The organism is Flavobacterium sp. FlaQc-48 (assembly GCF_044007335.1).
GTDB lineage: Bacteria > Bacteroidota > Bacteroidia > Flavobacteriales > Flavobacteriaceae > Flavobacterium.
In genome coordinates this window covers 346,029-461,371 of record NZ_JBIPCR010000002.1, presented here as the reverse complement: position 1 = coordinate 461,371, position 115,343 = coordinate 346,029, and the positions used below count along the sequence as shown (strand labels likewise).

General features: G+C 36.4%; 106 protein-coding genes (2 of these 106 cut by a window edge). 38 read left to right on the top strand and 68 right to left on the bottom strand.

What is annotated here, in order from left to right:
* The 9 genes from ACHRWY_RS05155 to ACHRWY_RS05115 form a co-directional block, all read left to right on the top strand.
* Window positions 1-1,147, top strand: the 3' portion of a protein-coding gene (locus tag ACHRWY_RS05155; RefSeq protein ID WP_395353155.1) for an aminotransferase class I/II-fold pyridoxal phosphate-dependent enzyme. Its footprint begins 1,280 nt before the window's first position; the window shows 1,147 of its 2,427 coding nt (coding positions 1,281-2,427); the start codon falls outside the window, past its left edge; its stop codon occupies window positions 1,145-1,147.
* Between the two features lie 103 nt (window positions 1,148-1,250).
* Window positions 1,251-2,102 (top strand): RteC domain-containing protein, encoded by an 852-nt coding sequence (locus tag ACHRWY_RS05150; protein ID WP_395353154.1) that lies wholly within the window; start codon window positions 1,251-1,253, stop codon window positions 2,100-2,102.
* A 252-nt stretch (window positions 2,103-2,354) separates the two neighbouring features.
* Window positions 2,355-2,651, top strand: a complete 297-nt coding sequence (locus tag ACHRWY_RS05145) for a helix-turn-helix domain-containing protein (protein WP_395353219.1) — start codon at window positions 2,355-2,357, stop codon at window positions 2,649-2,651.
* 95 nt (window positions 2,652-2,746) lie between these two features.
* The gene (locus ACHRWY_RS05140; protein WP_395353153.1) at window positions 2,747-4,198 is read left to right on the top strand and encodes a DUF3945 domain-containing protein; all 1,452 of its coding nucleotides are present in this window, start codon (window positions 2,747-2,749) and stop codon (window positions 4,196-4,198) included.
* Window positions 4,199-4,204: 6 nt separating this feature from the next.
* Entirely contained in the window at window positions 4,205-6,280 is a 2,076-nt protein-coding gene (locus tag ACHRWY_RS05135) for a DNA topoisomerase (protein ID WP_395353152.1), read from the top strand.
* Window positions 6,281-6,481: 201 nt separating this feature from the next.
* The gene (locus ACHRWY_RS05130) at window positions 6,482-8,146 is read left to right on the top strand and encodes a hypothetical protein (protein ID WP_395353151.1); all 1,665 of its coding nucleotides are present in this window, start codon (window positions 6,482-6,484) and stop codon (window positions 8,144-8,146) included.
* Between the two features lie 8 nt (window positions 8,147-8,154).
* Window positions 8,155-8,568: a hypothetical protein gene (locus tag ACHRWY_RS05125; RefSeq protein ID WP_395353149.1), complete on the top strand. Its 414-nt coding sequence runs from the start codon at window positions 8,155-8,157 to the stop codon at window positions 8,566-8,568.
* Window positions 8,569-8,579: 11 nt separating this feature from the next.
* On the top strand, window positions 8,580-9,671 hold the full coding sequence (locus ACHRWY_RS05120) for a hypothetical protein (RefSeq protein ID WP_395353148.1): 1,092 nt from the start codon (window positions 8,580-8,582) through the stop codon (window positions 9,669-9,671).
* Between the two features lie 184 nt (window positions 9,672-9,855).
* A complete protein-coding gene (locus ACHRWY_RS05115) occupies window positions 9,856-12,378 on the top strand; it encodes a hypothetical protein (protein WP_395353147.1) in 2,523 nt (840 codons plus the stop codon).
* Between the two features lie 195 nt (window positions 12,379-12,573).
* Here the strand turns inward: ACHRWY_RS05115 and mobC are convergent, their stop codons facing one another.
* Complete coding sequence (gene mobC / locus ACHRWY_RS05110; protein ID WP_395353146.1) at window positions 12,574-14,592, bottom strand: conjugal transfer protein MobC; 2,019 nt, start codon at window positions 14,590-14,592, stop codon at window positions 12,574-12,576.
* Window positions 14,593-14,780: 188 nt separating this feature from the next.
* Between mobC and ACHRWY_RS05105 the strand changes: the two genes are divergently transcribed.
* Complete coding sequence (locus tag ACHRWY_RS05105; protein ID WP_395353145.1) at window positions 14,781-15,068, top strand: hypothetical protein; 288 nt, start codon at window positions 14,781-14,783, stop codon at window positions 15,066-15,068.
* 60 nt (window positions 15,069-15,128) lie between these two features.
* Here the strand turns inward: ACHRWY_RS05105 and mobB are convergent, their stop codons facing one another.
* Window positions 15,129-16,412: a conjugal transfer protein MobB gene (mobB, locus tag ACHRWY_RS05100; RefSeq protein WP_395353144.1), complete on the bottom strand. Its 1,284-nt coding sequence runs from the start codon at window positions 16,410-16,412 to the stop codon at window positions 15,129-15,131.
* Window positions 16,413-16,419: 7 nt separating this feature from the next.
* Window positions 16,420-16,851, bottom strand: a complete 432-nt coding sequence (gene mobA, locus ACHRWY_RS05095) for a conjugal transfer protein MobA (RefSeq protein ID WP_395353143.1) — start codon at window positions 16,849-16,851, stop codon at window positions 16,420-16,422.
* 697 nt (window positions 16,852-17,548) lie between these two features.
* Between mobA and ACHRWY_RS05090 the strand changes: the two genes are divergently transcribed.
* Genes ACHRWY_RS05090 through ACHRWY_RS05080 form a run of 3 tightly spaced genes read left to right on the top strand, consistent with a single transcriptional unit; the run spans window position 17,549 to window position 19,369 of the window.
* Complete coding sequence (locus ACHRWY_RS05090; protein ID WP_395353141.1) at window positions 17,549-18,316, top strand: ParA family protein; 768 nt, start codon at window positions 17,549-17,551, stop codon at window positions 18,314-18,316.
* A gap of 4 nt (window positions 18,317-18,320) precedes the next feature.
* Window positions 18,321-18,737 (top strand): DUF3408 domain-containing protein, encoded by a 417-nt coding sequence (locus ACHRWY_RS05085; RefSeq protein ID WP_395353140.1) that lies wholly within the window; start codon window positions 18,321-18,323, stop codon window positions 18,735-18,737.
* A gap of 2 nt (window positions 18,738-18,739) precedes the next feature.
* Window positions 18,740-19,369, top strand: coding sequence for a conjugal transfer protein TraD (locus ACHRWY_RS05080; RefSeq protein ID WP_395353139.1), 630 nt, complete (start codon window positions 18,740-18,742; stop codon window positions 19,367-19,369).
* Between the two features lie 25 nt (window positions 19,370-19,394).
* Here ACHRWY_RS05080 and ACHRWY_RS05075 read toward each other — a convergent pair whose 3' ends face one another.
* On the bottom strand, window positions 19,395-20,429 hold the full coding sequence (locus ACHRWY_RS05075; protein WP_395353138.1) for a hypothetical protein: 1,035 nt from the start codon (window positions 20,427-20,429) through the stop codon (window positions 19,395-19,397).
* On the bottom strand, window positions 20,410-22,239 hold the full coding sequence (locus tag ACHRWY_RS05070; RefSeq protein ID WP_395353136.1) for a hypothetical protein: 1,830 nt from the start codon (window positions 22,237-22,239) through the stop codon (window positions 20,410-20,412). Before ACHRWY_RS05070 ends, ACHRWY_RS05075 begins: the two co-directional genes overlap by 20 nt.
* 249 nt (window positions 22,240-22,488) lie before the next feature.
* Here ACHRWY_RS05070 and ACHRWY_RS05065 point away from each other — a divergent pair, with 249 nt between their 5' ends.
* Genes ACHRWY_RS05065 through traN form a run of 9 tightly spaced genes read left to right on the top strand, consistent with a single transcriptional unit; the run spans window position 22,489 to window position 30,460 of the window.
* A complete protein-coding gene (locus tag ACHRWY_RS05065) occupies window positions 22,489-22,797 on the top strand; it encodes a DUF4134 domain-containing protein (RefSeq protein WP_395353135.1) in 309 nt (102 codons plus the stop codon).
* A gap of 11 nt (window positions 22,798-22,808) precedes the next feature.
* Window positions 22,809-23,141 (top strand): DUF4133 domain-containing protein, encoded by a 333-nt coding sequence (locus tag ACHRWY_RS05060; protein WP_395353134.1) that lies wholly within the window; start codon window positions 22,809-22,811, stop codon window positions 23,139-23,141.
* The gene (locus ACHRWY_RS05055) at window positions 23,138-25,642 is read left to right on the top strand and encodes a TraG family conjugative transposon ATPase (protein WP_395353132.1); all 2,505 of its coding nucleotides are present in this window, start codon (window positions 23,138-23,140) and stop codon (window positions 25,640-25,642) included. The genes ACHRWY_RS05060 and ACHRWY_RS05055 overlap by 4 nt, the downstream gene beginning before the upstream one ends.
* Before the next feature lie 27 nt (window positions 25,643-25,669).
* On the top strand, window positions 25,670-26,302 hold the full coding sequence (locus ACHRWY_RS05050; RefSeq protein WP_395353131.1) for a DUF4141 domain-containing protein: 633 nt from the start codon (window positions 25,670-25,672) through the stop codon (window positions 26,300-26,302).
* Window positions 26,303-26,313: 11 nt separating this feature from the next.
* Window positions 26,314-27,309 (top strand): conjugative transposon protein TraJ, encoded by a 996-nt coding sequence (gene traJ / locus ACHRWY_RS05045; RefSeq protein ID WP_395353218.1) that lies wholly within the window; start codon window positions 26,314-26,316, stop codon window positions 27,307-27,309.
* A gap of 17 nt (window positions 27,310-27,326) precedes the next feature.
* The gene (gene traK, locus ACHRWY_RS05040) at window positions 27,327-27,950 is read left to right on the top strand and encodes a conjugative transposon protein TraK (protein WP_395353130.1); all 624 of its coding nucleotides are present in this window, start codon (window positions 27,327-27,329) and stop codon (window positions 27,948-27,950) included.
* A gap of 10 nt (window positions 27,951-27,960) precedes the next feature.
* Window positions 27,961-28,248 carry a nitrogen regulatory IIA protein gene (locus ACHRWY_RS05035; RefSeq protein ID WP_395353129.1) on the top strand — a complete coding sequence of 96 codons (288 nt, stop codon included), beginning with the start codon at window positions 27,961-27,963 and terminating at the stop codon, window positions 28,246-28,248.
* Window positions 28,235-29,542, top strand: coding sequence for a conjugative transposon protein TraM (gene traM / locus ACHRWY_RS05030; protein ID WP_395353128.1), 1,308 nt, complete (start codon window positions 28,235-28,237; stop codon window positions 29,540-29,542). Before ACHRWY_RS05035 ends, traM begins: the two co-directional genes overlap by 14 nt.
* A 24-nt stretch (window positions 29,543-29,566) precedes the next feature.
* Window positions 29,567-30,460: a conjugative transposon protein TraN gene (gene traN / locus ACHRWY_RS05025; RefSeq protein ID WP_395353127.1), complete on the top strand. Its 894-nt coding sequence runs from the start codon at window positions 29,567-29,569 to the stop codon at window positions 30,458-30,460.
* Between the two features lie 202 nt (window positions 30,461-30,662).
* Here the strand turns inward: traN and ACHRWY_RS05020 are convergent, their stop codons facing one another.
* On the bottom strand, window positions 30,663-31,220 hold the full coding sequence (locus tag ACHRWY_RS05020) for an NAD(P)-binding domain-containing protein (protein ID WP_395353125.1): 558 nt from the start codon (window positions 31,218-31,220) through the stop codon (window positions 30,663-30,665).
* Between the two features lie 463 nt (window positions 31,221-31,683).
* Here ACHRWY_RS05020 and ACHRWY_RS05015 point away from each other — a divergent pair, with 463 nt between their 5' ends.
* Window positions 31,684-32,238 (top strand): hypothetical protein, encoded by a 555-nt coding sequence (locus tag ACHRWY_RS05015; RefSeq protein ID WP_395353124.1) that lies wholly within the window; start codon window positions 31,684-31,686, stop codon window positions 32,236-32,238.
* Between the two features lie 159 nt (window positions 32,239-32,397).
* Here ACHRWY_RS05015 and ACHRWY_RS05010 read toward each other — a convergent pair whose 3' ends face one another.
* On the bottom strand, window positions 32,398-33,471 hold the full coding sequence (locus ACHRWY_RS05010) for a DUF932 domain-containing protein (RefSeq protein WP_395353123.1): 1,074 nt from the start codon (window positions 33,469-33,471) through the stop codon (window positions 32,398-32,400).
* 59 nt (window positions 33,472-33,530) lie between these two features.
* Window positions 33,531-33,941, bottom strand: a complete 411-nt coding sequence (locus tag ACHRWY_RS05005) for a single-stranded DNA-binding protein (protein ID WP_395353121.1) — start codon at window positions 33,939-33,941, stop codon at window positions 33,531-33,533.
* 725 nt (window positions 33,942-34,666) lie between these two features.
* On the opposite strand from ACHRWY_RS05005, the gene ACHRWY_RS05000 reads away from it, so the two are divergent.
* Complete coding sequence (locus ACHRWY_RS05000) at window positions 34,667-35,470, top strand: M12 family metallopeptidase (RefSeq protein WP_395353119.1); 804 nt, start codon at window positions 34,667-34,669, stop codon at window positions 35,468-35,470.
* A gap of 258 nt (window positions 35,471-35,728) precedes the next feature.
* Window positions 35,729-36,520, top strand: coding sequence for a hypothetical protein (locus ACHRWY_RS04995; protein WP_395353117.1), 792 nt, complete (start codon window positions 35,729-35,731; stop codon window positions 36,518-36,520).
* A gap of 62 nt (window positions 36,521-36,582) precedes the next feature.
* Here the strand turns inward: ACHRWY_RS04995 and ACHRWY_RS04990 are convergent, their stop codons facing one another.
* The 3 genes from ACHRWY_RS04990 to ACHRWY_RS04980 form a co-directional block, all read right to left on the bottom strand.
* Window positions 36,583-37,137 carry a hypothetical protein gene (locus ACHRWY_RS04990; RefSeq protein WP_395353115.1) on the bottom strand — a complete coding sequence of 185 codons (555 nt, stop codon included), beginning with the start codon at window positions 37,135-37,137 and terminating at the stop codon, window positions 36,583-36,585.
* A 146-nt stretch (window positions 37,138-37,283) separates the two neighbouring features.
* Window positions 37,284-38,225 (bottom strand): hypothetical protein, encoded by a 942-nt coding sequence (locus ACHRWY_RS04985; protein WP_395353113.1) that lies wholly within the window; start codon window positions 38,223-38,225, stop codon window positions 37,284-37,286.
* 208 nt (window positions 38,226-38,433) lie between these two features.
* Entirely contained in the window at window positions 38,434-39,255 is an 822-nt protein-coding gene (locus tag ACHRWY_RS04980) for a hypothetical protein (protein ID WP_395353111.1), read from the bottom strand.
* 438 nt (window positions 39,256-39,693) lie between these two features.
* Here ACHRWY_RS04980 and ACHRWY_RS04975 point away from each other — a divergent pair, with 438 nt between their 5' ends.
* The 5 genes from ACHRWY_RS04975 to ACHRWY_RS04955 all read left to right on the top strand — a co-directional run bounded on the left by ACHRWY_RS04975 (window position 39,694) and on the right by ACHRWY_RS04955 (window position 47,680).
* Window positions 39,694-43,485 (top strand): hypothetical protein, encoded by a 3,792-nt coding sequence (locus tag ACHRWY_RS04975; RefSeq protein WP_395353109.1) that lies wholly within the window; start codon window positions 39,694-39,696, stop codon window positions 43,483-43,485.
* Between the two features lie 104 nt (window positions 43,486-43,589).
* On the top strand, window positions 43,590-44,603 hold the full coding sequence (locus tag ACHRWY_RS04970) for a hypothetical protein (RefSeq protein ID WP_395353107.1): 1,014 nt from the start codon (window positions 43,590-43,592) through the stop codon (window positions 44,601-44,603).
* 153 nt (window positions 44,604-44,756) lie between these two features.
* A complete protein-coding gene (locus ACHRWY_RS04965) occupies window positions 44,757-45,386 on the top strand; it encodes a class I SAM-dependent DNA methyltransferase (protein WP_395353105.1) in 630 nt (209 codons plus the stop codon).
* Window positions 45,387-45,478: 92 nt separating this feature from the next.
* Window positions 45,479-46,504 (top strand): HNH endonuclease signature motif containing protein, encoded by a 1,026-nt coding sequence (locus tag ACHRWY_RS04960; RefSeq protein ID WP_395353103.1) that lies wholly within the window; start codon window positions 45,479-45,481, stop codon window positions 46,502-46,504.
* A 30-nt stretch (window positions 46,505-46,534) separates the two neighbouring features.
* A complete protein-coding gene (locus ACHRWY_RS04955; protein WP_395353101.1) occupies window positions 46,535-47,680 on the top strand; it encodes a hypothetical protein in 1,146 nt (381 codons plus the stop codon).
* A gap of 862 nt (window positions 47,681-48,542) precedes the next feature.
* Here the strand turns inward: ACHRWY_RS04955 and ACHRWY_RS04950 are convergent.
* From ACHRWY_RS04950 to ACHRWY_RS04915, 8 genes are all read right to left on the bottom strand, one after another.
* Window positions 48,543-49,649 carry an alkene reductase gene (locus tag ACHRWY_RS04950; RefSeq protein WP_395353099.1) on the bottom strand — a complete coding sequence of 369 codons (1,107 nt, stop codon included), beginning with the start codon at window positions 49,647-49,649 and terminating at the stop codon, window positions 48,543-48,545.
* An 8-nt stretch (window positions 49,650-49,657) separates the two neighbouring features.
* Window positions 49,658-50,044: a hypothetical protein gene (locus ACHRWY_RS04945; protein WP_395353097.1), complete on the bottom strand. Its 387-nt coding sequence runs from the start codon at window positions 50,042-50,044 to the stop codon at window positions 49,658-49,660.
* An 11-nt stretch (window positions 50,045-50,055) separates the two neighbouring features.
* Window positions 50,056-51,069, bottom strand: a complete 1,014-nt coding sequence (locus ACHRWY_RS04940) for a zinc-binding alcohol dehydrogenase family protein (protein ID WP_395353095.1) — start codon at window positions 51,067-51,069, stop codon at window positions 50,056-50,058.
* A 24-nt stretch (window positions 51,070-51,093) separates the two neighbouring features.
* On the bottom strand, window positions 51,094-51,474 hold the full coding sequence (locus ACHRWY_RS04935) for a VOC family protein (RefSeq protein ID WP_395353093.1): 381 nt from the start codon (window positions 51,472-51,474) through the stop codon (window positions 51,094-51,096).
* Window positions 51,475-51,485: 11 nt separating this feature from the next.
* Window positions 51,486-52,436 carry a polysaccharide deacetylase family protein gene (locus ACHRWY_RS04930; RefSeq protein WP_395353091.1) on the bottom strand — a complete coding sequence of 317 codons (951 nt, stop codon included), beginning with the start codon at window positions 52,434-52,436 and terminating at the stop codon, window positions 51,486-51,488.
* A 313-nt stretch (window positions 52,437-52,749) separates the two neighbouring features.
* Window positions 52,750-53,106, bottom strand: coding sequence for a hypothetical protein (locus ACHRWY_RS04925; RefSeq protein WP_395353089.1), 357 nt, complete (start codon window positions 53,104-53,106; stop codon window positions 52,750-52,752).
* 35 nt (window positions 53,107-53,141) lie between these two features.
* Window positions 53,142-54,563, bottom strand: coding sequence for an L-dopachrome tautomerase-related protein (locus ACHRWY_RS04920; protein ID WP_395353087.1), 1,422 nt, complete (start codon window positions 54,561-54,563; stop codon window positions 53,142-53,144).
* A gap of 45 nt (window positions 54,564-54,608) precedes the next feature.
* The gene (locus tag ACHRWY_RS04915) at window positions 54,609-55,388 is read right to left on the bottom strand and encodes an acetolactate decarboxylase (protein WP_395353085.1); all 780 of its coding nucleotides are present in this window, start codon (window positions 55,386-55,388) and stop codon (window positions 54,609-54,611) included.
* Between the two features lie 106 nt (window positions 55,389-55,494).
* Between ACHRWY_RS04915 and ACHRWY_RS04910 the strand changes: the two genes are divergently transcribed.
* Window positions 55,495-56,340 carry an AraC family transcriptional regulator gene (locus tag ACHRWY_RS04910; protein ID WP_395353083.1) on the top strand — a complete coding sequence of 282 codons (846 nt, stop codon included), beginning with the start codon at window positions 55,495-55,497 and terminating at the stop codon, window positions 56,338-56,340.
* 242 nt (window positions 56,341-56,582) lie between these two features.
* Here ACHRWY_RS04910 and ACHRWY_RS04905 read toward each other — a convergent pair whose 3' ends face one another.
* Window positions 56,583-57,173 (bottom strand): hypothetical protein, encoded by a 591-nt coding sequence (locus ACHRWY_RS04905; RefSeq protein ID WP_395353081.1) that lies wholly within the window; start codon window positions 57,171-57,173, stop codon window positions 56,583-56,585.
* 147 nt (window positions 57,174-57,320) lie between these two features.
* Here ACHRWY_RS04905 and ACHRWY_RS04900 point away from each other — a divergent pair, with 147 nt between their 5' ends.
* The 3 genes from ACHRWY_RS04900 to ACHRWY_RS04890 are packed head-to-tail and all read left to right on the top strand — an operon-like array spanning window position 57,321 to window position 61,324.
* Entirely contained in the window at window positions 57,321-57,902 is a 582-nt protein-coding gene (locus ACHRWY_RS04900) for an RNA polymerase sigma-70 factor (protein WP_395353078.1), read from the top strand.
* A 1-nt stretch (window position 57,903) separates the two neighbouring features.
* Entirely contained in the window at window positions 57,904-58,860 is a 957-nt protein-coding gene (locus ACHRWY_RS04895) for a FecR family protein (RefSeq protein WP_395353076.1), read from the top strand.
* Window positions 58,850-61,324 carry a TonB-dependent receptor domain-containing protein gene (locus ACHRWY_RS04890; RefSeq protein ID WP_395353074.1) on the top strand — a complete coding sequence of 825 codons (2,475 nt, stop codon included), beginning with the start codon at window positions 58,850-58,852 and terminating at the stop codon, window positions 61,322-61,324. Before ACHRWY_RS04895 ends, ACHRWY_RS04890 begins: the two co-directional genes overlap by 11 nt.
* Before the next feature lie 415 nt (window positions 61,325-61,739).
* On the opposite strand, the gene ACHRWY_RS04885 is transcribed toward ACHRWY_RS04890, so the two are convergent.
* Complete coding sequence (locus tag ACHRWY_RS04885) at window positions 61,740-61,895, bottom strand: hypothetical protein (RefSeq protein ID WP_395353072.1); 156 nt, start codon at window positions 61,893-61,895, stop codon at window positions 61,740-61,742.
* A 44-nt stretch (window positions 61,896-61,939) separates the two neighbouring features.
* A complete protein-coding gene (locus ACHRWY_RS04880) occupies window positions 61,940-62,122 on the bottom strand; it encodes a hypothetical protein (protein ID WP_395353071.1) in 183 nt (60 codons plus the stop codon).
* Between the two features lie 617 nt (window positions 62,123-62,739).
* Here ACHRWY_RS04880 and ACHRWY_RS04875 point away from each other — a divergent pair.
* From ACHRWY_RS04875 to ACHRWY_RS04865, 3 genes are all read left to right on the top strand, one after another.
* Window positions 62,740-62,991, top strand: coding sequence for a hypothetical protein (locus tag ACHRWY_RS04875; protein WP_395353069.1), 252 nt, complete (start codon window positions 62,740-62,742; stop codon window positions 62,989-62,991).
* Window positions 62,992-63,142: 151 nt separating this feature from the next.
* Window positions 63,143-63,784, top strand: a complete 642-nt coding sequence (locus tag ACHRWY_RS04870) for a hypothetical protein (RefSeq protein ID WP_395353067.1) — start codon at window positions 63,143-63,145, stop codon at window positions 63,782-63,784.
* A gap of 410 nt (window positions 63,785-64,194) precedes the next feature.
* On the top strand, window positions 64,195-64,515 hold the full coding sequence (locus tag ACHRWY_RS04865) for a DUF6965 family protein (RefSeq protein WP_395353065.1): 321 nt from the start codon (window positions 64,195-64,197) through the stop codon (window positions 64,513-64,515).
* 381 nt (window positions 64,516-64,896) lie between these two features.
* Here the strand turns inward: ACHRWY_RS04865 and ACHRWY_RS04860 are convergent, their stop codons facing one another.
* From ACHRWY_RS04860 to ACHRWY_RS04850, 3 genes are all read right to left on the bottom strand, one after another.
* Window positions 64,897-66,213, bottom strand: a complete 1,317-nt coding sequence (locus tag ACHRWY_RS04860; protein ID WP_395353063.1) for a S41 family peptidase — start codon at window positions 66,211-66,213, stop codon at window positions 64,897-64,899.
* Window positions 66,214-66,425: 212 nt separating this feature from the next.
* A complete protein-coding gene (locus ACHRWY_RS04855) occupies window positions 66,426-67,178 on the bottom strand; it encodes an NAD(P)H-binding protein (protein ID WP_395353061.1) in 753 nt (250 codons plus the stop codon).
* Window positions 67,179-67,386: 208 nt separating this feature from the next.
* Window positions 67,387-68,799 carry a hypothetical protein gene (locus tag ACHRWY_RS04850; RefSeq protein ID WP_395353059.1) on the bottom strand — a complete coding sequence of 471 codons (1,413 nt, stop codon included), beginning with the start codon at window positions 68,797-68,799 and terminating at the stop codon, window positions 67,387-67,389.
* A 185-nt stretch (window positions 68,800-68,984) separates the two neighbouring features.
* On the opposite strand from ACHRWY_RS04850, the gene ACHRWY_RS04845 reads away from it, so the two are divergent.
* Window positions 68,985-70,301 carry an aspartyl protease family protein gene (locus ACHRWY_RS04845; RefSeq protein ID WP_395353057.1) on the top strand — a complete coding sequence of 439 codons (1,317 nt, stop codon included), beginning with the start codon at window positions 68,985-68,987 and terminating at the stop codon, window positions 70,299-70,301.
* A gap of 62 nt (window positions 70,302-70,363) precedes the next feature.
* Here ACHRWY_RS04845 and ACHRWY_RS04840 read toward each other — a convergent pair whose 3' ends face one another.
* The 43 genes from ACHRWY_RS04840 to ACHRWY_RS04630 all read right to left on the bottom strand — a co-directional run.
* On the bottom strand, window positions 70,364-71,452 hold the full coding sequence (locus tag ACHRWY_RS04840) for a helix-turn-helix domain-containing protein (protein WP_395353055.1): 1,089 nt from the start codon (window positions 71,450-71,452) through the stop codon (window positions 70,364-70,366).
* Window positions 71,453-71,579: 127 nt separating this feature from the next.
* Complete coding sequence (locus ACHRWY_RS04835) at window positions 71,580-71,831, bottom strand: helix-turn-helix domain-containing protein (protein WP_395353053.1); 252 nt, start codon at window positions 71,829-71,831, stop codon at window positions 71,580-71,582.
* 618 nt (window positions 71,832-72,449) lie between these two features.
* The gene (locus ACHRWY_RS04830) at window positions 72,450-72,893 is read right to left on the bottom strand and encodes a hypothetical protein (RefSeq protein ID WP_395353052.1); all 444 of its coding nucleotides are present in this window, start codon (window positions 72,891-72,893) and stop codon (window positions 72,450-72,452) included.
* Window positions 72,894-73,282: 389 nt separating this feature from the next.
* Window positions 73,283-73,711: a hypothetical protein gene (locus tag ACHRWY_RS04825; protein ID WP_395353050.1), complete on the bottom strand. Its 429-nt coding sequence runs from the start codon at window positions 73,709-73,711 to the stop codon at window positions 73,283-73,285.
* A gap of 200 nt (window positions 73,712-73,911) precedes the next feature.
* Entirely contained in the window at window positions 73,912-74,361 is a 450-nt protein-coding gene (locus tag ACHRWY_RS04820) for a hypothetical protein (RefSeq protein WP_395353048.1), read from the bottom strand.
* A gap of 116 nt (window positions 74,362-74,477) precedes the next feature.
* Window positions 74,478-74,768 carry a hypothetical protein gene (locus tag ACHRWY_RS04815; protein ID WP_395353046.1) on the bottom strand — a complete coding sequence of 97 codons (291 nt, stop codon included), beginning with the start codon at window positions 74,766-74,768 and terminating at the stop codon, window positions 74,478-74,480.
* Between the two features lie 203 nt (window positions 74,769-74,971).
* Window positions 74,972-75,814, bottom strand: coding sequence for a tetratricopeptide repeat protein (locus tag ACHRWY_RS04810; RefSeq protein WP_395353044.1), 843 nt, complete (start codon window positions 75,812-75,814; stop codon window positions 74,972-74,974).
* 157 nt (window positions 75,815-75,971) lie between these two features.
* Window positions 75,972-76,490: a hypothetical protein gene (locus tag ACHRWY_RS04805; protein WP_395353042.1), complete on the bottom strand. Its 519-nt coding sequence runs from the start codon at window positions 76,488-76,490 to the stop codon at window positions 75,972-75,974.
* Window positions 76,491-78,235: 1,745 nt separating this feature from the next.
* Window positions 78,236-78,778 carry a hypothetical protein gene (locus ACHRWY_RS04800; protein ID WP_395353040.1) on the bottom strand — a complete coding sequence of 181 codons (543 nt, stop codon included), beginning with the start codon at window positions 78,776-78,778 and terminating at the stop codon, window positions 78,236-78,238.
* Between the two features lie 395 nt (window positions 78,779-79,173).
* A complete protein-coding gene (locus ACHRWY_RS04795) occupies window positions 79,174-79,596 on the bottom strand; it encodes a hypothetical protein (protein WP_395353038.1) in 423 nt (140 codons plus the stop codon).
* A gap of 11 nt (window positions 79,597-79,607) precedes the next feature.
* The gene (locus ACHRWY_RS04790; protein WP_395353037.1) at window positions 79,608-80,243 is read right to left on the bottom strand and encodes an SOS response-associated peptidase; all 636 of its coding nucleotides are present in this window, start codon (window positions 80,241-80,243) and stop codon (window positions 79,608-79,610) included.
* 233 nt (window positions 80,244-80,476) lie between these two features.
* Window positions 80,477-80,872 carry a hypothetical protein gene (locus tag ACHRWY_RS04785; protein ID WP_395353035.1) on the bottom strand — a complete coding sequence of 132 codons (396 nt, stop codon included), beginning with the start codon at window positions 80,870-80,872 and terminating at the stop codon, window positions 80,477-80,479.
* Window positions 80,873-81,124: 252 nt separating this feature from the next.
* On the bottom strand, window positions 81,125-81,682 hold the full coding sequence (locus tag ACHRWY_RS04780; protein ID WP_395353033.1) for a hypothetical protein: 558 nt from the start codon (window positions 81,680-81,682) through the stop codon (window positions 81,125-81,127).
* 51 nt (window positions 81,683-81,733) lie between these two features.
* Window positions 81,734-81,958 (bottom strand): hypothetical protein, encoded by a 225-nt coding sequence (locus tag ACHRWY_RS04775; RefSeq protein ID WP_395353031.1) that lies wholly within the window; start codon window positions 81,956-81,958, stop codon window positions 81,734-81,736.
* 280 nt (window positions 81,959-82,238) lie between these two features.
* A complete protein-coding gene (locus tag ACHRWY_RS04770) occupies window positions 82,239-82,361 on the bottom strand; it encodes a hypothetical protein (RefSeq protein WP_395353030.1) in 123 nt (40 codons plus the stop codon).
* Between the two features lie 219 nt (window positions 82,362-82,580).
* A complete protein-coding gene (locus tag ACHRWY_RS04765) occupies window positions 82,581-83,120 on the bottom strand; it encodes a hypothetical protein (RefSeq protein WP_395353028.1) in 540 nt (179 codons plus the stop codon).
* A gap of 58 nt (window positions 83,121-83,178) precedes the next feature.
* Window positions 83,179-83,931, bottom strand: a complete 753-nt coding sequence (locus ACHRWY_RS04760; RefSeq protein ID WP_395353026.1) for a hypothetical protein — start codon at window positions 83,929-83,931, stop codon at window positions 83,179-83,181.
* Window positions 83,932-84,002: 71 nt separating this feature from the next.
* Complete coding sequence (locus tag ACHRWY_RS04755) at window positions 84,003-84,503, bottom strand: hypothetical protein (RefSeq protein WP_395353024.1); 501 nt, start codon at window positions 84,501-84,503, stop codon at window positions 84,003-84,005.
* Between the two features lie 240 nt (window positions 84,504-84,743).
* Window positions 84,744-85,160 (bottom strand): hypothetical protein, encoded by a 417-nt coding sequence (locus tag ACHRWY_RS04750; protein ID WP_395353021.1) that lies wholly within the window; start codon window positions 85,158-85,160, stop codon window positions 84,744-84,746.
* Between the two features lie 500 nt (window positions 85,161-85,660).
* A complete protein-coding gene (locus tag ACHRWY_RS04745) occupies window positions 85,661-85,942 on the bottom strand; it encodes a hypothetical protein (protein WP_395353020.1) in 282 nt (93 codons plus the stop codon).
* A 137-nt stretch (window positions 85,943-86,079) separates the two neighbouring features.
* Window positions 86,080-86,472: a hypothetical protein gene (locus ACHRWY_RS04740; RefSeq protein WP_395353018.1), complete on the bottom strand. Its 393-nt coding sequence runs from the start codon at window positions 86,470-86,472 to the stop codon at window positions 86,080-86,082.
* 277 nt (window positions 86,473-86,749) lie between these two features.
* Entirely contained in the window at window positions 86,750-87,277 is a 528-nt protein-coding gene (locus ACHRWY_RS04735) for a hypothetical protein (RefSeq protein ID WP_395353016.1), read from the bottom strand.
* Between the two features lie 306 nt (window positions 87,278-87,583).
* Window positions 87,584-87,955 carry a hypothetical protein gene (locus ACHRWY_RS04730; RefSeq protein WP_395353014.1) on the bottom strand — a complete coding sequence of 124 codons (372 nt, stop codon included), beginning with the start codon at window positions 87,953-87,955 and terminating at the stop codon, window positions 87,584-87,586.
* 520 nt (window positions 87,956-88,475) lie between these two features.
* Window positions 88,476-88,970: a hypothetical protein gene (locus tag ACHRWY_RS04725; RefSeq protein ID WP_395353012.1), complete on the bottom strand. Its 495-nt coding sequence runs from the start codon at window positions 88,968-88,970 to the stop codon at window positions 88,476-88,478.
* 398 nt (window positions 88,971-89,368) lie between these two features.
* Entirely contained in the window at window positions 89,369-89,893 is a 525-nt protein-coding gene (locus ACHRWY_RS04720; RefSeq protein WP_395353010.1) for a hypothetical protein, read from the bottom strand.
* A 17-nt stretch (window positions 89,894-89,910) separates the two neighbouring features.
* Complete coding sequence (locus tag ACHRWY_RS04715; RefSeq protein WP_395353008.1) at window positions 89,911-91,506, bottom strand: hypothetical protein; 1,596 nt, start codon at window positions 91,504-91,506, stop codon at window positions 89,911-89,913.
* A gap of 5 nt (window positions 91,507-91,511) precedes the next feature.
* A complete protein-coding gene (locus tag ACHRWY_RS04710; protein WP_395353007.1) occupies window positions 91,512-93,071 on the bottom strand; it encodes a T9SS type A sorting domain-containing protein in 1,560 nt (519 codons plus the stop codon).
* A 112-nt stretch (window positions 93,072-93,183) separates the two neighbouring features.
* Complete coding sequence (locus ACHRWY_RS04705; protein ID WP_395353005.1) at window positions 93,184-94,479, bottom strand: hypothetical protein; 1,296 nt, start codon at window positions 94,477-94,479, stop codon at window positions 93,184-93,186.
* A 43-nt stretch (window positions 94,480-94,522) separates the two neighbouring features.
* Window positions 94,523-96,064 (bottom strand): transglutaminase domain-containing protein, encoded by a 1,542-nt coding sequence (locus ACHRWY_RS04700; RefSeq protein ID WP_395353003.1) that lies wholly within the window; start codon window positions 96,062-96,064, stop codon window positions 94,523-94,525.
* Window positions 96,065-96,111: 47 nt separating this feature from the next.
* Window positions 96,112-97,719: an O-antigen ligase family protein gene (locus ACHRWY_RS04695; protein ID WP_395353001.1), complete on the bottom strand. Its 1,608-nt coding sequence runs from the start codon at window positions 97,717-97,719 to the stop codon at window positions 96,112-96,114.
* 1,209 nt (window positions 97,720-98,928) lie between these two features.
* Entirely contained in the window at window positions 98,929-100,698 is a 1,770-nt protein-coding gene (locus ACHRWY_RS04690; protein ID WP_395352999.1) for a GDSL-type esterase/lipase family protein, read from the bottom strand.
* 279 nt (window positions 100,699-100,977) lie between these two features.
* A complete protein-coding gene (locus ACHRWY_RS04685) occupies window positions 100,978-101,427 on the bottom strand; it encodes a hypothetical protein (RefSeq protein ID WP_395352997.1) in 450 nt (149 codons plus the stop codon).
* Between the two features lie 599 nt (window positions 101,428-102,026).
* Entirely contained in the window at window positions 102,027-102,683 is a 657-nt protein-coding gene (locus ACHRWY_RS04680; RefSeq protein ID WP_395352995.1) for a hypothetical protein, read from the bottom strand.
* Between the two features lie 160 nt (window positions 102,684-102,843).
* Complete coding sequence (locus ACHRWY_RS04675; RefSeq protein ID WP_395352993.1) at window positions 102,844-103,551, bottom strand: hypothetical protein; 708 nt, start codon at window positions 103,549-103,551, stop codon at window positions 102,844-102,846.
* Window positions 103,552-104,329: 778 nt separating this feature from the next.
* Window positions 104,330-104,590 carry a hypothetical protein gene (locus tag ACHRWY_RS04670; RefSeq protein ID WP_395353217.1) on the bottom strand — a complete coding sequence of 87 codons (261 nt, stop codon included), beginning with the start codon at window positions 104,588-104,590 and terminating at the stop codon, window positions 104,330-104,332.
* 226 nt (window positions 104,591-104,816) lie between these two features.
* The gene (locus ACHRWY_RS04665) at window positions 104,817-105,680 is read right to left on the bottom strand and encodes a helix-turn-helix domain-containing protein (RefSeq protein ID WP_395352991.1); all 864 of its coding nucleotides are present in this window, start codon (window positions 105,678-105,680) and stop codon (window positions 104,817-104,819) included.
* 281 nt (window positions 105,681-105,961) lie between these two features.
* A complete protein-coding gene (locus ACHRWY_RS04660) occupies window positions 105,962-107,275 on the bottom strand; it encodes a spondin domain-containing protein (protein ID WP_395352989.1) in 1,314 nt (437 codons plus the stop codon).
* A 154-nt stretch (window positions 107,276-107,429) separates the two neighbouring features.
* Entirely contained in the window at window positions 107,430-107,765 is a 336-nt protein-coding gene (locus tag ACHRWY_RS04655) for a hypothetical protein (protein WP_395352987.1), read from the bottom strand.
* A 120-nt stretch (window positions 107,766-107,885) separates the two neighbouring features.
* On the bottom strand, window positions 107,886-109,361 hold the full coding sequence (locus ACHRWY_RS04650; protein ID WP_395352985.1) for a M6 family metalloprotease domain-containing protein: 1,476 nt from the start codon (window positions 109,359-109,361) through the stop codon (window positions 107,886-107,888).
* Window positions 109,362-109,403: 42 nt separating this feature from the next.
* A complete protein-coding gene (locus tag ACHRWY_RS04645; RefSeq protein ID WP_395352983.1) occupies window positions 109,404-109,853 on the bottom strand; it encodes a hypothetical protein in 450 nt (149 codons plus the stop codon).
* A gap of 86 nt (window positions 109,854-109,939) precedes the next feature.
* On the bottom strand, window positions 109,940-110,944 hold the full coding sequence (locus ACHRWY_RS04640) for a hypothetical protein (protein WP_395352981.1): 1,005 nt from the start codon (window positions 110,942-110,944) through the stop codon (window positions 109,940-109,942).
* A 713-nt stretch (window positions 110,945-111,657) separates the two neighbouring features.
* Entirely contained in the window at window positions 111,658-114,411 is a 2,754-nt protein-coding gene (locus ACHRWY_RS04635; RefSeq protein WP_395352980.1) for an outer membrane beta-barrel protein, read from the bottom strand.
* Window positions 114,412-115,318: 907 nt separating this feature from the next.
* Window positions 115,319-115,343, bottom strand: partial view of a hypothetical protein gene (locus tag ACHRWY_RS04630; RefSeq protein WP_395352978.1) — the 3' end only. 236 nt of this gene lie beyond the right edge of the window; only the last 25 of its 261 coding nucleotides appear in the window; the start codon falls outside the window, past its right edge; it ends in the stop codon at window positions 115,319-115,321.

The window sequence follows — 115,343 nt, the reverse complement described above, 5'->3', positions numbered from 1 at the left end:
TGTAGAACCCCACACACACGCCATAAACATAGAAGAGTCCAACTCTATTACGCAAATTGACAAACAGGAGTGGAACAGCGCCATCGGCAGACAAAATATACTGGACTGGGACGGACTGTCTTATCTTGAAAAAACTTTTTCTAATTCATCTGAACCTGCACATAAATGGGATTTTTTCTATTATATAATACGCGACCAGAACAAACAAATTATACTTATGACATTCTTTACATTAGGGCTATGGAAAGATGATATGCTCAGTACAGAATCTGTTTCAAGACATCTTGAGCAAATCAGGAAAAGCAAGCCGCTGCATATGACTTCCAAGGTACTGAGCATGGGATGCTTATTCAGCGAAGGATCCCACTGCTTTATTGACCACAATCATTTTCATGTAGACCAAGCCATCTTATTGCTCCTTAGTAAAATCGAACAGAGGTATGATTCTGTGGGCGCCGACATGCTTGTTCTACGTGACTTTGAGTGTGACTTTCAGTGGGATGAGATGATCCGAAGCCAGGGCTATTTTAGAATCGATATGCCTGAATCATGTGTTATAGAGAATAAAAACTGGGAGACAATTCACGACTATGGTTCCCTGCTTTCCTCCCGATCGCGCAAGCATTACAATAAAGAAATACTGCAATATGAAAAATTCTATGATGTGCAGATAAAAGAAAGCCTTGACCCGCTAGAGTTGGAAAGAGCCTACAATCTATACTGCAACGTGAAGCAGCGAAATCTTGCTATAAACACCTTTCTCTACCCAAAGGAAGTGTTCGAAAACATGAATAAATGTCCCAACTGGGAGTTCATCCTACTAAGCATTAAAGCTAAAGGGAATGATGAATTCGTCGGGGTCATGTTCTGCTACAAAAATTCTTCCTATACTTATGTGCCTGAACTCATCGGCATGGACTATGCGGCAAGTGAAGGATTCTATCTCTACAGACAGCTGCTGTACCAAACCATAAAAAGAGCAGCAGAACTCAGAATTCCAAGAATAGATCTGGGTATGTCGGCCACTTTTGAGAAAAAAAAGCTTGGAGCTTCCATAATCCCGAAAATCTCTTATATACAATCCAGAGATAACTACGCTATGGAGCTCATGCAGACGCTTCAGAATGAAAATAAACCTGGGCGCTAAGAAACAATACCATTTTAAATTTCCACTGAAAAGCAGCAAATAACTTACTTGGGCTTAATTGTTCACGCTTTTCCTTGTTCATAAAAATCTAAATCCTGTTGCCATGATAAGATCTATATGTGAGAACGCACTTCAGGTTATTCGTAAAGCAGAAAAGGAATTCAGCTTAGATCCTGAACAAATAATCGAAAAATCATACCACATGACTACCCTACTTCGAAACCTGCTTTGTACGGTTAAAAAAAATGTCTTAGAAAAAGGGTTCTCTGATGAAAATGAAGAAGTATATTTTTTTAAAACAGTAAAGCCTCAAATTCTCGGAAAACTAATATACTATAACAAGATATTTAGAATTGAGGCATCCTGTCCAGTAGTAAGCGGTAAAATGCATCATAAGCATTTCTCCAATGAGCTCAACTTGTTAAAACAAGAATTCAAAGAACAATTTTATAACACTGATTTTTACCGTTACTATCGCACTGGACGGACCGAATGTGACCATCATTTTTTTTGTCGTGGAAAATTAGACCTCCATGAGGTAGTCAATAGTTTTGTTTTTGAAATAGACAATCAATTTTCTACCTACTATGATTATAAGGTTTCACGTATAATTGCCAATGAATTGCTTTACAAATATCTACTCTCAAAAGTTGAACCTGATAAAGAAGAGACTGCACTTTTTGCTAATGGTCAGGACACTTCGAGAGACTTTTTCTGGACAGATTCAAAAAATGCACTGATAGAACTTATCTACGCCCTGCACGCTTCTGGAAGCATTTCTCACGGAAAAGCGGGCATTCGAAAGATAAGCATGGTATTCCAGCTGCTTTTCAGAATCCAGCTTGGAGATGTACATCATGCCTTTCACAGAATGAAGGACAGAACTGACAGTAAAAGCATTTTTCTGGACCAGCTTAGATCATCACTGAAACAGCATATGGACAGGGAAATATAAAAAATCTGAACATCCTAGTTGTCACCAATAAGATCCAATTGGCATCGGCCTAACATAAGCCTAAAATTGTAAAATTGCCAGTGTAAAGTCCCGTAAAATCAAGGATTTCAGGTACATAAAAAATATGTTAAAACTTTGAAAAACTGCATTTTACATTGGCAGGCATTGGCATTAATAAATTCTCATACTTCCCAACTTTGCATTGTTAAGCTGCCTGGAGCAGCACTTATTACTAATGCAAAACAATTAGTCATGAACATAGACAGAATCGAATTCATATCATGGATGGAACGGCTTATAGAACGTTTTGATCTTCTTGGGGAACATATTGGGGAACTTGAAAAAAAACGTGGCAATGTTGATGGAGAAGAATTGCTGGACAATCAGGATATTCTGCAGATGCTAAAGATTAGCTCAAGATCACTACAGCGCTATAGATCCTCAGGCAGGCTGCCTTATTATACCATCAGCGGAAAAATCTATTATAAGCAATCCGATGTGCATCAATTCATTAGGGAAAGTTTTACCTCCAGAATGCCTAAAACATAGGTCATCATGTGAAAAATGATGCCAAAGGATTCCACCCCTTCCTCATTAGTTATGGCTTATTTTAATTTCGGGAATGAATTTAAAATTATCACATTATGAGCGAACTAACACTAGAGAAACTAAAATTTTCCGAAGAAATATCAGATATACTGCTGGTATTTGATAAAGAGAAAAAGAAAATTCAAGCGGTAAAAGGCATTGATGAAAACGGAAACCTGCGGACAGTTGACCCTACCGGCAAAAATCAAAATCAATTTATGCGGGTAGATAAACAGGGGGATTTGTTTTCGAACTTCTTTTCTAATTTTTTCAGCCAACTGCGCAATCCCACCAACTTCTCTTTCTTTAAAATCCCTGCGCCTCTGGCTGTAGATACTGCAAAAGAATTGCAAAAGCAGGTGGATAAACCCACAGAAGAAGGGGAACAATTAATAAAACAATACCAAGTAAAAGAAGAGACACAAAATAAGGATAAACAAGAAAATAAAAATAGTATGGAAACAACACACAAAAATCCGGAAGTAAGTGAATACAAATACAAGCCGGAACAGATCGATTGGGAAACCATGAACAACTTAGGGCTCAGCAAAGAAAAACTTGAAAAAATGAACCTGCTTGATCCTATGCTCAAAGGATATAAAACAAATGAGCTTGTTCCGATAAGTCTTAACCTGGGGTCAGCAATTACCCGTTTGGATGCTCGTTTATCCCTTAAACTCAATGAGGAGGGAGAAGTTGTGGTGGCTATTCACGGAATTCGCAAAGGGCCTAATTTAAATTATCCCTTCTTCGGCCATGAATTCAGTAAGGAAGATAAAGATAATCTTATCCGAACCGGTAATATGGGGCGCGCGGTGGACCTGATTAATCCAAAAACCAATGAAGTAATGTCCTCTTTAGTCAGTCTGGACAGGCTCACCAATGAAGTGGTAGCATTGCGCAGAGATTATATAAAAATCCCAGAGGAAATTAAAGGTATAAAACTCAACGAAGCCCAAAAAAATACCTTGCTGGAAGGGAAACCACTTGCTCTTGAAGGTATGATTTCCAAGAAAGGTGATGCATTTGATGCCACGGTACAATTCAATGCTGATAAACGTTTTGTAGAATTCCTCTTTGACAGGAATAATACCCATAAACAAACCCAGACTCAAGAACAAAAACCTTCTCAGGATGCTCCGAATATCTTCAGGGGAAAGCAGCTTGATGCAGCGCAACACCAGAAACTAATGGACGGCCAGACTGTCTATGTCAGCGGACTTGTTGACAAGAAAGGCAAAGAGTATAACGGTTACATTACCTTTAATAGAGATGCTGGTAAAACTGACTTTTCGTTCGAGAATCCTGCCAAAGTTAAGGAACAGGCAAAACCTGCTGAAGGATATAAAACCCAGACAGAAGTCAATTCTGAAGGAAAAACAAATGAAGCGACAAAAAACTCCAAGGAAGCTTTGAAATCAGGCCAAACCAATCCAGATAACAAAAAGCAACAAGACGAGCAAGAATTATCCCAAACACCAGTTAGGTCCAAGGGACGCAAAATGTAATAAATTATGATCACAGTTATTGCAGAGAAACCAAGTGTAGCTAGAGAAATAGCCGTTCTTTTAGGAGCCTTAGAAAAAAACGAGGGTTACCTTAAAGGCAACGGCTATTTTGTTACCTGGGCTTTTGGTCATTTAGTAGGATTGGCCATGCCCGAAGATTATGGGATTCGAGGATTTGAGAAAAACTCTCTGCCCATGCTGCCCAGTCCTTTTTTACTGACTCCACGTAAAGCAAAAAAAGGCAAAGCTTATATAGTCGATCCTAGTGTATTAAAGCAGTTGAAAACAATTGAGCACGTCTTTGACCAAAGTCAAAAAATAATTGTAGCTACCGATGCGGGTCGTGAGGGCGAACTTATATTCCGGTACATTTATGAATACCTGAAATGCACTAAGCCCTTTGAACGACTATGGATCAGTTCGCTTACCGAAAAAGCAATCAAACTAGGTTTTGAAAACCTTCAACCAGGAAGCGTCTTTAACGGATTATATCAGGCTGCACAAGCCAGAAGCCGTGCTGACTGGTTGGTAGGTATCAATGCTTCACAGGCACTTTCTATTGCCGCAGGTGATGGTATTTATTCCCTGGGAAGAGTTCAGACTCCTACTCTAACTTTGATCTGCAGGCGTTATCTGGAAAACAAAGAATTTACAACACAGCAGTACTGGCAGATACAATTATCGCATACCAAAGAGTTCATCGACTTTAAAAGCATGTCTATAAACAAATGGGAAGATAAAAAGCTTGCAGAAAACGCACTGAAATCTATAGCGAGAAGCGGAAGTACTGCTATTGTTACAGCTTCAGAAACCAAAAAAATTACAGAACAGCCACCTTTGCTCTTTGACCTTACCGGTTTGCAGAAAGAAGCCAACAAAAAACTAAACTTTTCGGCTGAAGAAGCCCTTACAATTGCCCAGAGCCTCTATGAAAAGAAATTTATTACTTATCCCCGTACCGCAAGCAAATACATTCCCGAAGATATCTGGACAGAAATACCTGATCTTCTCAGAGCTTTGCATAACACGCAAACCTGGAAGCATGCTCTTGCTAATGTGAAGGGGTCTCTTAACAAACGAATCGTTGATGACCTTCGTGTTACTGATCACCATGCTCTTCTAATTACAGAGAAAATTCCATCGGCATTATCGGCAAAGGAAAATGCCATTTACAATATGATTGCCCTTCGACTACTTGAGGCAATCTCACAACCCTGCGTCAAAGAGATAACTGATATTACTTTACAGGCCCTCCATTATGATTTTGCTTCGAAAGGCTGTAAAATACTGGAGGCAGGCTGGCGCTCTATCAAAGGAAATTTCTCTGATGATACCACTGAGCCTTTGCAGGAATTGCCTGCAATACAAAGGGATAATGAGCTCAGAATAAAAAACAGCATCGTTTTGGAAAATAAGACTAAAGCACCTGTCCTCTATACAGAAGCTGGTCTTCTATCGGCAATGGAATCCGTGGGAAAACAAATCGAAAACAAACAGGAGCGCAGAGCAATACAAAGCGTTGGTATTGGTACCGCTGCTACAAGAGCGGCCATTATTGAGACCCTCTTTGATCGTAATTATATCACAAGAGAAAACAAATTCCTTATACCCACCCAAAAAGGATTGCAGGTTTACAGGCTGGTAAAAGATAAAAAGATTGCCGATGTATCTATGACTGCCCAGTGGGAAATAGCATTACATGAAATCGAGAATAACCAGGCTGATGCGGAAGCTTTTCAAATGGAAATGCAAAAATATGCAGCGGCAATTACCGATGAAATACTACAAAGTGCAATTGCAAGAACCAATCTACCTGATCTTATTTGTCCCAAATGCAAAAAACAGCACTTAATTATCAGGGACAAAATTGTTAAATGTCCAGATGAAATATGCAACTGGTTACAGTTCCGAAACGTGTGCGGTGCAAAGTTGAGTATATCAGATATTGAAAGTCTTGTAAAAACAGGGAAAACATCTCTTATCAAAGCAATGCAAAGCAAAACTGGAAAAAAGTTCGATGCCTATATCGTACTGAATGTTAGATCTGAATGTTTTTTTGAATTCCAGAGAAAAAAGGTCTAAAATTAATTTTCGAATGTAAATACGATATCTAAAATTATTTCAACAATAATTATATTAAAAACACGTATTTATACGTATGTTAATTAATTACAAAAAACATATCTTTATACTTACAAAAATACAAACTCTTTGTGTAAACTTATAAATAATCAAAACGCAAAGATATTATTTTAACAATTTCAGTAACTTATTCACTTGCCAATGCTTACAAAATTAAAAAATGGACAACTTGGTGTTTTATTAATAATTACAATACTATTGTTAAAGTCAAATCCTGTTTTTTCGCAGTCAAAGGAAACAATAGTTACTTACGATATAGATAAACGTGAGTTTGAAAGTATTTTACCCTTCGACGAAAGCTTTAAAATCAAGTTCAAATCCACAAAGCTTATATCTTTAATACAAATCAAATATAAGATCGACCAGAAAGGTCCCATAGATGATAAATTTAAAAAGAAATATTATTTCCAGAAGGATGCTGACACTCAAAGTGGTTACATTTCTTCAGATCTGAGAAATGTTACATTAGCGAATTTTTCAATCGGAGGAATAGGACCGTTACATCCAAATACCCCGTATATTTTTGAATTTTATATATACGAAAAGATAAACCTCGCAGATGAAGCCTCAAATTCTTTAAAAGCTGATGTCAGAAAAGTGATTAATAAGCTTTATGTTGATAAAGATGTTTTACCAGATCCAGCAACCATTGAGAGCCAATTTACCACAATGCTTCAAAAACATGTCCAAAACTTATATGACAAGGATGGCAGACCATTGGATGTGCAAAATTTATTTTCTACTGAATTAGCATCTTATAAGGGAGAGCTCAGCACTGCAAAAACAAATATAGAAACGGCAGTAGGCAACTATGACGGATACGCAAAATCAATTTTACCTTCTGATTTTGGAGGATCATTCTGTAGCCTCGTTGAAAAATTGAATCCTCAGGAACTCAGCAATCCCATTCTACTAGATGAACCTCTGAACTTGCTAATAGAAGGTTTTGACGATGTAACACTTAATGAAATGATTGCATTTTATAAATTAAACTGCAATAGAGATTTTACCTACTCTTCCTCAATCTTCAACGGAAAGGCTAAATTTGCCGACAAACTTGCAATACAGATACTTTCAAAGGATCAGACTTATAAAAATATTGAATCTCTGCAACTTTTTAAGTCATCAACCATACTTATGGACAAGCTTAAACTTAAAAGCGACAATTCATTCTATTTTAAAAAAGAGATTGATTTATCATCTATAAATGGACGTTTGGACAAATTGATTCAGGAGGAAAGAACAATAAATGAAAACCGTAATACAATAACTGAATTAAATACCAATGTCCCTGATGTATTAGTAAATAAGTACACGCAAACTTCGTTCAGAAATGACTATAAAGCAATTACCGACGTAGAAACAGCTGCCACTCCTTACATAAATCTGGATCTGGGGCTACTCTATGCCTGCGAACTTAAAGATGTATTTGCCTTACAGACCGTAAACTTTCATTTAGCTCCAGTAAACAGGAACGCAATCTTTTCGGACTTAAAAGGATGGGATAAGTTCTTTAAGCAAGCTTGTTTACAAATAGGACTGGCTCAAAGATTAGGACCTACAGACGATACCTATCACACATTTTTGACCGGAGATCTTGGCACACCTTATATAGGCCTTGGATTCAGACTCAACAGAATTTTGAGAGTAAGCGCAGGAATGATTGCATATCAGCAAGACAATGATAATCCTATAATAACCGATAAAGTAACAAAAGGTTCCTTTTCATTTACAGTAACTATTAATTCCGCGCTATCGTCAGCATTAGGATTTGTAGGAGGTGTCTTGAAAGGAGTTGACAAATAATATAAGTTATGGCAGTTATACTAGACAGACCAAAAATAATTAATCAGTTTCCGTCCACTGCAATGAGATTTATTGCATCAGGAAATAAATTGGCTAGTGAAAACTGCCAGTTAGATATTGAGGTTACATTTTCAAATGGACAGGAAATGAATTGCGCAGTTCGCGTAAGAATCGACAGGAAATTTTTAGAGTACTTCACCCTAGAACCAAATAGCACCGAATCAAATCAATATGAGATTTATCGCTATTATGGAAGAATAACATCTGGTAAAATGGATACATTTAATTTCCGTTTGAAATCTGATAAAACTCTTTCGCAAATTAAAGCTTATGCATCCCCAGTCTTTATAATAGTAACAGTTTACGATTGCGATTATCGCGATGTAAAAGCTGCGGAATCTGTTAAGTGGAACATTGTTTAAAAAATGCAATAATGACTATAAACAAAAGAAATAACTCAAGTTTCTGTGTCGTCTTATTTTTGGGACTAATCATGTGTTTCTCTTGTGACGACAAGGATAATGCCACTATTTCCCATGATGAAATAATAAACCTTACTGTTTTGGACAAGAACAATCTACAAGTAAGTGAAATAGCGGGTGACGGAGAAACATTAATAAAGTTACAAGCAAAAATACCATCGAAAGCGGATCCGAAATACAAAAAAATAACTTTCAAAGCCTCAAAGGGTCAATTTTTGTCATCAACTAGTAATACAACTTACGAGAAAGCTGTAGATGCTAATGGAATGGCAGAGGTTTATTTGAAACTTCCTCTTGAACATGGCCCGTTGTTTCTATCTGCTGAAATTGGGACAGATTCAGACAAATATATTGCTGAGAAACGAATCACACTGCTAAATGTTGGTCAAATTATCAATTTGGAAATACTAGATCAAAATACAAATCCTATCACTGCTGACATTAAAGCAGACGGTACCACAATAGTTACCGTAAAAGCCACAGTGAATTTTAATTCTGATGCCATAGGGTCTATCAGATTTATAACTTCCGCAGGAACTTTTTCAGGAATTAGTATTGATAATAATATCGTAGCTATAAATAACAATGTTGCAACTATTCAGTTAAAGCTACCAAAAAGTATTGGCGTGATTTATTTACGGGCTGAAGCAGCAACGAATTCTAATATATTTAAAAATGTAAATTTGTCGTTGACAAGAGCATTTGCCGATAATATCATTCTTGAGCCGAGTGTTTTATCTATTGATTCTAAAGATGATCTCGTTACAATTAATACTTACCTTACAAGGAATATAGGATCTGTCAGCATTGGCACAACTGCTCAATACAAAGCGTTCCAGTTAGATACTAACAATAACGAAGTGGAGGTCGGTAGATTTTCCGGCCTATTGGAAGGTTATACAAATGATAATAGTCAAATTTCATCTGTTAAATTTGTACCTGACACGGGGGATATTGACTTTGCTAAGCCTATTATAATTAAAGTATCAACTAGGAATGACAATAACCAGGAGATTTTGCGAAGTTTTATTTTAAATAAATAATGTCAGATTGACAACACAATAGCTCACAATACACTTACTTACAACCATTTATAAACTACTTTATAAAGATGGGATATTTATAATCTTTAATTTGGGTACCAAAAACAATCAGTACGCTAACGATAAAAAACATAGTAGCATTTAAATTCTCATGAATAACGGCGACTAAAGCAATCAAGAATATATGGACGAAAATATTATTACGGAATTTAATCTTAAATTAACTGATGAGAGGCTTAATGGTCATCACAAACACGAAGACAGACTCAAAGATCTCTATATGCAAATTCTGGAAGGTATGGCTCCAGAATTTTCTTTTTATAGAAAGTACGTACAAAGATTTTTAGAAAGTTTAGAGACTAATACTGAGCGTTCCGTTTCATATTCCTTAACCATATTTTTCGATCTTTATGAAAAGTTGATTAAGACCCGATCTTTTAGTCATTTTGATTTATCTGTAATGGACTTTGATGCTGATAGCACGACGCTTGAAAAAATGAAGCCGATTTTTGAAGCCTCCCTTACAAAAAATAATCAGCAGAGATTATCAGAAGACAATTTTGACATTTCTGCCTTATCTGATGATGATAAAAAAAGGATGGCAGCACTTATAATCAGTAAACTTCAAATTGACTCAAAGAAAATTAATTGGAGCGAGGAAATGGTTGATATTACATTAATGCAGCTTACATTTTTGCGACAAATACTTAATTCCGTCAATAGTTCAGAAATTTTTTATCATTCGGTTGGCCTTTTTATTGACAGATTGACATCATCAGAATATTATCAGGCCGGACGTGATATTGCTGAAGAAGTTTTATTGTCCTCTTTCAAAGACAATATTCCGGAACAGGGATTTTTCAATTCTTTCCGACTATACTCAAATATTGGCAGTGTAAATGCTGCACTGATGTATGCCAATCTAAGTTTAATTTGCATCCTAGAAAAAAAAACAGCTTATTGTGAAAAATATGTAAATGAAATAATTTGGCAAGGTATTAAGCTTTTTAGGAACGTAAAACTATACCCATGGGCTGCTAAATTATATAGTGAAATTCCGGTGGAACTTACGATGCGGGATTACGAAAGAAGATCACTTGACCATACATATTTTACAGTGCTTTTATACATGATGGAACCTACTTTACCTTCAAAGCTTTTGGAGTATATGAATAAAGAAAGAGAAATAATCATTGGTGGCGGAATTAATGAAGCACTGCCATGGCTTTTAACTTTATATAATATTAGAAGACTTTATCCAACTGCTGACTTTAGTGCGGTTGGACTTGGATTTTACCTAAATATTTTTGAAATGATTGTCCCCGCCGACACAATCAAAAAGTATAAGGACATAATAGAAGCTGATTCCGAAGATCTAAAAAAGCATTTAAAAGAATCTTTGATTAAATTAAATGAGACAAGGAATACAGAAGACTTTGTTTACGACAATGAAAGTGCCATTAAAATGTCCAATCGACTTGTTGAATACAGCACAAAGAAAAAAGATGCCCCTGCGTTTCTACTCTCAATGATGTTGAAATCAGATTATAGCATTTTGTTTAAACCGAAGCAATCTAAAGAAATTGCCCCTCTGATATTACCTGATACTAATATTGAAAGGTTTAACGTCCTTTATGAGGATTACGAGAGATTTTCAAATGCTTTGCCAATTACGTTAAAAACTTCTCTGAATTGGATTGCATTGTCAGAAGGCAATCTTTTTCAATTGCAGTTATTTAATAACGAATACTTCTTCCCAAATCTTAAATACTGGAACTTCACTTCATATAAAAAGTTACTAAATACCGATTACTTCAGTGATTTAAAATTTGATGATGCCATAAAAGATAAAGGAGGAGTTAGATTAGTCTCTCCAGAAGAGTTTGAAGAAGAAGAAAATGGCATTGCAAATCAACTTAATATAGCGAAATTGGAAATTGATGATAAAGCAGAAGAAGTTTTTATTGTTAAAGATATGGAACTTTCAAATTTCCCTCATAACTTATTTCTAAATGATAAAGGCAATTTTATAGGCAAATCCCTTCCAATAACAAATGTTCTTTCCACTGAATGGTTGCTTCAGACAAAAGCTGCAGAGCCATTAAAAGATGATTTCAGTAAATCGATTTGGATTCCGATTGAAAGTGGAGATTATGCCCTAAATTATTTATATGGTAACATTGAGCAAGTACTCAAGGATCATTTGTTCGAAGTGCATCAGGAAGTTAACTTAGAAAAACCTCTATCTTCCGATATAAATATTGTATGCTCTCATGGGGCAAAGAATATTTCGGAAACGCAAATAATGTTCCAAGAAGACAACCCTACTTATGATCTTGATAGTATTATAGGAAAGGGTAAAATTCTCATTTTTTTTGTTTGTTATTCTGGATCAATGAAAACCGAGTTTTTCCGCAGTAATGTCACGTCCCTTATTAAAAGATTCATTGCGCAGGGTTATGAAGCAGTAATTGCGCCATTTTGGGCTTTAGATGTTACAATACCACGTTATTGGCTTCCAGAGTTCTTAAGTTCACTTAAAGCAGGTCATACAATATCACAAGCTACTTTCAATGCCAATAAAAAAGTTTATCTTAAGTATCCAACACCAGCAGCTTGGGCCTGTCTACATTTATATGGAAATCCTAATTTAAAAATTGAAATTAATTCAGATAAAATAGCAAAAAGTACAAATAATATTATTTAGAATATTGCACATCAACGAAACGATCATTTGTTCCTCTTCTTCATTGAGCACACGTATTATCATGGCGAGGATTGCGTACTGCATTCTACAAAATTTCTAAAACTACAGGTTTTAAATTTATCAGAACAATCTAGAACACTAATTTGTTGCTTTTCTCTATTTTGTTTCATCTGTACCAAACAATTTAATTCAGAATCATTTTTTACGCTTTTCTGTATCCTTTTGCACCAAATGCTCTAAGTTAGGATCGTTTTTGATTCTCTCCAGTTCAGTTTCGATAACATGAACAATATTGAGTTTTACCTGCCTGTAATTAGCTTCTATTTCCTGTTTCATATTGTCTTGGCCTTCTGGATCAATAAAAGATAGAATCTCGGGTATTTTTTGATATGCTTTGGTTTCAGATTCGACCTTTTCATTATCTATAACAATTTCAGCATGGAAGATTTTCTGCTCAATGCGCTGATCAAAATTATCCGATACAGCCCCTACAAAAACGCCCTGGGTCAATGTAGAGATTTTAGATGCTGGAATAAGGCTGTCCAATTGCGTGGAAATGGAACTGGATGTATCATTGCGGTTGATGGATAAACTTTGCCTTTTCTGTAAAACCTTGCCAAACCGTTCGGAAAGGTTTTTGGCCGTCTCACCCACTACCTGACCACTGAAAATATTACCCACTGTATTTTGGATTACCTTGCTTTCCTTGTCACCGTAATCTCGGTTCAATTGCGAAAAATCCTGAAATCCCAGACAAACCGCCACCTTATTACTTCTAGCCGTGGCAATGAGATTATCCAGTCCGCGAAAGTATATCGTAGGGAGCTCATCTATAATAACCGAACTTTTTAGCTGTCCTTTTTTATTGATCATTTTTACAATACGTGAATTGTATAGTCCGAGTGCTGCAGAGTAAATGTTCTGGCGATCGGGATTGTTTCCTACGCAGAGGATCTTTGGCTCACAAGGATTATTAATATCCAATGAAAAATCATCTCCTGTCATAACCCAGTAAAGACTGGGAGATATCATTCTGGACAATGGAATTTTAGCCGATGCAATCTGGCCCTGCAATTGGTCTTGCGCCCCACCCTGCCAGGCATCCATAAAGGGAGATAAATAATTCTCCAGTTCGGGATAAGAGGTAAGAATGGTAAACACATCCGCATACTTTTTATTGAGCAGTTCAATGGCATGTGGAAACGTACAATGCTTACCATTATCATAGATTTTTAAAAACCATATAACTGCGGCCAAAAGAATAATTGGGCTTTCCACAAAGAAATCCCCCTGCTTTTGTATCCAGCTTCTATTCAGGTTGAGCATGATGGTATAAGCTGCTTCATAAGCATCTGAAATATCAGTCATAAAATCAGGGTTTAGTGGATTGCAGCGATGACTTTTTCTGGGATCATCAAAATTGATGACATAAAATTTTGGTTTTACTTTATACCTACCATGATGCTTCAATAAATGATTGTATGCAATGGTAGAAAGATCATCAAACTTAAAATCATAGATATACATCGAAAAGCCCTTTTCAATCTGCTGCTTGATGTAATTATTAATTATTGCATAGGATTTCCCTGATCCCGGTGTCCCTAAGACAATTGTTGCCCTGAATGGATTGACTATATTAATCCAGCCACTATTCCATTTATTTTTGTAGTAGAACCTGGTGGGAAGATTCACCGAATATTCATTCTGTATTAATTGGGTTTCCTGCTGGAAACTCTCGTTTTCGTTGTTAAAAACATCATCCATTAAATTAGTGCGCAAAAGACGAGTTATCCATATACCGGCCAGCATCAAACTTATATACCCCAATCCCATTGTAAGGATATAAAAGAAAATGGCAGTTTCCAGTTGTGGTCTTAAAAGCGGGGTATTCAAAAAGAAAAATACAAGACCAATTCCTAAAGCACTATAAATTTGCGACCAGGTAATTTTCTCATTCTTTACTCCTTTACTTCCCAGACAACTTAGAGCAAGCAACACTATTGCAAAAATCTTAGTGTATAAGGTATGCGAAAACAGACCCGCTTTCTGATTAAAACTGCTTAGTATTTTATCGATTATCTGCATTGTCCATCCTCTTTCAAGAAAAAATCCATGACAGTACCAATACAAATGCATTAGCACTAAAATGATACTTACAGCTCTCATAAATGCCATTATTTTGGCAAGTCCTCTTAAATCATCTTCTCCCTGCATCTCAATACATTTAATGTTATTTGATGAATTTAAATGCGATAAAAACTCTTTGTATGAAAGTGGTTAAAAATGGCCGTAAGTGGCAGTGCTTGACTGATTTATTAATGTTTAAATTATAAGGTTACGGAAAACCGTAATAACCGCCTTTTAAAAGCGATTAATTTTAGGAAATTTTAAATTAATATATTATGGTAGAATTTGATGAAAATGACTTAGTCAATAGTGATTATGTAAACACAACCACCAATGGTGACAATCCCAATTACACGGCTATTCGTGACAGGGAACGTGTAAATAAAAAAGAACGCTATGAAGTTGTATATTTTTGCGATGCGTTTGTAAAGAACTATGACGTTCCGAAAACAAAAGCAAGCTTTCAAAAGGTTGAGAGAATAATAAGACTCCCTCAAGCCAGCAGTATTGTAATGAGAAACCTGCTAAATCATTTTGTGGCTCAAAACTGGAATTTACTCTAGTCTCTCAAACTAAGCTATCCGATAAAGCTGCCCGCTTTTCGGATAGTTTTGATTTTAAAGTTATCTGCCTGATCCCTTTTTTCTTTTTTTTCTGATCATATTGGCAAAATTCTGTTCCTCAAAATCTTCACCCTGTGCCAAAGGAATTAAACTACACCACTCAATTGTCTGGCCCTGCTTCATGTCCACTTTCAAAAAGTCGAACAATACATGCGGATTTCCTTCAGGCTCTTCCTGAAAATTTCTTGAATGAAAAATTTTAGGTTCAATAGCAAAAGGTTCGTTAATATTCGTTTTGCACTTATTTTCCCAGTAATCGTTAAACGCATTAGCTGCAAACTCCTTTCCTAAACGCGAGCCATTCCATACTGTTCTTGAATTATGGTCAATAAAAGTTATTCCATAAACCCGGCCCGACTCATTACTGCGAACCATCACGTTAATACCGTGCTTGGCTAACTGTCTTTTAAAATCCTCTTCATTGCGGGTTGACTGCGCCTCGTTTCTAATAACATCTTTAAGGGCTGATTTTACCTCGTTATCCTTTAAGTCCTCTCTGCATTTTGCAAAGTGTAAATCCAAAAAAGAAAGTCCTGCACTTTTACCAAATAAAGATGCTTTTAAACCGTGTCCTGCCTTATCTGCATTATTCTTTAAAGGGAAATACAATAAACCCTGTCGCATTTTTCCCTGCAGTACTCCTTCCACTTTTTCAGTAGTTATATTGAACAGTGAAAGCAGGGCATTGTATTCACCTAAAGTCTCAAATTTGTAGTGCTTGGGCAGGTAACGGACAACTGAAGCGATCTGACTTTTTACATCCCCTTTCTGATAATCCACTGCTTGAAAAATTTTATCATTGACCTGTCTATCTTTATCTGTTGCCGGTATTAGGCCATACTTCTTTTCCATCTCCCTGCAGATATTCATTGAACGTCTTTTTTCAAACTTGTCCGATATCTTTTTTCCGTCTTCATCAACGCATACCGATACGATATGGATATGGGTTCTGTCAAGATCGGTATGCTTAAATACAACGAAAGGCTGCTGGCCGTAACCCATTTCCTGCATATAATCCACTGCCATCTCTCTATAATGCTCATCACTTACCTTATCTTTGGGGTCTGGATTTATGGAGATATGTAGTGTGTGCTTCTCTGTATTGCGGTTGGCAATCAGGTGCGGTTCAAATGATTGGGCTAATTGAGCTGCAGAATACTGCCCGCTGGGCGTTTCAATCATTCTACTTTGAAACAAAATTTGCCCCATTTCTTTTTCAACTTTGAGCTGATTGTATGCTAGCGCTCCATACAAATTGCTTCCTCTTGCTATTTTAGCTATCATTTCAAGGCTATTTTTTTAGGTGTTTTTGTTCAAATTCTTGAGCTAATTGGATAATTTTTTGGCATAACACTGCAAATTCAATTGTCTGTTTTTCCAGTTTGTAGAGATAAGCTGCTGCTTTTTTCTCCGAAAAGTGATTATACAAAAGCTTCACAACCTGATTGTAATTCACCCCAACTGAGCGGAACTGACTGTGAAAAGAAGTCAGACGCATATAAAAATCAACCGTTCCTTTGTCAATTTTAACCGTTTTGATCTCCTTTGACAAAAGAATTGAAATTATAAACTTTGCTTTGTTGGTCATCCCTGATGCTTCAAAAAGCGACATTAGTTTAGCATTTTCGCCCTGGGTCAAGCGAAAAACATGACGATGAATACTCGGGTCATCTTTTGGCGTCCGACCGCCTTTACTCCTTTTTTTGTTATTCTTCTCATCCATAAAATATCCAATTATAAATTACGTAAAACCCTGACTTCGGAAGGCGTTTTTAAGCCCCCGGCAGGGCAAGTTGTTTTGGGGCACTACTCGAGTTTCGAGTGCCTCAAAACACAACTTGCCGTGTTCTGGTGAACACAAAAATCCGCCCTGCGGGACGGATTAAATGAAGCAGGGAAAGACAGCTTTAAGCTGTCCTGTTTTTTGCCAGATAGATTTAGTTTGTTTTGCATTATCAGGGTTATTAAAAATTACTCTACAAAGTAAAACCCTGCGCTGTAAAGCACTGCATTGTGTCACAATGCCAAACACTGACTAAGCTAGCCAATGTCTTCCTTTAAAATAAAATGATTTAGCTATGTGCATTTCTTTGTGCTTGCAGACAGATGTAAAAAGACATCTAGGGTTTTATATACTTACATAATCATGTACCTGAAGCCTTATGTCCTTATGTATATATGAACATATGAATATAGATGGATCCAGATAAGCAGATAAAATTACACACCTACAACAGTGAACATCTTTGCACTTGCGCTAATATCTATGGCCATGTGATGATACAAACTTATTTATGCAGGCATATGTAATATGAGAGACATACGTTATCAATTAAAATATAGAAATACCTACGTACAGAAGCTAGAAGACACCAATCCGCATACGTACCTATACAAGTAAATAATTAAATATTTATACAATGAAAACACAACACAATCCAGTATTTGTTGCTTTTTCCTCCCAAAAGGGAGGTGTAGGCAAAACTACCTTTACCGCCCTTGTAGCCAGTACACTGCATTACCGACTGGGCTACAATGTTGCGGTATTTGACGCCGACTTTCCACAACACAGCCTGATGAAAATGAAGACCCGTGATCTATCGATGATAATGGAAAATGATTTTTTAAAAAGGGCAGCATTCAAACAATTTTCCACAATCAACAAAAAAGCATATCCCGTGATCCAGCATAAAGCTGAAGATGTACTACAGGCTGCGCATGATTTCTTAGATTCTGCACCCAAACCGGTTGATTTTGTATTTTTTGATCTTCCGGGAACTGTCAATACTCCTGGCATTCTAAAAGCCCTGGCCGGAATGCATCATATTTTTACGCCCATCACAGCAGATCGCGTTGTTATGGAAAGCACGCTAATTTTTACCCAGCTCATGCAGGATGTCATTATGAAAAAAGGAGAAACCTATATTAAATCGATCAATTTGTTTTGGAATCAGGTAGACGGTCGTGAACGCTCTCCTTTGTATGGGCTTTACAACATACTCATTGATGAGCTTGGATTATCTCTTATGCAGAGCCAAGTCATGAACAGCACCCGTTTTCGCAAGGAAAGCGAAGCTGGCGCCAGAACTGTTTTCCGTTCCACGTTGATGCCAGCTGACCAGCGACTCATGAAGTCCTGCAGGCTTGACCAATTTATGACAGAATTTTTACAAATCGTTCAATTATAAGATTATGGAAAATGACAATAAGAAGAAAAACAATCCTGAAATTAACGAGGAGCTCATGATGAGTCTGATGGTAGACGGAGTTAAAAAAGAAGGACTGCAGCTTCCCAAAGAACAACGCGACGATCCGATAAAGGCCTTACCTGAAAAACGTGCCGTGAAGGAACGCATTACAGCAAAAAAGCTAAACGAGGCCGATTACGATAGTGTTTTCTTTAAAAGGCCTCTCACGAACGCCCGTAATGGCAAGACGGTGTATATCCGTCCGGATTTTCATGAGAAACTATCGCGGATTGTCCAAGTCATTGGCGAAGATAAAATAACCATTTACGCTTATCTGGACAATCTTCTGGAATATCACTTCCAGGAGTTCGGGGAGCAAATTATCAGAAGTTTCAACGATAAATACAAACCTATTTTATAATTATGGAAACTTTAATTTTTATCTGTCTGCTCCTAGTTATTGCCTTGCTGCTTCAGGATAAAATTGTGATTGGTAAAGGTCAGGGGCAAAAACCAAAACAGGAGAAAACTAACACAAAACTGCCTGATATTATGGGGCAACCAAAACCTACGAGGAGACTTTCGATACCAAAAAGAGCCATAGATTGCCACAATAAAATTCCGGATCAGCAAACCGCTAATTTTGATGTGGAAATCGAAGAGGATATCGATATAGGAATTCCGCAGGAAGAACTTGACATTGTTTGCAGAAATGAACCTGATTTAGAAGAAGAGGAAGAAGAATGGAACAGATATGGAATATCCGGCGGAGATAACGGTTTTGCCCAAGGGGTTACCTTCGAGGAACTAAGCTGCGTGGGGATGCTGCTTCAAAAAGACAAATTGGAGCCCTCTCAAGAGGAAACAGCGATAGCTTTGGTTCAAAAAATACAGGGAACCGAATTATTTAGCCTGCTGGAGAATTCCATGGAAAGTGCCTCCGGTAAAATAGCCGAGTTATTGGACGGGAGACTTTCTTCTGAAACAGATAACGGTTCTTCCATTTTGCGGAAAAACGATTTGACTGATTTTGATATTGGGGAGTTTATATAGCTTCCAAATATTTTTTTCTCTTTACCTAAATTACAAGCCCAAACTCCTCGGCAATATCTCGCACTAGTTTTGTATGGATACGCTTATGTGAATCTGCCGAGCTTAAATAATTACCAACTATCAGTTCCTTTATCTCGCGTTCCGAATTAAATATGCTTTTTCCCTTTATCTCAAATGTTTTGTATAAATCACTGATGGCCGAATTATTATAGATGTACGAATTTTTAATAACACTTTCTGCTACGTCTTTATGAAATTTATATCGGTCATCTAAAGCAAAGACCTCGATGTTGCCTTTAGCTTTAATGGATAAAGGATCGCCTTTTTTCATTTTTGGGCACAAGACCATTTTTAATTCAAAGTTGTCGGAAGATACAAGGAAATCCACAGCATCAATTTTTGTCCTGAACTGGTATATATTTTCTATGGATTCTAAAAAAGGATGAATGTGTTTTGCCAGTGAGAATTCTTTCTGTCCTTTTAAGGCACCTGAGTTACAAAGGGCACAGCTTGGGATTAAATTATAAAAGGACAATGAGAAATAAGGATGCCTACCTTTATTATAAAAATGGTCAAACTGGGGACGTGATTTAAGCCTCTTGTTTCGTATCGTAAAAGTGTAATTTGCATTACAATACGGACAAGTGTTCATTTTGAGTCTCTTTGCAAGTTTGTAGGCCAATCTTCCTGAATCTTTTTTAGTAAATGAATTTACAGTGGAGTCATAATCGAAAACCTTAAATATTTCAGCTTTGAACCAGGCATGCATCTGTGCATCAGTAATAGGGCTTCCTTTTGAATTGGTTGGATTCTTTATTTTAAAATTTTGCTTTGCGGTATAAGCAATATTCTGAATAAGAAGCATTTCAGCTTCTAACTGATCCGGTCTCCCGCATATAATCGTTTTAAGTCGTGAAGCGATATGATTCATAACAGGCTTCATATCATTATTTGGCCAGTTTCTAAGTTTCTGGATAATGTCAAATTCCTTGACTACCTCTTTGTAAAAAACAATTGCCATCTGATCCAATTCGGATAAACTAAAGGGAACTTTTACCATTATTTTCTTTAATTATTTGTTCTACTTCTGCCACTTGTCTTTTTAATATTTCTAATTTTTCCTGCAGCCCAAATTTCTCAAACCACATATCTTGAAGTTTTTTACGCAGTACAGGTTCCCCAATACTGTCAATTATTTTTTTGTAAGTATCATGGCCTATCGCTTCATCATTAAGGTAATTTATTATTTCATTTATTTTATCTTTAGCATAGTCTCCAATGAGCATTCCGTCCATATAAAAAGAATCAGAAAAGAGCGTATGAATGTTGGCTGCAAATGTACTTTGGTTATGATTGTCTTTTTCATGAAAAAAAGGCTTTCCATTTTCTGACTTCTCTACAAACAGTATATTGGATTTGGGAAGATCCGATGTTAAAAAGGGAGTATTAGATGTGAAAATAAGCTGGATTTTATGGTCGTGAAACAACGAACTTAAAAAGCCTATCGTATTTTTAAAAAACATTCTCTGCCATTGGGGATGATAGCCCGTATCTCCTTCGTCAATTAAAATTACCAGTCCATTTTTCAATCGGTTTGTTTGCTCATGCGCTACCGAATAAAATCGGGACATAAAAGATAAATAGGATTGTTCTCCCGAGCTTAAGGAGTGCCATCTGAATTGTATAAAAGATGTAATTCCTTTTATGGCACTATATAGGTCCTGAAAGTCTTTGAATTCAAGATCGGCGCCTTTACTCAGGTTAAAATAGGCTTCTGCTTCATTTTTAACAGTTATAGTTTTTTCTTCTATTAATTTAGAAACCAACCCGAGGAAAGAAGGTACCTGTACTGATAGATTATTTAATTTTTCAATTGGCACTTGATGTATCACACCATCGATATTATATGGAATTGTTACTCCATACATACTGTCAAAAAAACGGATTATGTAACTGTCACGGCTGTCCGTTTTTTCAAAATCTATTTCATGGTGATATGGATTGTTAGCTGTGTATTTTCTTTCTGTTATCAGAAAATTGATGAATACGGAGTACCATAAGTTCCCTATAAAGGCTTCACTTGTACTTTTATATTCAGGAATTATACCATTAAGTTTTTTGAGGATACTTATAATATTTTGATTTCTTTCCCCCTCTTTAAGAAAATAATCCTGCTCGCTAACGTCAAGCATCATGTGGAGCGACTTAGGTTTTTCGAATGGTAGTTTCTGCTCTGTTCTGGTAATAAAAACTACTGCCTGATAAACTTCCATCATATGGAGGAACTGTAGGTCGCTGGTTTCAGCGAGAAGTTTTCTTGTAAATTCTACAGGCTGATTGATTTCACCCAAAATCCTTGTTCGTTCTTTGAGAAGCATAGCTGTTGTAGAAATATTTTTCAGCCCGTGATAGTTAGTTGAGTCTTCGTTAAAATCTAAAAGATAATTGTAATAAATATATTCGGAATTAACCAATCCATCTGAAGAACGTACTTTTTTATATTTCTTCATTTTAAAATCACAGCCCGTACTGTCTTTTAAGTCTATAACCATTGACTCGGGACAGGATACAAAATATCTTTCATCTGTTGAATAGACAATTATATCATCTTGTATCCTGCTGCTTAATCCATCAGGAAAATTGTCCTTAATATATTTAAGAACACTTGATTTTCCTGTCCCGTTTTTTCCAATAATTGCACTTACTTCAGTTACGTTTTTCTCCTTGAAAAAATGATCAATGTAATCGGGATTGTCCCTGATAGTTAATGAAAAGCTCTCATCCAAGTGAATAAGGAATTTTGACGACAGATTTACCCCTTGTTCTTTAATGGCATTGAATTCCTTTATCCAGATATAATGTATTTGCATTGCTTTAAAATTGTATTTGATTGATTCTTTTTTCTTGTCTTAATTCTTGGCGACACTACTTCGTCAGTTATCAATTATCACGTCGCTTTTTAAGATCACGAATATAAAATAATTCTTATTAAGACTATACAACAAATGCCAAACAATTCCACTGGTTGCCACTTTGTTATAGCGCCTTGATTTCCATAACACCTTTGTTGCTCAAGCCCGCATACCGCGGGATATAACAACAATTTAAAGTGTTTAATCATGGAAAAACAAACAAAAAAAATCCTGTTATCAGCAACAGTAATTATGCTGGCAGGAAATGGCGTATTTGCCCAAGGAAATGGTGCTGCTGGCATCACAGAAGCTACCCAGATGGTAACCTCCTATTTTGATCCCGCAACACAGCTCATCTACGCCATTGGAGCTGTGGTAGGTTTAATTGGAGGAGTTAAGGTGTATAGCAAATTCAGCAGCGGGGATCCCGATACCTCAAAGACCGCGGCAAGCTGGTTTGGGGCTTGTATCTTCCTGATTGTGGCCGCTACCATCCTGCGTTCATTCTTCCTTTAATTTTCTGCCTTATGAGTACTTACAACATCAACAAAGGCATTGGAAGGACCGTGGAGTTTAGGGGACTCAAGGCACAGTATCTATTCATTTTTGCCGGCGGGCTCCTCGGAACTCTTATCCTGGTAATGATCCTTTACATGGCTGGGACGAGTTCCTATATCTGCCTGTTTCTTGGAGCAATTGCCGCCTCAATGATTGTCTGGCAGACCTTTGCGCTTAACAAAAAGTACGGCCAGCACGGACTGATGAAAATCAGTGCCAGAAAAAAACATCCCCGCTACATTATCTCGAGAAAGGCTCTGCATCGCTATGTCAAATTTTCTTCTAAACCCAGCCTCATATGAGAAATTCCGCCAAGACTACAACCCTTCAGAGCAAGTTTCCGCTTCTGGCAGTGGAGAACAACTGTATTGTGTCCAAGGACGCCGATATTACGGCCTGCTTTGAAGTGCAGCTGCCAGAACTCTTTACAGTTGGTTCTATCGAATATGAAGCGATTCATTCCGCCTGGCATAAGGCCATAAAGACTCTGCCTGATTTTACAGTGGTCCACAAACAGGACTGGTACATCAAGGAAAACTATAATCCTGATATGGCAGAAGACCAGCAGAGTTTTCTGGCCAGGTCCTATCAGCGCCATTTCAATGAGCGTCCGTTTCTGAACCATTACTGCTACGTGTTTCTAACCAAGACCACCAAGGAGCGTATGCGTACCCAGAGCAACTTCTCGTCATTGTGCAAAGGAGCCCTGATACCAAAAGAAATAAGGGACACCGAAACCATCTACCTTTTTATGGAAGCCGTTGCCCAGTTCGAGCGCATTATAAACGACAGTGGGTTTGTGAAAATCAAACGTCTTTCAGAGCAGGATATTCTCGGGGAAGAAGGCAGACAAGGGCTACTCGAACAGTACCTGACCCTGTCCAGGGAAGCCGGAGCGTCTATGCAGGATATCGCCCTTGGGGCAGAAGAAGTACGTATCGGCAGCAAAAGGCTTTGCCTTCACACGCTTTCCGATACCGATGACCTCCCTTCAGCGGTATCCTCCGATACTCGCTATGAAAAGCTGTCCACAGACAGGAGTGACTGCCGTTTGTCCTTTGCCGCCCCTGTCGGGCTGCTATTGGGCTGCAATCACATCTACAACCAATACCTGTTTTTGGACAACAGCGAGGAGAACTTACAGAAGTTTGAAAAATCGGCAAGGAACATGCACTCATTGGCCCGCTACAGCCGAGCTAACCAGATCAACAAAGAATGGATCGAGCGTTACCTCAATGAGGCCCACTCCTTTGGACTATCCTCTATCCGGGCGCATTTTAATATCATGGCCTGGTCGGATAACCAAGCTGAGCTCAAACAGATCAAAAATGACTGTGGAAGTGCCCTTGCCCTTATGGAATGCAAGCCAAGGCACAATACTACCGATACAGCCACGCTGTATTGGGCGGGGATGCCCGGAAATGCAGGGGATTTTCCAAGTGAGGAAAGCTTTTACACGTTCATTGAACCGGCTTTGTGCTTTTTGACACAGGAAACCAATTATCATAATTCGCCATCGCCTTTTGGTATCAAGATGGCCGACAGGCTAACTGGAAAACCCATACATCTGGATATTTCGGACCTGCCCATGAAGCGCGGGATCATTACCAATCGAAACAAGTTTATACTCGGACCTTCGGGAAGCGGTAAGTCTTTTTTTACCAATCATATGGTCAGGCAGTATTACGAGCAAGGGGCCCATGTGCTGCTTGTAGATACCGGAAATTCCTATCAGGGTTTGTGCGAACTCATCAAGGCAAAGACCAAAGGCGAAGACGGCGTGTATTTCACCTATACCGAAGAGCATCCCATTTCCTTTAACCCTTTTTATACCGATGACGGTGTTTTTGATATTGAAAAAAGAGAAAGCATCAAAACTTTGGTATTGACTTTATGGAAAAGGGATAACGAGCCGCCGACGCGCTCTGAAGAAGTGGCCTTATCAAATGCGGTGAGCGGCTATATCGACAGGATCAAACAACTTGATGCTTTCCCTTCCTTTAATGGCTTTTACCGCTACGTTAAGGAGGATTTCAGAGAGGTGTTGCAGCAAAAACAGGTAAGGGAAAAAGACTTTGACATTGCCAATTTCCTCAACGTTCTCGAACCTTATTACAAAGGAGGCGAATACGATTATCTGCTGAATTCCGATAAAGAGCTGGACCTGCTTTCCAAACGCTTTATTGTCTTTGAAATTGACGCCATCAAGGATCATAAAATCCTGTTTCCCATTGTGACGATAATCATCATGGAGGTGTTTATTAACAAGATGAGAACGCTTAAAGGAATCCGAAAACTAATCCTAATTGAAGAGGCGTGGAAAGCTATTGCAAAGGAAGGTATGGCCGATTACATCAAGTATCTCTTTAAGACTGTTCGTAAATTTTTTGGAGAAGCGATCGTGGTCACCCAGGAAGTAGATGACATCATCCAATCCCCTATTGTCAAGGAAAGCATCATCAACAACTCCGACTGCAAGATCCTTTTGGACCAGCGCAAGTACATGAACAAATTTGATGAAATACAGGCCATGCTTGGTCTTACTGATAAGGAAAAAGCGCAGGTGCTTTCCATCAATATGAACAACGATCCCGCCCGGCTTTATAAGGAAGTATGGATTGGCCTGGGAGGTACGCATTCGGCGGTATATGCCACAGAAGTAAGCCTTGAGGAGTATTACGCCTATACCACAGAAGAGACCGAAAAAATGGAAGTGATGCAGCTCGCAGAAGCACTCGGCGGGAATGTAGAGCTCGCCATCAAGCAGACCGCCATGAGAAGACGCGAGAAAGAAAATCAATAATTATGAACCTTTTAAAAATCAAAGAAAATGAAAAGAATACTATTTCTGGTGTCTGCGGCGATAATGATTGCCGCTGCACCTTCAGCCAAAGCCCAGTTTGTGGTTACCGATCCGGCCAACCTTGCCTCGGGGATTCTTAACAGCGCCAATGAAATCGTGCAGACTTCCTCCACAGTGAGCAATGTAGTTAAAAATTTCAAGGAAGTAGAAAAGGTTTATAAACAGGGCAAGGAGTATTACGACAAGCTGCAGGCCGTAAGCAATCTGGTCAAAGATGCGCGCAAGGTACAGCAGACAGTGCTGCTGGTGGGCGATGTATCACAGATGTATGTTCAGAATTTCGGCAGGATGTTGAACGATCCCAATTTTTCAGCCCAGGAACTCTCAGCAATCGCCAGCGGCTATTCGGCATTGCTGGGCGAGAGTACCGAACTGCTCAAAGAACTCAAACTAATTGTGAGCTCCTCGGGCCTGTCTTTAAGTGATAAGGAGCGTATGGATATTATTGACCGTGTGTACAAAGAAGTAAAAGATTACCACAGCCTTGTGCGCTATTATACCAATAAAAATATCTCGGTAAGCATATTGAGGTCAAAAAAACAGCACAACTCGCAACGAGTGCTTGACTTGTACGGAACCCCACAGCAAAAATACTGGTAGCGATGGAAAATATGGAATCTAATAACCTTCATCTGGTGCTGCGTTCGCTCTATGATGAAATGCTGCCGCTCTCGGCCGATATGGCCGCTATAGCCAAAGGGCTGGCCGGTCTTGGAGCATTATTTTATGTAGCGTTGCAGGTATGGCACGCACTGAGCCGGGCAGAACCAATCGATGTGTACCCGATGCTAAGGCCTTTTGCCCTTGGGCTCTGCATCATGTTTTTCCCCACCATGGTGCTGGGAACCATCAACGCCGTATTAAGCCCCATAGTCCAGGGCACGCACAGTATCCTTGAAAACCAGGTTTTGGACCTGAGTGCGCTACAGGCAAAAAAGGACCTCTTGGAACATGAAGCGATGCTTCGGGATCCGGAAACAGCCTATCTGGTGTCTAATGAAGAATTTGATAAAAAACTCGAAGAGCTGGGCTGGTCGCTCTCCGATGTTGCAACGATGACCGCCATGTACATGGACCGTCAGGCCTATAAGGTCGAAAAAGCGGTCAAGGATTGGTTTCGCAACCTTTTGGAAGTACTTTTTCAGGCGGCGGCTCTAGTGATCGATACCATTAGAACTTTCTTTCTCATTGTGCTGTCCATACTAGGACCTATTGCCTTTGCCATTTCAGTATGGAACGGCTTTGGATCCACGCTCACCCAGTGGATCACAAGGTATGTCAGCGTGTATCTATGGCTTCCCGTGGCGGACCTCTTTAGTTCGATGCTGGCCAGGATCCAGTCCCTGATTACCCAGAGGGATATTGAGATGCTTGAGAACCGCGCCTTTATTCCGGATACCTCCAATACTGTATATATCATTTTTATGATTATCGGCATTGTGGGATACTTTACCATACCGACGGTAACAGGCTGGATCATTCAGGCTGGCGGGGCAGGAAACTTTAGTCGTAATATCAACCAGACGGCCATGAAATCCGGAAATATTGCCGGGGCTGCAACAGGCTCCACATTTGGAAATATCGGCGGCAGGCTGATCAGTAAATAATTAATCCCTTAAGAAAAATGGAATTTAAAACACTCAGAAATATCGAGAACAGTTTCAGGCAGATCAGACTCTACGCTATTGTATTTGCACTACTCTGCACAGCTGTTACGGGATATGCCCTTTGGCATTCCTACCGCTTTGCAGAGCAACAGCGCCAGAGAGTCTACGTACTTGACAACGGCAAATCCCTCATGCTGGCACTTGCCCAGGATGCATCGATCAACCGTCCTGTGGAAGCGCGCGAACACGTAAAACGTTTTCACGAACTCTTCTTCACACTGGCCCCGGATAAGAATGCCATTGAAAGCAATATGAAACGCGCGTTTAACCTGGCCGATAAAAGTGCCTTTGACTATTACAAAGACCTTTTGGAAAAAGGCTATTACAACCGCATCATTTCGGGCAACGTGCAGCAGCGCCTTGAAGTGGACAGTGTAGTGTGCAATTTTGAAAAGTATCCCTATGCGGTACGTACTTATGCCAGGGAATTTATTATCCGATCGAGCAATGTGACCAGGCGCAGCCTTCTTACATCCTGCTTTCTTGTAAACTCAGTACGTTCGGACAATAACCCACAAGGATTTAATATCGAGAAGTTTGCCGTTTTGGAAAACAAAGATATAGAGGTCATTGAACGCTAAAACGAAAGCTATGAAAAACGTAAGAAATGCTATAGACAAGTGGCTGGAGCAACTCGATAAGCGATGGGACGAAATGCCGATCCAAAAGCAGCACCGATTTATCAGATACTTTTTTAGCGCGTATTTGCTGCTCACCGCCCTGATCATTTTTAATGTATGGCGCGATACGGCACGATCTGAGAACCAAATGGTGATCGGGCATATTGAAAATCCTGTCCGGCCAAAAAAAGAAGCTCCCGCAGCGCTGCCAGACAGCTTAAAGTCAATCCTAAAAGATAAAACTTATGAAAAAAAATGAAACTAGCGTCAGCATTCTGACTGACGATGGCAGCCAAAGCAAAGCTTCCCGCCTGCCTGATGAAAAAAAAGGCGTCATAGAGCGTATTAAAAAACCGCTGATATTCACTTTAATGGGAGTTGTATGCATGGGCTGCCTCTATTTGATTTTTAAGCCCTCTGCCAGTAAAAAGCAAATCCTGGAGATCGGGCTCAACGATTCAGTACCTGCGCCTTCTGCTGCCCTGCTGCAGGCAGACAAGCAGAAGGCCTATGAGCAGGAATTGCTCCAGGAGAAAGAAGAGCAAAAGCGCAGTACCTTAACCACACTGTCGGATTACTGGAATGGGGACAATTCCGCAGACCCTCAGAAAGAGGTTCTACCTGAGGAAGAACAGGTCAGTTCACAAGGTCCGGGCAATGCCGCTGTAAACAGCTATCGAAATGCCCAAAGCACTCTTGGCAATTTTTATCGAGATGATAGCGGCCAAACCCAGCAGCTGCGCAGAGAACTCGAAGAGCTCAGGGAAAAGCTGGCACAGAAAGAGATCCCAGCTGCAGTAACGGTAGATGACCAACTGGCACTGATGGAGAAATCCTACCAGATGGCTGCCAAGTACCTTCCATCGGCAGCCAGCGCGGGCGATACGGGTAAAAACAACACTGCTGCGCCTGTTGCCACTACAGTGACTAAGACGCCAATTTTTGCTGCATTTATCCCCGAGATAAAAAGCAGCGTCTCCTCCTTGCATCGTGAGCCTGCCGATAGTTCCTTTTCAGACCCCCTAAGTCCGGCCAACCGTAGCTTTTATACAGCAGGGTCCCAGCAGCAGGCGGTAATGCCCAAAAACAGTGTGAGGGCCTGCGTACAGCAAACCCAAACCATAACTGGTGAGGGCGTTGTAAGGCTACGTTTACTGGAGTCTGCGCAAATACCCGGACACACCATTGCCAAAGGAACAATCCTCAGCGCGAGCGCCAAGATTCAAACAGGTCGTTTGCAGCTAAAGGTTACTTCTGTTGAGGTGGACGGCAATATTATTGCCGTTGATCTGGGAATTTATGACCTTGATGGGCAGCTGGGTCTCTCAGTGCCCTATTCTGCCCAGATGAATGCCCTGAGTGAGATGGCAGGCAATATGGCACAGCAATCCGGAACGAGCCTTATGATGACCCAGTCAGCAGGCCAGCAGATCGCCGCCGACCTGAGCCGCGGAGTGGTACAAGGCGTTTCCGGCTACTTCTCTAAGAAAGTAAGAGCCCAAAAAGTGACCCTAAAGGCCGGACACCAGGTGTTTTTAGTCTCTAAAAAATAACAGCAATCCTAAATACATTACAACATGAAAAATTATTCTAAAATCTTTTGCTCCCTGTGCCTATTAATAGGCACTGCCCTACCTGCCGCTGCGCAGCAATACGCAACTCCACAACTTGCTTTGGGAAAAATAGATCCCTTTTCGATGCAAGTTACCTATGATAAAACCTCGCACCTGATTTTTCCAGCCACTATCCGTTATGTGGATTTGGGAAGCGAGAACCTTATTGCCTCAAAAGCGGAAGGTTCTCCCAATGTGCTTCGTGTAAAAGCGTCCGTGCGCGATTTTCAGCCAGAGACCAATTTTTCGGTCATTACCGATGAGGGTCATTTTTATAGCTTTGATGTTCACTACAGTGAATTGCCGGAAATATTGAGCTACGATTTACAGGCGATGCAAAAAAGCGCGGATAAAAACACGGCGCAGGATGTACTTTTTGAAGAGCTGGGAAATACCTCCCCCTCACTCACAGGCTTGCTCTTGAAGACCATTTACAAAAACGACAAGCGCACTATAAAGCATATCGCCTCTAAGAGTTTCGGAATCGAGTTTCTTTTAAAGGGCCTTTACATCCATAATGGCAAATACTATTTCCATACCCAGCTTGTCAACCAAACCAATGTTCCTTTTGGTATTGATTTTATGACTTTCAAGGTCGTGGACAAAAAAACAGCCAGGCGTACTGCCATGCAGGAAAGACCGCTTATCCCACTTCGCATTTACAAGCATCTGGATGAGATTGCCGCGAAAAGCGCAGAACAGCATGTATTTCTGCTGGATCAGTTCACTATTTCAGATGATAAGGTAGTGCTTATTGAGATTTTTGAGAAAAACGGTGGCAGGCACCAGGCTTTTGAACTAAAAAACTCGGATCTGGTAAAAGCACAGCTCATCAAGGATTTGCACCTGAAATTTTAATCCATCAAAAAAACCAAGGGAAATGAAATAGTACAGCGCAATGGTAATGCCTATTGTGACAAACGTCTCAATGACATCGCTACAGCGCATGCTGTTTTAAAAGTTACCTTAAAAATCAAAAGCCTTTAAACACCAACGTTTAAAGGCTTTTCTTTTTTAAAAAACCCTCAAAAGACTAGAGTGCTGTTTCTTGATTTATTTATTAATTTAAATGCTCAAGAGCACCGAAATTACCCTTACATATTTCTTCAAAATCATAAGCCGAAAAGTCCAAGGTCTTTAAAAATGTTTCGAGCTTCTTTTTTATTCCCTGATTTGTTGTCACATAAAATATTTCCTCTGCAGCTATCTTTTTTTGTAAAAGCAGTTGAGGATCTAATACTGAAAGTATTTTTACTGAATGGGCTGTTGTTAAAAACCGGGCTATTATTTCACTCGAAAGATTGGGCCTTAAATTAAATCTAAGGCATTGCATGCTAAAAACAGGGATGTTTACATGTATTAATATTTTACCTGTCATATCAGGCAGACCCGAGAGAAAAAATTCAATATCCTCTCTTGAAATAAACATTATGATAATCCTGGCTTTTGCCGCTTTTTCTTTACTCACTAATTTTGCATTGCTGCCCATTTTCTGTACTACCGGGATCAGCGTGCTATTATTTCGGGGTTGACTAACCAATATTTTGTGTCCGGATTCAACAGCCCTGGCGGCCAAATCCAAAGTAAACCCGCATGCTCCTATAATTCCTATTGTCATCAGTATGCGATTTTATTATCAAACTCACTTCTGTTTTTGAATTACTTGAAATCTACAAAGACAAGTACCTCAATGTTAATCAATCAATAAGTCATTCTCACTAACAATACTAGAGCTTGCCCAGATCCAGTTCGTGAAAGCAATGCTTTGCAGAATGCTCTCTTTTAATTAATTTCAAAGATTAAATTTACTGAATATTATAGAATAATTTTACTACAAAATTATCCTGAAATAGGCCTCTATTGTCATTAGCTATTATATTTTTAAAATTGTAGCGCAAAGAGCCTATTTAATTAGCAGGACTGCTTGTTTGTCAAGAAAATCTAAAACTGTTTATATAAATTAAAGTTACCCACAAGGTTCGCTTTTTATAAGCTAAGACTAAAAAAATAATCTTGGATAACTCCTTCAGGATTAATATCTTTAAGACTGTTTTTAGCTGTAAAACTTTAATTGCAATGCTATGAAAGACCTTATAGAACGCACCAATAAATTTTATATCGATATGTCCCGAAGCATACTCTCTGAAAAGGAATATGAGGTACTGCACAAACTCCTGATAGAAAAAATAAGCCTTGAACAGGCAGGGGCTATTTATAGGATCAACGAGCAGAGCATTCACCAGATTTATGAAAGAGTCTACAATAAAGTAAAAGACGCAACGGAGCTGCTTGGAGAAATCGACCAGTACAAAGAGAAACTCAAGGAGTTAAAATCCGACTATAAATACGCCGTAGACCAGGTCAAAAAAAGGGAAGCTAAAAAGATAGTGCAGCCTGAACTGAGCAGAACTCTCGAGGCAAGTCAATTTCCTTTCAGCAAAAGAATGCACAGTTTCTTTGAGGTTATGGATATTCGCACCATCGGGCAACTGGCCGAAATACCTCTGGAGGATTTTCATCGTTTCAGGGGATTTAAAGAGCAATGCAAAAAAGAGCTGATATCCTTTATAGAATTTGAAAATATTGAGCGGTATTTCAAGGGCTTTTCTCTCTGGAAAACAAGACCCATTGAGTAATACAACGCCAGAGAATCCAGTTACAACAGAGCGGCTTTCTTTTGCTTCTTTTCTTTGGCCGCTGCTTCAAAGAAAAGAAGTTCACTAAAACACCAAAAGGGATACAACATATCCCTTTAAAGAAAGCTGCCACCTTGTAAGGCGGCAGCATGTGGTTATTTAATTAAGGTTTAGAATATCGGCTCCTTCCGCTTTAAAAGCCGTGCACAGTTCAAACGCCTTTTGGGCTTTTATTTGGGCGGTACCGCCCATTACAATGGATTGCAGTTTGGCTTCATTGTCCTTGTATTTTCGTACATTCTGATAGTAGCCCGTCACAGCATTATAAGCCCCGAAAAGCGTGCCTTTAGTGGTGTCCATCTGCTGGGTATCACTTGTCATAGCATAGGCAAAGGCGTCCTCTACAGTATTTTTAAATATGGCTGACATCTCATCATTAGCCCCTTTTTTAATTAAAGCGAGTGTCTCTTTATTGGGACATAATGCCAACTCAATAAGCTTTTTAACCTCGCTGTCTGTTACCTTTACTTTAGCCCAATTATTAAAAATCCCTTCTAGCTGACGGCTTAATGTATCGGCGAGTCCCATTACTTTATGGGCGTCCTCCAAGCGCTGTTTTGCCCCTGAGGTATGGCGGATACGCACCACGTTGCTCATATTTTTAAGCGAAGCGTTAAGGGTGTTTTGGCATACAATTCTAATGGGGGTAAAAGCCGCTGTAATGCTTCCGCTCCCGTCGTGGGAGGTGGTAAGGAAAATGTACTTTTCGGTCACATCATCCCCGTTTCCTACCCTGATATAATCAGGAAGTTTTGCCGTGATAAAGATGCGCTCTCCCTGCCCCAGTGCCCCTGCTGTCTCGTAGAGTATACCGTCACCCCCGCCTACAATGGCATCAAAAAAGCTGAACGCTTCACGGTTCTGCACAATATGGTAGTCTTTCCCTACCACACCCAAAACGGCATTGCTATCGGTGCGGATTGTGGCAAAGCAGTCAGGAACTGCCAGTTCGGTACTTCCCACTTCAATACCCGCACCAGTTAACATAATTTCCGGAGCCTTAGTGTAAAGCGGGCTTTTCGCCACCTGATAATCAAGCCCCGCATGTCTTATGGCCTCGGAGCTTGTCGGGTACTGCTCCACTATCTGCCCGAGCCCGTGCCATGCTTTTTCCTTTACACTGAAAAATGAATACTTTCCTGTTTTGCTGTTATAATTGATATTATGTGCCATGATAATTGATTTTTAAAGTTTGATAAATAAAATTCTTTAGAACCCTTTACGAAATGCTGTTAAAAAGGCAAGTCGTCTTCAGGCTCTTTTAAGGTGGCTTTTTTGTTTTCTCCCTGCTCTGCATATTGCCCGCTTTTCACTTCCTGCTCGCCTTGGGACTTCTTCCCGCCCCCGTGGAGTTTGATATTCGAAGCGTTGAAATTCAGACCCGCTTTAGCTTCCCCGTCACTTGCTGTCCACGCCCTTGCACTTACCCTTCCTGTGAGTTCCACAAGGGTGCCTTTAGTGAGTATAACCGCTACTTTTGCACTGAGCCAATAAGCGCACTCAAAGTAGGTGGTCTGCTCTACCCTTTCCCCTTGCTTATTTCTGTAGCTGTCATTGATGGCTACTGAAAAATTTACTACCTGTCTGTTATCTGACAATGTGCTCACTCTGGCATCTTTTGTCACTCTTCCTGTAATGTTCATGATTTCTGATTTTTAAAATTTTTACTTTCTTTTTTGCGCCCCGCTTTTTTACTTCCTATTTTTTTTTACTTCTTATTTTTTTTATTTTTTTTTCAAATTTATTCGGCAATGAGAGCTGGCGCTGTTTGGTTTCATTAGGACCGTTTTCAATATTTCAATTCTCATTTCAGACATTTTTTTTTATTCGTCTAAAGAGCCGCAGTATGCTATGTTTTGTTTCATGAGCATAAAAAGGTGAGTGTCCCCCAAAGGCAAGGCTCTGGCAAAAAATACTACCCGAATGGGTGGAGATTTTTTAGACAGACCTGAAAGGCCTGGCCTTGCCTTTGGGATAAGGACACGGAGTTACCTTTGCTCGTGAAATAAAACAAAAGCATACGGGGTCTTAGATAAAAAGTAAAAGGGAAGCAAATGTGATACTGGGGATAACAGTATTAAAGAAAGAAAAGAAGCCGGCTTTGGGATGAATTCCAAACACTTAGCCCATAAAGCTGTGAAATATTGTAAAGTCTAAGAGCAAAATTTTCTTAATTGCCACTATTGTCTTACCGCTAAAAGATTTGGTATTTATTCTTATATTCGTTAAAAAAGAATCATAATCGCACAAAGCCAACTTCAAAAAGTAGAATTGGTGCCATCTTATAGCCGGTATAATTTAGTTAGCGGTCATGCAGTGACGACAGTGCAACTTCAAACGATAGAGACAAAAAAAACATACAAATACTATGAAACAAGTAGAAGCGGAATTTACTCTCTTTGTAAGAGACGGTAATTGGACATCAGTTAGAACTGCATTAAAGCAAAATTGGAAAAATAATAAGCTCGAACTATTGACAGAACAGGAGACTTTTTTGGAACGGTTTTTAGTCGACCCATACTACCTTCCAAACAAAGAGAGTATTGATTTGCTGACTGAAATGGCAATCCACACTAGCAAGATGTGGAATGACGGACAGACGCTTAATATATACTTTATGGACGGCACCAATGAAAATAAAGAACAAGTAAAACTATACGCAAGTGAATGGTGTAACCATTGTTCTCTTAAGTTCAACTTCAACTCTTCATTAGACAATTCAGATATCAGAATTTCTTTTATGCAACAAGGTTGCTGGTCATATATTGGAACGGATTGTAAAGCAAACGAGGTAATAAATAAGCCGACAATGAACTTTGGTTGGTTAGGACAATTAACTACTGACAACGAAAAAAAGGGAATTATTTTACACGAGTTTGGACATGCTCTTGGACTTATACATGAACATCAAAGTCCTGCAATCAAAATTGACTGGGCTTATTCTTATGTTTACATGTATTATGCGACATTTTACAACTGGACAATTCAAGATGTAAATTGGAATGTCTTTCATGAGTTTACAACATCTACAATAAAGAACACGCCTATAGATGTTAATTCGATTATGGCGTACCATATTCCACCAGAGTTTACAACTAATAACATTCAATTTCCTAAAAATCTTGTTCTTTCAGATATTGACAAGCAAACTATAGGACAATTTTATAAATAACCTAGACACCAACACAATATATAATTAATGGAAAATCGTTGCTTGGACATTTGCTTACTGACATAAGACCAAACCTATTTGTGGAAAGAAAAGCACGAACCGCTAGAAGAACATTTGCAATAGGTGGCGTTTCGTGCTTCGAGAGAGTTTAGTGGTGACCAAAAGTTTTATGCTTCGTATAAATTTTTATGGTAAAAATCCCGGCCAACGCAAATCTGTAAACAGTTACCAGTAATTTCACCAAAAAACAGAAAAACTATGAATTTATTAGACCTACAAACATATTATTTTGAATTGCCACTTTACGCTAAAGTTCAATATTCAGAAAATGAAGAAGACAAAATTTTTGGCTTAATGTGGAGTGAGATAGGCATAAATGCATACAATCCAACTATTAGGGAAAACACAACATATTTTATCGTAATACCTAAATCAAAGCACTTTCTTCTATCAATCTATAATGGTCGAATTGTGACTGATTTATACTGCTCAAGGACAAAAGAAATTGTGACCGTTATATCATTTTTAGATACGAAAACTAAAACGATACAAAAAATTGGTCAACATCCAAGTATTGCTCATTTTCACATAGCAAAAATTAAAGATTATCAAAAAGTTTTAAATCCAGAAAAAATAAAAGAGTTTACCAGAGCCATTGGTTTAGCATCTAATGGTGTTGGAATAGGTTCATTTGTATATTTAAGAAGAATTTTTGAACATTTATTAGAGAATGAGCATCAAAAAGCAAAATTAGCAGATGATTGGAACGATGAATTATACGTTAGAAGTAAAGTTGTAGAAAAAATAGAGCTTTTAAAGAATAATCTGCCTTCTTTTCTAGTGGAAAATAAGACATTATATGGTATATTAAGTGTCGGAATACATTCTTTAGAAGAAAATGAGTGTCTCCAATATTTTGAAACAGTAAAAATAGGAATTGAACTTATTTTGGACGAAGAATTAGAGAAATATAGAAAAGAGCAAAAAATTCTAGACGCAAAAAAGAAAATTGGAATTGTTAACCAACAAATAAAAAATAAAAAAGAATAGATACTACTTCTAATAACCAGAGTTTCGTTGGGCCTGAAAAGCAAACAATGGAACTCTAGCTATTAGCTGATATAATTTATTTTTATCAGACCGATAATAAATGCTACGGTATATAATATTACTCCAATTAATCCGATTGTCCCTTTTTCAATATTGTTTTCTAGTTTAAGTAAAAAACGTTCATATTTATCTGCAAACTTTGTAAATAAAATTGTTAAACTAGCCCCCATTAGTCCTGGAACCAAAATAAATAAAACTAAAGAAAGCCAAATTTTGAAACAAATCATGTACCATTTTTCTGCAAATAGATTTAGAGCTTGGCTTTTAAAAAAAATCAAGACATTTTCCATTTTACCGACAAATTTTAAAATAATAATAATGATTATATAACCTATTACAACTTCGGCTATTCTTGCAATTTTTCGAATTATTTTATATCCTTTAGGTGCTTCCGGAAGGTATATATGCCCATCATTTCCGTCAATTAAAGGCGGATTTACTGCTAATTTAAATTTCAAAATATGAACGGTAAGCTTTCTAAAATTAGAAATTCTTATCGCTTCAATACCTAATAATACGCTTGCTATCCAGTTTAGTACTAAAGTTGTTGTTTCCATGGGTTCTAAATGTTATCAGCCAATATTCTGGCACTGTAGCGGGTTTGGGACTAAATTTAACCCCTTCATAGGATTTGCCAAAGCGTCCCAATTACAAAATCAACTTTACATACCAAATCCGTTATAACTGTTATATGCTGTTATTTCTATTTTTGTATTAATTCGGATTCTATCAATTCTAAACCTGCTTCATTAAGAATTAAATTCATTTTTATCAAAGATTCAGTTCTTAAACTATTGAATTTGGCGCTAATTTTATCATCCAAAACTTCCAGACAAGATTGATGTTCTATAATTGTTTTATCGATTATTCCTTGCTGATAAATATTTCTAATCTCGTCTAGGTTATCATTGATTTCTTTTATTGATTTCTTCCAATTTGGTTTAGTGAGTTTTTGATAATCGTGTGAAGTTGCGATCAATTGATTTCTCCTATTATAAAGTTTACCTGTTGTAATCGCTTCCATAGTTCCTTTTATTGCTTCAATAAAATCAGCACCACTTTCTTCTCTTGCGATTTCTCGTTTAAAAGCAGGTCTAGTAAAAGCTTGTCTAAACAATGATAATATATGAATATTTGGGTCGTATTTATTTATCTTTTCCAGCATTTCAGAATAATAGAAATTCATTAATGGAATATGCTTTTCAATATAGATTTGTATATCTTCCCAGAACCAAATGTCAATTATGAATTTTGAATCATTTTTTCTTATATGATTTATGCCACGAATAATGTTTTGGATCTTTACATCTCGTGAAGATGTTGTGGCGAAAATTAATCTTTCTATTTTTGGTTCATCAATTTTTTCAGCATTTTCAATTTCAGTTCTAATAATTTTTTCGGTTAATAAACTATTTGACAAAAGTTGACCATCAGAATTTGTTAAAGAAACTTTTTTGCATTGAATTGCAGTGAATCTCCCTTCTTCATCATAACCAAAAAGGTCAATTCCTGATTGATTTTGCCCCGTTCTCCCATAAAATTGCCAGCCTTCTTGTGCCCAAATGACATCGACTAATCCTTTTAAAAGTTTTTCAAAATCTTGCCAATTTTGCGGTGGCAAATATGTTGGTATTATGTTTCCCATTTTATTGATTTAGTTCGGTTAAAAAAAAAAAAAATAGCCTGCAACGTTCTGGTATTAAAGCGAGTTTGGCACTAACTTAAGCTCTATTTTAGGATTTAGTGCCCGAGCCTTAGCGAACACACGAAGAAAATCTTTCAAATACAAAACCAACTTTCCATTAAGCTTATTGCCAAAATCAGCTGTAGGAGCTGTTAAGCGTTCGGTTTTTTTATATCTTTTCGTTTTGGTCAATTTTTAGCATTAACTGTTCAATGTTTTTAAAATCACAATGTTGATACGAAATTCTTTCAGATGTTTCTCCTCTGAATTTGCTTATTCTTTTTTCTCCAATATAATAATCAAATTTATAATTTCTGTTTTCATCAAATGCTAAAATTCTCCATTCTTCAATTTCTTTCAAGATGAATTTTTCTATTAGAATCGAATATTTTAATTTTAAATCAGTTCCAAAATAAGGTATATGTATTTCTTTAATTTTACTTATTGGATCTAAAGTTGATATTTCTACGATACCTCTTGAAAATGGGTATTTAGTTCTGTTCCTATTTTTGTTATGCTTGTTGCTTTGCGGATACAGTGAATGAATTATTTTTGTCCCTTTATATAAAATTAGATTTATGTTTTCTTCTGTTTGGCCATCAAAAGAATGGAGACCAAAATATTTTTCAAATTTGTCAGAATCCTTATGTTCATTATTCGCTACAAAATTTTCTGGCGAATATATTGAGTCGGCAATTTTGATAAAATTTATTGGATTAATATCTATTGGAAATTTACTTTGTGCTTGAAATCCGTCTCCTTTTGGATAAGGTTGAGTTGACCAATAGTTATGCCTAATTTTAATATGCTCATAAGCAGTATCTAAATTACCTTTAATTAAAATTAGATTTTTGTCTGAGATTGTTACGATGTTTAGAGTGCTTAATTTTGACACATTAAATACCCTTAATCCATAATGCTTAAAAACAGGATTATTTCTAGCTTCTAGCTCGATAATGTCAATTTCTGATTTTGTTAGAAATACTTCCAATATTCAATATTATTTGATTCGCTTTCGTTTTTGCAAACTGACGCGTAACTTATTCATAGGTGTAATAAAACCACACATAGTTGCGCAAATTTGGTTAGATGTATGTAATAATTATTACACATAACTTATTATCAAATATATCTTTTTTTTTATAAATCATCAAAAAGACTTTTTCATGAATCTATTGCGAACTGTAGATAAGGGGTCTTACGGAAGAAAAAAATCAACGTTGGCGTACAACACTCTCTAGCATAATCCATCAAGATATTCAGAAAATAAATTTCATAACCGCTTTTAAAAAAGTTATAAACCTGCACCATTTTACCATGGCATATTATTAAGGGTTTTCAATCTAAAAACAAGGGTACTAAAAGAAATATTACATAAATTTGACTATATCAATATACCGCTTGATAAACAAAAATTAAATAAATCTGTATGAAATTAATCGACCGAACTGATATAGAAGAATGGGCAGATAAATACGAAGGAAAAGGCTTTTTTCCCTATCTGATTTCCAAACTGGTTTATTTTTCAACCCTGCCCGGGGCGCAAATTAACATACCTTACGGAAGCGCTGTATATCTTCCGGGCTGGGATGGCGTAATTTATTCCGATCAGCAGAGGCCTTATGTGCCTGCTGGAAGATCCCTGTGGGAATTCGGCACAAATAAGGATTTCAAGACCAAAGCTGATAGTGATTTTAAAAAAAGAGCTGAAAACCCTTTAGGATATGATGCCTCCGAGTGCACCTATGTCTTTGTAACGCCACGGATCTGGGCAAAAAAGGATGAATGGCGGCTGGAAAAATTAAACCAGAATTTATGGAAGGACATCCTGGTGCTTGATGCAGTGGATCTGGTGCAGTGGCTGGAGCAATCCGGTCCCGCTGCAGTCTGGTTTGCCAGGGAAACAGGAAAAGCGCCAATGGAAGGCGCTCTGGATGCAGAACAGTTCTGGAGAGAATGGTCTATCGGAGAAGCTGGACAGTTGTTGCCCAAAATCATAACTTCCGGCCGGGGCGCTGAAGCTGACCAGCTCAGCGAATTCCTTACCGGGGATCCCGGCATTATCACTATTCAGGCCAAAACCAAAACGGAGGCACTTGCATTTATTATTGCAGCTGCCGACTCTTTCGGGGAAGATCACAAAAAGCGTTTTTTTTCAAAAACAATGGTGGCCGAAAAAGAAGAGAGCTTCAGGACCCTATCACTGAATTATGTAAAGACATCCTTAAACCTCATTCCTAAATTTGATGATAAAAGCCTTGTAGGCGCTGCAGTCGCGCAAGGCCATCACGTGATCATCCCTGCAGGTGCAGATGACCCTTTAATTCTCAAGAGCATTATCCTGCCTACAATTAGCAGAGAGGGCCAAGTGGAAGCCCTGACTGAGATGGGGCTTGCCAGAGAAGATGCCGAACGCTACAGCAGAGAAGCCGGCAGGGACATAAATAAACTTAGAAGGCTTTTGAAATTTATTGATAATAAGGCTCCATGGTATAAATCAGAGAAAATACGCGAAATTATTCCTGCTCTTATTCTTGGAAGATGGAATATCCACAATCCAGGCGACTGCGAGATCCTTGAAAAACTCTCGGGAATGCCTTTTGATGATTATCTGGCAGTTTTATACCGATGGAGAGATTTTGAGGACTCCCCTATACTGCAGATCGGTGGCACATGGAGGCTGACATCGCCTCTTGATCTCTGGAACAGCGTATCGAAATATATCAACAGGGATGACCTTGCAGTTCTCGCAGAATCTTTCCCCGCTGTCTTTACTGATGCCGGAAACAGCGGTGAGACCCATCTGATAAAAATAACGTATTCGTTCACCCCACCAAAAAAGTACTCCCCTTGGGCGCGCGAGGGGCTTGTCCAGACACTGATCCTGCTCAGCCTGTATGGCGAAGCCATAAATCCAGCCATCCTTTCCACGCCTGAAAAATGGGTGGGTCAGGTGGTCGACAGTCTATTGTTCGATGCCGATGCTACACTATGGAGAAAAACCAACCAGAAGCTTCCCCTAATTGCTGAGGCTTCTCCAAAAAGTTTTTTCAGGGCAGTACAAAATTCACTGCAAAAAAATGAACCTGAGATAATGGGGATGTTCAAGACAAATGCTGATTTTCTTGGCGAATCCAGCAGCCACACCGGACTTCTATGGGCGCTGGAAGGGCTTGCATGGCTGCCAGAATATCTTTTTCAGGCAACTGATATACTATTAAAACTGGCTGAACTGGATCCTGGCGGAAATCTGAGCAACAGGCCCGCCAGAAGCCTGGCTGATATTTACAGGCCCGTGCATCCCCAGACAACTGCATCTCTTGAAGAGCGCATGGAAATACTAAAGGCCGCAATCAGTAAAAATCCAAAATCCGGATGGGAGCTATTAAGAAAGCTCATGCCTAGATACCATGATAACTGGAATCCCAACAGCAAGATGAGATGGCGTCTTTTTGATAAAAGTATTGCACCGGCCAATTCCCCTGAACAGACAAATTCCGCATTTCAGGCCGTTTCGGATCTCATGCTGGAACTGTTTGATGGTAGTGATGAGAAGTTAGCAGACATCATTGGACATTCATCTGAAATAAGATCTGCCAAGGAACGTGAAAAACTGCTGGCTTTTATCGAGGAAAATTATTCGCGCATACCTAAAGACAGTACTCTGTCTAGAGATGAAATAAGAAGGATACTGCACCTGCACCGCTCCGCACCCGATGCCGACTGGACTCTTAATGAAGAGATTCTTTCGCGCTATCAGGGGGTTTATGACGCGTTGGAACCTGAAGATATCACAGCAAAATACAAATGGCTCTTTGAGTCATCACAGGTGAATTTCCCACAGGGTAGCCAGGAGACCGACGATGATGAGAAGGATGAAGTAGACTATAATACAAGAGTTCTAAAAGCCCGAACTAAAGCCATTCATATTTTATCGGCCCAGATAGGAATTCAGGGAATTACTACAATGGCTGACTCGCCGGCGATAACCGGCACGCTGGCATTTATCCTGTCCAGGACCGAACAGACAATAGATGAGACCATTTATATAGTTTCAACATTAAAAAATCCAGATGCAAATGCCAATTTCGTAAGCCTTTATATAGCGTATAAAACAGCAGTCAAAGGGCTGCAATGGCTTTTTGGCCTCTGCTCTGAATTGGAAGATCTTAAGTTAAACGATCAGCAACTCTATGAGCTTTTCAGACAGGTGGACCACTCACAGGAATTATGGGACTATATCGAATCAAAGGGCGAAAGCCTAAATACTACATACTGGCTCTCAGTCCCCCCCTATTTTTTCCGCGCTTCGGCTCAGGAAAGCATAGCGGCCATAAATAAGCTCATGGAGTACAAAAGGTTTAAAAGCGCTCTCAGGGCAGCAAGACATATTAAAAAAGAACTATCTACCCAGATGATCGCTCAAGTGTTGCAGAGGAGTGCAACAGAACAAAGCATAGATAATTTTCTTCTGGAGCCGCATGAAGTTACTAGCCTTTTCAAGGAAGCTGCAGCAAGGGAAGACATAACAAAAAAAGAAATGCTCGATCTGGAATGGCTTTATCTCCCGGTGCTCAATTCCTACCATTCTGACTACAGCCCCCACCAATTGTATGGTGAACTGGCCGAAAACCCGCATTTCTTCATGGATGTGCTCTCATGGCTGTATATGCCAGCTGGTCCCAAAAATATCGAGCCTGAAAGAATAAGTATTCCTAAAGAAAACCTGCAACAACTCGCGCGGAAGTCTTACCAGCTGCTGGACAGCTTTAAGAAGATTCCGGGTGTCCGTTCTGATAATACAATTGACAGTGAAGAACTAAACCAGTGGATTACCCAGGTCAGGGAACTGGCCCAAAAGGGGGACCGCATTGAAGCTGCTGACAAACATATTGGAATATTATTAGCTTACTATTCAGAAGAAAACAAAGACTGCTGGCCGCCCGATGAAATCAGCGCTTTAATTGAGCGCATCAACACGCCCAGCCTTAAAGATAACTTCGCTGTGACCGTTACAAACAAAAGAGCTTCTACAGGCAGAGGAGTCTTTGAGGGAGGAATAATCGAAAAGAACAATGCTGCACACTTTCAAAAACTGGCCGGTCTGCACAAATACAAACATCCAAACCTATCAGAAATTTTCACACAAATTTCAGAAAATTATTTAAACACAGCAGGACATCATGATAATCAGGCCGAACGTGACCGGTTAGATTATTAATGGTAACGTGTTACAGCTATCACTGCACAGCTAAAAAATTTACTATATTATTCTTATATTCGCTAAAAGCTTTCTAATGACACAAATCCTGCTATAAAAGCCTATTGGCACCATTTTATGGCTGGTGTAAAGTCGTTGGCAGTAATATTAAAAAAAATGAAGAATGTATGAGTGAATTTGATGATTTCGGAAGTACCCAAAAAAATATTTTGAACGGAAAAATGTCACAATTTATGGATGCTTATATTCGTCAACATAAAGTATGGACTCCCGAACAGATGCAATCAGATTTTATTGAAAAAATTGAGTCTGAAATAAAAAATGGTGATTACGTTCCTGATCCAAAATATATTGAATATTTGACTTCTGAAAACAAAATATTTTTAGAAAAAAAACTTGATGCAATAAAATGGCTTACTTGTAATAATGGTCAAACTTTTTCATTAAATCGTGTCACGCAAAAATATATTAAAAACAAACCAATAGCAGATAGAAAGAGTCCAATAGTCGAGAGAATTAGATTCGGGATGAAGTGGGATGAAAATAACTTTTATGACATCAATTTTGGTCTTAAAGATGCGTTTAGATTTAGAGAAACATCTGTTCTTGAAAATATAAAGTATCTGCCTTGGACAGTTGAACACGTTAATTCTGAATTGAATGAAAAATATAACTGTACTATTTTAGACTGTTTGGATAAACTATCAACAAGTTATTTAGAGAAAAAATTTGTTCAATATTGGAAATTAAATTATTACTCAAATAATAATCCTGCTCTTATTCCAGAAGTTTGTGGATTCAGATCAAACTTTTACTATTACACGTATAAAGAAAATATTTATACTCAAAAAACAGAAATACTTGAAGAAATTATAAGTCCAATTAAAAACGTAAATTTTAGATATGACTTTTTAGTTGTGAATTTTAAAAATCAAAAGATTGCATTTATTGAATTAGATGGATTTGAACATCATAAAACACGACAACAACAAACAATCGACAGTATTAAAAGAAATAATGCTTCAAAAAATAAAATTGCATTATTCACTTTTACATCTAAACGAATAAATGAGGATATAAAATCTGTATTTAACGAATTAGAATCATACCTGACGTAAAAGTAATACAGTCAACAAGCGCTTGTGGCTATTGTGGAATTTAATGGAATTAACGTTTTTAAATCGTATTTTCGTTTAGCCGAAAATACTTGTCTTCGAAATCCACAGCATCAACAAGTGCGAGAACGTTAGCCATCAGTTAAAAGAAACGAAATGGATAAATATTTAGAAACATTTGAAACCTGGAATAAGATAGCAAAATTATACCAAGATAAATTCATGGATCTAGATTTGTATAATGACTCTTATGACAAATTTTGCGAACTACTGCAGAAGAGAAATCCATCAATTTTAGAAATTGGGTGCGGTCCTGGAAATATAACAAAATATTTATTGGATAAAAGACCAGACTTTGAGATTCTGGCAACCGATATTTCACCCAATATGATTGAACTTGCAAAAACAAATTGTCCTGGTGCAAAGTTTGAAGTCATTGACAGCAGAGCAATTGAGAATATAAACAATAAATTTGATGCAATTGTTTGTGGATTTTGTCTGCCCTATCTATCCGAACTGGATGTTGAAAAATTAATAGTGGACTGTAAAAACTTATTAAATGAAAACGGAAAAATATATTTAAGTTTTGTAGAGGGTGAAAGAGATCAATCAGGTTATCAGAAAGGCAGCAGCGGAGACAGAACTTATTTTTATTATCACAATTTCGAAAACCTAACAGAGAGGTTAAAACGTAACAATTTTGAAAATCAGTTTTTGATTCGGAAAAGTTATGAGAAAAATGATAAAACAGAAGAAATACATACCATTGTAATAGCAGAAAAATAACCGAAAGAATAACAGCTGCAACGTTAGCGCTCAGTATATGACGCCCCTAATAGCGGCTAACATCTAACCGACAAACAATTTTAATAGTAGATATGGTTGACTTGGAAGATTTTAAAGACGAAAGTGAATGCATTTACAAAGTTGAACGTTATTCTGTTCGTGACAACGGAACAGTGTCACGTCATCCACTTGAGGGAAAACGACCCCGACCAACCGACAACAATTGGACTTTTGGAAAACTAAACAGCAAGACAGGCTATTTAGAAATTGCTTCTGTTCGTGTTCACAGAATAGTTGCAACTGCCTTTCACGGAGAACCACCAACAAAAGAACACGTTGTGGACCACATTGACACCAACAAACAAAATAATAGGCCCGCCAATCTACGTTGGGTAACAAGATTAGAAAACATTTTGCTGAACCCAATTACAGCCAGACGAATTGAACTTATTTGCGGAAGTGTTGAAGCGTTTCTTGCCGACCCTTCAAAATTCCGAGACAAATTTCCAGAACCAAACTACCAGTGGATGTGCGCTGTTTCAGCAGAAGAAGCTCAAGTGAGTTTAAAACGAATGCAGTCTTGGGCAAAAAGTGATATACCATTGCAGGGAGGCTCGCTAGGAGAATGGATTTTTGGCCGGGAAATTATCGAAAATCCATCCGTTACACTACCCGATTACATAATGTCTAAAACGCATAACGCAGCACAACGCATTGTTTTCAACTTTGAGGATAAACCCAATGAATATCCAAGCACTCCGCAAGTGTATGAGGGCGACCCGTTGACAGCATATCATGAACGTTTGACAAAGGGGGCTACTTTCTTTAGAAACCATAACGGAGAATATGTAGTTGTGAAAAGTGGTTTTTCCAAAGACAAGCGAATCTTATGTGTACTGACAAGGGCTGCCTATGTATATCGCGAGCAAAAAGATGGAGAATGGCAACCCGTACCCGTAGCTGAACTTTCAGAAAAAGTTTCTGATAAAGATTTGGATCATTCACTTGCAGAAGTGACATTTGAAAATGGTTTATTTATACACGGAAAAGCAGAAACGGGTTTCCATCCAACGGAAGAATTAGAAGAATTATTCGATGACTATATACAAGGATTATAGATCGATTATTATTAAACGTGAAATATATAAATGGAAGAAGACGTAAAATATAAACTCGACCAAATAGCAAATGTTTGGAATCATTTCATTTTGGAATATGATTTTTGCACGCACAAAATAAATTTTACACCAGAAGTAAGAACAAATTACTTCGGCGACATATTAGGATATTTTCAAGATACTTTTGACATAATATTTGACAATAGAGCATCCAAATCATATTCAGATAAGTTTTCTAATCAAATAAGCCTTTTACAGAGTATTTATGTCCAACAAGACTTCATAGAAGAGCTGTTGATAATTTTTAAATGCGGAATTGATAAAGGAATTCTAAAGAAAGATTCTAACTATTCGATAAACCGTGAGATAAGAAATGAATTAGTTGGCCATCCAATTAGGAAAATTAAAGGCAAATTCATTTCTTCTTGCTTATTTGGTTATAATGGAGGAAGTGATAAGATTGTTTATTTACGATATCATAAAGACAATAACTACGAATTTGAATCAATGGAATTTGCCGTGTATGATATCATCTTAAGACATAAATTATTTTTGGATAAATATTTTAACAGAATACTGAATAAACTAAAAAGTATTCTATTAAGTTTTGTAAAGAAAATAGAGAATTTAGAAGCGTTAATTGGCACAATAAGCTTTAATGAAATCCTTAATATTCTGTCGGCCTTTTATGAGTCAATTTTTAAATATGATTTCATATATGACAAAGAATCTTTACTAAAAATTTACGCTCGTCGCGATGAACATAGCAGATATCAAAACTTAATTGATAAATTCTACAGTGATTTAAAAAGTTCACTTAAAGAAAAAAAGGAATATGCAATTACACTTTTTGAGCCCAAAAAAGTATTTGATTTATCTGAAACTGAAAGACCGTTATTCGACATAAATAAAATAGAATTTACTTATGTTTCAGGCAAAACTTCATTGGAAGATATAGAAAGACCTGTAACTTATCATTACGAACTTGGAAAAATAGCAACCAAAAGAAATCCAATGGACTTTAATCATTTTGGAGGTTGCTTAAAAAGAAAATGTGCCGATAATCAAATAGTTATTAATGAGTTGGAGCATATGGAATTGAATATATATGACGAGATTGAATATTACTGCGCATATAGATTAATCTGCTCTGAATTAAAGGAAGATGATGACTAAAAAGCATGCATATAACTTCTACTACAGCTGATTTTGACATTAGGCTTAATTAAAAAAATGAATTCATTTTTTTAGCCCCGATAGCAGTGAAAATCCTTTTGTGCCGGTGTTCGGCGCAAAAGATTGTAACGTATAGCGGGAAAAAGCTCCAAAAAACAATATCAAACATAAAAAATAATATTAGCAAGCATATAGCGGGAAAAAGCTCCAAAAAACAATATCAAAAATAAAAAATAATATTAGCAGCGCATAGCGGGAAAATGCTCCAAAAAAAACATTAAAATACAACAGAAGCTGATGATCACAATGAATTAGATTCCGGTAACATTTCCCAATACCGATTATAAAGACCACTTGGAACCCTACCCTCTTTTGCACATCAAAAAAGCGAAAGAGCTCTATTTTTCACCACAGCAAAGATTCCCCAATAATGGAAAATATCAATTAGGTTAATTTCAATGGCATTGGCTAATTTCAAATAATGATGAAGTTCTGACTTTGAAAGAAAAAGGGCTGCACACTGCCGTTATCCTTGCTTTAGGATATCGGGATTCGGAAAAAGACTATATGGCAAGTATGAAAAAAGTTCGTTTGCCAATAGAGGAAATGATAACCAGAGTTTATTAAGGTTATTAGATGTGTTAAATGATTAAAGTAAAAGTATAGGTCCATCCCTGTCTACTTGCCGCCTTTTTCGGCCGCAATGTGCTTGGGCAAATATTTCTGCTGTGGAGCTCACCACGCCCAAATGGCGCCACTTCAGGACAATTGGCGCCATTTCTTTATTATACCTTTCAATTTTCTTATTGGTCTAAAGTCTATAGAGCAGGTCAGATCCTTGCGGGCTGCTCCGGGCATTGTTTTATCCTATAAAAGGATAGTCCGTATAGCCCCTGGCAGTACCTCCCCCAAATAAAGTATGATTGTCTGAAATTTCATTTAATTTTGAATTTTGTTTCACTCTGGCAGGATAATCCGGATTGGTCAAAAATTTTCTTCCAAAACCAATTAAGTCCACTAAATCTTTCTCAAGTAATTCCTCGGCCTGGTCAGGGGTTTTATTACCAGTAGCAATAATGGTATTTTTAAATGTCTTGCGCAGTTCAACTCTAAAATCATTTGGAATCTGAGGCGCATCGTCCCAATCCGCCTCACAAAGGTGGATATAGGCAAGATCGAGTTTATTCAGTGCTACGGATGCCAGCATTATAGTCTGCAAAATTTCAGGGTCGTTCATGTCTTTAAAACTAATGAAAGGTGATAATCGTACCCCTGTTTTTTCTTTGCCGACAGCTAAGGCCACTGCTTTTGAAATTTCAAGTAGCAAACGAATCCTGTTTTCTTTTGTACCTCCATACTCATCGGTTCTTTTATTGCTGTTGCTTCTCAGGAACTGATCGATTAAATAACCGTTTGCCCCATGAATTTCCACACCATCAAAGCCGGCCTGAATGGCATTTTTTGCGCCTTGCACAAATTCTGCAATTACAGTATCAATATCTTCTTTGCCCATTGCTCTGGGTTCTTCTACAGGTACAAAAGTGGCATCACCATTAGGCGCACCGTCAAAAATGTAGACACTTGTGTTTTGAGCCTTTACTGCCCAGGGTGCTATTGGCTGTAATCCGTTTACTTTAGAACTGCTTACCCTGCCTACATGCCATAACTGAAGAAATATTTTACTTCCTTTTTTATGTACTGCATCGGTTATGAGTTTCCAGCCCTCTATTTGTTCTTTACTATAAATTCCAGGTGTTTTAGCATAACCCTTTCCTTGCAGAGAAATCTGGGTAGCCTCTGTAATTATAATTCCTGCCGTACTTCGCTGGCTATAATACTCAGCCATCAAAGCATTGGGAATATCCCCTGGTTGTGTAGCTCTTGAACGCGTCATTGGAGCCATTAAAAAACGGTTTTCTAACTCAATTCCGTTTAGATTGTACTTTTCAAATAATTTCTGGTATTTCATTTTACGTATTATTTTAAAAATTCGACAGTTGAAAAGATCAGTTCGGTCTCTCCAATATTCTCTAAATTGTGTATGAAAAAATGATTTGAACTGACATCAGCAAAATAAGCAGTATCACCTTTTTGATATTTGGTTTGCCTTACTGATCCATCGCTATAATAAGAACGGGACTCACCTGATGTTAAAGCGGTCCAAAAATAGCGAAGAGCATGTTTATGAAACGGCAGCTTTTGACCCGCAGCCAGGTGAATACTCCAAAGCTTAAATTCATCGTTTTCAAAAACTAATTTCTCGCCAACGGATGTATTGTTGGCCGCTTCTGCCAATTCCTGTTGTTGTTTATTTGTCCAAAATCCCCAACTTCCTTTGGGGTTTATAATAGTTGAGCTTATCATAAAATCTGCATTTAAAATTCTATGGCAATCTTTCCAATGGCTTTTCCTGATTCTAAAAGCTGGTGTGCTTTTTTAAAGTTCTCGGCACTAAACCCTATAAAGACCTCTTCAAGGGTCGTTTTGATTGTGCCGTTATCTAACATATCAGCAATGGTATTGAGGATTTTGTGCTGCTCAATGATATCATCTGTCTGAAACATAGCACGGGTAAACATTAATTCCCAATGAAAACTCACGCTTTTACCCTTTAACTGTCGAAGGTTTACATTCTCTACAGGATCACTAATGGAGCCAATTCGTCCTTGAGGTTTAATCAGTTCGACCATTGCATCCCAATATTGGTTTACATCTACAAAATCAACAATAAAATCGACTTGTTCAAATCCAATATTGCGAACCTCCTGCATTAAATTCTTGTGGTTTACTACAAAATCGGCTCCCTGATCTTTGCACCATTTAATAGTTTCAGGACGCGAAGCTGTTGCAATAACCTTTAAGTGAGCAACTTTTTTTGCCAGCTGAATGGCAATAGAGCCTACTCCGCCTGCACCGCCAATGATCAATATTGTTTTGCCTTTATCTTTTTCAGAATCAATTCTAATGCGGTCAAATAATATTTCCCAGGCTGTTAAACTTGTCAACGGCATAACAGCAGCTTGGTTACTGGACAATGATTTTGGTTTTCTTCCAACAATTCGTTCCTCTACAATCTGATACTCGGCATTACTACCAGATTTGGTAATATCTCCCGCATAATAAACTTTATCCCCTACTTTAAACAAACTTACTTTTTCACCCACTGCTTCTACAATCCCTGCGGCATCCCATCCAATAATTTTTGGTATTTCAAGGACCTTGTCTTTTGCAGCGCTCTGACGAATTTTATAATCTACCGGATTAACCGATACTGCTTCAATTTTCACCAACAAATCATTTGCACCGGGAGTTGGTTTTATAGTTTCAAATTCAATAAAACTTTCCTGCTCCTGAATTGGCAATGACTTTTTAAATCCTATTGCTTTCATATTTTTTATTCTATTATTTTAATTTTATTCATTTCTAAAAACAGCCTCCAGTAAAACACCAGCCGGTGTGTGGAGAAAAATTCTTTTTTCATTAATATCTTCCAATTCCATTGCGGTATAAACAATGCCCAATCGATCTAACTTTGATTTGAAATTGTCGTAACCATTCATATAAAAAGCCGTATGATCTATAGCTTCCGATCCATAATTATTAAAATCCTGAAATCGTGAAGCGGACTGAATAATATGAACTATAGGGTTATTCTCAGCATACAGCCAATAACCTGGTATCGATTTTTCGATTACCTCGGGGCGTTTTCCTTCTTTGAGATCAAAAATTGTCATAAAGAAACTTTTAGTGGCCTCTATATCTTTTGTTCTAATGGTGGTATGATCAATATACATGATAATTACATTTAATGATTATACTTTTCTTCAGCGTTGTCTATTGGGGTCTTAGGGTCATTGATTACCATTTTGGCAATAGCGTCTTTTCTCATAAAGACTACCCCTTTATTCTTTTTGGCATATTTTATAAATTCATCCATTGCATGCACCATAGATGGTGTTCCTCCAATCCTGTCATGAAAGCTAATAGACATCATTCTGCGTTTTGAAGCTCCTTCTGCATACAACTGGTCAAACTCCATCTTCAATTGTGCCAAAAACTGATCAGCACTCCAGTGTTTCCCTTCGATATTTACAATATCATTATTGCGCAGTGTATAGGGCATTACCACAAAATTTTTACCGTTTACCTTTGTAATAAAAGGCTCGTCGCGGCTCAAGTCATCTATATGGTATAAAAAGCCAAGTTCCTGCAATACTTTTAAGGTATTGGGACTTCTTCGCAGCCAATTTGCATTGTATCCTATACCTTTTTTCCCTGTGATGGCCTGCACCGTGTCTACTCCCTTTTTTACAAAAGCCAATTCATCAGCGTAGCTCATATTCCACTGATTGCTCCATGAATATCCGTGGGCCGCAATTTCATGACCTCCCGCAGCAATTGCTTTTGCTACTTCAGGATATTTAATTGCCGCTTCTCCCACTACATGCGAGGTCACTTTAATATCATACTTTTTCCATAAATCCAGCATTCTGTAAATGCCTTCAGTGGCACCATACCTGAACCAGCTTTCAGCAGCCAAATCCGGATTGCCTTTTGGTAATGGATTATTAGAAAATGGACTTTCGGCACCTTGGGGCTGACCGCCAGTTTCAAACTGCATCGAGACAGAAATTACCAACTGTGCTGCGTTAGGCCAATTTCTTGTACTGTTTTCTTTTTTAGTTTGTGCATTAGATGATAATGCCATTAGCATACTAATTGAAACTACGCTTGTTTTTAAAAAAGTTGAAATCATTATTTACAGGTTTAAAATTTTTAACAAAGTTACTATCGGACCTCACTGATAATTTTGTAATAAATCATGGAATAATTGTAAATTTCGATCAACAACTCTATCTCCTTTATAATTTTAATTCACCATAATTTGACCATAAAAGTATTGATGACCTAGCTGTCAAACAACAAGTTAAAAACTCTCTATGACAATAATTTAACTAATTCTAATAATCTATAAAAAAGAAAAACACACAATAAAATTATAAAAAATTATTGTGTGTTTTCCTTAACCAGGGCTAATCAAAGTATTATTTGATTCATAACTATTTCATTTAACCAAATAAAGCAGTTCCATCATTGATTCTTTCTAATAATCCCATACAAAGTGAGCCTGCAAATAGTGTAATTGCTATTGCTATAAGTGAGAAAACTAACAGCAATTTTCGAACAGATACTTTTGCCGGATGCTGCTGCTTATCTTTTGAAATGTGATGATATATATTTCTGAAGTTGTTATAGATTATAATTCCTGTACAACCAATAGCAAAAAAGAGCATCACTATTATCAGGGTCAATATATAAAATTGAAATTGATTGCGGTGATTAATAACATCACTAATGGTTATTAAACTCAGCATAAATAAAGCTACCACAGCTGTAAAAACAGAAATTTTGAAGAATGTAAACATGGTTGCTTTTACTATTGATTTTATTGGATAATGATCTATTTCTTAAAACGATAGATATAATAAGGAGGTTTACCCTGATCGCCTGCTCCTGTAAATGCGGGAGTACTATCGAGTTGATTCACCGAAATATACATCCAATCCTCCGGCCCCTGGTAAACGTTATCCGGCCATAGTAATTTCTCTTTATCCTGTACTATATTGGTCAATTTACCAGTAAGATCTAATTTTGTAATTGCATGATCCTGCAAGTTGGTAAAATAATGATTTCCCTGAGCATCCGTTATGGCCCCATCACTAAAAGGTTTATTTCCTGCTTTCTCTATTGTGCTAATAATTACACTGTCATTTTTCCCTTCTCTTAAGAGTTTGGCAGGCACCTTATACCACGAATTACCGTTCATCGCTCCAAAAAAAATGGTTTCTCTATCATTAGAAAGTGTAATTGGATCAATTGCTACCCGTGCAGGTTTGCCTTTAAAATGGGTCACTTTGCCTTTAATAATCATATCTTTATCTTCAGCTTGCAAAGAACTGTGTCCGCTGAACCTGCGTACTTTTTTTGTATTTAAATTAAGGACAATAATTCCCGGATTGGCAATATCTGCCAGGTAGGCAAATCCATTCTTTTCATCTATTGCTACATCTTGGGTAAAAGTTCCTTTAGGTGCCACAGATAAAGGCAATTCAATTTTCTGGGCTACTTTGTTTTTACTGATATCAAAAGCCCATAGTCTTGTTTTACCTAATTCAAGGCCCATATCGATAACCCACAACTGATTGTTTTTGTCAAAAATCAAACCCAGCATAGCATCAAATGTAGCATCACTTGCTTTTTTACCGTTCTTCTGATAAGATTCTGATGGATATGGAATTGCTTTACCATTTACAATTTCTACCAATTGCTTTTTTTGACTTCCCAGTGGATGTATTGTTGCAAAAACACGACCTTCTGCCGACACCGCAACATCACCAGGCCGTATATCCATTGCAGCGACAACTTCTAATTTATTGTCGGTTTTGCCATTACTGTCAAAATAACTTGCCGTACCTTCTATCCAGTCTCTGCGAGGCGGAGCAAAGAAATCTACATCTAGTGTACCATCTTCAAGACACTCAAACTGATGTGGTATATTACCCGGAATTATAAGTACTTCTCCGGCCTTCACAATATAATCTTTGCCTTGCATCGTTACTTTTACACTTCCTTTTGTAATATAAGATGTTTGCTCATTAGGATGCTGGTGCAAGGGTACTTTTGCTCCTTTATCCATCTTAAACAAAGCTAGCATTCCTTGTTCTCCATATACATATTTTCGCTGTAGTTTATCTCCCAACTGCTCCCATCCTAAATCATCAAACTCAATATGCTGTATCTGTTTTATATTTTGCGCCGTTAAAGAATTAGTAAAAAAACTCACTAGAGCAACTGCCAATATTGTTAAATTTAATTTTATCATTTTTAATTTGTTTAATTATTTTGAAATCTATTTTCCGTACAATTACTAGTAAGAACTTCTGGTGCTTCCTTGCTGCGGCCAGGGTTTATTGAACGTCTCATTCTGATTTGGCAAAAGGATCTCATAACCTGGTTTTTCATCTATACTGATTTTTATTTTCAAAGAAGATAAATCACCTGAAACCAAATGCCCGCCAAATGTTTTATCATCTGATATAAAGTGAAAATGAAAAGGTGACAAATCTATAGATGCAAAAGAAGGCGGATTATAAAAACCAACCATAGTTCCTGAAATCTTTTCACTTTTATAAAGAGGTCTGGTTTTCATCAATTCAGCTAACCCCGTAGTATTTTTATCCTCTATTTTTTTTGCTCCGCCTACTACAATGGATTCAAAAGTGCACTCTATACGTATGGCATAAGGTTTATTTAAAGATGGAATTTTGCTTATTATTTCCCTTTGAAGCATTTCTATATTCTTAATACCGCTTGCCTCAAACTCTCGGTCAGCTCTAAAAAAAGCAACAGCGGCAAAAGGCACCTCTCTTTCTAGTGCTGCTTTTGTAACATGCCCATCGGAAGCTATGCGATAAAAAATACCGTCCAGAGCTATCATTTCACCATCTAAATGGTTATAAGTACCTAGTCCGAAGCTGCCTCTATCAGCAAGAGACTTAATACTAAGCTCACCTATGTAAACGCCGTTACGCATGGCATCCATTACAGAATAATGAAAAATTGGTTTTTCCTGCTGATTTTGGCCACTTAGAGCCAGAAAACTCATACTGCTAATAAAGGATGTTATTATTGCTTTATTTTTTTTCATTTGTTTTTCTCTTTAATAGTTGAATTATTAAAACAAAGATATTTTTTAAAGGATGATACATATTGTATGTTTTCATTGTATTTTTGTACAAATTAATCATAAGCAGATGAAACGTTTTACAAGCTACCATTCTCTAAATGTATTTAGGTTAGAGCTGGATAAATGGGAATTTCCAACCCATAAACATAATTTTTATGAATTCATTTTTATAGAAAAAGGAAGTGGAAATCACCTTCTGAACGATACTATGTTTGATTATAAAGAGGGAGATGTTTTTCTATTAAGACCGGAGGATTCTCATTCTTTTGAGATAGAAGAAAATACAAGTTTCATTTTTATAAAATTTACCGAACAGCTTTTTATAGAAAAATTAGAAGGTGGCAAAACTGCCAAATGGATGGAAACAATTAAGATTCTATTGCAAAATCCATCTGCTGTTGATGGCACCTTGGTAACTGATGAACTAGATAAAAAACATATTTGCAGCCTATTGCAAATATTACTAATCGAATTTACTAAAACCTGTGCCTACAGTCGGGAAGTAGTTTTAGAACTTTTTGGCGCCGTAATGATGATGGTAGCAAGGAGTTATTCGACTTCTAAGCACGGGGATCAATGTCCCAGTAATACAGAGCTTGATAAACTAAATCAAATCCTGGGTTATACGCGCCTGCACGCACTGGATGCTGAGAAAATGCGCATCGAGAATATTGCAGGATTATTTGCTATGTCCCCTAATTATATTAGCATTTATGTAAAAAAACACAGCGGGGTTTCTATCCAGCAGCATATCATTCAGACAAAATTAAAAGCCGCTGATCAATTACTTAAAAATGGCCGGCATAATATCAATGAAATAGCAGCCAAATTAGGTTTTACCGATGCAAGTCATTTCAATAAGATATATAAAAAATATAAAAAAGTAAGTCCTACCGGGTTTATGAAACCATGATCAATTGTAACAAAAAAAGCTCCAATCGCAAAAATTGGTATATAATGGATTACTATTTATCGAAATAGATCGGCCGCTTAAATTTAATTCAAAACTTATTTATATATAATAGAACTTAGGTAATTGAGATAAATTTTAATAAGTTCTAATTCTTGTAAAAGGTAAATGGCTAAATAGTGTAATTATTTAGCCATTTATGAATGTTACAAAAAATTTGTTTTCTGAGTCTAATAAACTAATGTTTAAAATTTATAGTTCAGACCTGCACTTACAATTCCCCTATATCCGAATCCTACTTCTGCAAACGCACCAAATTTTTTACCAACACGTATACCTGCAGGATTTACCTGGAATGCAAAATCAGTAGCATTGTCTTTAAGGGCAGCTTTGTTAGGTTCTCTTTGTGTATATTTGTCCAAAACAACACCTGCAGCAGCAGAACCGTAAAAATCCAACCAATCTGTTTTTATGTAGCTAAACGACATCGTTGGCATTACCATTATATAGCGATTGGTTCTCTTACCAATAGGTTTGTTATTTTTATCGCTTTGCTCGGTTTGTACTTGCTCAAAAGCAATATCGCCACCTACTCTTATTCGTTCAGTGATTTGATTTCTATAACCCAAGCCGAAATTTCCAGAAGATGTCGTTTTGGAATTTATTTTTTGACCCAGAATTGCGGAAGAAAATGCATCTGAAAAACCCTCTACCAAGGTCATTGGTATTCCATCGCTATAGGTTAGGTTTAGTCCATGTTTACCTCTTTGCTGTGCTCTTACCGCAAGTGTACTGAATGTTAAAAAAATTGAGCATACAATAATCGACTTTTTCATTTGTTTTAATTAATTTATCGTTAATAAAATTTAAATTCGCGGCAGCACATTTTACGCTGCCCTATTTTTAATACGCGAAAAATTAAAATACCCCTATGCACAACAATAAAATTTTAAAATTTAATTTCCATTATGTTTTTATGATATATGAATGAAGATCTAAAGGAATTTAAGAAATTATTTTTAGAGCTTTATCAGCCCTTATGTAATCATGCCTATAAGTATCTTCAGAATAGGCATGAAAGTGAAGATGTGGTGCAGGAATTGATGATAAAGATCTGGGAAACTCGAAAGGATTTACTCTCTGATAATGGGCTAAAATATTATTTATATGTAGCTGTTAAGAACCGGTGCATATCCATTCTGAGAAAAAAAATTCATATGCTTGACATTGATGAAATCCCTATGGATATTGCCCAAGAAATTCCCGAAACCAAACCATTAGTTGATGCGAACCAGCTTATAGAAGAAGCATTTAATGGAATTTCGCCAAAATGTCTTGCAATTTTTAAACTGAGCCGTATTGAAAAATTAAGTTATAAAGAAATTGCGGAAAAATTAGAAATATCAGTAAAAACAGTTGAAAACCAGATGGGTAAAGCCATCAAACATATACGGGAATTCATAAGACAGCATCCCAACTTAATTATTTTGTTTAATATATGGTATTTTAGTTATTCTATGATGAGGGTTTTAAAAGAATTTGTGTTTTATTTAAAAGAGGTATAAAATGGACAACCAAGATATTAATGTAGTATTAGCAAAGCATTTTTCAGGAGAAACTACCTCTGAGCAAGAAGCTCTGGTAAGGAGTTGGATAAAAGATAATCCTGAAGAGTACATTTCACTAAAGATATTTTTTGCAGAAAGTCAGCAATTGGATTCTCCTGAGTTATTTGAAACAAACCATGCCTGGCAACGCATAGCTCCACATTTATCCTCCACCAAGGGAACTGTATTTGAATTGTACAAAAAATACATCTACGCCAGAGCAGCTGCAGCAGTCTTTATTTTAATAAGTACGTTTACTTTTTTGTATGCGAATGCCGAAATAACTGTTCAGACCGCTAATGGACAGGTAAAAAATATCGAATTGAGTGATGGCTCTTTAGTTACGCTGAACGACAATTCAAGTATTACCTATAAAAGATTTTTATGGAACAACCGTACTGTCAGATTAAATGGAGAAGCTTTTTTTGAAGTAGAACACGATAAAAGCAGACCTTTTACTGTAAATACGGGTACCTTATTAGTAAAAGTTTTAGGAACCTCTTTTGTTGTAACAACAACAGAAAAAGAAAAATCGGTGGCAGTGGTTACAGGAAAAGTTAAGGTTACCGCCAATCCTATCCAACAAACAGTCATTCTGGAGAAAAATCAGGCGGTTCAGTACGCTTCCCACAGATTAATTAAAAGTGACACAGAAGACAAAAATTTACTTTCATGGAAAACAAAGTCACTTTCTTTCAAAAGTACCCCACTTCAAAAAGCATTTGAGGATATTGAAAATTGTTATCATATTAAAATACATGTGGAAGGGAAAATCTCTGATTCCTGTACCGTTACCACCAATTTTAAGAAGGAATCAATAAAAGAAATATTGGAAGAATTCCGTTTATTGTTTGGACTTAGCTATACACAAAAAGGCAATGCAATTTGGGTAAAAAACATATCGTGTGAAAAGTAATTTTTTGCAAAAACACTGGTTGACCGTTACCTGCTGCTTTATACTTTTTTTTTGCACAGAATCTCTAAAAGCGCAAAAAACAAGTTTACTGGAAAAAAAGATCGCTATCGAAATAGAAAATGATAGTGTGGGAGCTTATGTCTCCACCATTATAGCGCAAGGTGTAAATTTATCCTTAAGTAATAACAAGCTTCATCTTGGCAAGAAGGTTAAGATCAAGAAAGGACTTTATAAGTTGGGAACACTTCTAAATCTTCTTTTTGCATCAGAATCCGTAAAATTTCTTGAAAGAGACAGTAAAATAATTATTTACACGGTTTCGCGCGCTCCTGATTCCTTTACGATTAGCGGTTTTGTTTATGCAGGAGACAGTAAAGAAGCACTGCCATACGCTATCGTACGGGTTTTAAATACAAACATAGCTGTTAATTGTAATGATTATGGTTACTATACGATAACATTGCCAGAAAACAAGTACATCATAAATGCGAGTTATACCGGTTTTACTTCACAAACAGATACGATAACGGTAAACAATACGATTAAAAAAAACTTCAATCTTGCAATGGGGCTTTCCCTTGCTCCGGTTGAGATCAAGTCATCAAAAAAACCTCTAAATGAGATTTCCAGTATAGTAGATACGCAGCATGTCAACACTCTTCCCTTTCTAATGGGGCAGTCAGACCCGCTAAAACTTCTTACTCTAAAAGCAGGTACCTACGGATCTTCTTTAAATGTAAGAGGAGGCTCAACCGACCAAAATCTGGTTTTATTAGACGGTGTTCCTATTTACAATTATAATCACTTTACGGGTTTATTATCTATTTTCGATTTACAGGCCATCAAGCAAATAAGTTTTTTCAAAGGGGGCTTTCCGGCTCGTTACGAAGGAAGACTCTCCTCGGTGATAGATGTTAAAACAAAAGATGGCGATATGCAATCCTACCATGGAGCCGTTAATATTGGTTTACCAACAGGTTCTGTTATGCTTGAGGGCCCAATCATAAAAGACAAGATGTCGTTTATGATTAGCGCAAGGAGAAGTTGGATTGATGCTTTGTCCAAAATGATGTTTAATCGGGATGTTAATTTTAAATATCGCATGTATGATGCCTATTTTAAAATGAACTATTTTATTGATCCATCCAACAGAATCTACCTTGGTGCCTATAGCGGTGGAGATCTTATTGGTGCAAATTTCTTTTCATCCCAGCCACCTGAGCTTACATGGAATAACAGAACACTTTCTCTGCGTTGGAACAAGGTGTATGGTCCGAGATTATTTCAGAATTCGGTCCTGCTGTTAAGCAACTATAACAACCAGTTTGCAAATGAAGATGAACAAGGAACCAGAAAGTTTAGTATCACAGACCTGGGTATTGAAAACAACCTGAATTATTACTGGTCATCATTGCTAAATAGCTCGATAGGCTTAAGAATAAATATGACCAATTTTTCTAATAAAAATATTGAGGGCAATACATTAATAAAGTCATTGCATTTCAAAACGTATTGCGATAATGATATAACCTTGTCTGATAAATTTCGGATGAAAGCTGGTCTTCATTATGCAATATTTTTAACGCACAACAAAATTTACAATTCTTTCCAGCCCCGAACCAATTTGGTTTATAAGTACAATAATTCTAATAGTTTCTTTGCATCATATGCTATAATGGAACAATTTTATCATCAAATTGTCGAGAACACCTATGCCTTACCCACAGATTTACGAATGCCGAGTTCAGATCAGTTACCACCCGAAAAGGCTTTTATTTATGAGATAGGCTATGAGAAAACTTTAAACAAAGGATATATCAGACTACAGTTTTACAAAAAAAAAATATCCAATATTTTAATGTATCAACCCCGTTATGACACTTCAGATCAAAGCAAAATGCAATCCCCTCTAATCGGGTTTGGAAATTCACGAGGTTTGGAGCTTGAATTTTCCAAGCAGTTCAAAAAATTTGACGTACAGGCATCCTATACACTTAGCAAATCAACAGTGAGGTTTCCAACAATAAATAGTGGCCAGACCTTTAATTCTCCAAACGATATAACCAATCAGATAAAAGGAGCTGTTACCTGGAATATTAATCAATCCTGGGTACTATCAACCATACTCAATTATAGCTCCGGCGTTTTAATCTCGGCGCCAGATTCCTTTTCCTATAGCGATAAAAAAGAATCCTATTTACTGGATCCAACCCGAAACAATGAAATATCGAAACCCAATAACTACCGCTTACCAAGAAATTACAATATCGATATTGGCGTCTCAAAATCAAAAAAAACAAAGTCCGGCAACCAAACCAGATTGTACTTTGGAGTGAATAATCTCCTAGGACAATCTCCACCATTTATCCTTGAAACAAGTTTAACTAATGGCGAATTTAATTTAGAACAAGTCAGGATGTTTAAGTATTTTCCTTACATCGGATATGCTTATATCTTCCAATAATGAGTTTCTCTCGCATCTGTAAATAAAACACAAAATAAGAAAAATAAAATAGAATAGCGTGATAACACTATTTAACATTAGATAACTCTTCCATAACCCTTAAAGCAATTCAAAGACAGCCCATACATATAGTAGGCCAATCTCTTCAAATCGTCCATAAATTTTTTAGAAATTTCTCCAGTGGAGCTCACCACAACCAAATTGCGCCAATTCAGGACAATTGGCGCAATTTCTTTATTACAACTTTTAATTTTCTTATTGTTTTAAAGAGCAGCAATACGCTGTTATTGGTTCAAAAACCTAATATTTAAAGCCATTGTTTAGCAAAGCTGCAAAAAGACTTCTTTAATTAGGCTGACATACAGCAAAGTCTATAGAGAAGGTCAAATCCTCGCTGGCCTATCCGGCCATTGTTTCATCCTATAAAAGGATAGTCTGTATAGCCCCTGGCAGTACCTCCTCCAAATAAAGTGTGATTGTCTGAAATTTCATTTAAATTTGAATTTTGTTTCACTTTTTGCGGATAGTCCGGATTAGTCAAAACTTTTCTTCCAAAACCAATTAAGTCCACTAAATCTTTCTGAAGTAATTCGACGGCCTATCCTCTTTTGCACATCAAAAAAGAGAAAAAACTATATTTTTCACCACAGCAAAGATTCCCCAATAATCGAAAATATCAATTAGGTCAATTTCATCGCCAATTCCATGAGAATCAGATACCTTCAAAAAACCATACCAAAAACCAAAAAAATACTTTATACTATCCTCTTGCGCCCTTGCCTTGTCTATAAATTTCACCTAATTTTACCCAATGACCCCCGATGAAATAAAACGCTATTTTGAAGGAGCCCCACCCCCTACAGAAGTGGACTGGAAGCCCTGGGTCAAAGGATCTGGTTGAAGAGCCATAAGCCAACTTTCGCATTATTTGGCTTTAACCAGCCCGTGTCCATAAAAATTAGAGAATATAGAAATTAATAAAGAGCTTAGTACATCAGTTCAGGTATTCTTGTGCAATTGGTTTTTCTTTGATATATTTTTTTATAATCAGAATCAAATTATTAATGGCTCATATCAGGAAGTTTGCACTGATGCTATATAACCAATGTAATTTATATAGGCTATTCTCTTTACAACAGTCACTATTAGTAATTAATACTTTAGCAATGTTAAAAAAAATCACCGTCCCTTTACTCTTGTTTTTTTTCTGTTCACCTTTTATAAATGCGCAAAAAAAAACATTTGATAAAATGTTTAAACACCACCTGGAAATAGACAAGTTGACTTTTTGTAAGCCTAAATCTTATTTCAGCCTCGACTCTTTACAAAATTATGACCCCTCCCCAGAATATCTCCATTCATCATTATTTTATAGCATTAAAAACAAACAAAATGACATCATAATTGCTTTTACAATGTCCACAATTAGAGAGCCAAATGAATTATTAAAAAAAATTTCCCCTAAAGCTCAAGAAGTTAATAACATAATGCCTTATTTGATTACAGAAGTAGATTCCTCTTTATCGATCCCCGTAAAAATTGATGACAACAATTTAAAGAAGTTAAATGCCGATAATGGGTATATCTACAACATGAAAATTGTTTATCCTTATTTGAATAAATATAGATTTTGTAAAAAAAATACTTACACACAAAGACAATGTTAGTAATGCCAAAATATTGTGTTTTTATACCAAAAAAGAGGAAGATAAGATAGTAGATGAGATTATTCAAAAAAACTGGGAAATGCTAAAATTTAAAAGTTAATAGCAAACACTACGTTGATTTTTTAATGCTTTTTGTTATAAATCTTAATCCATGCAGCTACAAAAGTTTAGAATAACGATTATTAATACTTTCTTAATGCTAAAAAAATTTACACCGCTTTTCTTTTTGTTTTTTTTCTTTTCAACGTTTGGTAATGCGCAAAAAAAGTCCTTAGACAAAACATTCAAATACTTCTTAGAGGAAGGTCAACTAACTTTCTCCCAGCCTGAAAATTACTGTGGACTTGATTCGGTGCAAAATTACGACCCTTCACCAAAATATCTCCAATCTCTATTGCTGTATAGCATTAAGAATAAAAAGAATGATATCATAATTGCTTTTTCACTCATAAAAATCAGAAAACCCAACGAATTATTAAAAAAATTGTTTCCTAAATCGCAAGAAGTTAATGACTTAATGCCATACTTAATTACAGAGGCAGATTCGTCTGTATCAATCCCTATAAAAATTGATACAACAAATTTGAAGAGATTAAATGCTGATAATGGTTACATCTACAATATGAAAATTCTATATCCATATCTCGAAAAATATCCTTATTGTAAAAAAGTACTTATTCATAAAAACGATGTCTACCGTGCTGAAGTATTATATTTCTACAACAAAAAAGAAATAGACAACGTTGAGGATATTATTCAGAAAACCTGGGGCATGCTTGAGTTTAAAAATTAATCCTTAATTCGTAAGTTATTGTCTTTGTATTTATATAATTTATGATTAACCTATTACATTATTCATTATTCCACTTATATGAAAGCAATAATTAATTTATACGAAAATTATGAGATAACGTATTTTAAAAAAAAACAAAAACAAAATATTGATAAGAAGTACAGCAATTGGGTTTGAATGTGCAGTCTCCAAGACAAATTGGATCTGTTTCAGATCCTAGCCCCGATAGAAGTAGAAATCCTATGCACCGGGGGTTCCGGCGCATAGATTGGAACGTATAGCGGGAGAAGCTCCTAAAAAACAGTAGTCCAAAACATAAGCGATCAACTCGTTATGAATTCTAAAAAGATTTGCAAGGGCAAATAAATGCAGTTATACAAGAAGAAAATATAATCCTCCCCACCAACCCCATGAGTATCAATACACTCAAAAAAACCATCCCCAAAACCACAAAAATACCTGATACTATCCCCCCGGCCCCTTGCCCCATGACCCCCGATGAAATAAAACGCTATTTTGAAGCCACTCCCCCGCCTGCAGAAGTAGACTGGAAGCCCTGGGCGAAAATCACCGATTCAAAGGTTTTCCTTAAAAGCTGTTACTCCACTATACACCATTACAAAGGAGACCTTGAGATGTGCCCTGCCTGGTGGCACCTCAAAGACTTTTATATGCTGGTAAGACGCGCCTCACAACAGCCCAAAGAAGAGGATCAAACCCAGCAGCCTTAAATCAAAGCCCTAAAAGGACGCTTTTTTACCTTTACATTTTATCCTTCTTACTTTATAGTTATATTATTCTACCCCGCCTCCGATGGGGGCGGTTAGAATTTCAGCAGAGTGCAAACCGCAGTGGTATCGTTCTGAAGGTCATATTTTTAATCTTGGATGACCATTGGCTCCATAATGTCCTTTAAATCATTTTGGATGTTTTTAACATCTATTGGCTAACCCGAAAAACGAAATACTCCCAGTAACACGACCATGGATTTGGTACGATCCTGCTTAATTGTCCTTTCCTTTTTTTGAACAGGCAGCTCACCGCATAGGGAAAGTAATAATAAGATTAATGCAAGGATGAATTTTGTCATATTTTTTTGTTTAAAAGTTAAACTAATTTTTTAGATCTTTGATACTCGTACCTTCATTGTACTGTCTAGTTAAACTGACGGCTTTTCCATTTTCAAGGTTTATCTTTATTCGTAAGTAAGGAGTCTCGGGAATATGGAAGGTATCACAAGTGATCGGGATTAATTCATACTTAGGCTCTCCGGCGCGTTCAACATAAAGCTTTCCCTTTTCATAAGTGAGCTTTCTTTTAGCAGCACCGTAGCTGCCAGTGTAAGATTTCAGAAGGGTTTGTGGTACCACAACGGGATTGAGTCGGGCCTTTAGCATTTCCAGCGCCCATATGGTGCTGATATTATGGCTTTGGTTCTTCAGTAATTCTTCCAATGCAGCCATATGTGCAAAGAGCAGAGCTTCTTTCTCGGGTACGCTAATGTTTGGTATAACACCACTTCCTTCCCAGTCTGTTTTTGTTATTGGATCTATCGACAGGGCATAGGGAATGAATATGGAAAACCGATCGGTTAGCATTTTATGTTGCACGGGGTGGGCTCCTCCACCTGTTGGTTGTCCAATCAATACAGCACGCTTGCGGTTCTTCAAAAAATAACTTAAGCTTTCTGCTGCCGAAAAGGTCCCTTTGCCGACCAAAAGATATAAAGGTTTCTCGGGCATTCGCCTTCCCGGTAGATACGGCAATGTCCAATCCTGTCTGTGCTGGTTATCTTCTCTTGAATAGATGTCTGTAATCATGACGGGGTCTTGATCAAAAAAATAACTGGAAAGTAGCTGGACCATATCTGCGCGGCCTCCCTCATTTTGGCGCAGATCGATGATAAGTGCATCAGTGTTACTAAGGAAGTTCATGGCCGAGGTTGCCGTTTCGCCGCCAATTCCCGGGTCATAAAATCTGGTGAGGTTCAGATAGCCTATATTACCCTCTAAAATGGTCAATTTCCTGAACCCAAAATTATCCGAACGTGCGTTGGGGAAGTCCCGGGCGAGAAGCTCCAGACTATCTTTTTTACTCTCTGCTTTTTTGCTGGCCTCCACCCAAGACGGATCAAAGGTCACATTAATATGTCGATCGCTCGAAACCTCCAGTAAGTTGGCTGCAAGCTTACCGGCAAATTGTGAGGGTTCACTAATGGCATCGTAATCACCTCTTTTGTAATTAGCCAAAAGCACCGAGGCCATCTTTTTAGCTACTTCTGGATAGATGTAAATATTGGTAAGCTTTTTGGCTACGGAGTCGATCACTTGTTTTTTCTCCTGATATGTCAACGGGACTGCCGGATTTTGGGCAGCCGCTGTGAGGCTGCAACCCCAGAATGTGAAAATTAGTTTTAAAAAATTAGTCATGTTAGCATGTGGGTTATATTAAAATTATGGAAAAATCAACGTTTATCTTCAATCTCTTCTCCTTGTCTATTAAGGCTTTTTAAAGCGTCCAAAGAGCTTTAAACTATAAAGTTCAAAAATTGGTGAAGAATGGCCAATAATTGCTCGTCATAGCCAGTTGCAATGTCTAGGGAAAACAATTTCAAGATTATATAAAAGTTTTTTAGAAATATTTAAGCCCCAGAGAATTTCTTTTCACTTTCTTCATGGTTGTAAATTATCGGCATCTGCCCTTTCCAACTATTCCAAAGAGTGTCATTTATGATTAACTGGGACATAAAGTGCGCTACATTGATGCGACTTGTTTGTCCTGAATCAAACAGTGCACTTCTTACAGGGGAGCGATGTAGCGAATAAGCGCTCCCCTTTACATGGTTTTTTAAACTGTCAGGCCGTACCACAACCCACTCAATAAAAGGATTTTTTTGCCCTATTTTTACCCTTAAATATTCTGCTGCCTTTTCATTATCGGATTGTGGCGGCAGCAGTAATCGAATCAGACCTATCGCGATTTTCTCCATAAAGGAAATAGGCTCATTTAGGTCCGGGTTCCTGTTTCCTGCTGTATTCATCAAGACAAACTTCATCGGTTTTTCTGGATAATTTTCAATAATTGACCTGCAAAGCAGTTCAACAGTATCGCTAACAAGTTGTCGGGGTTTTCCATAAATCCCCCTAAAAGTAGGATTATGGCCGAGACAGGATACTACTGCCTGACATTCTTTAAGCTGTTTGGCCAGCTCCCTTGTACTTATATCTTCAATAGCGCCTACCCTTAAAATGTTGATCATGTCATTGTGATCCCATGCATTAGGAATGGTGCTTGTCACACGAACCATTATCCTCACGCTATGACCTAGACTTAATAAGTGTTCTGTCAATAATTTTCCTGTTGAGCCGCTAGCCCCCACTATCAATACTTTCATGTTCTATCTTTTATTCAAAAAAAGGTTTAATAAATTACTTTTTACGGCCCTAGACTATAAGCTGTAATGCTCTGGGAAATCACCCTCATTTTTTCTTATCCATAAAAAAAGACCTTGATACCATTAAAAAAATTTGCGTCATGGACTGGATTCCTTTCTACAAAGTCCGGAGATTTCGCAGAGCGGGCACAGTAATTTTAAAATCCTGTCACCACACATAAAGTTTAGAGAATATATTGGGTCCTGTGCCGGTGTACATCAGGTTGATCTGATCGGCGAGGTATTCTTTGTTTACCAGAAACTTATAATTGTACTGGCCTTTGGGCAATACCATTTCATATATCCACAGGCCGTTTTCTTTTTTCATTGCGGCGAGCTTCCATTGGGTAAAATCACCAAGGATAGAAACTTGCTCAGCTCCCTGAAAATCATTCATTTTAAAGGTAACTCTTCCATTTTCCTGCCTGGCCCATAAATTAGCCAGATAGTCCTCAGGATTCAAAGACAGCGCCATTTTAAAATTTTGATCACTCTGGGCAATATTGTTGTCTTTTCTGTAAGCCACTCCAAGCCAGGTGTAAAGATCTGCTTGGGTAGTATCATATTGTTTTAGCATTTCTAAAAATTTGATGGCTCCCTTCTGATTTCCTTTTTCAATCCAGGGAATGGTCATTGTGATAATATCCTTGCTTTTAAAGTTATACTTTCCTGTAGTATCACTTCTTAACTCTTTGTATTTTTGAATTGCGGCATCAATTCCTTTCTGGGCGTATTTTTTATTTACGATCGGCACGATGTTTTCAGGAAAATACGCAGCCAGTTCTTTATGGTGCCTGCCTTTAACTAATTCCTGGCGTAAGGAAATTACCGCCTTTACAGTAAAATCATTTTTGCGATACATATAGAGCTTCTGAGTTTTCAAGTCAACGGCCATCGAAAAGTTGGTAATTATATTACTGGGTCTTTTTTGAGCTGTTTTATAAAGGATGTTTTCAATATTGCCCAGGCCGTAAGATTCCTTTTTGTCCAAAAGCTGATCGGCAATATCTCTGCGCCAGCATGCCTCTCTATGACCATTATTTATCGAATAATTGGTCAGTGCAAAATTTGAAGTTGTTTTTCCTATGATATAACCTCCTGTCACAGTTGCGTAATTGCCTGAGGCATCCCCTAGAAAGAGCTGAGCTCCTTTAAGGTTAACTAAATTGTATTTACTTATAAACCTAAGGGCCTCATCAACTGTTTTACATTTTTTCAGAATGTCGGTCACTACCTGTTTTTTTCTGTTTTCCTTTTTGGGGTCTTTTGTAATGGGAATTTGGTCAATAGCGGTATAGTCCATAAAAAGGCCGTACTGATTTAATCCCCCTTGAGGATTCATATACATCAGTCCGTAAAACAGCTTACCAATGGCAAGCTCTGTCCATATCATATAACCATTATCTGCATTTTGTGCAGGATAAAACCACATTCGGTATTCTTTGTCAGGCGCTTCATCTTCATTGTTGCCTATCCACACATTTTGTCCATCATTTGCCATAAAGATTGTACAGGAATAACTATGGGGCGTATTTATAAAAGACACGGCGATTACATAACAGAGCAAAAGTTTACGTTTCATAACATTGTTGATTTTTATGCAAATTTATCTTGCAGACCAGCTCCGTCTGTTCGAATTTATCCATCCGAACATACTTCTGGATATTGTATCTAGCAGGTTGTTATATAATTTGTAATTTCGAACAAGCCTCCCAATTCAGATTCGAAAAATTCAAGAACAGCCAGCAACTCAATATAATGTATAATATGATAAAGTCTTTATTTATAAGCATTGGATTATTCTCTAGCACATACTTTGCATTTTCGCAATCTTTACCGCTGCTTAGGGCAAATTCAGAAAAGATATCCATGAGGGACGGAAATAGTCCTCTGACCCGATATTGGGATCATTTAAGTACCACACTAAAGCCGGTAGTTTATCACATTAACAAAGCCAACCAAACCAGGACTGTAGTTTTTTATACCGATATAGACAGTATCGCTTTTAAGGTATCGCCGGGGAGACGCTATAATTTCAAAGTTTTATTGAGGAAAAAAGATACTTGTTATGCCCAATTGTCTACGGTATTTCAATCTGCAATCAAAAATGAGACTTCCAGGAAAGTTAATATTGCAGATACCGTACCCTTTACACTTGGGCCAGACCATTATATCCACATCAAAGGAAGTATAAACCACTCTAAGCAGCTTGATCTTATATTTGACACAGGTGCCAATGTGTTTATACTTACCGATAAAGGCTTGCCTAAATCAAAAGTCATTCTTGATGGAACTACTGAAAATCGCGGCGTTGGCGGGTTTTCAACTGAAAAAACCAGTAGTAGCAATAGCCTCGAATTAGGTAAGCTCCACTGGAAGGAACTCCCCATGCTCTTTTATGATTACAAAGGCTGGCTTAATGCAGATGGGGTCGTTGGTTTTAATATTTTTGAGGATAAAATCGTGGAAATCGATTATGATAAAGGACTGTTAATCCTGCATGAAAAATTACCCAATATAGCCTCATCCTATTCAAAGCTTCCCACACAGCATGGCCCGGATGGTACATTTGTGAAAGCTTCTCTGCAAAATGGAAAGCAAATCGGCAGCGGCTGGTTTTTATTGGATACCGGCGGGAGTTTAACAGTTGCAATCAGCGGGGACTTTACTCAAAAATACGATTTGCAGCATCGCTTAGAGATTACAGGGTATCCTCAAATCATTGGGACGGGTTCAACTGTCAATAAGGTTCAAACTGCCGTCTTGCCCGGACTGAATCTGGCCGGATTTATTCTTGAAGATGTTCCGGTCCAGTTTAATCTGGGAAAGTCTGGTCATTATCAAAAAGAAGGCATCATTGGCAATGCTGTTTTGAAACGTTTTAATGTCTTGATTGATTATCCAAATGGTAAAATTTATATCAAACCCAACCATCTTCTCCATACACGATTTACTCCATTAAACTGGAAAAAAATATTGAGTATTACAGCCATTGGCTTTGCTATTCTAGCCATTGGTTTAATATTGTATTTCAAGCAGTATCTCTTAAGAAAACTACCCCGACCACAGAGAAGCAAACAATAAATTTGCAGATGACCTTAAAACTATACGACGCAGGGAAAATGCTCATTATCCACCCCGGCATATTAATTCTTTTTATGCGCTTTCATATAAGCGGTTGGCGAATAGCCGGTGTATTTTTTAAAAGCGGTATTAAAAGCTGTTTTAGAGTTAAACCCTGACCCAAATGCAATACCTATCATACTTAGCTCTTCCATTCGGCCGTCCAGAAGCATATTTTTGGCTTGTTCTACCCTGAGCTGGTTGATGAAGTTATAGAAATTGCCCTTAGTATGGGTATTGATCAGGTAAGAGGTATCATGAATGCTTAAGGCTAAACGATCCGCCAGGTCCGCAAGACTAAGATCATTGTTCAGGAAAATTTGATCTTCCTCCATGAGCTGGCTTAATTTTGCCAGGGATACTGCAAACTCCTGATCATTTAGCCTTGGCACTTTTGGCGGGGTATCAGGCAAGGTTTGATCTAATAAAACCGCAATCTCTTTCAATTCTGTTTTATTAAAAGCAAAAACAGCGTCCTGCCTGATGGAAAAATAAGCCAGAAAAAAAATGGATCCGGTATAAATCACAGGCATTACCTTTAATAAAAAAAGAACACCAAAGAGCGCATCGTTTAACCAAAAAAGAGAAATAACACTCAGGATCAGCAGAAAATATCCCAGCCAGTCCAAACCTATTTCTTTCACAGCAGCAGTTATTTGTTTTAAATTCCTTCTATGAACCGTCAGAGCACGATAAGACACAATAATATAAGCCAGGAACTGTAAGGGCAGCAGATCACGGATAAAAAAAATGAAATTTCCGATTGCAAAGAGCGGAACAATCATGAAATCCATACCTTTTACTTTCCAAATGAGCTGTAAAAGCACACAGATCAGAAAAGGCAGAAAATGAAGTCCATCTTTGTTTTTAAATACCCTGATGGGTTGGACAAAATAAATCGTGCTCAGATAAATACAGGGCGGCAGCATAAACTGAAGACTGCTAAATGCGGTATTTTTAAAATAAATCCCCAGAAATGCGGTCCCCATAATCGACACAAAAACGGCTAGCCACCTGTTGGCAGTCAAATTTTGACCTAATGGATGGAATAACAAAAGAAAACCAAGCAGGAAACATCCTCCGGCAGAAAAGCACATTAAAAAACCATTCATAACCTTATCCTTTTTTCAAAACAGCAATAAAATTAAAAAATATCCTGATTGTACATGCAGAATTAAAGATTAAAAAAAATCTTAGGCAGTTATTATTAATTTATTGCAGCAATAAGGGTACCCAAATTCAGACTAAAGCTTTTTTTCGGTATTCCCTGGGTGTTATGCCCATTAACTTATTGAAGAGCTTATTGAAGTTTGAACCTGTTTTATAACAACACTCATAGGCGCTATCACAAATACCTAAATCAGTTTCAATTAGATATTTACATGCATTTGAAATCCTAATTTCATTGAGATATTCCGCACAAGGTTTCTTTGTTTTTGTCTTAAACATTCTACAGAAAGATGAAGGTGTGAGATTGGCAATTCTAGCCATTTGCTCAAGGGATATTTTCTTTTTGCAATGTGTCTTTACATATTAAAAATCTCAGCAAGCCGGTCATTTTTATAATCCGTAGGGACAGATAAGAATCAAAATTTATATACCTAAAATCTTTACTTTTTGACAAAAGAAACAAAATTTCAATGTGTTCCATAATAAATTGAAAACCTTTCTTCTTAAGCAATTTTTCCATTTTTATAGCAAAGCTGGAAGACAAGGTCCAATGTTTAAATTATTTCGTAATTTTCTGACAAAAGAAATAATTAATTTATACAAAAATTAGGAGATAAGGTATTTAAAAAAGAGAAAGCTAAGTATTGATCGGAAGTACGTCAATTGGGTTTGAATGTGCAGTCTTCAAGACAAAATGGGGGCTTTGTGGTAGAGTCCCGATCGCTTCGCTCGTGTGCAGTGAAAATCCTTTTGTACCGGTGTTCGTCCCAAAAATTTGCAACGCATAGCGGGAAGAGCTCCTGAAAAATAATATTAAATACAAGCCCGCAATCTAAATTACGTTTTCAACAGCCACAAGCTAAATAAAGTCCTATGATTAAAATCCGGTTAGCGTACTAAACGCTAACAGGGTAATACTGCTTCATGCTCGTAATCTTGTTAATAATTGGGAATAACCATTTCTATATCTTTAATGATGTGTTGCCCATAATATTTTTTTTCTTCCTCTGTCCAACGTACATCATTTTTGCGAAGTAATTCAACGACTTTTTCTTGAGGCAATGGTACCTCCCAATCAACAATTAAAACAAGCGGATTCTTTTTTTCCTTTATTTTAAGTTTTTTTTGTTTTCTGGTATAACAATTTAATGATAAACTTTTACTATAATTTAAATCCCAGCCAGCTGCACCTGAATAAGCTTTTACCTCAATTTCCAAATCATTTAGTAAAATGCTTAGAGGTTTGCCCTTATAAAAATCTTTACTTTTTATTAAAAAATTGGTTTGTAGGTATTTTAGCGTATCTCCTTCAAATTTATCCAAAGGTTCATAATTTGGATTATTATATTTCGAGTTCTTAGTTGTTTCTTCTTTAGAATTCAAAATCTCTTGTTTTGATTTACAGGAAATCAAAACAATTAGTACTATGAAAAATACTTTTTTTCATTTTCAGTAGTGGTTTATTCAAAACTAACTTGCTAATTAGTTACCAGAACTACTTTTCTTATTTTTTTATCAGGTTCAAAAATAAATGAGAACATTATAAGAGAAGTAAAATTAAGAATTAGGGCCGCTATTAAGACCCTAATTTTTGATTTTATGAAAGACCTAATATTCATCATGTACGTTAAAATGTTTTACAGGCGTAAAATTCATATATCTATTAACTAGTGGACTGGATTTATTGAAATTTATAATCAGTTAAGAGTATATCCTTTACTATTTGTTTGCCATAATATTCTTTTTCGTCATTAGTCCAAATACCTTTATTCTTAACTAGCATAGGAAGTACAACACCTTTTAGGTAGTGGTGTTTCCCATATAATCACTAGAATAACGGGGTCTATTCTGGCCTGTTTTTTTAATTCTACAACATTTTTAGGATAAAATTTAAGGCTTAAAGTGGGGCTTATACCTATTAAATTAGAAGAACCTGTTAAATAATTATTTATAGGCAGCTCTAAATCGTTTAATAAAACCTTTAGCTCTGTACCTACATATTCACTCTTCCTATTGATTATTGAAGTTCTTACATAGGATAATGTGTCATTAATTGTACCCTTAAATGTCCTTAGTTTTTGATATTTTGAGACTGTTGGAGTATCTTTTGAAATAATGTTTGTTGTTGTGGTTTTTACGCTCTTACACCCCTTGGAGTGGATACCTTTTTTGCCGCAAAAAGTTAAGGCGGTTTTTAACAATATTCACTAGACGAAGTTTTGTGGCAAAATCGTGGCACGTGGTGCTTTTGAAAGCAAAAAACAAGCAAATACGGTTTTAAGAAGTTTAGGTTCGAAACTGTATTAAACCTTCTCAATTAGATATAAGATTTAAAAGGATCACATTATTATTTTTACTCATGTACAATTTTAATCAAGATACACCATCAATAAAAAACAATTTAATCAAAGCCTACTTTATCATATAATACAAGGTTCTCTTTAATCAAATGTGCTTTCAATTCTTTCCAGGTATTGTCTCTTAAACTACATGCAGGTATAAATTTTGTTGAGCTCTCCATTCTTACCTCCAGCGAAATTGCCGTTTTTGGAGGTTGAACGATAGATACACTAGTAATTGAGCTAAAGTCAATTTCTGTTATTCTCCAAAACCAGATAGGATTTTTAGCAATAAGTTTTTTATGAGTCAAAATAAAATAATTCATTGAGAAAGTTAAAACTGAAAATAAAACAAAAAAAATCGGGAATCCTACCCAGCCTGCTGCACTGCCTGATAAAAGACCATGTATAAAATAGAAGCATACAAAAGCAAAAAATAACATAAGCAATATTCCTCTAAATGTTGTGAGACAATTTCCTGTGTAAACTTTATTTTTTTTACTATTTTCCATGTGCCTTCATTAATTTTTTGTAGATAAATTTTTGCTTTTACGGAATTTGGGACTACAATTTATTTACAACCAATTTTCGTTGCAATTCCAAGTTAAAATTTCTGTATAAGACCTTATTATTTGCTGTTTTGTCTTTTAATTCTATAACCAACGTAGCCAAACAGCGCTGATACAGGAATTAATAAAAACGGAGCAAAATTTCTAGCTGTATCATTTGAAACTCTTTCCATTGCTTTTTTCTGTTGCACTGATATTTCATTTTCAGTAAAAAAACCGTCTGAATTTAAATCAAAAGCAGAAAGTTCTTTTTTGTATCGATAGTTATTAAAAATAATTATTGAATTCAATGATATGTATGATAATACAGCTATTAAAATACCAAGCTTAAAAGGTTTAAAAAAACTCATATATATATTTTGATGTGAATATTTATTTGCCAAACAAACTTAAGACGATTTTTTAGAAATATTCATGGAAGATTCAACTACTGTTCCCGTTACTAAGACAAGGCTTCAGAGAAATCTGGAGCTTATTTTATTCAGACCTAAAGTCAGAAATAGAATTCGGATATGGATTTCCCGTCCACAAGAGTAGCTCTTACCAGCCGCTTTTATTTCTTATCTAATTCTTCTTTCAACTTTTCAACATAAGGACCAAATCGTTTGTCTTTATCGATTTGTGTTTTACTTATCCACTGGTTGAATTTTATTAAATTCTTTTGGCGGAAGTATTCTCCTAATATATTATAAGCATTTTCAGGATTGTAAGTTTTATCAGTAAGTTCCTTAACTATTCTATCATAAGTAGTTATTGCATCATCTAGTTGATTATTATGTATTTGGGAATAAATCAGTTCTTTGAAAACATAAGCATTATTTGGCTCGAGTTTAATTGCAGTTTTTAGAATATCAATTGCGTTTTGATATCGGCCTAAACAATTATATGAAAAAGCCAATTCAACTTTAAGTCCTTTGTAGTTAGGATTAATTTTTTTTGCCTTATCCAAAAAATCCAACGCTTTGGCGCATTCTTCCCAACCATTATACAAATACCCCAATTTATATAACCGCTCAATAGTATTTTCATCTTGTTTGTAATATTTGAGCCATTCAGGGAATTCTGAAACTTCCAATTCAGTAAAATGAGATTCCGGAATAATTGCCACTAAGGTTTTATTGGGTTTTAATCTGTGTTTAACCGAACTTTCCTTGTCTTTCTTTTTGAGAAGAAACTTACCATTACTGTCAATTTTAAAAGAACCAGAATAGTCAAATGTTAATCCTGCCTGCGAATCTATATATATAAAACCAAAGATGTACGAACCACTGGAATCTACTGGAAAAGCTATCCATTTGTCTTCACTTTGAATAAATTTTGTGTTGAAGTTTAATTTATCTTGACCAACACAATAAAAGGTTGTAAAAACTGTAATAATTAAAATAATGTTTTTCATATATACTTTGGTTTTAAAATGGCTGGTAACGTTCGTTCTGACTACACCGGGTTTGGGACTAAATTTAGCCCATCCTTCGGATTTATGAATTCTCCCAAATACAAAACCAAATCTACATTAAGCCAATTACACAAATCCGTTGTATTTGCTGTTACCATCAGTTTTTTATTAGGTTAAATGTTCCGATTATCAATCCAACAATTCCTCCGAAATTTGAAAAATTATGGATTTTTGACACTTTATTAAATTCCGCTTTATGTTCAATTCTAAATGGAAAATTATAATTCTTAATAGTTTCTGATGGATTTAATTCCGCAATTCCATATCCTACAAATCCGAAGATAATTGTAATTCCGATAACGATAAATATAGATTTCAACTCTTCATTCAGCATTTGATTTTCGTCGCTGTATTTCATTCCGACTATTCCGAGAATTAGTCCCGCTAAAAGACCAAACCACCAAGTTGAGAAAAATCCAACCCATATTAAAGCAAAAGTCCAATTCCCACTAAACGTTCTTTCATAGTCATCTAAAATTCCAAAGTTAAAAAAGAGAAATTTTGTGTAAAATTCAGGAGAAATTTTTGCAGTTATGAAATCGCGAGTAATCCCATAAATTACACTTAAAAATATAGAAATAAATACGATTAATACTAACTTGGATATTTTTTTCATTATATATTCTTGTTCAATCTGGTGTTAAAATTTGTGGTAACTTTATATATATCTGATGATGTCAGACTTATTTACCCTAAATTGGGGCCCTATCTCGTAAGTATCTAGTTGGTCAGGCTAACTAAAACTATATGTCTAATTTTTCTCCACATGAAAAACTAAAAAATTATTCACTGAAACGTTTCTGAAAACGTTTTTAATTTTGGATCTCACTTTTAAATTACTCACAACTAAAAGCTTGATTCAGGTTTTGTTGGCCAAATGTATAATATTATAAGGAAATTAGGTAAATTTTAAACCGTCCTTAAACACTGGGAACGTTACCAATTTGTGGGAACGTTACCATCAAACTCAAAAAAATATTAGTACATTAACATCTAGAACTATTCTGTAATTGTCCGTAAAAAGGATAAATGATGTCTGTAAAAAGTTTCATATTCAATTATTTTATCAAGTCAAGCGCTGGTCCGCCGCAATGATCCATCCTATGATCAGAACGGGATTCACCTGCTTAAGAATGCCCTTTAAAAACAGCCAGGAGCTTCAACGGCCGTTTTTGACCCGCAGGCAGATTCCTACCCCCAACGCTAAAAAATTATTTTGTCCACTTAATTTCTATCCAAAGCTCCAATTTGTCTATCATTTGTGTACTACTATTTTAGCGCAGCTTATGCTTTAAAAGCTACTTTTGAAACAGGATAATTTAATTGTTTTAAACCAAATTATTTAATGCCTCAGGATAGAAAAAACAAGCTACTATGACTTTTTAATTATGCGGGCTCTTTAAAAAACAAAAAAATATAAAACCGAAATGAAATTTAAAAATAATGGTACAGCGCAAAATAGCTTTGATTTGACCGGACTGCTTTTACCCTGTGCCCTTTTAGCATAATTGCAATTGTCTTTGTAATAGATAAGTTGAAAAATTGAAATACTTCAAAATGAAACCGATATTTATACTAAACATACCCTTTCTCCAAAGAGCTTTAGGCCTATTTACCGCCACTGTGTACAATTATGCCACAGCCCCCAATTGAAGCCTATCTGTGCGCATGGCGGTAAAACTAAAGCAGGAACGCTCTTTAACAGTCAATTGACAGATCGGCGGGCTATGCCCGGGAGAATAGAGCGGTCACCGGACGACCTTTAGTACTTATGATTTTACTGGCTATCGCCCTTTATGCTATGTCAATTGCCTCAGTAGGATGGGCAATAGTCTTGGGAATATTCCCTGGAAGTATATCGGGGGTAGCCATATTGATAGCCGCAATAGCAGCTACATTCTGGGTATGCGCCCTTATCTGCAGCTTAGACTTTTTAGATCCTTAATAAATTGGCAAAAAAGAGCACTAAAAGCACTGAAGATACACAACCGCTGCTACTTTGAAAGAATGGCCAGCCGCTTCTAGATAACCAACCTGGATCCATATCCGATTGGCGAAATCTGAACATTGCCTTTTTGGTTACGCAGACTTACCCCGATACGAATTATAATCATTGCGCAGGAAGGATTGGAAAACAAAAAAATAAACTCGCTGGTTGCATGTTTTCTTGGGCCCTGGTACGGATTTCAAAGCCTGCGCCATAGGTACCCAAAAGATATTGTTGGTTGTACTGCGACCGGCGGGTTATTCTTACTTGGCCTTGCTGAGAGCTTCAATGAATAGTATTATAGGCTTTACTATTAAAATTCATTTGAGCTAATGATCAAAAATAGCCCTTGATCCTTTTTTTATTATAAAAAATTATTTAGAGAATCGCGAACGGAACCCATCACTTGTATTGCTTGCCAAAGTTAAATTTTTATCGTCGAGCTCTTCCACAACATAGGTCAGACCTTCAAAAGTAATAAGGTCATGAACTTTCTTGTCCAGGATACTAACACCTCTTGTGAGCTGGTACTTGCTGATTCTAATCTGCAAGTCATTTTTGTATGTGATAACATGTCCATTACTGGTAAAAGTGATTTTTTTGCTGTATCCTGTCTGTTTTGGATTAGTCAAATAACTTTTATTATCAACATGTCTGGATTCTATCCATACCCATTGACCAATAATTGGGTTGTCCTGTTGGCAAACCATTGCTGATTTAAAAGAAAATAGTACCATCATTACCATCAATCTCATTATAATCTTTGTCATTGTTTTTACATTTGTTTTTTGAAAATACCTGCCCGCACCTCTTTTTGCCAATCTTCGATTTCTTTGGCCAACAATATTGCTTCTCACTTTTCCATTGCTATTGATAAGAGAATACAGTTGTACATTATTTTTGCTTGGTGTTTTCATATTAATTTTTCAGGGTAATAAAACAGGAGTTGAAATAAAATCTGTCTGAGCTTTTTTTTTCTTCATGCTGAGTTAACAAGCCGGCCAAAAGCTTAAAAAAGTAGCTGGCCCAAAATTATCTTACATAACAATCCCTGCGCAAAATTGGCAGTAAACAAAGAGTAGACTAAAAGGGTAATCTAGGTAGAAAACAGGTGTACAAAGTTATTTTATTGGGTAAATAACTTAAAAAAAGAAGCGCTGATTCTGGGAAATCTGGAAATGGAATTCCTCTCAGTTAGGGATACTCAAGAACCCATTGCGCATGATTGGTTTTCAGACCGACATAGAGAAATTTATAGTAGACCTTTTTGAGAAGTCACCCCGTTTAGATTTGCATTGAGATGGCAAAGAGCTTACTGTTCACCCTTATCATTAGAATAATCCTGACCCGAAAAGTCAATTTCGATTAACTCAGAATCAATAGCAATATATCGCACCGATACATCTTGGAAATATTGCTCGACCATGGGCATAAACAATTTGGATAATGCTATGGATTTCTCCTTGAATTTCAATTGTTTCACTTCCTTTGAAAGCAAGCGTCCATCTCTGCCAAGAGTCATGTTAAGCATACCTTGTAGTCTGTCGTACAGGATTGCCTCACATCGCTTTAAGTGTTCAATCATTGCAGCGTCCTCTTCAAGTAATTCGCCAGGATAAGTAAATTGTATAAGTTCCATTCGCGAGCCGAGCAACTGGGAAAAATAAGTCACTAAATCATCATTTGAGAGGTGCGCAAAATAATCTGTAGTATCTATTTGTTCTATGTTTTCCATGTTCTAATTTCTTATGCAGCTACAAAAGCTACAAGGGATTGGTTGTAATTTGGATAGGCAAATTCCTGAATATCAATTTTAGGGTCCAGCCAGCTTTGTTGATCAGCGCGGTTTATTATAATTGGCATTCTTTTTTTATGGTTATGAATGTATCTCATCAGTTCGTTGGCTGCTGTGGTGACCATTGTAAAAGTCCTCATAATCTCTCCATTTACAGGGTTCAACCACGAGTCGTACATTCCGGCAAAACCAAAGATTTCATCGTTTTGCGAAAAAATAGTATACTTTTCTTTTTGCTTTCCTTTTTCATCCAGCCATCGCCATTCCCAATAACTGGTAGACAAAATCAGACACCGATTTGAAGTAATATTTTTATAGGATACCTTTTGATCTATTTCCTCCAATCTTGCGTTAAGTTTCCCTTTTCGAAGTTCAAGGTCCTTCCCCTTCCCCCATGAGGGTTGCAAACCCCAGGTAAAATCTGTCTGAATTAAATCCGGCTGCAAATTGGTGATAACCGGTAAGTTGGGATGAGTGAATCCACTAATAAATTCACCTGTCTTAAACTGATCAGCATGGTTAATTCCGACATTGAAAATTTTCTTTACTTCACTGGGTGTTGTTTTCACGTCCACATAATAACACATAAAATTCGTTTTATTACTAAAGTTACGTTTTTTGCGTAAGATTATCCAGAATAAAAATAATTACTTTTCTCAAATTAAAATTCAAATCGATGAAAAAGCCACTGGAGAATCAATTCTTTAAGGCCAGAGAAAACACAAAAAAAGTCTTTGACGAGTTCTACAGAGAACCAAAATATGAAATAATAACCATTTGGATATTATTGACTTTTTCATTGTTGCTGCTTGTTGCTTTACTATTCTGAATCCTTTTTGGCTGCCATAATTTGGTTGCCCCAGTGCCTGGTGCCTCTTTCTTCTTTTCCAACGCTTAAACGGCGGTCATGTTTATTTTGATAAATTCTTTCAGGGCTAGCTTCAGCCTTGGGAGGATACATGACGGTGTTGTAGTAATTAACCTTTGCATTCTCGGTTAGCTTCACGCCATTGGCAATAAACTCATAATCAAACTTTAAGTGGATCAGAATTTTGCATAGTTCCATTGTGTCAGGCATACCAAGTCGCTCATTCATTAAAGTGCCAGACTGTAACAAATTCAGCAACGCATTATAGCCTCTTTTTTCCTTTATCAATCCCGATGCTTTTAATATATAAGCATCAACTTCTACTGCTTTTTGGACATCCGTTTTCATCTTCATCTAATTTAGAACTACAAAATTAGCAACAAGATGTAACAGTAAAATAAAATTAGATGTTCCAAATTAGAACAATTTTTAAAAATAATAAATATATTGTTGAAAAACTAAGTTGAAAAACATCCAGGAAGATTCGTTTAAATGAGAACCAGGGACGAAATTACGACCCTAATTTTAACTTTTAGCAAAGACCTATTATTGATCCTATAGACTATACTATTTTAGTGATATGAAATTCCTATAAATCTATCAAAATTGTTTTTTGTTTTGCCCGCCAATATTGTGTGTCATTTTTTGTCCCATGAGTGGGGTAAGATAACCTGCTACGTTTTCTTCTTTTGGCAGTCCATCTGATAAGTAGTTAATATTTAAAGAACAGTCGCCTGTTATTTCAACCCAGACAGTCTGGCTTTTTCCGCTTTCTAATGTATCAATGTGTCCACCACCACAACCAACAATATTTATGTTTGTCAAAGTTGCTTGGGTCGGGTTGGTGAAAGTAATTCTCATTGTATTGAGCAGAATACCAGCAATCCATAAATAAAAAAGCATTACAGGAATATTAAGTAACATAACTCCGCAAGTTGTAAATACTTTCTTCCTGTTATATTTATCATTGTTAGCCTTCACTAAAATTGAAATCAATATTAAAAGGTTAACAAGACCTGTCAGTACGATAAAATTATAAACAATACAAAGCAGTTCAAAGGAAGAAGTCAGGAAGTAAAATCCAAAAATACCTGTACCTAGCAAGAATGAAATGAGTGCTGTTAGTTGTGCGAGTTTAATGTGTTGTTGCGTTTTCATATGTTTGTGCTAAAGTTTCATAATTACATCTTTGTACCATTTGGTTTTAAACTATTTAATTTCTGCGTGCCATACCACAGGTTGTATATAATAAATCTCATTTTTAACGCGCAAAACTTTTTGGTTTTCAAATAATCGCTCTAGTAAATCGTAAGATTCGTGAATTTTAAAATTACATTTATCTGGCAGTTCAATATATACCGGATAATAAAATTCAATATTTTTACCGGTCGTAAAAATTGAATCACTAAAAACCCAATGATCTTCAGTAAGCATAATCCTTTCTTTTAGGGCTTTAATTAGATCATCAGGCAAATTCCCTTCTGTATCTACGGATGCTATTTTCCCTTTGGTGGTTATTTGAAATTTTAGTACTCCAGAAACTGACGTACAATTTTCTTCACCACTTTCATCAAATTTAACATTGCCTAAAAAGCTATTTAGGTCAGCTTATCCATTTTTTCCTTTATAACTAAAAATAACATCTTTATCTATCTGATGCTGGGCGGTAATACAATTTACAATGAATAAAGAAAGTACAATGGTAAATATAATTTTAATTGTTGTAAGGAGTTCCATAATATCCATTTGTTGCGTTATTTAAATATATATGTTTTGTATTTACAGGCTGTAAATCTGCGGTAATTCCGGTATTATTTGCATTATCATTATCTATCATATTATGCAATTTGCTAGTTGATCCTAGGATTTATTCGGTAAAGGAAAAATTTGAAACAAATTTAAACTAGCATTTAATTTTATAAACAGTAATCTATTATGCTTATTTTCCAAAGTAAAAAAGAGGTTGCTGCTTTTGAACAGCCCTACATCTTCATGTACGTTCTTATAGTAATATACATGATCTATTTTCGCAATATGCTTCGAAAAGTATACTGAATTATCTTATTGTACCTGAAAAACCTGGTGCTATAAAATAAATCTCATCCCTTACATGCAAAATTTTTTGATCACTAAATAATTTAATTAATAAACCCTGAGATTCATGGACATTTGTTTTACAGTCTTCTAATAAACTAATTTCCATATAAAAAGGATAATAAAATTCAATGTTTTTGCCCGATTTTAGAATTGAATCACTAAAAACCCAATGCTCTTCAGTAAGCATGATCCTCTCTTTTATGAGTTTGATTAAATCTTCGGGTAAATCTCCCTCTACATCTATGGAGGCTATCTTTCCTATAGGTGTTACTTGAAATTTAAATACTCCCGAAGCCGTCATGCACTTTGGCAGGTCTTCATGATCAAATTTATAATAGGCTAAAAAAGTATTTAGCGGAACATAGTTGTTTTTTCCTTTGAAACTAAAAGTGATATCTTTATCTATTTGGTGCTGGGCAGAACTGCAATTTGCAACTAAAAGTGTCACTACAATTGTAAATATAATTTTAATGTGTGCAAGGCGTTCCATAATTTCCAATTATTGCGTTAACTAGTCATTCAAAATTAAAAGGCCATTCAGATCAATACCAGTACTATTAATATTGTTTTTTAGAGACGTTTTTAATAAAGACATCATATTGACTAAGATTACTTAAATCTTCTTTTAAGATAAGAATTACTTCAGATGCAGGAATTGTTCTACCTGCTTCTTTAACAAACTTAGAATTAAATTTCATTTTTAACATACAAACTTTTAATCCAGAGATACTGTCTAAATAGTGCGACAAGCTATATTCTATATTTTTTAACCCACTGGTATAAAAAATCTCCATAGTATCACAGCCTTTGTTTTTATAACTCTCAATGGGTATGTAGGTTTCCATTTTTGCAAATCCTTTTTTATTAATAGTTGTTTTTATTCGCCTGTATTTATCTTGCTTAAAAAATGATTGATCTAAGTATCCTGATCGCTTTAAAATAGAATCTGTTTTAAATCTTTTCGCTTTTAAAGCGTTAATCGAATCAAATAGATATCCATACTTGTCGCCTTTTTTTAGCAAAAAATATTTGTATTTTGCATATTTACTTTTTAATAAATCAGCCTTATCGAAATTATATTGATATGTCGGCATTAGTTCATATAGAAGCATATCTTTTTTATAGATAATAGAAACACTGTCAATTAAATCTACAAAACCACTTTCGGTGAACATTGGTATGGACGTTACTAAAACTAGTTTTCTTACTTCTTTATCAGATTCAAGAATAAATGAGAACATCATAACGACAGTAAAAACAAGAATTAGGGCCGCTATTACGACCCTAATTTTAGCTTTTATGGAAGACATAATATTCATCACATTCGTTAAAATCTTTTACTGATACAAAATTCATATATCTATTAACTAGTGGACTGGATTTATTGAAATTTATAATCAGTTAAGAGTATATCCTTTACTATTTGTTTGCCATAATATTCTTTTTCGTCATTAGTCCAAATACCTTTATTCTTAATTACCATAGGAAGTACAACATCTTTAGGTACTGGTGTTTCCCATATAATATTGAGAATAACAGGATCTGTTCTGTTTTCTATTTTTAAATTTACGACATTCTTAGGGTAAAATTGTAAACCTATATCAGGACTAATACCTCTTATATGAGAAGAACCTATTAAATAATTATTTATTGGTAACTCTAAGTCATTTAATAAAAACTTTAGTTCTTTACCAATGTATTCACTCTTCCTATCGATAATTGAGGTTCTCACGTAAGCCAAGGTGTCATTAGTTGTACCCTTTACAGTTTTTAATTTTCGGTATTTTGGTACAGATGCTGTTTCTTTTGGACTACCGTTTGTTGTAGTAATGCTTTTGCAACCCAGCAAAAGTATAAGTAAAATTGAAATATATAATTTCATATTATTTATATTAGTTTTAAGTCCGTTGAAGATAATCTTTACTTGAGCTATTGGTGTTATTTGTGCCTTGAACAATTACATTCCCTCCATTATCTCCCTAACATATTGCATAATCATAAGCATTACTAAAATGATCACACAGATCTCCTGAATCATTGCCCATACCGTTACACATGTAGAAATCATAAGATGAACTCCAAAGATCACAAAGACCATGCGATCCGCATGAAATGCCAACTCTTACTTTTTTAGTTTAATTACTATAATACCAAAGTATTCTGCGTAAGTACCAAACAAGGCTCCATACATCACCGATTTATGATAACTTAGATCATCAATTTTATCCAAGGGAATATTTTTTAATTCACTTGTCATAACACGCTTAAACTCTGTACCATCCCCCGCATCAAGGGCAACAAAATAATCTCCTTTTTTTATCGCTGGGAGTGCCTGGTTGTACAATTTACTGGAATTGATATAAATGGATTCAACAAAACTTTGTAAATCCACATTTTCTTTTTTAACAAGTTCTGTCGACCTGGGATCAACAAGTTCTTTTACAGAGACCTGCTCTTCATAAATTTTCCCTTGGCAAAAAGCGGTTCTACTGTAAAAAAATGATACGATTAGAAGCAATATTAATTTGTATGATTTCATATATTTTTTTAATTAAATTTTTAATATGGTGTTTATTTAATGATGGCTTGAATCGCAAGAGCCCGAGCTACTACCATCACCATTACAGGATCTGGGGTTCTAAAATGATCATATACACTTGGAAAAGCGACATAAATAGAATCCAGAGTAATTTCATACCCTCCACGGATGGTATGCCCATTGAAATCTCCTAATTAAAGAATATTCCTTGTTCGATTTTATGCTATACATCTTAAGTGTCTACTTGATCAGGCTCCTAAAACTAATTATATAGTTTATACCTCACCTTACAAATTCAGAAAATATTTGCGGAAACGTTTCTGAAAACGTTTTTAATTTACGGAAACGTTTTTGTAATATCAGGACCTATTAATTATCAGAGTTATATAAAAGACTTTACTTACTACGGCTGTACAAAATATCTTCCCAAAAGGATTATCAATCACAGAAGCACCATTTATTTCACTGTTAAAAAATTTAATCAAGTAAAATAATAGTTTTTAATTTAAAAAAGTTACAAAGGCTCTAGGATATGATCCATCTGGTAAATAACTTGGAGTACCATTAAAATCATTTAATGTATTGTCCCACTCGAGTAAATTTCCATTATCATCATATACTTGATGTAAGCCTAAAAGATGATTATCAATAAACTCATCACCGATTCTAACTTCAATTTTCGAAGGGCTATTGCTATCAATTGCACCTGCATCTTCGTGGTTTAAATTAGGAAAATCTATTTGCAATTGATTAAATATTTTGATTCTCCAACTGGTAGCCATTTGTTCATTTGTTCATTTTCTGTTTTAAAGACATACCCCTGTTAACTTAAAATTGGCTAACAAGGTTGTCTTAGATAAAAATTATATAATAGTTATACTGATAATGTGTTACTAAATGAATCTTAGTAGACTTTTAGTTAAGGCTTTGCTTCAATTAAGGACCAATCAGAACTTATTGGATCAGAATATCTTTTTTTAAATGCCGAAGAATTTACAAATTCAATGTAGACACAAGAACTTTTTTCATAATGAATATAATTACCCGTCGAAATCAAACCTACTTTAGCTAGATCAAAAGATTCCTCTGTACAACTCTTATCAGAGATATAGTATTTTTCAGATGTTAGAAATTCATCGTTAATATAATAAATAATTTCAGTATCAGTAATTTGCATCGTTGCTTTTAAACCTTCATTTAATATCCATGTTCTGCTTTTTAAATAATCTCTAGTTATTGGAGTTTGAGCTCTTGTACTATTATTTGATAATACTAATAAAATAATAGTGATAATTTTTATTATTGTTTTCATGATTATTATATTTTTCATTTTTGGTTTATTAAAAGCTAGCCTACTAATTAAAACCCTCTTAGCATTCCAACCACTAAAAGGGCAATACTGCTTCATGCTCCTAATCTGGTTAATAATTAGAAATAACCTTTAGTGCGTTCAGTTTTTAAAGAACACTTCGAAGAGCAGAGATTAGCAAATAAAAATACTAACCAGTTTTTTTAAAACTATAATAGGACTACATAATCTCTGCTCCAGTCAATTTAACACACGAAAGGATTCAGTAATCGGGGGATTTTTATAGTTTGTCAGGATTAACTAATACATTATCGTACAGGAAATCTAATGTTTCATCATCAATAGGACTTTCTATCACATTACCATCTAGTTTCCCAGGTAAACAAGTATCAAATGTTTTGACTCCATTTATGTATATTGCAAAATAAGTTGTAAATAGTATGTAAGTTTTAAATACATTATAACCATAATCACTTACATATCTTTTAACATTTGGTTTGGGTACGAAATTTGTAAATATTTTATCCAAAATAGGATTTGAATTAATTATTTTAGAAGTTTTAATTTCTACATTTCCACCAGTGCCATACATGTCTAAAAGATAGTATGTGTAAGTGTTGTTTATTTTACTAATAACCGTTTTAAATCTTGTATCCATAGCAAAAATAAAATAGTCATTTCCTGCTAAATGTGAGATGTTGTTTATGGCAATATTATTAATCCTTGTAGCTAACTCAATATCTTCTGGACTTTGAGCATAAAAAGACGTTGTAAGGATGCTCATAAATAGTATAATAATTGTTTTCATATCTTTATCTCTATCTTTAAAATTTATCTAAATGTGGGTAAGGCGTATTATAGTTTGGGATTATTGGTTTATTTCTTATGTCTTCATCACAAGTACTACTTTTTATTTTGAGGCTTCTCATAAAAAACTACAACTTTTTTAAGGTTGTAGCTTTTATTGAAACCTATGAGTTGCTCGACTTTGTGGGTCGAAATCAGGAGAAGTTCGCACAGAAGTATTGATTCTAAAGAACGTTCAGTTTTAAAAATAACACTTCGTCAAGCTGGGTACGAATGGGAACAATCACATTTTCTATTTGAAAAAAAACTACAATTCATCAGGATTAATACCACATTTTATAATGAATTCAATTTGCTCATCATCCAAGGGTATTTCGATTGTACTATTATTATATGAGTAGTTAGGTAACCAGAATTCAAATGTTTTTGCACCGTTTTTAAACAATGAGAAATACCAAGTACTTAAAACATAATGATTAATTTCAATGCCATATTCACTCATATATCTCTTTACTCCTATTTTTGGTTTTAGATTGTTAAAAATATTATCTAAAGCTGGTTTGTACTTAATATCAATTGTTTTAGTTTGTTTTAATTCAAATAATGGTCCTGTCCCAAATTTTAATTCATAAAAAATATAATCATTATTTGATTTGGTAACAACACATAATTCTACCAATCCTATTCCAGGCTCAAAAATAAAATAATCTTTTCCAGATAAACTTGGTAATGTATTTAATAATGTATTATTGAAACGATTGCAAGAATTTATTTCATCCGTACTTTGAGCATAAAATAGCGTGCTACATATACACGTTAATGCTATAAAAAATGTTTTATATCTTTATCTTTAAAATTTATCTAAATGTGGGTAAGGCAGTATTATAGGTTGGGATTATTGGTTTATTTCTTATGTCTTCATCACAAGTACTACTTTTTATTTTGAGGCTTTTCATAAAAAACTACAACTTTTAAGGCCGTAGTTTATTGATTTCTATTTGCTCATTGTTATATTTACTAAGTAAGAGACATTCGCTGCAACGCAATGTACTTTTTGTGCGTTCAGTTTTTAAAGAACACTTAGAAGAGTAGAGATTAGCAAATAAATACTAACCAGTTTTTTTTAAACTATAATATGACTACATAATCTCTGCTTCAGTCAACCTAACACGCTAAAAGATTCGGTAATCGGGGGATTTTTATAGTTTATCAGGATTAACTAATACATTATCGTACAGAAAATCTAATGTTTCGTCATCTATTGGACTCTCTATATAAACACCGTTAACTGTATGAGGAAAACAAGTATCAAATGTTTTGACTCCGTTTTTGTATATAGCAAAGTAGTAAGTTAATTGCAAAAATTCTCTTGGATACACACTTTGATATTTTGTTACTCCAGCTTTGGGTACAAAAGTTGTAAATATTTTATCCAAAACAGGATTATAATTTATAGTTCGAGTATCTATAATTTTATCCCCAGCTGCTTCTGTACGCCCAAGTTCTAAATTATAGTAAGTATAGATATTATTAATCTTGCTAATAACAGTCATTTGTCCTACTTTCCCTTCCCATATAAAATAGTCTTTTCCCATTAAATGAGGTATAGCACTTAATACTGTCTTGTTTGCTCTATCAAATGATTCAATTTCATCTGTACTTTGAGCGTAAAACATACTTGTAATCATGCTCATTAATATTAAAGTTAATGTTTTTCAAATCTTTAGCTTTATATTTAAAATTTATCTAAATGTGGGTAAGGCGTATTATAATTTTGGATTATTGTTTTATGTTTTCATCACAAGCACTACATTTTATTTTGAGGCTTTTCATAAAAAACTACAACTTTTTTAAGGTTGTAGCTTTTATTGAAAGCTATGAATTGCTCGACTTTGTGGGCACAGAATGCAATTCTGCGCTATCCGTTCACGAGAGTTTTTTTTGCACATCCGAGCGATCGGGATTCATCATACTTATTAGATGTTATATCTAAAAATGAAGCAGTACCTCCGTTAAATTGAGTAGTGTAATTTTACACAAAAGCTACACCATTTTACATATGTAGTTTTTATTTTTTTGATTGCTTTTAAGATTATAGTTTGTCAGGATTAACAACTAAATAGTCGTAAATAAAATTTAATATCTCATCATCTATAGGGCTTTCTCTATCTGTTTTCAGTTTTGAAAGTGCAGTAGTATCAAATGTTTTAACACCATTTTTATATATCGCTATATAAAAAGCACCAAATGAATCCCTGTATGATACAGGACCATATTCGCTTAAATATTTTTTTACTCCAACTTTAGGTACAAAATTAATAAATATTTTATCTAGTACAGGTTTATAACTTACAGTTCTAGTATCTATAATTTTATCCACATCTGCTTCATTACTTCCAAGTTGTAAATTATAGTAAGTATAGATACCATTAATTCTACTAATGACAGCGATCTGGCCTTCTATTGCTTGCAAAATAAAATAGTCCTTTCCCTGTAAACTAGAGATATTATTAGTTACAAAACTATTTACTCTGCTTGAAAATTCTATTTCATCTGTGCTTTGAGCATAAAATACATTGGTAATCAAACTCATTAATATTAAAGTTATTGTTTTCATATTTGTGTTTTTTAAATTTATCTAAATGAAGGTAAAGCAGTTGTGTAGTTGGGTATAACAATAAACTTATCATGGTTTTTGCCATTTTTTTGTTTGTCGGGTTTTCCTAACAAACGCCATACCAAATTTTCAAACAAAATAGCGTCATCGGGATTATGCTTTGTACTTGGTGATTCTATAGATACTGGTCTTCCGTGCCCAAAAAACTCATGGAGTGCTGTGGCCTCATCATAGTAATTAGATGTTGTATCTAAAAATGAAGCAGTACCTCCGTTATATGCTGTAGTTGCACCACTGCGCCAAAATGCTAATAATTCTGATGAAGTAAGCCCATCTCCCGAACCCATCAAAACAGTTTCCAATTTAGGAGGCAAGACAAGAAGCTGTAGAACTATATTGTAATCAGTTGAAACCATAGTTCCATCAGTATATTTAAGCAAAGTATGTGTAGTAAAATACTGTACAATCATAGGTTTATCCGAGTTGATGGTATTGGCTACAATGGTTGCAAAAATCTTCTGGTCTCCCTCGTCTAAATCTTGGAGTGCCTCGTCCAATTTATCTTGTGGTATTTTAGAAAAATATGCTTTGTTGTTTTTGACACCTCTTGTTATCAAAGCTTTAAACTTATTAAATTTTGGACTTTTATCCAAAACATTGAAAATGTCACTTTGAAGTTGTTTCGCATCAGCTTTAGTTAGACCACCTGCTTTGCTTTCGTCATCCGGGAGTGGACTATTCTGGGAAAAATCACCTGTATTTTGATAGAATCCGGTATCCTCATTGCCAATAGAGTCTTCATTATTAGAACTATATCCATAGATGTTAATTGTGGGAGGAGGTGTAGTATCACCAGGACAATCTTTACCCATGAAGCCACCTACAGATCCACCAGCAAAACTGGCCTGTATATTGAATTTATAATTCAAAGAAGGTATTTCATAATAATTGCCATGTTGTATAATATTGTACCCACTTATTAAATCAGCTGCATTTTGAGTATCTTTCTTTATGTTTTTCGGTATCTCTGCTAGGCTTGAAAAGTAAAATGGCCCTTCAAAACTGATGACTTGTCCAGGATTGTATAATATTGATGATGCCTCGAATTCTTTACTTTTTTTAAACTCTTTACAATCATCATCTACTTTTTTTATACACGAACAATCCTCATTTTGTATAAATCCGTCATCACATGTAGTTGCGCAATTGTTTGGCATCGGTGGATCACCTCCTCCTGTATTTCCATAACAAACGTTATAATCATAAGCATAACTAAAAGGATCACAAGGATCTCCTGAATCATTCCCATAACAAATGGAATAATCATAAGCACTACTAAAAGGATCACACGGATCTCCCGAATCATTACCCACACCATTACAAGTATAGTAATCATAAGATGAACTCGAAGGATCACAAGGATCATGCGAATCCACAGGATTACCAGGACCAGTAATAACAACATCGTCTAGTTGAAAAATATCAGGTATCCCATCATGATTGAAATCAGACCACTCATCAATGTCACTCTCACCGCTGGTAAGCGCATAACTCCCATGTCCACAAAGCATACATAAGAACATGAATACTAATATAAAATATTTTTGCTTCATTGCTTTTATTTTTTAATTAAAATAGTCCTGAGTACCTGCTCGTTGTAATATAGGTTCAGGATGTAATTGCCCGAAGGGGCAGAAAAGGGAATTGTCTGCTCTTGTAATTCAGTATTATCAGTACTCAATTGCTGCTCGAATCTTAAAATTCCATTAAGGTCATAAATACGTACCTTGATAGGTGTTTGCTCTTTGAGTTTAAAACTCAGGTTAAAGCTTTCCGCTGTTACCGGATTAGGATAAACCACCATGTGGGAAACAACGGCCTGTTGGGCGGCTACTGCAGGTGAAGCTTCTGTTTGCTCGTCTTTTCTTTGCAGGATGATGTACATGGGTTTTTCATTCTCTCTTTGTTGTATATTATAGAGTTGCAGGTTCCCGGCAATATAAAGGTCTCCCTGGTTTTCTATTATTTGCAACTGCGCCTGATTAAACTGGTAAGTGCTAATAGTGGGATTCACATAATGATTCGCACGGTCAATCTTCGAATCAGTAAACCTGATACTCTTCTCATCTATAACGGCCTTGAAGCCAACAGAATCTCCTGCTTGCTCCACCCATATGCCGTCTAAGGTTTTGCCTTGCTGATTAAGGGCTACTTTAATGGAGGTTTTGCTCAAAATATTTTGCCCGCTCCAATCGTATCGCATCAGCTGACCGGTATAGGCGCCACTGATATCACCCTTACTGATTTTCTGCTTTACTTTTTTAAGCGTGCCAGGGATTGCCGTTGGGGCATTCTCCACCTCTTCCGGCAGTGGAGCCGAAACCGTTTTAGTCTGGCCTGGAGCTGCGTTCTCAGCCCGGGGCTGGGATAGTTCTACATTGGCTCTTTGGAAACCTAAAGCGGCGGATTTTCTAAAATAGTTCTTAGCTTTTTCCTCGTCAATTGTAACTCCATAGCCATTACGATAACAGTAACCCAGCATATAGATACCCACCGCATCACCTTTGTCTGCCGATTGCTCAAAAAAGTCAATTGCTTTATTATAATCTTGCGGTGTACCAAATCCCTTGTAATGTAAATACCCTTGCCCATAGAGACAATGCACCTCCCCTTTTTCGGCTCCCTGCCTGAAAACCTCCATCGCCTGCACATAATCCTGGTTTGTGCCCAGACCATCTTTGAGCATTTTACCCCAGCTATAGTAGGCTTTTTCATAACCTCCCTGCGCGGATTTTTTGTAATATTCCAGGGCTTTGGCCTCATCTTTAGCAGTTCCAACTCCATCTTTGTATAACAGGGCTATATTGGAGTATGCTTTGGCGTAACCGTTTTGACCTGCTTTCTCAAACCACTCCAGTCCCAGACTTTCATTTACTTCAACGCCCATGCCTCTACTGTAAATAAGCCCTAATCCATTCATCGCTTCTGCATTACCCTTGTCAGCTTCTTTCTGATAGATCGCCAGCGCCGCTGCGGGATTGTATTTTGTGCTGCCTTCAATGAGCTGCATTCTGGCAGCCTTTAAGTCTTTATTTTGCACTGGTTTTTCTTGTGAAAAACAATGCATGCTCCCTAAGAGCAGCAACAGCCAAACTCCTGTTTTAACTTTTTTTCTCATTGGTTGTATTGGTTTTTAAATTAATATTGTTTTTGCTCCAACCTGCTACTCTGACAAGAAGAGAGAGGCCCTTTGCGCAGGTACTTTTGTTTATCTCTACTCCAATCAAAAACTACCACTTCAACTCATTTTTAGTGCTTCTTTGATTGTTTTCAACATTTTTGAGCTCATCGAGTTGTTTTAAGAGCAGGGGTTTTTTGAGCTCTACATCCCTTTTGCGAAAGAGATTAATCTGATTGTTATTCATCCTTAGCTGTTCAACTGCTACTAAATATCGCAACTGATAATTAGCAAAATCTTTTAGTGTGGCATTTTTATCTAAATCCTTTACAAGTCCTTTTTTCTCGAGCTCTCCCCAGCTATATATTGCCATTTCTCCAGCATTTCTTTTATTTTTACAAATCAGTAATTGCACTATTTGTTGTGGATCCAGAATTTTAACGATATTGCTGTTCTCGAAAAGTGCATATTCATTTGCCTTATTAAAGGCTTGTTTTTTATAGATATCCCTTAATTTTGTCAGTTCCAGCTTCTTGTATTTTGAGAGCAAGGTGTCAATCTGGGTCTGGCTAAGACTGAGCTCTTTTTCGTATTTAATAGAGGTTGAAAAAAGATTTGCCCTGTAAGATTCATCAGAGAGAATTTGGTATCGAAACATAACCGCGGGACGTTTTTCGTACGTGATAAGGTTTCTTAGTTCATCTGTTTTTTTGGTATCATATTTCTGCGCCTCTGTATCGAGAATTCTGTTTTTATGCAAATTAAAACCTAGTAATTCCTTAAATACAGCAGCTGTATCCTTAGGGGCGATTAACTGTAAGGCTTGGATTTTTTTCCATACTTTGTTTGTCTCTTCAAGGGATGTTTTAGCGTATAAAAAAAATATCAAAGAAGCATATTGTTTCTTGTCCAGTATGGGTTCGAGTTTTTGATTACAATAGGCGTTTCTAGGGACTTCATCCACAAGATTAAGAGAATCTAAAACTGCATTTTCCTTTCTAATCTGGATAACCTGCGTTGGTTCAAGTTTTAATCTTGCAGCCTGATGTAAGGCCACCAAAAATCTATTTTTCTCATCTATTTGATAGAAATACTCATCCGCTTCTTCGGCTGAGAGCAAGTCCTTTAATGCTTTCCTATCCAGGTTGAAATATTTCTTCTTCAGTTCAGCAACAGTTTCTCCTTTGGTAAATCCAAGAGTAGCCAGACTGTCCATACTCACTATTTTTTTTGCTAATTTGATTTGTTTTTCCTCACTGAGTTTTATCCTGGAGGTCACTTGATCTATTTTGAACAGAACATGGGCGGGAAAACCCTTAATTGTCTTGGGGCTTATTTGCCCTTGATGGCTAAGAGGCAAAAACAAACAAAGTCCCAGCAGCCAAGTTTTCATGATTTTTGTTTTCATTTGTATTTGTTTTTAATAGATTGTATTTTTATTTTGATTTTTATTAAAACCAGGTTCGCTCGCCTTTATCATCAACCACAAAGGGACGCTCAAGTCCTTTTGAAGCGCTGGATAAAAGCAGCAATAAAGCATTTGTAGGAACCTTTTTAAATAATAAGGATTGGATATTTTCAGCAGCTGTCTGGGAGTCAATGAGCCTCCAGGAGTCATTCCAGTAAAACAGTTTGTAAGTTACATTTGGTTTGAAAATGAGATAATTGGCCAATTGGGTAATCAATACATCGCGCGTTACTGCAAGATTGGGAACCAGCAATCGATTCTCTTTATCCCCTATAAGGATCGGTGGACCGGCCGGGGCCATTTTTTCATTGCTGTAATATTGCGGAAGAATTACCGTACCCATTGCTATTTTATTGAACTGGGTCTGATTTCCGTTTACTTTCCCCCACCAAAAGGGCTGCCATTTCAGACCGTTAAAAGTGGAGATATACACTGTTTTTGGAGTATCAGCTACAGGGTATAAACTGTTGTATTTCACATCTCTGGTTGGCCAATAATCCGAAGTAACATCGATATAATTTTGATCTTGGAGATAGCCTCTGGGAATGTTATTTTGATTCTCAAAACTAGCCAGGGTTTCAGACTGTTTGGAGTAAGTATAACGCAATACTTTAGCGGGTTCTCTTTGAAGTTTTGTGTTGATTTCTTTTGAGCCGTAATCAAAAGCGACTGCTTTATTATTGCGGTCAAAAAAAGTATTTGTGGTATGTCCTCCAGTAGAAGTAGCCCAATAAGGAATCAAACTTACAGTAGCGGGAATTCCTGCAGAACGCATCGTAAAAACCCCTAAATTAGCCAGATCCCCGCAAGTGCCCTGCTTGCGCATAAGGAGCTGCATACTTCCCAACTCCGGAAGTGGTTCTTTTCGTCCCCCTTTTCCCCAGGTATTGGTAAACCAGGAGTACGCTTCGTCTGCTAAATAAGGTATTGTGGCTTCCAGGCCAACGTCCTGTACTTTATTGGGTATCCAGTTGAACTTTGCGCCATAGGCAGCACGCCAATTTTGAACCGGTTCTACCCCAATGCGATACGGTAAAATGTACTGGCAAAACTCCTCAAAGGAGATATCCTTCACTGGAGAGCTTTTCCATGCTGCAAAGGATTTTTCTAGATTATCAATTAGCAGATCACCTTTGAGGGTTTCCAGGTCTTTATAAATAACAGTTTTGGGATGCAGACCCGGATTTTTTTCTTTAATAGCTTCAAAGGCTATTGATGCCTGCTCAAAATCAGGATAATTCAGTTCGTTATAGGCTATTTTTTCTCCTTCCTTATTTTCCCAATAATAATCCGAAGTGGTGTGAATGTCCATATTGGCAATCAAAAAATACATGGCTTTGAGTTTTTCTGAATCACCGGTTTTTTGACAATAGCTGATGGCTTTTTCTAATTCGGGGCGATTCTCTCCCGCCTTTTTAAGGTTTTGCTCTACCGCGTCAGGATGCTGGGCAAAAAGGCTCATCGAAGATACGCCCGCAAGCAGCGCTAGCCTCAATGAACTGAAAAAAGATAATAGTGGTCGCATAATTGATTTTTGAAGGTTTAAAAATGTGTCTATACTTTTGGTTTTGTTTATTCTTTGTTTTGTAAAAAATGATTAGCAGCAGGCTGTACTCTATTGATGGGAACTGGTTTGGCTCGAAGGGAACTCAACACCCTGACTGCTTGTCTTTTATAATACAATACCTTATCGGATGGAATTTTTGGATGCAGGTCTAAAATACCCTGGGCAGCAGCAATGGTTTTTAAAGTGTCTTTGCTTTTTAAGTAAGTATTCATTAGCCTGAAACGATAACTGAATTTTCCCGGATGCAGCGATACTAATTGCTTGTATTGCGCAATCGCGGCGGGATACTGCTTTAATTTCTCATAGCAAATCCCCATTCCCAGATACAATTCACAAGAAGAACTCGTTTTCTTTGCTTGTGCAAGACAGACTATCGCTGAGGGGTAATTACCACCACTAAAATAGAGACTACCATAATTTTTCCAGTAATTGCTGTCTCCTTTTAGGTAAGGGGCTAATGCGGGCATGATTTTCATGGCCTTTTCGTAGCGGCCTTCATTTTTAAATAATGATGCTTTTTTATTTTGCCTGTCTGCCCCGGCAATCCTAATAACGAGGCACAATAAATGCAGCCCCATGAGAATGATTGCAATTTTAAATACTATGGAGAAGATCTTGTTATTTTCCAGAAAAGTGGGCTTCGAGGAAAGCTGCAGTGGTTTAAGTTTGCTGCATACCACAGCTGAATAAATAGTTAACAAGCCCATAACAGGGATGGCTTGCATGGTAAATTCAAAAAAAGACATGGCTATAAAGCCAATAACGGCCGCATAACTTGCATTGAAATAATCATCGTTTGCTTTTGCGCTAAGTACGTCTTCAGCGATGCTGTCTATTTCATGTGTATCGATTTTTTTCCTTTGTCTTATTGTAAAAAGAAGCGAACCAAAAAATAAACTTGCCAAAAAAAGACCCAAAAAGCCGCCTTCAACTGCATTTTGAAAAAATTCGTTATGTGCTACCTCCACCGGACCCGCATTTTCTAATTCTTTGGCAGTAGCCTTGCCTTTTTGGATATAATCTGCCTGAAATAAGTTGTATTCTTTTTCAAAATACCCATAACCATAACCCGTTAGAGGTTTGTCCAATATCATAAGGCTGGATATTTTCCAGATAAATTTTCTACCCTCTGCAGAAGCTTTTTTAGCATTATAGAGCGTTGAGCCCAGCGGGATAATTATCAGTATCCCAATTATAATTAAAGCCCTGAGGGTGAATCTGTTTTTTTTGTTTTTTAACCAATTGATAAATTGGTATTCCAATCCATAAAATAGTACCGCTGAGACCACTGCTCCGATCAATGCCGCGCGGCATTTGAGTAAATACAAGGCTGCCACTAGTATAATAAAGCTAAACTGACTTATCCTGCCGTATTTACTTCGAAATAAAAACAGAAAAACAGGTATCGCGAGGGCTAAAAACATTGCAGTGACATTTGGATTTACCCAGGACCCTGTAACAGGGAAAAGAATATTTTGACTTTTAAACCATCCCCCGTATTGTCCCATACAATAAAGCGATTCTAAAGTAGCTATCACTGCAATACCGCTAAAGAATCTATTGCTATTAAAGGAAGGGCTGCTAAAAAGAGCTGCTGCACTAATTAATAACAAAAAAAGAATAACAATATAAAGGACAAAGAAGAGCGATCCTGCCATGGAAAAGCTACGCAATACAATATATAAGCACCACAATCCAAAGAACAGCACTGGGGCTGTGAGTCTAATCGTTTTTTTTAAGGCAGAATAAAAATGATATGATATGACAAAAAGTAATGTCACTATGCAGAAACCAAAATAAGCAAAGTTCACTGCGGTAGAAAAAAACTCGAAATTGATAAGTCCTGCACCTATAAGAGCAAGAAATATAAAAGTGCTGCATTGTTCAAAAAAAGAAGTGTGTAATTTCATTGGGGTTTACTGCACTTAAAATTATACGTTTTAACTGGTTAAAATTTTTACTTGAACACTATTTTAAAGCTTAATACTAATTTTAAATATAATTGTGAAATAGCTACCTATAGGTACCTGACTGTGCCGCAACCTTTCTGCATCCAGCCAATACAGCCTGAAATCACATTGATTTGAAACGGCGGCTGTGCATCAAAAAGATTCAAGTTAAAAACCTGGTTTTCACTCTTCCGGAAATCTTAGAAGGCCCCTCTAAGCTTATAATCAAGGGCTAAGTATTACCAGCCTGCTCAAAACTTTAAGTTGCTCATAACTAAAAGCTTGATTCAGGTTTTGTTGGCCAAATGTATAATATTGTAAGGAAATTAGGTAAACTTTAAACCTACTTTAAATACTGGGAACGTTACCAATTTGTGGGAACGTTACCATCAAACTAGAATTATAATATTAGTAAATTACTATCTTGTACTATTTTTAAATAAAAACGAAAATTGAGTATTGATCAGAAGTTGCACAATTGCGCTAGAATAGCTGGTCTGCATTGCAAAATTGGGCTCTCGGGAGCCCCGATAGAAGTTAAAATCCTTTTGTGCCGGTGTTCGGCGCAAAAGATTGCTTCGCCAGTTCGCTTCGCTCGGGTGAAGCGCATAGCAGGAAAAGCTCCTGAAAAATAATAGCAAACCTAAAAAATAATATATACAATTGACCCGAGCCTGGACACAAAAGATTGCTTCACCAGTTTGCTGGCGCTCATGTACAACCTATAGCGGGAAAGAGCCCCTAGAAAAGAGCATCAAGGAACTAAAGTACGCCTGCAACGGCAAGAATCCAGTAAAACCAACCGCAGGTTTATCGGCATCATCACTATATTCTACTAAAAAAAATAACAATCAACTTGTCGCTAAGGGGTAATTATTTATTAACAACAAAATATACTATCCTACAGGCATTCCCTTTGCTTTTCAGGTTGTGTTCATTAGATACCTTAATGGTCAATTTATGCTCTGCTTGCGTTAAATCATCCTGTAAAACATAAAGCCAAGGCAAATGAAGGGCGGTACTCCATTTAGTAAATAAACCTGTTTTTATAAATGGTTTTCCATCAACACTTGTTTCAATAATTCCGGCATCAGGCCCTGCGGCAACAAATATCCCAGCTGCCGTGCCTGTAAAAGTAAATTGCAATTCAGCACCAGGTTCCGTTGCTTCCAATACAGGAACATTCTCAAATCCCTGACGCCCTGCCACATCTAAGGGTTTCCATTTTTTTAGATATATCCACCCTTTGGTTAGCTTGGCCTGTTTTATATCTACATATGCTCCCCTTGAATAGGAAAATAAATCCAGTTTCTTTTCAGGTATAGCGTGCTTATTGATTTTCGGGTTTTGGGGTAATTCTCTGTTCCAGGCAGTATTAAAAAATTCAATAATTGACCTACTGTAAATTCCCTGTCCAAAAGGGGAAGGATGCAGATTAATAAAATCTTTTTCCCACGAAAACTCATTGTTATTTATTCTCTCTGCTACTTCTTTGGCAAGATTTATAGAGGATATACCATAGTGTTCTGCCACTTTTTCAAATTGTTGTATTACCTCTGGTGTCTTTCCTTCGTTATACATTTTTATTTTATTGGGATCTGCAAAGTGCATCAATACAATATCTATACTGGGATTTAATTCCCTTGCGTGACGAATGATTCCTTCCATACCACGAATCATAGCAGCCCTACCGGTATTATTTCCATCCGGACCATCATTAACTGAGGCTTCTACAAAAAGCAAATCAATTCTGCCTTTTGGCCAGACATCATTTGTAAATCTAAAAGCTCCCGGAACACTTCCTGTCGAAGGAATTCCTGCATTAATAAATTCAAATTTTGTTTTGGGAAATTTTTGTTTTAAGTACTTGCAAATACTGTCGCGCCATCCGCCATTGTAAGTAATAGATCCCCCCAAAAAAGCTACTCTTCCGGTTTTTTCTTTTTCAAATTTAATTTTGGAATTAGTGAAGTCGTTTCTGTAATTATAATATTTAAAACAAGGCAATCGGGTAATGGCTTTAAAAACAATCTTAGCCAAAAATTTTGCACCCTCCGAATTTGGATGAATATTATCGGATACCAAATAATCCTTACCAAGAAATGGTGTATGAAGGTCTATCAGCTCTACGTTTTGCTCCCTTGCTATTTTTTCGATTAATGGAATTATTTCACCTGAAATAACCTGGTCTGTTATACCAAAATTACCCGAAGAAAAAGCCGGAACAGGCTTGCAGATATAAATTTTAGGGTGTGATGAAAGTTGAGAGAAAGAGTCAATAAAATCTTTATAGTCTTTTTCAAATTCACTTTTATACTTCCAGTTTTCTGGTTTGGAATCATTGGTACCTAATTTGATGATCACAATGTCCGGTAAATAATTTTGCGCATCCTTATAAGTCTGATCATTCCAATATGGATGATCCCCCTTTCGAAGCATTGTTCTGGCGCTTATTCCAAAATTTTTGACTTCAAACTTACCCCCAAGCATATTTTGCAATTGAGCCGGGTAACAATTTACTTCTCTGCTTTCAACTCTGGCGCCAGATGTAATGCTGTTTCCAATACAGGCAACCTTAATTTGAGCATTCATGCTCCAAATACTAAAACTTAACAGAAGCTTTATTAAAAGTATTTTTTTCATTTGGTGATAATTCGTAATACATTCATAATGCAGTGGATACCTTTTTTGCCACAAAAAGTTAAGCCGGTTTTGACCAATACTGGCTAGATTAAAGTTTTGTGGCAAAATCATAGCAAACGGTGTTTTCGAAAATCAGAAATCCGTCAAAAACAAAATCCTCCCGGATTTAAGTTCCAATATATTAAAGCCTTTTCAATTAGATATAGAATTAAAAGTTCTTCATTGCTATTTGCACTTATTTTCAATTTTGATCAAGATACACCATCAAGAAAAAACAATTTACTCAAAGCCCACTTTATCATATAAAACAACGTTCTCTTTAATCAAATGTGCTTTCAATTCTTTCCAAGTATTGTCTCTTAAACTACTTGCAGGTATAAGTTTTGTTGATCTCTCCATTTTTACCTCTAGCGAAATTGCAGATTTCGCAGGCTGTACAATAGATACACTAGTAATTGAGCTAAAGTCAATTTCAGTCATTCTCCAAAACCAGATAGGATTTTTAGCAATAAGTTTTTTATCAGTCAAAATAAAATAATTCATTGAGAAGGTTAAAACTGAAAATAAAACAAAAAAAATAGGGAATCCGACCCAGCCCGCGGCACTGCCTGATATAGCACCATGAATAAAATCGAAGCAGACAAAAGTAAAAAATAACATAAGCAATATTGCTTTAAATGTTGTGAAATAATTTCCTGTGTAAACTTTATTTTTTTTTATATTTTCCACGTGCCAGATTATTTTTTCTGCAGTTTATTTTTTGCTTTTACAGAATTTGGAACTACAATTTAGTTACAAACAATTTCCCTTGCAATTGTTTTAATTCTTCTTCAATTATAAATCTTGATCAAATTATTTGCTGCTTTGCTTTTTAATTCTATAACCAATGTATCCAAACAGCGCTGATACATGAATTAATAAAAACGGAGCAAAATTTCTAGCTGTATCATTTGAAACTCTTTCCATTGCTTTTTTCTGTTGCACGGATATTTCATTTTCAGTAAAAAAACCGTCTGAATTTAAATCAAAAGCAGAAAGTTCTTTTTTGTATCTATAGATTTGCACGTCCACAGTCCAAATAGGATTGAAATGATAATTAAAATAATGTTTTTCATATCTAAATTGGTTTTATAATATCGTATAACTTACTGTAAATAAACACACTTGTAACTAAATTAAAATTTATTTCCAGATTTGCCACCCGAGCTTGGCGAACAGGCGTAGCAAATAATCCCAAATACAGAACCAACATTTAATTAAGCCAATTACCCAAATCCGTTGTAGGTATTATAAGTGCCTCTATTTTATTTTTCTTTATAAACAAAATTTCAATAAAAAACTCCGTCTTCATAATGTCCAATATCTTTCCATTCGTTATTGGCTTTTCTTAACAATACTGTGAAATGAGTTATAGTACTATAAACACCACTTTCTCCGATTGCAATACTAAAACTTATTAAGGCATTATTTCTATTAATAATTAATGGTTTTGTAAAATATATTATTAATCTTTTTGGAAGGTTAATAGATGTTCCTGTTCGGATAGACTTGCTTAGTTCTTCCGATTTGTATAAACTTACTTTTATGTTTTTAAAATCAGTTACTTTCCAATGATAAATTTGTTCTTTTTCTAATCCAAGCTTTATCTCTTTTATTTGTAAACTGTCTAAAAAATACATTTTCTTTAAATCAGTTCTTTTAAGAACTTTATTCATAATTTTCCATTCTTCGAGTGAATATAAATAATTATCAATAGATTTAGTTGTTTTTAAAGCTTCTTCAATTATGAAAATTTCACATCCTTTGTAGTATTTATAGCTGTCCTTTTTTAATTCGGCATCTAAAAAAATATTAACAACTGTGCTTTCTGTTTCTGTTAAATTCTTTTCAGTTCTAATTGTATCAGAAACTTTTGAACGCGTAGATTGCCCAATACTTTGTTGGCAAATTAATATTAAAATTATAACAAATGTTGTTGTACGCATTTTCTAACGTTGCTTATACAGTTTTGGGACTACAGCGTTTTTGGGACTAAATTAAGCCCATTTTTCGGATTTGCCAGATCATTCCAAATACAAAACCGACTTTCCATTAAGACTATTGCCCAAATCCTATGCAGTAGCTTTTACCAGCATTATTATTATTTCACTTTCGTTTAGCTTCATCCATCAATTTTTTTACTTCAGGGTCTTCGTAATATTTTCTGTAAACAAGCTCTGTCGTCTTAGTATTTTGTAAAGGATTGAAGCCAATGTCGTAAAGCGATTGCGATATTAATTGAAAGTTATATGTAAAGGCAGACATATATCCTGTGTTGTACTTTATTGCGTCTACTGCAGTGATTTTAATTTTGTCCAGGTAAACTATCAGATATTTCTTAAACTCGGGTAATGATAGACTGTCAATTGGTTTCATTTGTTTTAGCGAATCAACGTAGTGTTCAGAGAATACAAAGTAACCAAGTAATTGTCTGTGGTCATTTTTATGTAATTGAATTAAAATTTCAATGTCATTTGTCAGAGTGTCCTTAACATTCCAAGCCATTTGAAAATATTTTTTGTCTGTTAGGTTAATAATAGTCATTGCAGAAAACTTTAGTGAATCCTTTTGTGATTTACTGATTACTAAAATCCTGTCATTGAGTTTTACAGTTTTTATATATCCATTTGATTCAGCAGGTTTTCCTTTAGGTGTAAAATCGCTAAAAAGCTGTCTGGTTTTGATACTGTCTTTGGTAATTGAAAACTCAATTAGTCCGCTTCTATTTACCATATACCAAGTCCCGATAATGTCTTGCGAAAAACAAAACTGAAAAGTCAGAAGTAATATTGTCGTTGTAAGTAGTCGTGTCATAATTGCTGGTAACTTTTATAAATGTCTAACGATGTCAGACTTATTTATCCTAAATTGGGGCCCTATCTGGTAAGTATCTATTTGTTCGGGCTAACTAAAACTATATATGTAATTTTCTCACATGAAAAATTCAAAAATTATTCACTGAAACGTTTCTGAAAACGTTCTTAATTTTGGATCTCACTTTTAAGTTACTCACAACTAAAAGCTTGATTCAGGTTTTGTTGGCCAAATGTATAATATTATAAGGAAATTAGGTAAACTTTAAACCTTCTTTAAACACTGGTAACCTTCCCATTTTGTGGGAACGTTACCATCAAACTCAAATTATAGTATTAGTAAATTACCATCTGGTACTATTCTATAATTGCCTGTAAAACTAATAAACAATTACTGAAGAAGATTGTACGATTGTTTAGACAGGGTAAGAGTCAAAATTTACCCAAAAAACACTGATATTACAAAAGTCTAGAAATTCTCAGAAGATTTCTTGGTGATTTCGTACTGAATTAGTTTTGTGGCAAAAAACGTAGAATCCACAAAGGCACTTTTAAAAAACGTCCTGATACATGAGCTTAATCTATGTTTTGGATTGCTGCATAACAACAGTGATAGCCTGTACCAATTAGCCCCGATTGCTTTGCCAGTTCGCTTCGCTCGGGTGAAGCGTATAGCGGGAAAAGCTCCCAAAAAATAATACCAAACCCAAAATCAAAAATCACCCATTCCATTGAAAAGCAAGCTTTCTTTATAATTCTCTTTACAGGTTACTTAAAAATTAAGCGGACCCTAAACCCAAAATAGAGACACTATCCTCAAGCTGCTCCCGTGCAATAAAAGCCGTTATAAATTCGCGCACTTCACTGCCCGCTGCGCTCTCAATATCAAAAGAATTGATATGAAACTCATCATCCTGATCCAAAATATGTATGATCTCTGTATAGCCCTTTGAGATCAGACTGCCTTTTAATTTAATAATATTCAACTGCTCTTTGCCGTCAAGCTGCTTTCGAACCTTAAGCTTCATCCCCTTTTGCATTGCCATTAATTTAAATACTATTGATACTTTTAGAATCAAATATAAAATTTTTTAATGATAACTAACTAAAGATTCGATAAAATAAATGGATATTTTTCGCTGGTAATTCCCACTGGCATTAGCCTGTTTTCTATAAAAACCACCGCGCGTTTAATTTTAATTATTTCATGCCTATTGTGGCACAACTCTCCAATTGTCGAAAGCTATTTTGACTGGCCTGCCATTTTTACTTTTTTGAATGCGCTTTTTGGTATGCTCTTCTAAACTCTGAAATAGTAGTTCCAGAATACAATTTGAAGAATCTGCTAAAGTGGGCAGGGCTTTCAAAGTTGAGCTCAAAAGCAATTTCTTTTGCTGATTTACCGGTATAATGAACATAGCGTTTAGCCTCTAATATAATCCGGTTCTGTATCAGTTTTGAGGGTGGCGGTTGCTTTAAGAGAGCAAAAATATTGCTCAGCGTCTTGGGAGATTTATTTAATGCCGTTGCATAAAAACGCACGCTGTGTTCCTTTTTAAAACTACCTTCAAGTATCAGCATAAATTTTCGCACAATATTCATCGTCTCTTCCTCAAACTGATTGTAACTGTCGCATTGCTTTTTTGCTTTGCGCGTTGTCCTGATGATAAGTTGTTTGAGCAAGGTGCGCAACATCTCTCCCTGAAAATTATCTTTTGAATTCCATTCCTCAGAAAATATTTTTTCTAATTGATCCATGGATTCCCTTTCCACTTTGTCAAGTGTGATAAACATCGGATGTTGAATTCCATAGAAGAGAAATCCAACACAGCCCACTTCTGAGTCATGTTCTACAATACAATAAAACTCACGATTGAATTGCCAGGCAATAAGTTTTTCGGGATGCTCAAAAGCGAAATGTTGATTGGAAACAAGTGGCAATACTGAGGCTGCTGGCATGGTATAAACCACCTGATCAATTGTAACTAGTTGCGCTTCACCTCTATTATACACAAATGTATTAACAGGCGCAGACGCCACCGGGTAGAGCCCTTTGCCTACCAGCTCTGGGTTGCTAAAGTGCATGATAAAAAGGGCAAGTGTTGATTTTTCTTCGTATTGCCAGATCATAATTTTTAAGCTATTTATTAGTTGCTTTGAGGCTAAGACTTTTGCTTTTTAGATGTAAAAAGAAGTCTTGTCAAGAGTTCGGGAGCCTTTACTTACAAAGTTTCGGCTATTTCATCCCCACATCTATCGAGCCTCACTCTGCTTCAAAAGGGTAAAATAGCAAAAGCCCATGCGTTATTTTCCAACGCTTATCCATCCATATTATACTGTGACAATCCGGTAACAAAAAGGTACTTACCTCACTAAAGATAAGTACCTTAATAATAACCAGGTCACCTTGATTATTGCAGGGTTACCTTAATGATATTGGAAATGGATGGTAGTGTTGTAAATGCATTGGGGTTAGGCACTTCATTTATAATATTACTTTCGGTAAGGGGAGTTCCCGCCAGATTAAATTGTGTAATTCCTGCCCCGGGAAACTGATTTAAGGCCGTTCCATCATCAAACAAAGCAACCGAGGATGAAATATCCCCTCTTTGCATGGCATCCACTCCATTATCTTTGGAGGCAAAAAACCAATCGTTCGAGAATCCGTACATTGTCGCAATAGCAATCCTGTCCCCTTGTTTTACAGTTAGATCCTGAGAAACACTGCCACCGGCCTGCGCTCCAACTTTTGGTAAAAGCACCGTTGTTGTGGCAGCTGGCAAAACATATACCTGTTTAACACCCTGCACTGTTTTAAGATAAGCCGCCAGTACCGATGCATCGCCTTTCTGGGCCAATTCTTTTAACCCATTACCTCTGTCTTTTTCACCGGTTTTAAAAACAGGATTATCAATTCCGTTGTAGACCACAACAAGCACAGGGGATAATGGTGTAAAAATACCTGTCTGTCCACTTATAAATGCGCCTAAAACGCTGTTATCGCCCATCTCTGCAATATTGGTCAGCCCATTGGCTGTAGGCTTTCCTTTTTCATATAAGGGATTTGGGTTTAACAGGGTTCCTGCTGCAACATAAGAAATGGCCCACACCCCGGGACTAAACGGGGTAGGATTTGAGGTACCACCTGATGTATTTTCAATGGTGAGGGTAAATTTTGAATTACCCTGATAAAGAAGTGTTGTCTTGATCATCGCTGAGGCCTGCGCATACTTATTTCCCTGGGCATCGACACTTGAAACTTCTGAAATATTCTGCAAAGTTGTTTCAGACACCCCGGGATGACTGACACCCGCTCCAGGTACCTGATTGATGCGTGTTCCATTATCCCATAATTTGATTTGCACCGAAACATCCCCTTCAATTGGTGTTCCGTTATCCATGTATAATTTGATCCCTGGATTCTCCGGGGCAAAAAAAAGATCGTTTGACCAGCCGTACATCGTTGCAAAACTTAAAGCCTGCCCTTTAGCAGCTGAGAATTCAATAGATACAGATTCCCCGGGCATAACCACTGGCGAGGCCCCACTATTTTGAAACCTGCCCGATTCTACTAGTGGCCTTGAATCCAGTACATTCTCTATTGTTATGGTGGAATGCGTTTCAACCTGGGCAGTCTTATCATCCTTATCATCACAAGACAATATAACAAAGGGCACCAGGGCAACTAATAACCAATTCAATTTTGTTCGATTTATATTCATCATTTAGAGTTTTTAAAGTTATTCACCCAAAGTTAACTATGACTCTTCTAAATAACCATGTCACTATTTCCCGATGTGATGACGATATTTCCAAAAAAGACATATTTTTCAAATCAAAGTAAAAATAACAGATCATCCCTTGTTTTCAATATAGATATTATCCCAAAAGAAGACCATTATTGACAGAAAGTTTCACTATCTCGAGCAGAATTGTAGTACCCCAAAAATAGAAAAGCATTACAGGAATGTTAAGAAGCATAAGCCCGCAAGTTGTAAATACTTTTATTTTGTTGTATTTCTCAACTCTGCCTTTCGCTATAATTGAAATTAATACCCCAAGATTTACAAGGCGTGTAAAAAGGATTAAACCATAACCTGTAATAAGTAGACCGAAGGAACAAGTCAGGCAGTAAAGTCCGAAAATACCTGTCCCAAGCAGATAAGAAATTATGGCTGTGTGTCGTCCGAGATTTATGTGTTGTTCTGTTGTCATAATTTTGCTTTTAACGGTCTGGACCTACAACAGGCATTGTGAGTGAATTAAACCCCTCCCTTTCTGGTAAAGGCTCTGAAAATTCTAAAATATAGAATTGCCTGAGCCCTAACAAGTACTTTATAAAATACCGGTCACTGCCTCAATTGTGACATCGATTACCATTTGATCATCTCCGGGATTTCCTTTTACCTCGATGGTTATACCACTCCAGAGATTGTTCGCTAAATTCAATGCTGGCTTTGAAGTCTTAGTCAATTTTCTATTGACCTGGCCATTTATTTTACTGGGAAACAGATCATCTGCATCTCCGCGGTTTCCTAAGCCAAAAATCTTGGCTAAATCCCTTCTGTTATCGGCCTGTATGAGTTCAATAGCCAGGTTATTTTCATCATTTACATTGTCGATACTCTCATCAACGGTGTAAATTGCAAGGCCCTCATCGGGCAAAAAACTATCCTGAAATCTCTTGCGCCTGTATTCTATAAAAATGTACTGCTCAGGCCTTGGCATGGTGGCATTGTTTTTAATCATTACAATACTGCCCCCCTCAGCTGCCGGTTTGATCACTATATTGCGGGTGGTTTGTGTTACCTCCATAGGCTCTATCCAATTGTGAAACATCCTGAGCATTCCGTTTGGAAGTCCCGGGGTAAGCCCCCCATTATTCCAGGAGCCAGAAGCCATCAAACAGTAATTGCCCAATCCGTTAGATACCTTGTTCACATTACTGCCGGTGTCGTAAAAGTCTGCCCAGCGGGCAGCCAAATGCCCCCATTCATGCGCGCAAACCCCCATTTGACAATCCTCGGGAACCGTTAAAAAAGTATTTACCACTATCCCCTTACCCACTTTTATTTCACGGGGAACTACCCATTTTAAACTCCATAGATCATATCTGCTACCGGTTTCTTCGGCGCCTCTTCCCGCATGGATGATAAAAAGAGCCGTTACAGAGCCTTCATTTAAGGCATCATAGGCAGAAAAGTCCACTCCCTGATGAATGGCTTCCCTCACAGCATCTTCTGCCATTCCCTGGGCATTTCTGGGATAATTTCCCATACCCGAGGCAGAACTTGCATAATATTCACTAGTGTGGGGTAGTCTAAACCAGCCGAAGACTTTCCCACTTACCTCTATGCCTGTCAATCCATTTGAAGTATTATAATTACTAATTCTTCGATAATATTCCGACATACTCCCGGCGGGGAACGTATTGAGATCCCCAAAGAGCATCTGCTGGTAAAATGAGGCGTCCCTTTGCTCAGAGTGGGGTTTATCAGGAAAGTCCACTAGTAGCACCAAGGTCTCTATAGTACCTTTGAGTTTAAGTGGCGGCCTGTCAATGAGCTGTGGAGCCTCTTTCTCAGCGCTATGATTGCATCCGTCATCCAATCCTTTGAGGTTCTCGCCTCTTCTGCCCGAACTCCATACATTGAAAAATTGGTCAAAAGTTATGTTTTTGGGTAATTTTCCATTCTCAATTAAGCCTTTCCATCTGGCATATAGTTCTAAGAGCAGATTAGGAGAGGGAGGAACACGGCAAAGTGCTTTATTGCAAGTTATATTACCGATTTTGGGTATGCTGAGAATCATAAAATTTATTATTAAGATTTAAACAATGTGTTACTTTTTTACTTAGCCCTTATAAATGACAGGGATAAATAAGGTGTAGAAAATCAAAAGGATCGAGCCTATGAACTGCGCTGAATACCCTATTATTTCCTTAATGGGCCCACCAATTACAAGTACCCATATAAAAAAAGCAATTGTCGTGTAAAGGATCTGCCCCCATTTGCGTACGTTGGTAACATAATAAAGGTAGACAGGTGTCATGATCAATAATAGAATAACTACAATCCAAAGCAACAGGTTATTGGACCCCTTATTAAGGTAGCCAAATTCAGCGTCCTGATTAAGGGTTGCCCCGGCTACCAAACCCTGGATCGTTACATAGGCCGTTACGATTTCAGATGGAATTAGTTTGACAAGTCTGTCCTTAAAATCATCAAAAGAGGTGGCAGAAGGAGTTTGCGGCGGTACCATATTTGGTGCGGTAAGTGGAAGATTTTTAATTTCACGTGCCATAATCATTAGTTTTAAGGTTTCTGTTTGTAAATATTTTTTACTCCGGAATATTCAGAAATAGTTTCCAGGACAATATGCCTTTTGATCTATTTGAAAATCTGACTGAATATCCGGCTATCAATGGCCACCCCAAAGAATAGCCCGAGATCTCCCTGGGTGTATTTTTTTGATTCAAGATCACCTTCAAACTTACTTTCTCCAAACTTGAAGTCTTTGTAATCTACCCCTATTATTTTTTGGCGCTGCCCATAATGCAAACCTGCGATAAACGAACCGCCAATTGAAAAATCATATTGCGCGCCCAGCAGTAAATTCTTAAAGCTTGAAGTGTCTGATCCGATTGTGGTTCCAACTACAATCCCAAACCTGTCTTTAAGGTTCCACTCTGGCATCATTAAATTGTTTCTGCCCCAGGGATAAAAGGTCGCCATAAGGGTGAGTAAGCTTCTTCCTTTTGTGTTATCTGCAACAAGTGTGGAATCTGTGGCGCCAAGGGGAATCTTTCTGATATTGGAAGGATCTTTAAGGCTTGTATATACGATACCCGAACCTATACTTGCGTAGAAGGTTTTAGAGATTTGAATGGTTGTTGACACCAGTGTGTTATAGGAATCGCCTGGGGACGCTCTTTCTTTTAGGGTAAAAACTAAGGTATTGGTAAATGGCCCCAATATGGCAAAGTCTAACTGACTTATGACAATAGGCGGTGGCACTGCTCCGGCGGCAGGCATAGGAGCCGGCGAGCTATTGCCATTCTGGATATTCAAAATGGGCGAATAACTTCCTGTATATTCTAATAAAAAAGTGGAGGCATTGGTATTTTGAACAAATAAGTGAAGCTGGAACTTGCTTTTTTCTGTTGCCACTGTTGGATAGCCTGCCAATAATAAATTCCCGTCCTCGAACATAAAAATATGGATTACATTATCATTGTGTCCTGTAAAAACGTTTCGTTTGGGCTGATACTCAAGTCCATGACTGCTCACATAAGCATTGGCCGCAATTTGGGCTGCCTGAAATTCTGCGCTTTGCGCATGAGATTGAAAATAAGACCCTAGAATAATTGCAATGGATAGTAATGTTGTTTTCATTTTTATCTGGTTTATGGATTAGAAAAATTAAAAAACATTCAGTTAAAACGGTCTGACACTAAAAAAAAACATCCAGAGAAATAAAATCCATAACAGTAGAATAGATTTAATTTTCTGTTTTTAAAACTGATTAACAATCAAGTAAAACTATATAGATATTTTTTTTCTCACTTTACAAATCCAGAAAATATTCACGGAAACGTTTCTGAAAACGTTTTTAATTAGCGGAAACGTTTCCGTTAATTCATGTATTTTTAATGAATTAATCTTACAGGAAAGCACAAATCCCAAAGTAGATTTCCAAAACACAAACTAAAATTGTTAGACTTTAACGAAAGAAAATTGTTCTTCGATTTATTTTTAGATTTGTTTTTACATTATTATGCGCAAACAATTTGTTTTGCAACTGCATTTTCTGCTGCTCAGATCTCTTTATGTTTATGTCTATCATTGGATTTCTGCAGGTTAGAAATACATTTTTACTTACGATTTATTTCAGATTCTCTCTCAAGTTTGACCATTGTTCTTATTGCGTAGAATTCCTGTCAGGGCGGTCGATAGAGCGACTTAGACTGCTGGGGAAAGACGATACCAGAGAGACTAAAAAAGACGCACAGTGAACTGCCCCCAAAAAAGTTAGACACGATTTGGGTGCACTCTACAAGTGCGTCTTTAACTTAAACCTTTACTACTGTAAACTTTTGCATTATTCTCTAATCCATTATCTGTCTTTTCTTCCTTGCTTTTTCTGCACCGGCAAAGTTTCCTATCTTGTAATTTACAGAGAACATTACATAACGCTTAAGTACTGTATTTTCTTCATCACGAATAGCGGTCGCCGAAATAGTTCTGGTAGCACTTTGATTCTGATTCAGCAGATCATACACTTTCACTTTTGCATAAACTTTTTTATCAAACATTGCGTAGGACAAACTGGCATTCCATAAATAAAAATCTTTTTTGAAGTTGCTTGAAATACTGGAATTGTAAGTGTACCCAAAATCATTTCCGAAAACTAGATTCTCAGGCCAGTAATTTGTTGTTTGAAAATTGATTCTGTGTATTACATTGGAATTGGGAGCCCTGGTTGAATTTTCATACTCGGTCTGATTGTACGATAAATTATAAGATGGCGATATAATAAGAAGTTCTCCATATTCGTAAGTCAAATTTACTTTCGGCGTTAGAGCCGTAGACTTTGCATTGTACATAATGGCGTTTGTAAAACCTTTGTCAAAAGTGTAACTACCGTTTAATCCAAAACCATAACGCAAAACATGGGCATCTCTTTTTATCGACTGATTCCAGTTTCCTCCAATTGAAGTCCTGTAAGTTCCTGAAATATTGACATAAGTAGTATTTCTTTTTCCGCTATCATCATAAATAGAAGTCGAAACCACATTATTATTATAATAATCTGCTTTTCCGTACAAATTATAACCTGAGCGAGTACGGAAATCGTAATTCCTAAAACTAAAATTAACGCTGTTTTTTTCTATCGGATTTAAATTAGGATTTCCTATTATGGTATTTAACGGATTAGTTAAATTTAAAACCGGCATTAATTGGACCGCCGCAGGAAGCACATTTGAATAATCGTATTTGAATGATAAATTCTTTCCACGCCTGAAATTATATCTGAACTGAAAATCACCGTATGGTAATGCATATCGTTTATTTAAATCGGTTGCATTGTTCAGATACAACGAATGATTATCATACCCTAAAATGGCTGTTTTGGAATTTAAATTGACCGTATATTTACTCTTTTGTAAGGTAATGCCAACTTTAGGACTCACTGAATTTTGTTTTGAAGTAGTATAATTGGTCAGAAATTCATCTAGAGTACTATACGATTGAGATCCAGCATCAAAATCGTATGTTTTCACATCTTTCATTTCGCTTTTCCAGTCAAAATCAGAGCCAAACCGAACTCGCAGAGAATCTGTAATAGGCTCCGTATATTCAACTTCGAAGGAATAATTATCAGTAGTATTTTTGTTTTCACTCTTCTGATTTCTATCATCGTTGGGCTTAGCATCCTGATAAAAAATGGTCTGGGAAAGATTAAAAGACTCAACATTTTTACTGACGTTGTTATTGTCAAAAAAAACACTCAAATTACGGGACTTTTTCTTGAAAGTTTTATTGAAGTTGATTGCGTTTGCAAAAGTAGTATTATTACTTTCTGAATATGATGTAGCTGTGCTTTCATTGAGAGCTTCCTCGTTTTGATCCTGCGAAAAATTAGAGGAAGTCGAATTACTATTTGAACGGGTCTGATTTAGTTTTGGTACAACAACCAATCGGGTTGTGGGATCCATTTTATATTCTAATTCAAAATTTACATTATTTGCTGTATTCTCATTTCTGGTTTTGGAATTAGATGAAGTGTTAATATTTCCGGTAGGCAAAAAGGTAATCTGATCGACTTTGTTTTGATTGTTATTGATGGTATTGGAAAAATTATAACTTCCCATTGTCATCAAAGGCTCTGACCATTCATTAGAATAATTGAGCCCAATTAAATTCGATTGCGTGATACCTTTAGCACTTGGGGAGCTTCCGCTGCTTCCATTGCCTGTTCTCCCGCCTGCCATATTATCAAATACCTCATCGTGGGCAAATGTTGTAGCATTGATATTGTTGGATGATCCCAGAACACTTATCCGTTGTTTATTATTGAAATAATTCAAAAAAAGACTGCTTTCATATCGATCATCAGAACCATATCCTGCAAAAAGTTTCCCAAAGTAACCTTTGTTTTCCTTTTCGTCAATTGTAATATTAATACTCGAAAAATCCGAAGTCGATTCCTGTTTGGAGAGTTCTTCTTTTTTGGTTTTAAAATCCGAAACCTGAATTTTTTTAATAATTTCTGCAGGCAGGTTCTTCAAGGCAATGGCACCATCTTTATCAAAAAAGGGCTTTCCGTTTACTAAAATCTGATTGACTTCGTGTCCGTTTACAGTCACCTTACCATCTGCTGCTACATCAAAGCCAGGCAATTGTCTCAGCAAAGTCTCTACATTGGAATCCGGCCTCACTTTATATGAGGCGGCATTAAACTCCAAGGTATCCTTTTTGAAAGCAATGGGCGGAGCCTGGCTTTTTATTACCACATCACTTAAAGCATTTGCCGTCTCGAGTAAATACAATTTACCAAAGTCTTTGCTCTCAAGTAGTTCTTTGTCTTCCTCAAAATAGGGTTGATAACCCACATAGTTTACCTTGAGAAAAACAGGTTTATCGTATTTTTTAGTTCTAATGCTAAACGATCCGTTTTTATCGGTTGTTGCATATTCAATTACGGTAGAATCTTTTAAGGTTGCAAAATAAACTGTTGCCATCTCAAGAGGCAACTGCGTATTAATATCAACAACGGTTCCCTTAATAACAATGTCATTCTGGGCACTTGCCGAACAACAAAAAAGAGAAAAAATCAGTAAATAATAAATTTTGGTCATAAATTGGTTGGTTAGATATAGTAAGTATAAAATAGAGCAAAGAGGTTTAATTGTAAGTTCAAAATTTACTCAAAGAGTATATCCTTACAATCAAAAAAATATCTAAGAGCTCTTTAAATTTAAAGATTGATACCTTCTTAGTTGTAAGCTTTCCTTTGAAATTGAGGCTTGTTTCAACTGCAGTATGTACTATGCTAACTGCTTGAAATCCCTCTCTTTTATCACTACAAAATTCCAATTGAAACAAATTACCCTATTTAAAAAAATGAAAGTTTCTTATAAACTTTAACCATGCTGCTTTTTGAGCCGCTCTGGTTAATATGCAATAATCAAGGTTGGCTATTATTAGTGATGGCCTTGATTCAAAATCACTGGGCGATCTTCTGAGTCATCTATTGGTTAATATGCAATAAACTGTATTGTCAGACCTCTCAACTATGAACAGCACTTTAATTTTAATATAATTCCTGTAACATTTACCAAGGACTGCCAACTTCTACTCTGCCTTTCTTCATTTGCATCTCCGTTAAAGCTACTTTTCATAATATTTGCAGCTCGAGAGCTTAATGCAAAGCTAAACTTGAAATATACTCTTACTTTAGAGTACTACTTTTTTCATGTAAGGTTTGAGTATTATAAACTACTTTTCTTCTCAGAATTTCTTGCCCCGATCAGTAAAACTATGTAGATTTTTTTTTTCTCTATTAACAAATCCAAAAAGTATTCACGGAAACGTTTCTGAAAACGTTTTTAATTCACGGAAACGTTTTCGTAATTTTATTAGAGTAGACAAAATAAAAGGATATCATAATCTTCATTTACATAAACTTTAATATGATTACTCTTTTTTTGTACGTACTTAACTTAATGGACTCTTTAGCGATAAACTGCAATGCAAAGCAGCGGATCATTTAATAAAGCGATATCTTTTG

Coding starts and splice junctions, on each gene's coding strand:
- ACHRWY_RS04775 (WP_395353031.1), bottom strand. CDS start 81,958: ATGCTTACTGAAGATCATTGGGTTTTTAGTGATTCAATTTTTACGACC.
- ACHRWY_RS04835 (WP_395353053.1), bottom strand. CDS start 71,831: ATGGCTAGAATTGCCAATCTCACACCTTCATCTTTCTGTAGAATGTTT.
- ACHRWY_RS04935 (WP_395353093.1), bottom strand. CDS start 51,474: ATGTATATTGATCATACCACCATTAGAACAAAAGATATAGAGGCCACT.
- ACHRWY_RS04870 (WP_395353067.1), top strand. CDS start 63,143: ATGCAGCTACAAAAGTTTAGAATAACGATTATTAATACTTTCTTAATG.
- ACHRWY_RS04675 (WP_395352993.1), bottom strand. CDS start 103,551: ATGACACGACTACTTACAACGACAATATTACTTCTGACTTTTCAGTTT.
- ACHRWY_RS04805 (WP_395353042.1), bottom strand. CDS start 76,490: ATGAAAAAAATATCCAAGTTAGTATTAATCGTATTTATTTCTATATTT.
- ACHRWY_RS04715 (WP_395353008.1), bottom strand. CDS start 91,506: ATGAAGCAAAAATATTTTATATTAGTATTCATGTTCTTATGTATGCTT.
- ACHRWY_RS04785 (WP_395353035.1), bottom strand. CDS start 80,872: ATGAAAACGGATGTCCAAAAAGCAGTAGAAGTTGATGCTTATATATTA.
- ACHRWY_RS04790 (WP_395353037.1), bottom strand. CDS start 80,243: ATGTGTTATTATGTGGACGTGAAAACAACACCCAGTGAAGTAAAGAAA.
- ACHRWY_RS05115 (WP_395353147.1), top strand. CDS start 9,856: ATGGACGAAAATATTATTACGGAATTTAATCTTAAATTAACTGATGAG.
- ACHRWY_RS05150 (WP_395353154.1), top strand. CDS start 1,251: ATGATAAGATCTATATGTGAGAACGCACTTCAGGTTATTCGTAAAGCA.
- mobC (WP_395353146.1), bottom strand. CDS start 14,592: ATGCAGGGAGAAGATGATTTAAGAGGACTTGCCAAAATAATGGCATTT.
- ACHRWY_RS04780 (WP_395353033.1), bottom strand. CDS start 81,682: ATGAAAACGCAACAACACATTAAACTCGCACAACTAACAGCACTCATT.
- ACHRWY_RS05080 (WP_395353139.1), top strand. CDS start 18,740: ATGGAAACTTTAATTTTTATCTGTCTGCTCCTAGTTATTGCCTTGCTG.
- ACHRWY_RS04635 (WP_395352980.1), bottom strand. CDS start 114,411: ATGACCAAAATTTATTATTTACTGATTTTTTCTCTTTTTTGTTGTTCG.
- ACHRWY_RS04975 (WP_395353109.1), top strand. CDS start 39,694: ATGAAATTAATCGACCGAACTGATATAGAAGAATGGGCAGATAAATAC.
- ACHRWY_RS05140 (WP_395353153.1), top strand. CDS start 2,747: ATGAGCGAACTAACACTAGAGAAACTAAAATTTTCCGAAGAAATATCA.
- ACHRWY_RS05060 (WP_395353134.1), top strand. CDS start 22,809: ATGAGTACTTACAACATCAACAAAGGCATTGGAAGGACCGTGGAGTTT.
- ACHRWY_RS05105 (WP_395353145.1), top strand. CDS start 14,781: ATGGTAGAATTTGATGAAAATGACTTAGTCAATAGTGATTATGTAAAC.
- ACHRWY_RS04955 (WP_395353101.1), top strand. CDS start 46,535: ATGGAAGAAGACGTAAAATATAAACTCGACCAAATAGCAAATGTTTGG.
- ACHRWY_RS04670 (WP_395353217.1), bottom strand. CDS start 104,590: ATGCAAAAGGGGATGAAGCTTAAGGTTCGAAAGCAGCTTGACGGCAAA.
- ACHRWY_RS04915 (WP_395353085.1), bottom strand. CDS start 55,388: ATGAAAAAAAATAAAGCAATAATAACATCCTTTATTAGCAGTATGAGT.
- ACHRWY_RS04840 (WP_395353055.1), bottom strand. CDS start 71,452: ATGAATGGTTTTTTAATGTGCTTTTCTGCCGGAGGATGTTTCCTGCTT.
- ACHRWY_RS04735 (WP_395353016.1), bottom strand. CDS start 87,277: ATGAAAACAATTATTATACTATTTATGAGCATCCTTACAACGTCTTTT.
- ACHRWY_RS04750 (WP_395353021.1), bottom strand. CDS start 85,160: ATGAAATCATACAAATTAATATTGCTTCTAATCGTATCATTTTTTTAC.
- ACHRWY_RS04800 (WP_395353040.1), bottom strand. CDS start 78,778: ATGAAAACACCAAGCAAAAATAATGTACAACTGTATTCTCTTATCAAT.
- ACHRWY_RS04665 (WP_395352991.1), bottom strand. CDS start 105,680: ATGATCTGGCAATACGAAGAAAAATCAACACTTGCCCTTTTTATCATG.
- ACHRWY_RS04865 (WP_395353065.1), top strand. CDS start 64,195: ATGAGTATCAATACACTCAAAAAAACCATCCCCAAAACCACAAAAATA.
- ACHRWY_RS05015 (WP_395353124.1), top strand. CDS start 31,684: ATGAAAGACCTTATAGAACGCACCAATAAATTTTATATCGATATGTCC.
- ACHRWY_RS04640 (WP_395352981.1), bottom strand. CDS start 110,944: ATGAAAACAACATTACTATCCATTGCAATTATTCTAGGGTCTTATTTT.
- ACHRWY_RS05005 (WP_395353121.1), bottom strand. CDS start 33,941: ATGAACATTACAGGAAGAGTGACAAAAGATGCCAGAGTGAGCACATTG.
- ACHRWY_RS04740 (WP_395353018.1), bottom strand. CDS start 86,472: ATGAAAACAATAATAAAAATTATCACTATTATTTTATTAGTATTATCA.
- traJ (WP_395353218.1), top strand. CDS start 26,314: ATGGAATCTAATAACCTTCATCTGGTGCTGCGTTCGCTCTATGATGAA.
- ACHRWY_RS04680 (WP_395352995.1), bottom strand. CDS start 102,683: ATGCGTACAACAACATTTGTTATAATTTTAATATTAATTTGCCAACAA.
- ACHRWY_RS04945 (WP_395353097.1), bottom strand. CDS start 50,044: ATGATAAGCTCAACTATTATAAACCCCAAAGGAAGTTGGGGATTTTGG.
- ACHRWY_RS04950 (WP_395353099.1), bottom strand. CDS start 49,649: ATGAAATACCAGAAATTATTTGAAAAGTACAATCTAAACGGAATTGAG.
- ACHRWY_RS05035 (WP_395353129.1), top strand. CDS start 27,961: ATGAAAAACGTAAGAAATGCTATAGACAAGTGGCTGGAGCAACTCGAT.
- ACHRWY_RS04960 (WP_395353103.1), top strand. CDS start 45,479: ATGGTTGACTTGGAAGATTTTAAAGACGAAAGTGAATGCATTTACAAA.
- ACHRWY_RS04905 (WP_395353081.1), bottom strand. CDS start 57,173: ATGAAAAAGTCGATTATTGTATGCTCAATTTTTTTAACATTCAGTACA.
- ACHRWY_RS04995 (WP_395353117.1), top strand. CDS start 35,729: ATGAATTTATTAGACCTACAAACATATTATTTTGAATTGCCACTTTAC.
- traK (WP_395353130.1), top strand. CDS start 27,327: ATGGAATTTAAAACACTCAGAAATATCGAGAACAGTTTCAGGCAGATC.
- ACHRWY_RS04930 (WP_395353091.1), bottom strand. CDS start 52,436: ATGATTTCAACTTTTTTAAAAACAAGCGTAGTTTCAATTAGTATGCTA.
- ACHRWY_RS04985 (WP_395353113.1), bottom strand. CDS start 38,225: ATGGGAAACATAATACCAACATATTTGCCACCGCAAAATTGGCAAGAT.
- ACHRWY_RS04875 (WP_395353069.1), top strand. CDS start 62,740: ATGTCCACAATTAGAGAGCCAAATGAATTATTAAAAAAAATTTCCCCT.
- ACHRWY_RS04860 (WP_395353063.1), bottom strand. CDS start 66,213: ATGACTAATTTTTTAAAACTAATTTTCACATTCTGGGGTTGCAGCCTC.
- ACHRWY_RS04700 (WP_395353003.1), bottom strand. CDS start 96,064: ATGCGACCACTATTATCTTTTTTCAGTTCATTGAGGCTAGCGCTGCTT.
- ACHRWY_RS04845 (WP_395353057.1), top strand. CDS start 68,985: ATGATAAAGTCTTTATTTATAAGCATTGGATTATTCTCTAGCACATAC.
- ACHRWY_RS04900 (WP_395353078.1), top strand. CDS start 57,321: ATGAATGAAGATCTAAAGGAATTTAAGAAATTATTTTTAGAGCTTTAT.
- ACHRWY_RS05020 (WP_395353125.1), bottom strand. CDS start 31,220: ATGACAATAGGAATTATAGGAGCATGCGGGTTTACTTTGGATTTGGCC.
- ACHRWY_RS04850 (WP_395353059.1), bottom strand. CDS start 68,799: ATGAAACGTAAACTTTTGCTCTGTTATGTAATCGCCGTGTCTTTTATA.
- ACHRWY_RS04660 (WP_395352989.1), bottom strand. CDS start 107,275: ATGATGAATATAAATCGAACAAAATTGAATTGGTTATTAGTTGCCCTG.
- ACHRWY_RS04925 (WP_395353089.1), bottom strand. CDS start 53,106: ATGTTTACATTCTTCAAAATTTCTGTTTTTACAGCTGTGGTAGCTTTA.
- ACHRWY_RS04990 (WP_395353115.1), bottom strand. CDS start 37,137: ATGGAAACAACAACTTTAGTACTAAACTGGATAGCAAGCGTATTATTA.
- ACHRWY_RS04745 (WP_395353020.1), bottom strand. CDS start 85,942: ATGGCTACCAGTTGGAGAATCAAAATATTTAATCAATTGCAAATAGAT.
- ACHRWY_RS04690 (WP_395352999.1), bottom strand. CDS start 100,698: ATGAAAAAAATACTTTTAATAAAGCTTCTGTTAAGTTTTAGTATTTGG.
- ACHRWY_RS04910 (WP_395353083.1), top strand. CDS start 55,495: ATGAAACGTTTTACAAGCTACCATTCTCTAAATGTATTTAGGTTAGAG.
- ACHRWY_RS04710 (WP_395353007.1), bottom strand. CDS start 93,071: ATGAGAAAAAAAGTTAAAACAGGAGTTTGGCTGTTGCTGCTCTTAGGG.
- ACHRWY_RS04725 (WP_395353012.1), bottom strand. CDS start 88,970: ATGAGCATGATTACAAGTATGTTTTACGCTCAAAGTACAGATGAAATT.
- ACHRWY_RS04655 (WP_395352987.1), bottom strand. CDS start 107,765: ATGACAACAGAACAACACATAAATCTCGGACGACACACAGCCATAATT.
- ACHRWY_RS05085 (WP_395353140.1), top strand. CDS start 18,321: ATGGAAAATGACAATAAGAAGAAAAACAATCCTGAAATTAACGAGGAG.
- ACHRWY_RS04920 (WP_395353087.1), bottom strand. CDS start 54,563: ATGATAAAATTAAATTTAACAATATTGGCAGTTGCTCTAGTGAGTTTT.
- ACHRWY_RS04770 (WP_395353030.1), bottom strand. CDS start 82,361: ATGATAGATAATGATAATGCAAATAATACCGGAATTACCGCAGATTTA.
- ACHRWY_RS04795 (WP_395353038.1), bottom strand. CDS start 79,596: ATGGAAAACATAGAACAAATAGATACTACAGATTATTTTGCGCACCTC.
- ACHRWY_RS05070 (WP_395353136.1), bottom strand. CDS start 22,239: ATGCAAATACATTATATCTGGATAAAGGAATTCAATGCCATTAAAGAA.
- ACHRWY_RS04855 (WP_395353061.1), bottom strand. CDS start 67,178: ATGAAAGTATTGATAGTGGGGGCTAGCGGCTCAACAGGAAAATTATTG.
- ACHRWY_RS04755 (WP_395353024.1), bottom strand. CDS start 84,503: ATGAAATTATATATTTCAATTTTACTTATACTTTTGCTGGGTTGCAAA.
- ACHRWY_RS05055 (WP_395353132.1), top strand. CDS start 23,138: ATGAGAAATTCCGCCAAGACTACAACCCTTCAGAGCAAGTTTCCGCTT.
- ACHRWY_RS05075 (WP_395353138.1), bottom strand. CDS start 20,429: ATGGTAAAAGTTCCCTTTAGTTTATCCGAATTGGATCAGATGGCAATT.
- ACHRWY_RS04895 (WP_395353076.1), top strand. CDS start 57,904: ATGGACAACCAAGATATTAATGTAGTATTAGCAAAGCATTTTTCAGGA.
- traM (WP_395353128.1), top strand. CDS start 28,235: ATGAAAAAAAATGAAACTAGCGTCAGCATTCTGACTGACGATGGCAGC.
- mobB (WP_395353144.1), bottom strand. CDS start 16,412: ATGATAGCTAAAATAGCAAGAGGAAGCAATTTGTATGGAGCGCTAGCA.
- ACHRWY_RS05065 (WP_395353135.1), top strand. CDS start 22,489: ATGGAAAAACAAACAAAAAAAATCCTGTTATCAGCAACAGTAATTATG.
- ACHRWY_RS04820 (WP_395353048.1), bottom strand. CDS start 74,361: ATGGAAAATAGTAAAAAAAATAAAGTTTACACAGGAAATTGTCTCACA.
- ACHRWY_RS04720 (WP_395353010.1), bottom strand. CDS start 89,893: ATGAAAACAATAACTTTAATATTAATGAGTTTGATTACCAATGTATTT.
- ACHRWY_RS05125 (WP_395353149.1), top strand. CDS start 8,155: ATGGCAGTTATACTAGACAGACCAAAAATAATTAATCAGTTTCCGTCC.
- ACHRWY_RS04645 (WP_395352983.1), bottom strand. CDS start 109,853: ATGGCACGTGAAATTAAAAATCTTCCACTTACCGCACCAAATATGGTA.
- ACHRWY_RS05145 (WP_395353219.1), top strand. CDS start 2,355: ATGAACATAGACAGAATCGAATTCATATCATGGATGGAACGGCTTATA.
- ACHRWY_RS05130 (WP_395353151.1), top strand. CDS start 6,482: ATGCTTACAAAATTAAAAAATGGACAACTTGGTGTTTTATTAATAATT.
- ACHRWY_RS05010 (WP_395353123.1), bottom strand. CDS start 33,471: ATGGCACATAATATCAATTATAACAGCAAAACAGGAAAGTATTCATTT.
- ACHRWY_RS04965 (WP_395353105.1), top strand. CDS start 44,757: ATGGATAAATATTTAGAAACATTTGAAACCTGGAATAAGATAGCAAAA.
- mobA (WP_395353143.1), bottom strand. CDS start 16,851: ATGGATGAGAAGAATAACAAAAAAAGGAGTAAAGGCGGTCGGACGCCA.
- ACHRWY_RS05000 (WP_395353119.1), top strand. CDS start 34,667: ATGAAACAAGTAGAAGCGGAATTTACTCTCTTTGTAAGAGACGGTAAT.
- ACHRWY_RS04650 (WP_395352985.1), bottom strand. CDS start 109,361: ATGATTCTCAGCATACCCAAAATCGGTAATATAACTTGCAATAAAGCA.
- traN (WP_395353127.1), top strand. CDS start 29,567: ATGAAAAATTATTCTAAAATCTTTTGCTCCCTGTGCCTATTAATAGGC.
- ACHRWY_RS04760 (WP_395353026.1), bottom strand. CDS start 83,931: ATGTCTTCCATAAAAGCTAAAATTAGGGTCGTAATAGCGGCCCTAATT.
- ACHRWY_RS05090 (WP_395353141.1), top strand. CDS start 17,549: ATGAAAACACAACACAATCCAGTATTTGTTGCTTTTTCCTCCCAAAAG.
- ACHRWY_RS04815 (WP_395353046.1), bottom strand. CDS start 74,768: ATGAGTTTTTTTAAACCTTTTAAGCTTGGTATTTTAATAGCTGTATTA.
- ACHRWY_RS04940 (WP_395353095.1), bottom strand. CDS start 51,069: ATGAAAGCAATAGGATTTAAAAAGTCATTGCCAATTCAGGAGCAGGAA.
- ACHRWY_RS05135 (WP_395353152.1), top strand. CDS start 4,205: ATGATCACAGTTATTGCAGAGAAACCAAGTGTAGCTAGAGAAATAGCC.
- ACHRWY_RS04705 (WP_395353005.1), bottom strand. CDS start 94,479: ATGAAAACAAAAATCATGAAAACTTGGCTGCTGGGACTTTGTTTGTTT.
- ACHRWY_RS04810 (WP_395353044.1), bottom strand. CDS start 75,814: ATGAAAAACATTATTTTAATTATTACAGTTTTTACAACCTTTTATTGT.
- ACHRWY_RS05120 (WP_395353148.1), top strand. CDS start 8,580: ATGACTATAAACAAAAGAAATAACTCAAGTTTCTGTGTCGTCTTATTT.
- ACHRWY_RS05050 (WP_395353131.1), top strand. CDS start 25,670: ATGAAAAGAATACTATTTCTGGTGTCTGCGGCGATAATGATTGCCGCT.